The organism is Streptomyces corchorusii (genome assembly GCF_001514055.1).
Lineage (GTDB): Bacteria > Actinomycetota > Actinomycetes > Streptomycetales > Streptomycetaceae > Streptomyces > Streptomyces olivaceoviridis.
In genome coordinates, this window is sequence record NZ_KQ948358.1 from 115,344 (window position 1) to 203,565 (window position 88,222).

Genomic DNA, 88,222 nt, shown 5'->3' on the forward strand with positions numbered 1-88,222 from the left:
CCGGGGTGGGTGAGCAGCGCGTACATCATCGAACCGCTGTTGCTGCGGACCGCGTGGCCGCCGCTGACCTGGACGGCGATGGCGAGGGAGACCGCCTCGTCGTCGGTGATCTCGCCGGCCTCGGCGGCCCGCGCCAGCACGCCCGCCAGATCGTCGCGGGGGTCCTCTCGGCGCCTTCGGAGCAGTTCGGTGATCCGGGCCCGGGTGGTCCGGGCCGCCTCCCTGGCCCGCTCCCCCGACTCGGCTCCCGCGGACAGCAGGGCCTCGCCCGTCGCGGCCCAGCGGTGCCAGTCCTCCTCCTCCACGCCGAGGAAGTCGCCGAGCACGGCGATCGGGAAGGGACCGTGCAGGTGTTCCATGAGGTCGGCCGGGGCGCCGGCACGTTCCATCGCGTCGAGCAGTCCCGCGGCCCTGCGCTCCGCGAGCGGTCGCAGCCGCCGCATGCTCCGCCCGGTGAACGCGCGGGCGACGACCCGGCGCAGCCGGGTGTGCCGGGGTGGATCGATGTACTGAAGGCCCGCCGTCTGCGAGGCCACCGGCACCGGGCGCATGGTGGTGACGGCGCGGCCGACGACCTGTTCCCGGGAGAAACGCGGGTCCGAGGTGACGAACCGGACGTCCTCGTACCGTGTGACCAGCCACGCGCACCCCTCGCCGTACGGCAGCCTGATCCGCGCGACCGGCTCCTCACGCGCCAGCACGTCCAGAAACGGATCGGGAACGAGCGCGGGCAGATCCTCCACGGGCCAGAACCGGATGGGCGGGGGTGGCGGGGTGGGGCCGTGGCCGGGGCCGCGGTCAGCGGGCGCGAGGGCCGGGTCGGACGGGGCGGGCGTCGGGTCGAGGGGCATCGGCTCACTCCCTGCTGCGTCGCCGGGCGGCGGTGGAACGGCCGTCCTCTGAGGGAGTCTGCCGCGCGCCGGCGCCACCCGCCGACTCCTGCTGCGGCATCCGGGTGCGGGGGGGTCCGAGTCGGCGGGGCGGAGTGGTCCGGGTACGACAACGGCCCCCGCCCTGTTGCGAGGCGGGGGCCGAAGAGACGTGCCGTACGGCTCACGTGGAGCCGACGAAGATCACCATCAGCAGCCACACCACCGGCGCCGTGGGCAGCAGCGAGTCGAGCCGGTCCATGATGCCGCCGTGCCCGGGAAGCAAGGTGCCCATGTCCTTGATGCCCAGGTCCCGCTTGATCATGGATTCGCCGAGGTCGCCCAGCGTGGCGCTGGCCGCGACCGCGAGGCCGAGCAGCAGGCCCTGCCACCAGCTGCCGCCGTCGATCAGGAACTGCATGCACAGCGCGCCGGCGGCCATCGCGAACAGCACCGCGCCCAGCAGCCCCTCGCGGGTCTTGCCGGGGCTGATGCGCGGCGCGAGCTTGTGCTTGCCGAAGCGCCAGCCGACCGCGTAGGCGCCGGTGTCGCTCACGACCGTCAGGAGCAGGAAGGTGAGCACCCGCCAGGGACCGTCGTCGGCGGTGAGCATCATCGCGACGAACGTGGCCAGGAACGGCACGTAGAACGCGGCGAAGAGACCGGCCGTGACGTCCCTGAGGTAGTTCTCCGGCGGCTCCGTCATCCGCCAGACCAGCACGGCCAGCGCCGTCAGCGCCATGGCGACCCACGCGCCCTCGGCCCCCCGCACATAGCCGGCGACGACCATCGCCGCGCCGCCGACCGCGAGCGGCACCAGCGGCGCCTTGATGCCCTTGCGTTCCTGGAGCCTGCTGGTCAGCTCCCACAGGCCGACGACGACGGCGACCGCGATCACGCCGACGAACACGGCCTTGACGATGAACAGGGACGCGACGATCACCACACCGAGCCCGACGCCGACGCCTATGGCCGCGCTGAGGTCACGGCCCGCGCTCTTCTTCTGCGGCGCTGGCGCCGGCTGCGGGACGTCGGGCATGGGCTCCGGGTTCTGGGTCTCGGCCGGGAGTTCCCGGGCCTGGAACGTCTCGTCTCGGAACAAGGGGCCGCTCAGTCGAGCGGCCCCCCGGTCGTGGTCCTGGTCTCCTCCGCCGTACACGGGGGCGTCGGGCACGATGGACACGGGGCGAGTCTGCTGCGCCTCAGGCGCATCGTATGCGGGACCCGCCGGGCCGGCCCCCGGGACAGGCTGGGCGGGCCCACCGCCGGTGGGCCCCCAGTACCCGGCCTGGCCCGCCGATGGCGGCGCCCCCCAGGAAGAGTCGCTCATCAGACTTCGAGCAGCTCCGCTTCCTTGTGCTTGAGGAGCTCGTCCACCTGGGCGACGTACTTCGCCGTGGTGTCGTCGAGTTCCTTCTCCGCACGACGGCCCTCGTCCTCGCCGACCTCGCCGTCCTTGATCAGCTTGTCGATGGCGTCCTTGGCCTTGCGGCGCACCGAGCGGATCGAGACCTTGGCGTCCTCGCCCTTGCCCTTGGCGACCTTGATGTACTCGCGGCGGCGCTCCTCGGTCAGCTCGGGGAACACCACCCGGATGATGTTGCCGTCGTTGCTGGGGTTGACGCCCAGGTCGGAGTCGCGGATGGCCTGCTCGATGTTGCGCAGAGCGCTCTTGTCGAACGGGGTCACGACCGCCATGCGCGGCTCCGGCACGGAGAACGAGGCCAGCTGGTTGATCGGCGTCGGGGCACCGTAGTAGTCGGCCACGATCTTGTTGAACATCGCCGGGTGCGCACGGCCGGTGCGGATCGCGGCGAAGTCCTCCTTGGCGACCACGACGGCCTTCTCCATCTTCTCCTCGGCTTCGAGGAGGGTCTCTTCGATCACCACTTGCTCCTGCGTGTCTTGAGTAAGGCCCGGCTGCGGTTCCTGAACTCGGTCGGCGGCCGGCTGCGTCGCGTCTTCTTCCTGCACGGTTCCCGACCGGCAGGACATTGTCCATCCCCCGGCCGGGGTCCGGCCCCCTCACAGGGCCGCACATCACCGGCCGGGTTGATCCCGGGTCAGTCCCGGCTGCCCTGGTCACCCACCAGCGTGCCGATCTTCTCACCCTTGACGGCGCGGGCGATATTGCCCTCCGCGAGAAGCTCGAAGACGAGGATCGGGAGCTTGTTGTCGCGGCACAGCGTGATGGCGGTGGCGTCGGCGACCTTGAGGTCGCGGGTGATGACCTCGCCGTAGCCGAGGGCGTCGAACTTGACGGCGTCGGGGTTGGTCTTGGGGTCGGAGTCGTAGACCCCGTCCACGCCGTTCTTGCCCATGAGCAGCGCCTCGGCGTCGATCTCCAGGGCGCGCTGGGCGGCGGTGGTGTCGGTGGAGAAGTAGGGCATGCCCATACCGGCGCCGAAGATGACCACGCGGCCCTTCTCCAGGTGGCGCACGGCGCGCAGCGGGATGTACGGCTCGGCGACCTGGCCCATGGTGATGGCGGTCTGCACGCGCGACTGGATGCCCTCCTTCTCCAGGAAGTCCTGGAGGGCGAGGCAGTTCATCACGGTGCCGAGCATGCCCATGTAGTCGGAGCGGGCGCGGTCCATGCCGCGCTGCTGGAGTTCGGCGCCGCGGAAGAAGTTGCCGCCGCCGATGACGACCGCGATCTGGGCGCCGTCGCGCACGACGGCCGCGATCTCACGGGCGATCTTGTGCACCACGTCCGGGTCGACGCCCAGGCCCCCGCCACCGGAGAAGGCCTCTCCGGACAGCTTCAGCAGAAACCGGCCGCGTACTTTGCCGTCGTCGCTCTTCTGGGCCTTGGTGGTCATGGGGATCCCAACTCTTTCACGTGTTGCACATACGAAGAAGGCCATTGCCGATGGGGTTGCTTTTCGCTCCCATACGCGGCAATGGCCTCCTCGTCAGATCTGCTGCCGTCCGCCCCACGCCGGGGTGTGGCGGTGTGCGCGGACGACTGCGGTCGACCCTATCGGGATTTCCTCGTGGATTTCCCCGGGGGCCGCGCGTCGATCGCGGTACGGACTCAGATGCCGACCTTGATGCGCGAGAAGCGCTTCAGGGTGACACCGGCCTCGTCCAGCACCTTCTGGACCGACTTCTTGTTGTCGAGCGCGTACGGCTGGCCGAGCAGCGTGGCGTCCTTGAAGAAGCCGTTGAGGCGACCCTCGACGATCTTGGCGATCGCGGCCTCGGGCTTGCCCTCGGCGCGGGTGGTCTCCTCGGCGATGCGGCGCTCGGACTCGACGACGTCGGCCGGCACGTCCTCCTTGGAGAGGTACTTCGGCGCGAAGGCGGCGATGTGCTGGGCGACGCCCTTGGCGACCTCGGCGTTCGGCTTGTCGAGCTCGACCAGGACACCGATCTGCGGGGGCAGGTCGGGCATGGTGCGGTGCATGTAGGCGGTGACGTAGCCGTCGGCGAACTGCGCGAAGCGGTCCAGGACGATCTTCTCGCCGAGGTTGGCGTTGGCCTCGTCCACGAACGCCTGGACGGTCTTGCCGGGCTCGATCTCGGAGGCCAGCAGGGCCTGGAGGTCGGCCGGGTTCGTCTTGGCGACGTGCTCGGCGATGGCGTTGGCCACGGCCTGGAACTTCTCGCCCTTGGCGACGAAGTCCGTCTCGCACTTCAGCTCGACCAGGACACCGGAGGAGTTGTCGTCGGCGATGATGGAGACCACGGCGCCGTTCTCGGCGGAGCGGCCCTCGCGCTTGGCGACGCCCTTCTGGCCCTTGATGCGCAGCGCCTCGACGGCCTTCTCGACGTTGCCCTCGGCCTCGTCCAGCGCCTTCTTGCAGTCCATCATGCCGGCGCCGGTCAGCTCACGGAGCTTCTTGACGTCGGCGGCGGTGTAGTTCGCCATGAGTCTGTGAGTCTTTCTCGAAGTCTGGTTTAGATCCGCACGGTCGCGACCCACATGTAGTCGCGGACCGCGTACGTCGTGCCGACCTACGGGTGAACAGCGGGGGCGGAGTCATGTCCCGCCCCCGCCGTCGAACGCTGACGGATCGGCGTCAGGCCTGGTCGGCCTCGGCGGCCGGAGCCTCAGCGGCCGGGGCCTCGGCGGCCGGAGCCTCGGCAGCGGCCTCGGCCGGCTTCTCGGCCTCGGCGGCCGGAGCCTCGTCCTTCTTCTCACCTTCGAGCAGGTCACGCTCCCACTCGGCGAGCGGCTCGCCCGCGGCCTTCTCGCCCTTGTCGCCGGTGGCGACGCCGGAGCGGGCGATGAGGCCCTCGGCGACGGCGTCGGCGATCACGCGGGTGAGCAGGGTGACGGAGCGGATCGCGTCGTCGTTGCCCGGGATCTTGTAGTCGACCTCGTCGGGGTCGCAGTTGGTGTCGAGGATCGCGACGACCGGGATGTTCAGCTTCCGGGCCTCACCAACGGCGATGTGCTCCTTCTTGGTGTCCACGATCCAGACGGCGCTGGGCACCTTCTGCATCTCGCGGATACCGCCGAGGGTCTTCTCCAGCTTGGCCTTCTCGCGCGAGAGCACGAGAAGCTCCTTCTTGGTCAGACCGGACGCGGCGACGTCCTCGAAGTCGATCTGCTCAAGCTCCTTGAGGCGCTGCAGACGCTTGTAGACGGTCGAGAAGTTGGTGAGCATGCCGCCCAGCCAGCGCTGGTTGACGTAGGGCATGCCGACGCGGGTGGCCTGCTCGGCGATGGCCTCCTGCGCCTGCTTCTTCGTGCCGACGAACATGACCGTGCCGCCGTGGGCGACGGTCTCCTTGACGAACTCGTAGGCGCGGTCGATGTACGACAGCGACTGGAGCAGGTCGATGATGTAGATGCCGTTGCGCTCGGTGAAGATGAAGCGCTTCATCTTCGGGTTCCAGCGACGGGTCTGGTGACCGAAGTGGACGCCGCTCTCCAGCAGCTCCCGCATCGTGACGACGGCCATGGCCGTTTCTCCTTGGTGTTCTCGGTTGTGCCGCGTCCACCGGACGGCGGACGCGCCTGACGCCCGCGATGCGCCGTGCCACGAAGGACCGAGGGGCGCTTGGTACGAACCGTTGCCGGCCGTCGTACCGGGGCGTGCGAAGTCGACCCGGTGACCCGGATCGCCAGAAGAAGTGTACGGGACCGGCGAGGCACCGGGTGACGCCGCTGTCCACAACCGGCGAATGGTCCACAGGCCGGACCACGATCGGCGGATCTGCGGGACGGTGTCGGCATGCGACGAACGATGCGATGCGCGCTGCTGTGGCCGGCCCTGGTCCTGGGGTTGGCGGCGGCCCTGCTCACGCCTCTGGCCTGGGCGGACACGCCTCCCGTGGTGCCGCCGCGCCCTCCGACGGCCCCGGTGCCGCCGGTGGCCCGCGCCTGGCCGGTCGGTGTCCGCCCACCGGTCCTGCGTGGCTGGGAACCACCGGCGACGGTGTACGGCCCCGGGCACCGGGGGGTGGATCTCGCAGCGCCGGCCGGGGCGCCCGTACGGGCGGTCGCACCGGGCCGGGTGCTGTTCGCGGGGCGGGTGGCGGGGCGGGGCGTGGTCTCGGTGGCACTGCGGGGGACGGATCTGCGGACGACGTACGAGCCGGTGCGGGCGTCGGTCCGGAAAGGGCAGGAGGTGGGGGCGGGGGCGGTGGTCGGGGTGGTGGAGCCGACGGGGTCCCACTGCGGGACACGGACGTGCGTGCACTGGGGTCTGCTGCGGGGCGACGCGTACCTGAACCCACTGTCCGTGCTGCCACCGTGGCTGCTGGGCGGGGGTCCGTCGAGATTGCTGCCGGTTCTGTCCTAGCGGGGTCGGCTGCGGGGTGGCTGCGCCTTTGCCACGGGGTCGGCTGAGCCTTGGCTCCGGGTGGGCGACGAAGGGAGGCCGCCACGGTCGTGAGCCGGCGCGGGCCCGTCGTGGCCACTCGCGCAGTTCCCCGCGCTCCCTCCGGGACGCTGCGGTGCCACGGCTAAGGGGTGGACGACGAGGCGAGGCGCCACCGTCGCAAGCCGGCCGCGGGCCCGTCGTGGCCACTCGCGCAGTTCCCCGCGCCCCTGTCGGGGCACTGCGGTGCCGCGGCTACGGAGTGGGCCACGAGGCGAGGCGCCACCGTCGCAAGCCGGCCGCAGGCCCGCCGGGGTCACTCGCGCAGTTCCCCGCGCCCCCTTCAGGGCGCTGCGGTGTCGTTCAGCCCTTCACGCCTCGCAGCGCCATGGCGACGGCCGCGTCCGTCACCACCGTGGGATCCTCGGCGGCGCCCAGCTCGATACGCCGTACCGCCGCGTCCACGACCCCCTGCAACAACATCGCCGCCAGCCGGGGCTGCCCGTGTCCCAGCTCCTCCAGTGCCTCGACGATCATCGCGACCAGCCCCCCGTGGGCCGCCCGGATCTTCTCCCGGGCCCCGGGATCCAGCTCACTCGCGGAGATGGCGACGACCGCCCGGTGCCGCCGGTCCCCCACGAGCGCGAGTTGCTGCCGCACATACGCCTCGACCTTGCCCTCGGCCGTCCCGGCCCGCTCCATCGCCGCCGCGACCTCCGCCGCCCACACCGGGAAGTCGACCTCGCACAGCTCCTCGACCACGGCGGCCCGGGACCGGAAGTACTCGTACACGGACGACCGCGCCAGCCCCGTCCGCTCGGCCAGCGCCGGGAAGGTCAGCGCCTCCGTCCCGCCCTCGGAGAGCAGGGACCGAGCCGCGTCCAGCAGGGCGGCTCGCTGCATCGACCGGTGTTCGGCCACGGAGGCCGCTCGAATCCTTGGCACGTCGACCACTGTACGGACAGGCCGTCCCGGAAGGGAGGAGTCAACGCCCGAAGCTCGCCAGCTTGGCCCGCAGCTGGAGCACCGACTTGGTGTGGATCTGGCTGACCCGGCTCTCGGTGACCCCGAGCACGTTGCCGATCTCGGCGAGGGTGAGCCCCTCGTAGTAGTACAGGGTGACGACGGTCTTCTCGCGCTCGGGCAGCGTGTTGATCGCCCGCGCCAGGAACCGTCGCAGCTCGCGGTCCTCGGCCACCTCCACCGGATTGTCGGCGGCGGTGTCCTCCAGCGTGTCCATCAGGCTGAGCCGGTCCCCGCCCTCGCCGCCGACGTGCAGCAGCTCCTCCAGGGCGACGACGTTGGCCAGCGACAACTGGCTGAACACGGCGTGCAGTTCGTCGACCTCCATGCCCAGCTCGGCGGCGACCTCCCCCTCCGTCGGCGTCCGCCGCAGCCGCGCCTCCAGGGTGGCGTAGGCGCGCTCGACGTTCCGCGCCTTCTGCCGGACCGAGCGGGGGATCCAGTCCAGCGCCCGCAGTTCGTCGATCATCGCGCCGCGGATCCGGGTGATCGCGTACGTCTCGAACTTGATCTCCCGGTCGATGTCGAACTTCTCGATCGCGTCGATCAGCCCGAACACGCCCGAGGAGACGAAGTCGGCCTGCTCCACATTGGGCGGCAGCCCGACGCTGACCCGGCCGGCCACGTACTTGACCAGCGGCGAGTAGTGCAGGATCAGCTGCTCCCGCAGCCGGTCGTCCCCCGTCGCCTTGTACGACCGCCACAGCTCGTCGAGTGTCGAGGGAGCGGGCGGTCGCACGCTGCCACCGTCGCGGGCGGCTGGGGGGATCGCCGCCCGGTCGGACCCGGAGGTGTGCTGGGGCATTCGTCGCCTTGTGCCGTTCTGCCGTGAAGTGCCGTGAAGTGCCGTGGAGTGGGTGGAGGTGGGGTTCCTGGGGTGAAGTGGGGCTGCCTGGGTGAGGTGACGGTCTGGTGCGGGGTTGGCGCGATCTGCGCCACCGCCTTCGTGAGCGTAGCGTGACTGAGGAGTCGCGGTGCGCGAACAGGGCTGCGCCACCCGTGCGCGGGGCGCTCGCGCCGGTCGGGCGACCCCATGCCGGGGCTCGCTCTGCGTGACCGGCCGGAGGCGCCAACTCCGGGAAACGCCAAGGGCGTCGGGGGTTCCCCCGGACGGCCGAACACGGCCGGTCAGCACGGACGGTGACCGTTCCGGACCGAGATCATCGCCTGGCGTGTCAACTTCCAGCCGTCGCCGTGTCGTTCGACGTAACCAAGTGCTCGGAGTTCGTACAGTCTCGCGATCGCCTCGTCCCGCGTGGTGCGCGCGCCCAGCGCGATCTCCTCGGCGGGGGCCGCGCGGTCACCGGGGAGGGCGGCGAGCACCGTGCGGGCGGCAGGTTGCAGCAGGTCACGCGGGAGGACGGGGCCCCGCCGGGCCGGCGCCAGCTCACCCATGTCGCCCACCAGTTCGATGACCTCCGCGGCATCGGTGACCAGGGTGGCCTCTCCGCGCAACAGTTCGTGCACACCGGCGGAGAGGGCGCTGGTGACCGGGCCGGGGACGCCCATGGTGAACCGGCCGAGGCGCTGCGCGGCCCGCGCGGTGGCCAGCGAGCCACTGCGGCAGGCCGCCTCCACGACGACGGTGCCCCTGGTCAGCGCGGCGATGACGCGGTTGCGGAGGATGAACCGGCTGGGTGTCGGATGGTCGCCCGGCGGCAGCTCACCCACCACCAGTCCCTGTTCCGCGATACGGGCGATCAGCGCGGCGTGGCCGCGGGGGTAGGGCTGGTCGACGCCGCAGGCCAGGACGGCGACGGTGGCGCCGTGGGTGGCGAGGGCGCCGCGGTGGGCGGCGCCGTCGATGCCGTACGCCCCGCCCGAGACGACGACCCAGCCGCGCTCGGCGAGACCGGAGGCGAGGGTGGCGGCAGCGTGGGCGCCGTACTCGGTGCAGGCTCGGGCGCCGACCACGGCCACGGACCGGAGCGCCCACATCCGCAGGTTCGGCCGGCCCCGCACCCACAGCCCGAGGGGCCGCGCGTCACCGAGGTCGTCGAGCTGCCGGGGCCACTCGGCGTCCCCCGGACGGACGAACCGCGCCCCGGCGGCCCGGGCCAGCTCCAGGTCCTGCTCCGGCTCGGCCCGCCGGGCCCGCGCGACGAGCCCCTCCCACCGGGCCGCGCTCACCCCCGGCAAGGCGTCCCCGCCGCACCGCAGCCGCCGCACCACCTCCCCCACCCCGAACTCCCGCACCCACCGCCCGCCGACCTCGTCCCCCGCCTCGACGACCCGCCCGAGGAACACCCGCCCGAGCAGTTCGGCGCCGGGGTCCTCCTCCCCGGTCACGTCAGCGCTCCGATGGCCATCGGCACTCCGCGGGGGACACCGGTGCGCAGTTGCAGGGCCAGGGCGACGTCGGTGGCGTCCGGGCGGTCGTGTCCGACGAGGTCGGCGACCGTCCAGGCGACGCGCAGGACACGGTCGATCCCGCGGGCGGTGAGCACGCCCCGTTCCAGGTTGCGTTCGGCCTCGTCCATGGCTCCGGCGGCAGCGTGGTACCGGCTGCGCAGCTCGCGGCCGGGCACCTCGCTGTTGGTGCGCCACGGGGTGCCGGTCAGGCGGGCCGCCGCCCGCTCCCGGGCCTGCCGCACCCGGTCGGCCACGGTCGCCGTGGACTCTCCGCGGGCGCCGGGCTCGGTGAGCTGGGCCCGGGTGACCGGGTCGACCTCGACACGCAGATCCACCCGGTCCAGCAGCGGGCCGGACAGCCGGGACTGGTAGCGGCGGATCGCCGACGGCGGACACTCGCACAGCGAGTCGCGGAGTGAGAAGCGTCCGCAGGGACAGGGATTGGCCGCCAGAACCATCAGGAACCGCGCCGGGAACCGGACCACGCCCGCACTCCGCGCGATGACGACGTGCCCCGACTCCAGCGGCTGTCGCAGGGCGTCCAGCGTCTGGCTGTGGAACTCGGGCGCCTCGTCCAGGAACAGCACGCCGCGATGGGCGAGGGACACCGCGCCGGGCCGGGCGACGCCCGGTCCGCCGCCGACGAGTGACTGCATCGTCGCCGAGTGGTGCGGGGCGCAGTAGGGGGCGACGTCGATGAGCGGCTTGCCCGGGGGCAGCAGCCCGGCGACCGAGTGCACGGCCGTGACCTCCAGCGACGCTTCCCGGGTGAGCCGGGGGAGCACGGCGGGCAGGCGCTCCGCGAGCATGGTCTTGCCCGCGCCGGGCGGCCCCTCCAGGAACAGGTGGTGTCCGCCGGCCGCTGCCACCTCCACGGCTGTGCGGGCGGAGATCTGCCCGACGACATCGGCCAGGTCGTGATCGTGGTCGTGGTGCGTGGCGCCGATGCTGTGCATGCCGGTGGCGGCGCCCGTGCCCGGGACGCGCAGCCCTGCCAGGAGGGGATCGGGCCGCCCCTGCTCGTCCGGTGTCTCGTCGGGGACGGGTTCCTCGGTCAGGACCGCGATGAGCTGCCGCAGACTGCGGACACCCAGCACGGACACACCGGGGACCAGCGCGGCCTCGGCGGCGGCGCACTCGGGCACGACCACCTGCTCGTACCCGGCGTCGGCCGCCGCGAGGACCGCCGGCAGGATGCCCCGGACCGGGCGCACCCGGCCGTCCAGTCCCAGCTCGCCGATCATGACGATGTCGGCGAGGACGCGGGGATCGATCCGTTCGGCGGCACCGAGCACCGCGCAGGCGACGGCCAGGTCGAACCCCGAGCCGGCCTTGGGGACGGAGGCCGGGCTGAGTCCGACGGTGAGCTTCTTCGACGGCCACGCCGTGCCCGAGTTCACCACCGCCGCCCGCACCCGGTCGCGGCTTTCCGTCAGGCTCTTGTCCGGCAGGCCGACCAGGGTGAAGGCCGCGACTCCGGGTTCGAGGTCGGCCTGGACCTCGACGACCACGCCTTCGACGCCGACCAGGGCGACCGAGCACGTACGGGCGAACGCCATTCAGGCCACCCCCCGCGCGTGCTCGACGGACGGGGCGCCCCGGCGGGGCAGCAGGACGCCGACGAGGTCGATGCGGACGCCGCCCGGTGGGGCTCCTCCGTGGGCCTGGATCCAGTGCTCGGCGAGTGCGCGGAGCCGGGCCGCCTTCGCGGGGGTCACCGCGGCCATCGGGTGTTCGTAGCCGCCGCCCCTGCGGGTCTTCACCTCGCAGACGACCAGGGCGTCGCCGTCCCTGGCCACGATGTCGATCTCGCCGGACCTGCCGGAGCGCCAGTTGCGCTCCAGGATCGTCATTCCCTGTGCGGCCAGCCGCCGTGCGGCCAGGTCCTCGCCGTACCTGCCGAGTCCGTTGCGTGCCTTGTTCATGTCGGCACCACCTCCGGCGCCCACGGTCACGCATCCGGCCTAGCGGTGTTGATCTTGGTGGACTACTCAGCGGTTGTGGAAAACCCCGTCACCCGTCCGCGCCGCCCACCCGGTCACCCGCCGCCCCGTCGGCCCGTCACCCGCCCGGCAACTCCAGATCGCTCTTGTTCAGCTCCTCGATGTTCACGTCCTTGAACGTCAACACCCGGACCTGCTTCACGAAACGAGCCGGCCGGTACATGTCCCAGACCCAGGCATCGGCCATGGTGACCTCGAAGAAGACTTCACCTTGCACCGAGTGCACCTGCATCTCGTAGTCGTTGGTGAGGTAGAACCGCCGCTCGGTCTCGATCACGTATTTGAACAGACCGACGACATCTCGGTACTCCCGGTAGAGCTTCAGCTCCATCTCGGTCTCGTACTTTTCGAGGTCCTCGGCGCTCATGGCATGTTCCCCTTCAGCCGTGCGATCCCCCCATTGTGCGCCAGTCCCGGGAACCCTCAGACGATTTCCGTGTCGAGGGTCACGGGCCGGGCGGGGGGACCTTCGACGAGCAGCGTGCGCAGCAGCTCGGCGAGTCTGGTCGGATACACCGTCTCATGCGCCCGGGTCAGTTCCTGACACGTCCACCAGCGCGCTCCGGCGACACTGCGCCGCTCCAGCTCCGTCAGGCCCGTCGCCGCGGTGGCCGTCTGGGTCGTACGGGCCAGGTAGTACCACTCGTCCTGGTCCCAGCGGCGGCCCGCGAACGGGAACGAGCACCGCCGCCGCCAGAGCACGGGGCCGAGTTCGACGTCGGTGATGCCGGTCTCCTCGGCGAGTTCCCGCAGCGCGGCCTCCTCGCGCGTCTCGGCGCCCTCCAGGCCGCCGCCGGGCGTGAACCACCAGTCGTCGGCCGGGTCGTCCGGTTCGTGGCCGTGCAGGAGCAGGATGCGGTCCTCGGGGTCGAGGAGGACGACCCGGGCCACCTTCCGCGGGCCGGCCCCGTCCTCGCCCTCGTACGACTCCCCCGCCGGCCGCGTGGTCTCAGCGGACACCGGCCGTCTCCGGACGGGCGGTGCGGGCACGGGAGCGGCTCACGCGGCCCGCGATCGGGCCGTAGGCGCCGCCGCCGAGGACCAGGACCGCGCCGGCCACGATCAGCAGCTCGATCGTGCGCAGCGGGCCGGGCTCGGAGAGGGCGCCGAGCGTCTCGAAGCCCGTGGGGCGCTTGAGCGTGCCCTTCCAGGGCCAGACCACGGCCTCCACGCGGGCGGACACGGCGTCACGGGACACGGTGCCCTGTGCGGTGTCGGTGAGGTGGGCGGTGGAGTCCAGGGAGCCCTGGCGTTCGTCGCCGAGGAGGAACAGCCGGCCCTCCGGGACGGTCACCCTGGCGAAGTTCTTGATCTCGGCGAGGCTGCCCTCGGGCAGGTACGGCTCGTCGATCTGCTTGCCGTTGACGGTCAGCTTGCCGTTCGTGCAGCAGGAGACGGTGTCCCCGCCCACGGCGACCACGCGCTTGACCACCTTGGCGTTGCTGACCCAGGTCTTGTCCTCGAAGACGACCACGTCACCGCGCCGCACCTCGTCGCCGTCGACGCGCTGGGCCAGCACCCGGTCACCGGCGTCGATGGTGGGGGTCATCGAGCTGGTGGGCACGGTGTACGGCCGGTAGACCAGCCCTCCCCAGGCGAAGCCGCCGAGGAACAGCACCAGACCCAGCGCCACGGCCAGTCCGGACAGCCGCTGCCCGAGCCGGCTGCCGCCGCCGGCCTGTGCCGTGCCGGTGCCGCCGCCCTGCGGGGCCGTACGCGTCATGCTCTCGCCACCCATGGACCCGCACCCTACCCGGCGGTACCGGACGGGGGCAGCCCCTCTCGCCCGGCCGGGACGGCCGCTTACCGCTTCGTGAACTCCGCGCGCCTGCGCCGCCACACCACCACCGGCAGGACCGCCGCGACGGCGATGCCCTCGGGGGCCACCGTCAGGGACGCGGCGGAGGAGGACTGCTCGTTCAGGCCGGGCTGGTCGAAGGTGTCCGGGATCGGCAGGGTGCCCCAGCGGTTGATCGGCCAGGCCTTGACGATCGCGCGGCCGACGACCTTGTCGACGGGGACCATGCCGTGGTTCCGGTCGGACTGGTTGTACCGGGAGTCACGGGAGTTCTGGCGGTGGTCGCCCATCACCCAGATGAAGCCCTTGGGGACCTCGACCTTGAACTGGCCGCCCTGGTCGTCCACGCTGCACGGCGTGTTGCCCGGGTAGACGTACGGCTCGTTCAGCGCCTTGCCGTTGACCTTCAGCGGGCCGCTGCCCTTGCACTCGACCGTGTCGCCGCCGACCCCGATCACGCGCTTGATCAGGTCCTTCTCCTCCGCCGACGGCATCAGGCCGATCCAGCTGAGGACCTTCTGCACCGGGTTCGGCGTCGGCGTCGGCTCGCCGGCCAGCCAGTTGTCCGGGTCGTGGAAGACGACGACCTCACCGCGCTCGGGCTTGGACCCGAACCACGGCGTGAGCTTGTCGACCAGCACCCGGTCGCCCTGCTGGAGGGTGTTCTGCATCGAGTCGGACGGGATCGAGAACGCCTGCACCAGGAACGTCTTGATCAGCAACGCCAGGACCAGCGCGATGCCGATCAGGATCGGCAGTTCCTTCCAGAAGGACCGCGGCTGCCTGGGCCGTACGGCCGCCGCGCCCCCGCCGGGGCCGTCGCCACGCGGCTCCGGCTCGCCCTCCGGCGTGCCCTCGTCGCCCGCCGCCGCGTCATTCCCGGAGCTCATGGCGCTGCCCGGTACGGGAACGTCCGGTTCCACAGGGTGCCTGCGGTGCTCCTCGCCGTCGTGTCCCGACCGTGCGCCAACCGCCACATCCCCCACGCCAACTCCTCACTCTGTGCCGCCGCCCGCGCCACACCCGGCGCAGGCCCACCACTCCCATAACGAGCGGGAGTTCCGCAGGGGTCGGGAGCTGGGTCATTCCGTTCGGATTCTCGGAGGCAACCCTATGCGACGCCTGGGGAGCAGCGGTCGTACCCGGCGCCGAGTCGGTGACGCTTGCGAAGGTTTTAGGTTCTTCCAGGCGCGTCCAGTGACCGACCGGCCAGCCGATGACCATGGCCCGGCCGACCACCGAGTCCAGCGAGACCGTGCCGCCGTAGGCCGTGTTCTGGTGGGAGCGGGAGTCCGCGGAGTTGCCCCGGTGGTCGCCCATCACCCACAGCCGGCCCTTGGGGACGGTGATGTCGAAGGGCATGGCGGACGGCACGTCCCCGGGGTAGAGGTAGTCGCCCTCGGTGAGCGGGACGCCGTTGACGGTGACGCGGCCCTGGGCGTCGCAGCACTTGACGTGGTCACCACCGACCCCGATGACCCGTTTGATCAGGTCCTTCTCGTTGTCGGACGGCAGCAGGCCGATGAAGGTGAGGCCCTCTTTGAACTGCTTGACGACGACGGGGTCGTGCTTCTTGGCGGTCTGCTCGTCCTGGAGCCAGCCGCCCGGGTCGTGGAACACGACGACGTCACCGCGCTGCGGCTCGGAGCCGAACCACGGGGTCAACTTGTCCACCAGGACCCGGTCGCCGATCCGGATCGTCTCCTCCATGGACCCGGACGGGATCACGAACGCCTGCACGAGGAACGTCTTCAGGACGAGCGCGATGAGGACGGCGACACCGACCAGGAGGGGGATCTCCCGGACGGCCGACCGTCTGCGCTTGCGCTTGACCTTGCGTTGCAGTTGCCGCCGCTCCGCGCGCGTGCGGCCACCGCCGGGCGCGGAGGTGCGGCGTACCCCGGTGGGCAGCAGGTTGTCGGCGGGCGTGCTGGGCACCCCGCGCGGTTTGCCGCGGTTACCCATGGGCGCCTCCGGTCGGGGCGGCGGGCACGCGCGCGTAGGCGGACGGCCGGGTCAGGTGCGTCCAGTGGCGGTACGGCCACACGATCCAGTCGGCCCGGCCGATGACGTCCCCGACGGGGATCATGCCGCCGCCGGGCGAGCCGAGGTGGTCGCGGGAGTCGCTGGAGTCGCTGCGGTGGTCGCCGAGGACGAAGAGGCGGCCCGGGGGCACGGCGATGTCGAAGGGCACGCTGGAGGCGCTGTCCCCGGGATAGAGGAACGCCGTCTCGTCGACCGGTCGGCCGTTCACCTCGATCCTCCCCTTCTTGTCGCAGCAGACCACATGGTCTCCCCCCACACCGGCCACGCGCTTGATGTAGTCGGCGTCCCCGAAATACCCGGTGCCGTCGAAGACAATCACGTCGCCGCGGCGCGGCCGGGCACCGAAACGGTACGCCAACTTGTTTACGAGAACGCGGTCGCCGATCCTCAATCCCTGTTCCATGGATCCGCTCGGGATCTGGAACGGTTGCACCACGAAAGCGTTGAGGACCAGCACGAACGCCAGGCAGAGGAAGAGCGTGAGGGTGATCCTGCCGCCGGGCAGCCACTCGGCGACCCGCGACACCAACGCGAAACGCGACCGGCCCTCCGCCCCCGGGGTACCGGGGTGGGAGGAGCGGTCGCGTTCCGTCGGCTGTGCTTCGGTGTCCATCGGGGCCAGATGCTATCCGGCTCCGCTGTGACGGCCGGGAAGCGCTCAGCTCTCGCGCTTCTCCTTGATCTTCGCGGCCTTGCCCCGCAGGTCACGGAGGTAGTACAGCTTGGCGCGGCGCACGTCACCCTTGGTGACCAGCTCGATCTTCTCGACGATCGGGGTGTGCACCGGGAAGGTGCGCTCGACGCCGACGGAGAACGAGACCTTGCGGACCGTGAAGGTCTCGCGGACACCGGAGCCCTGGCGGCGGATCACAACGCCCTTGAACTGCTGCACACGGGAGCGGTTGCCCTCGATGACGCGCACGTGGACGTTGACGGTGTCACCCGGGCGGAAGGCCGGGATGTCGCTGCGCAGCGACGCGGAGTCGACGGAGTCGAGCAGGTGAGACATTTCGTCTGCTTTCTTCGCTGATGCCACAGGTCATCAACGGGAGCTAGGTGTACAGGAGTCTGCCGTGCGGGTCGGGGCGGGCGTCGTGTCCCCCTGTGGCAGGGGCGCACGCCGGACGGGCGCACAACAGCGGTCTATTGTTCCACGCCCTCGGCCCGGCGCCAAAATCGGCCGTACGACTCCCCGTCCGGGTCCGGTTCCCAGCCCAGGATGGAGAGCATCTCGCGGTCCTTCTTGTCGAAGGCCTTGGGGTCGCAGCGCTCGATCAGGTCGGGGCGGTTCAGGGTCGTGCGGCGCAGGGCCTCGTCACGGCGCCAGCGGGCGATCTTCCCGTGGTGGCCGCTGAGCAGCACCTCGGGGATGTCCCGGCCGCGCCAGACGGGCGGCTTGGTGTAGACGGGGCCTTCCAGGAGGTTGGCCATCGCGCCGGGGGCGAAGGAGTCGTCGCGGTGGGACTCCGCGTTGCCGAGGACGCCGGGCAGCAGCCGGGCGACGGCCTCGGTGATGACCAGGACGGCCGCCTCACCGCCGGCGAGGACGTAGTCGCCGATGGAGACCTCGTGGACCGGCATCCGGGTCGCGTACTCGTCCATGACGCGCCGGTCGATGCCCTCGTAGCGGGCCGGGGTGAAGATCAGCCAGGGGCGCTCGGACAGCTCGACGGCCAGTTCCTGGGTGAAGGGGCGGCCGCTGGGCGTGGGCACGATCAGCGCGGGCTCCCGGGCGCCCGACTCGTAGCCGTCGGCGAGGACCGTGTCGAGGGCGTCCCCCCAGGGATCGGTCTTCATGACCATGCCGGGGCCGCCGCCGTAGGGCGTGTCGTCCACCGTGTTGTGCCGGTCGTACGTCCACGCGCGCAGGTCGTGCAGCCGGACGTCGAGCTGCCCACGCGCGCGTGCCTTGCCCACGAGGGAGACGTTGAGCGGCTCCAGGTACTCCGGGAAGATCGTGACGACGTCGAGCCTCATGCGCCGTCGTCCCCGGACTCGTCCCGGGCGGAGGCGATCTCGGCGCGGTCGTCGATCAGGCCGGGCGGGGGCGCGATGACCGCCTTCTGCTCCGCCAGGTCGATCTCGGTGACGATCTCCTCCACGAAGGGGATCAGCACCTCGCTGCCGTCGGCGCGCTCGACGATGAACAGGTCCTGCGTGGGCAGGTGCGAGATCTCGGTGATCCGGCCGACCTCCGTGCCGTCCTCGGTGACGACGTCGAGGTCGATGAGCTGGTGGTCGTAGTACTCGTCCTCGCCCTCGGGCCGTTCCTCGGGGTCCACCTCGGCGATCAGCAGGGTGTTGCGCAGCGCCTCGGCGGCGTTGCGGTCGGTGACACCCGCGAAGCGCAGCAGGAGGCGGCCACTGTGGACGCGCCCGGTCTCGATGGTCAGCGGTCCCGCCGAGGCGGGGTCCGTGGCGAGTACGGCGCCGGGCGCGAGCCTGAGTTCCGGCTCGTCGGTACGTACCTCGACGGTGACCTCGCCCTTGATGCCATGGGCACGGCCGATCCGTGCGACTACGAGCTGCACCTGTCCAAATCTCCTGTCGTACGACTGCGGGCCGGGGACGGCCCTGAGGCCCTCCCCGGCCCGAGCCGGTTGCGATGAAGCGTCAGCGGACGTGGTCCACGTCGACCAGGTCGACGCGGACACCGCGACCGCCGATGGCGCCCACGACGGTGCGCAGGGCGCGCGCGGTGCGGCCGTTGCGGCCGATCACCTTGCCGAGGTCGTCCGGGTGGACCCGGACCTCCAGCACGCGCCCGCGGCGCAGGTTGCGCGAGGCGACCTGCACATCGTCAGGGTTGTCGACGATGCCCTTCACGAGGTGCTCAAGCGCCTCTTCGAGCATGCTGCTCAGGCCTCGGAGGACTCGGACTCGGCAGCGGCCTCGTCCTTCTTCTCAGCCTTCTTCTTCTGGGTGATCGCCTCACCCTTGCCCTCGTCGTCACCGCCGAGAGCCTCGAACGACGGGCGGGCGGCCTTCGGCTCCGCGACGAGCAGCGGCGCGGGAGCCGGCTCGCCCTTGAACTTCTGCCAGTCGCCGGTCTTCTTCAGGATGGCGAGCACGGGCTCGGTCGGCTGGGCGCCGACGCCGAGCCAGTACGCCACACGCTCGGCGTCCACCTCGATGACCGACGGGTTGTAGGTCGGGTGGTACTTGCCGATCTCCTCGATGGCCCGGCCGTCACGGCGGGTACGGGAGTCGGCGACGACGATGCGGTAGTGAGGCGAACGGATCTTGCCCAGACGCTTCAGCTTGATCTTGACTGCCACGGGAGTGGGTTCTCCTGGATTTGACGTGGTTGGGCACGGCGAGTTGCCGCGTGGGGTTGCGGTACCCGAGTGCCCGATGGACGCGTCAGCCGGAGGAGAGAGGGGTCCTGTGCGGCTGTCGAGTACAGCTAGCCATTCTGCCATACCCCGCGGGCCGCTCTCGGCCGAGGGTGCGCGAGCTCTGCCCGGGCATGCCGGCGAGGCACCCGGCGTGGAGGTGAGGTCACGTCGGGTGCGCAGCCCGGTGCTGCGAGGTCGCGGGTCGCCACCGGTCACGGCTGCCACGAGCAGCCGTGACCGCTACGCCGCTCCCACGACCTCCGGGATCCTGAACGGCTTGCCGCAGCCGCCGCAGACGATCGGGGCCTGGGCGAGGACCGAGGGCACCACCCGGACGTTGCGGCCGCAGTCGCACACCGCCTTGACGCGGACGCCGCCACCGGAGGAGCCGTGCCGGGCGGCCGGGCCGCGGAAGGTGCGGGAGGTGTCGGCCGAGGTGGCCACCGTGTGGGCCTTCAGGGCGCGCTGGAGCCGCTCGATGGTCGGGCGGTAGCGCCGCTTCGCCTCGGCGTTGAGCGTGACCAGCGAGAAACCGCTGCTCGGGTGCGGCTCCTCGGGGTGGTCCAGGCCCAGCTCCTCGGCGATGGCGAGGAAACGGCGGTTGTGGTAACGGCCCGCCCGGGAGGTGTCGCGGACGCCGCGGGCGGCGGCGATGCCGTGGACTGCCTCATGGAGCAGCCTCTCGAAGGAGAGTTCGTGCCCGCACGCGGACGACGACTCCCCGATCAGGGATTCAGGCGCGGCAAGGTCGGGCAGCTCGGGGTGGTACCGCTGAATGTCGGCCCACGCCTGCGCCAGCTCTGCGGCGAGAACAGGTGGTGTCTGTGTCGTGCTCACGTAATGACAACGAGCGGGAGGGCCGCTGTGTTCCTATTCCGGGGCATCCCAAATAATTTTGCACGTACCCGTCAGTTGCCGCTGATGCGTCCTGACGAGGGCGGGTGCGCTGATCTGCGGAGAAGCGTCGCAGCTCCTCCCAAGCCGGTGCGTAGTCCGCGCTACGCACCGTCGGTGAGCCCTGGGGCGACGAGGACCGGCTGCTGCGCAAGGGGCGTTTCGGCCGCTCTCGGCGCGCGCCCTCACCCGGGTCAGCGTCCACGGCCTGCGTGACGTTACCGCGTACCGCTGCGACCTGCGTCACCGGCCCGTCGCCCGGGAGCCGACACGGTAGGGCCCTCCGGATTGCCGGGATGTGAAATCTCGCCACACCGGCACCCTCACCCCAAGCCGGGCCCCACGACCCCTGGACGCCACCGCGAGCCGGGAGTTACCTGGCATACGTGGGAAGGGCGCGCGCACGGCACGGGGGCACGCAACCGGGCGCGGCGGCGAACTGTCGGCGGATTGGGGCGCTTACCTATGACACCTACGCTCGTGCGGCAGCACACGTCCCGCGCGGGGTCCGCACCCCGCGTGGACCTGAGCGCACGCGCGCGTGACTGGTCCGAGATCCAGGAGCGGATGCTCGTACCGCTCTACGAAGCCGTGTACGACCGACTCGAAGTGGGCCCCGCCACCCGGCTGCTGGGGCTGAACTGCGGTTCCGGGCTCGCCCTGCTGATGGCGGCCTCCAGGGGCGCCGCGGTCACCGGTGTCGACTCCGCCTCCCCCGAACGGCTCGCCCTCGCGCGCGAGCGCCTGCTGCCGGACGCCCCGCCCGGCCGGGGCGGCGACGGCGGACGCGGCACGCGCGCGCGTACGGCCGCGGAACTCCTCGACGGCCCGCCCGCGGCCACGGGCGGCCCGGAGGCGGGCGCGTACACCCTGGTGACCGCCTTCGAGCCGGTCGGCGGCCTCGCCGGCGACGCCGAGGGGCTGGACGACCTGCTCGCCGAAGCGCTGCCGCTGGCCGGGCGGGGGGCCGCCGTGGTGCTGGCCGGCTGGGGACCACCGGAGCGCTGCGCCACCTCCTCGGTGCTGCGGGTGGCCGCCAAGCTGGCCGATCCGCTGCGCGGCGCGCGCGGCCGGCCGGCCGCCCGGCGCGACGACCTGGAGGATGTCGCCAAGCGGTCCGGGCTGAAGCCGGACGGCTCGGGCCGGGTCGCCTGCCCGTTCGGGTACGCCGACCTCGACAGTGCCGTACGGGGGCTGCTGTCCACCGGCCTGTTCGACCCGGCGATCGCGGCGACCGACGCCAAACAGGTCGACAAGGAGTTGACGGAGGCCCTGCACCCGCACCGCCGCCCGGACGGCACCGTGTGGATGCCGAACGTCTTCCGCTACCTCATCGCGCGCGTGCCCTAGGGTCTTTCGTCAGTCCTCGCTCGGCTTGGTCAGGCGGGTGATCCCGGCGATCCGGTAGGCGTCCGCCTCCTCCAGCGTCTCGTTCTCCAGCAGCGCCCGCGCGAGCGCGTCCAGCCGGCCCCGGTGGTCGCGGAGCTTGCGGCACGCCTCCTCGTAGCACTCGTCCACGATCCGCCGCATCTCCGAGTCGATGACGTCCAGGGTCTGCGGGGCGGCCGACAGTCCGTACGCCTGCTGGGCGTCGCTCGGCAGGGCGGACAGCCGGCCGACGCGCTCGCTCATGCCCCAGCGGCCCACCATCCCGCGCGCGATGTTGGTGACCTGTTCGAGGTCGTTCTCGGCACCCGTCGTCACGACCCCGTAGACGACCTCTTCCGCCGCCATGCCGCCCAGGGCGCCGATGATGCGCCCGCGCAGGTACTCCTCGGAGTGCGCGTACCGCTCCACCTCGGGCGTGGACATGGTCACCCCGAGCGCACGGCCGCGCGGCACGATGGTGATCTTGCGGACGGGGTCGGCGCCGGGTTGCAGCATGCCGAGCAGGGCGTGGCCGCTCTCGTGGTACGCGGTACGGCGGCGGTCCTCCTCCGGCATGACCAGGGTGCGCTCGGCGCCGAGCTGCACCTTCTCCAGCGCCTCGGACAGGTCGGCGCCGGTCACCTGCTCCTGTTTGCGTTTGACCGCGAGCAGAGCGGCCTCGTTGGCGAGATTGGCCAGATCCGCGCCGGTCATGCCCGGGGTGACACGGGCGAGCTGCGTCAGGTCCACGTCGGGCGCGAGCGGGATCTGCCGGGTGTGGATCCGCAGGATCGACTCGCGGCCCCCGCGGTCCGGTGGGGACACGGTGACCACCCGGTCGAAGCGGCCGGGACGGGTCAGCGCCGGGTCCAGGATGTCCGCGCGGTTGGTCGCGGCGATGACGATCACGCCCTCGGCGCCCGAGAAGCCGTCCATCTCGGTGAGGATCTGGTTCAGCGTCTGCTCGCGCTCGTCATGGCCGCTCATCGACGAACTGCCGCCGCGCGCGCGTCCGATGGTGTCGATCTCGTCGATGAAGATGATCGACGGCGCCACCTTGCGGGCCTCGGCGAACAGCTCGCGGACGCGGGAGGCGCCGACGCCCACGATCATCTCGATGAACTCCGACGCCGAGGCGGAGAAGAACGGCACGCCGGCCTCCCCCGCGACCGCCCGCGCGAGCAGGGTCTTGCCGGTGCCGGGCGGTCCGGAGAGCAGGACCCCGCGCGGCAGCTTCGCGCCCATCCTGCGGTAGACGTCGGGGTGCTCCAGGAAGTCGACGACGTCGTCGAGTTCGCCCTTGACCTCGTCGATGCCGGCCACGTCGGCGAACGTCGTGCGCTCGGTGTCCGGCCGCGGCCCGACCGGTCGGGGCGGCGACCGGCGGCCGAACAGGCCGCCCGCGCCGGGCAGCATCCCGCCGAGCCGCCGCTGGACGAGGAGCCACACGACGACCAGGACCGCGATGGGGATGAGGGACATCAGCAGGTTGGCCGTCAGGCTGCGTTCCTGTACGACCGGGCGCGCGGTGACCGTGACCCCGTGGCTGCTCAGGTTCTGCCACAGCCGGTCGTCCGCGAAGGCGGGCCGCTGTGTCTTGAACTTGGTGTACTTCCCGCCGCCCTCGGGATCGGAGCGGGGGTTCTTGAGCTGGCCCTGGATCGCGTCGCCCTTGGAGTAGATCGTGGCGACGTTGCCCTCGCCGACCTGTCTGCTGAACTCCGTGTACGAGATCGTCGGCTCGTTGCCCTGGCCGAAGTAGTGCAGCCCGACGTAGGCCAGCACGAAGACGACCACCGCGGTGGCGAGCAGGCCCCACCATTTGCCGCCCCTGAGCCGGCCGGACCGCCGCGGGGGCTCCTCCGGTGTGCCCTCGGCGCGCCACGGCTGATCAGGCGCCTTGCGGGGCGGCGCCGCATCACTCATATCTGGACGTTACGACACCCCACGGGCCTCGGCACGCGCAAGGGGCGCCCCCTGTGTCAGGGAGGCGCCCCCGGCGTTCCGTGCGAGCGGGACTCAGCCCGTGCGCTTGCTCAGCCCATGAACTTCTTGAACTCGTCCGGCAGCTCGAAGTCCTGGCCGCCCTGCTGCGGCACCCCGAACGCGTTCCCGGCCTGCGCGGCGGCCTCGCGGCGCTGCGCCGCCTCCAGCTCCTGCTGCTTGCGCTTCATCGGGTTGCCGGAGCGCTGCTTGCCCTTGGCCTTCTTCTGCTGCTTCTTCTGCCGGCCGGGGCCGCCGCCCATGCCCGGGATCCCCGGCATGCCCGGCATACCGCCCTGGGCCATGCGGGACATCATCTTGCGGGCCTCGAAGAACCGCTCGACCAGGCTCTTCACCGCGCTGACCTCGACACCGGAACCACGCGCGATACGGGCGCGGCGGGAGCCGTTGATGATCGTCGGGTCCTGGCGCTCGGCCGGGGTCATCGACTTGATGATCGCGGCGGTGCGGTCGACGTCCCGCTCATCCAGGTTGGCGATCTGGTCCTTGATCTGGCCCATGCCCGGGAGCATGCCGAGCAGCTTGCTGATGCTGCCCATCTTCCTGACCTGCTCCATCTGGGACAGGAAGTCGTCCAGGGTGAAGTCCTGGCCCTTCTTCGACGCCAGCTTCGAGGCCATCTTCTGGGCCTCTTCCTGGCTGAACGTCTTCTCCGCCTGCTCGATCAGGGTGAGCAGGTCACCCATGTCGAGGATGCGGGAGGCCATCCGGTCCGGGTGGAACGCGTCGAAGTCGTCCAGCTTCTCGCCGTTGGACGCGAACATGATCGGCTTGCCGGTGATCTGCCGGATGGACAGGGCCGCACCACCGCGGGCGTCACCGTCGAGCTTGGACAGGACCACGCCGTCGAAGCCGACGCCGTCGCGGAAGGCCTCGGCGGTGTTGACGGCGTCCTGACCGATCATGGCGTCGACGACGAACAGGATCTCGTCGGGGCCGACCGCGTCCCGGATGTCCGCGGCCTGCTGCATCATCTCGGCGTCGATACCGAGGCGGCCGGCGGTGTCCACGATCACGATGTCGTGGACCTTGGACTTCGCGAAGTCGATGGAGTCCTTGGCGACCTTCACCGGGTCGCCGACGCCGTTGCCCGGCTCCGGCGCGTACACCGCGACACCGGCGCGCTCGGCGACGACGCTGAGCTGGTTGACGGCGTTGGGGCGCTGGAGGTCGGCGGCGACCAGCAGCGGGGAGTGGCCCTGCTCCTTGAGCCACTTGCCGAGCTTGCCCGCGAGGGTGGTCTTGCCGGCACCCTGGAGACCGGCCAGCATGATCACGGTGGGCGGCTGCTTGGCGAACCGCAGACGCCGGGTCTCGCCGCCGAGGATGGTGACCAGTTCCTCGTTGACGATCTTGAGGACCTGCTGGGCGGGGTTGAGCGCCCGGGAGACCTCGGCCCCGAGCGCGCGCTCCTTGACGTTCTTGATGAACGCCCGCACGACGGGCAGCGCCACGTCGGCTTCGAGGAGCGCGATGCGGATCTCGCGCGCCGTGGCGTCGATGTCCGCCTCGGAGAGCCGTCCCTTGCCGCGCAGGTTCTTGAAAGTCGCTGACAGGCGATCGGAGAGAGTGTCGAACACGGCGCTCGCGGTCCTCGGGGTCGGTGACGGTCTTGAAGGTCGCCCTCCAGGGTATCCCGGCGCCGCAAGCACCGGGGCAGCTCATCCGCGCAGCGTCTCCTCCAGCACCCCCGCCAGCGACGCCGCGTCCCCGGCGGGCAGGGGCGCGCCCGCCCCCGTCGTGACGTAGAACGCGTCCACCGCGTTGGAGCCCAGCGTGCTCACGTGCATGCTGCGCACCCGTACGCCGGCCTTCTCCAGGGCCATGCCGATGCGGTACAGCAGGCCCGGGGCGTCCTGGGCGCGGACCTCGATCACCGTGGCGTGGTGGGAGGCGGCCGGGGCGACGGCCACCCGGGGCGGCGGGGCGGTCCAGCCGCGGCGGCGCGGGTAGGCCGCGTCGCGTTCGGCGAGGCGGCCGGCGATGTCGAGGGTGCCGTCCAGGGCGCGGACCAGGTCGGTGCGCAGCCGGGCCGCCTGGGGCAGGGAGCCGTACTCGGCGGCGACCCGCCAATTGAGGAGGAGGACGGTTCCGTCGTCGTCCACACCGTCCGGCAGGCGCAGCGCGCGCAGTTCCGCCGTGCGCACGGTGAGGCGGTGCACGGCGAGGACCCCGGCGACCGCGGGGAGGACACCGGGCTGGTCGGGTACGGCGATGACCAGCTCCACGCCCAGGGGTTCCGGGTCGCCGGCCGGCTCCTCGTCGGTGACCGGTTCGGTCTGGGCGCGCAGGGCGAGGACCGGGCCGCCGGTGCGGTAGGCCTCGATGGCGAGGCGTTCCTGCTCGGCGGTGGGCGCGGCCGGCTCGGGCTCGTCGGGGGCGTCCCCGGCGAGGACGGCGCGGACCCGTCGGACGAGGTCGGCGACGAGGGAGCCGCGCCAGGAGGACCAGGCGGCCGGGCCGGTCGCGAGGGCGTCCGCCTCGGTGAGGGCGTGCAGCAGCTCCAGGGTGCTCTGGCTGCCGACGGCCTCGGCGACCGAGCGGACGGTGGCGGGGTCGTCCAGGTCGCGCCGGGTGGCGGTCTCGATGAGCAGCAGGTGGTGGCGCACCAGCAGGGACAGCACGGCCACGTCCGCGCGGTCGAAGCCGATCCGTGCGGCGACGTCCTTGGCGATGATCTCGCCGGCCACCGAGTGGTCGCCGGGCCAGCCCTTGCCGATGTCGTGCAGCAGGGCGGCGACCAGCAGCAGGTCGGGGCGGCTGACGCGGCGGGTGAACTCGGAGGCGCGGACCGCCGTCTCGATCAGGTGGCGGTCCACCGTCCACACGTGCACGGCGTTGCGCTGCGGCCGGCAGCGCACCCGCTCCCAGTCGGGCAGCAGGCGGGTGATCAGGCCCTCGGCCTCCAGGGCCTCCCAGACCTCGATCGTGGGGCGGCCGGAGCCGAGCAGGGTGACCAGCTGCTCGCGGGCCTCGGCGGGCCAGGGCGTGGGCAGGGGGCGCGCGGTGGCGGCCATGCGCCGTACGGCGTGCAGGGAGAGCGGCAGGCCGGCCTGGGCGGCGGCGCCCGCGGCGCGCAGCGGGAGCACGGGGTCGCGCTCGGGGCGTGCGGCGCGGGCGAGCACCACCTCGCCGTCCTGTTCCACCACGCCTTCGGCCAGGGGCGACCGCTCGGTGACCGGCTTGGTGCCGCCCAGCATGGCGCGCAGACGCGGCCGGACGGCGCGCGCACGCAGCACGCGCCCCACTTCCCGCCAGGTCACGTCACTGGCGTACGCGATCACCCGCGCCGCTTCGTAGACCTGCCGCAGCAGGGTGTCGGCGTCGAGCAGCCCCAGCTCGGCGGCGACCTGGTCCTGTTCCTGGAGGGCGAGCCGGTCGGTGGCGCGGCCGGTGGCCAGGTGCAGGGCGTCCCGGACGTCGAGGAGACGGCGGCGGGCGTCGGCCAGGCCCTCGCGGGGGGCGTCGGCGAGCCAGGAGGCGGCGACGGCGCGCAGGGCGGTGGCGTCGCGCAGGCCGCCGCGGGCCTCCTTGAGGTCGGGCTCCAGCAGGTACTGGAGCTCGCCCTGGCGCGCGGCGCGTTCGGCGCACAGTTCCTGGAGTTCGGGGAGGCGTTTGGGGGCCTGGTTGCGCCAGTCGGCGAGGGCGGCGGTGCGCAGGTCGGCGGTGAGGGCGGAATCGCCGGCCAGGTGGCGGGCGTCCAGCAGGCCGAGGTGGACCTTGAGGTCCTCGCCGGCCGTCTTGCGGGCCTCGGCGGGGGTGCGGACGGAGTGGTCGAGGGCGAGGCCGAGGTCCCAGACCGGGTACCAGAGCCGGTCGGCGAGGGCGGCGACCGCGCCGGGGTCGGAGCCGTCGTGGAGCAGGACGAGGTCGAGGTCGCTGCGCGGGGACAGTTCCCCGCGGCCGTAGCCGCCGACGGCGACGAGCGAGACGCCGTGCGCCGCTCCCGCCGCCGCGTCGAACAGTCCGGCGAGCCAGTCGTCGGTCAGTCCGGACAGGGCGGCACGGCGCGGCGGCCCGGACCGCGCCCCCTCCGTGAGGAGGCGCAGCCGGGCCGCCGCGTAGCCGCCGGGCCCCGAGTCTTCCGTCTCTTCGCGCACATCCGTACCGGTCACCCAGCGACTCCTGTCCGTTTCCCCCGAGGTTCCCCTGTCCCGCATTGTGCTGTGTCAGAGCGCGTCCGGCCCGCGCTCGCCCGTGCGCACCCGTACGGCGGTCTCCACGGGCAGGGACCAGACCTTGCCGTCCCCGATCTTGCCGGTGCGGGCCGCCTTGACGATGACCTCGATCAGCTGCTCGGCGTCGTCGTCCTCGGCCAGCACCTCGATGCGGATCTTGGGCACGAGGTCGACGGTGTACTCGGCGCCGCGGTAGACCTCGGTGTGGCCGCGCTGCCGGCCGTAGCCGCTGGCCTCGGTGACGGTGAGCCCGTGGACGCCGAAGGCCTGGAGGGCTTCCTTGATCTCGTCGAGCCGGTGGGGCTTCACGACGGCGGTGATGAGCTTCATGCGTCCACCTTCTTGTTCTGCGCGGCGGCCAGGGCCGTTGCGGCGAGGGAGCCGGTGACGCCGCCGCCGGCGCCGCTGAAGTCGTATGCGGTCTCGGCGTGCTCGGCCTGGTCGATGCCGGAGATCTCCTCGTCCTCGGTGACCCGCATGCCCAGGGTCTTGTCGAGGAGGAAGGCGAGGACGGCGGAGACGATCAGAGAGTAGGCGAGGACCGCGAAGACCCCGGCGCACTGCTTCCACAGCTGGGTGAAGGTGTGGTCGCCGTAGAAGACGCCGGTGGCGGTGGACTGGCCCTTGCCGGTGGCGAAGAAGCCGATGAGCAGGGAGCCGATGATGCCGCCGACCATGTGGACGCCGACCACGTCGAGGGAGTCGTCGTAGCCGAACCTGAACTTCAGCCCGACGGCCGCGGCGCAGGCGACACCGGCGATGGCGCCGACGGCGATCGCGCCGAGCGGGGAGACGGCGCCGCCGGACGGGGTGATGGCGACCAGACCGGCGACCGCGCCGGAGGCGGCGCCGAGCGTGGTGCACGCGCCGTGCCGGATCTTCTCGTAGGCGAGCCAGGCCAGCATGGCGGCGGCCGTCGCGACCTGCGTGTTGACGAACATCAGCGCGCCGACGCCGTCGTCGTTGCCGAGCCAGGAGCCGGCGTTGAAGCCGAACCAGCCGAACCACAGCAGACCGGCGCCGAGCATGACCAGCGGGAGGCTGTGCGGGCGCATGGGGTCGCGCTTGAAGCCGACGCGCTTGCCGATGACGAGGATGACACCGAGCGCCGCGGCACCGGCGTTGATGTGGACCGCCGTACCGCCCGCGAAGTCGATCACGCCGAGCTTGTAGGCCCAGCCGTCGGCGCCCCAGACCCAGTGGGCGACCGGGACGTAGACGATCGTGGCCCACAGGGCGACGAAGAGCGTCCAGGCGGAGAACTTGACCCGGTCGGCGAGGGCGCCGCTGATCAGGGCCGGGGTGATGATCGCGAACATCAGCTGGAAGACCATGAACACGAAGATCGGGATGGTGTAGCCGTCCCAGAGCTGCGTCAGGCCGATGTTGCTGAGGCCGATCCAGTCGGCGTTCCAGCCGAGCAGGCTGTTGCCCGTGCCGAAGGCGAGGGAGAAGCCGTAGAGGACCCACAGGATGGTGACGATCCCCAGGCTGATGAAGCTCATCATCAGCATGTTCAGGGTGCTCTTGACGCGGACCATGCCTCCGTAGAAGAAGGCCAGTCCCGGGGTCATCAGCATCACCAGGGCGGAACAGATGAGCATGAAGCCTGTGTTCGCGGACGACAGTCTGGGTGCGTCCGCCGCAAGCATGATGGCTGGTGCCATCGGCGTCTCCTCGTCGGTTGGTACGGCCCCGTGCGGGCGGTGCCTGAGCGGTCCGGTCGGTGAGGGGTGGGCCGGTTATGCGCCACGAGACTGGCGCAGCGCGGTTTCGGTGGAAGCCCCTCGTTGTTTCGCCGGGGTGACGAAGGCGCCCTGTGTGTTACGCGTCGGTGAAGCGCGGGATACCGGGCCGCGCGATCGTTATCGTGGCGCAACCTTCTCCGCGGGACCCGCGCAAAGACACGAGCCGGCCGCGGCGGGCCTTCCGATGACCTGGCATGGGGGAGCCGAGTCGGGCAGTTCGGGAGGACCGGCCGCGGCCGGGGTTCGGGGTGCTGTGGTGGTCAGACGGCTTCGGCGGCCTCCGGCAGGTCGACGGCGAGCTGCTCACTGAGGTCGACCACGGCGGCGAGGTCGCCGTAGTCGCGGGCGGCCGTGTCGACCGTCTTTCGGATACGAGTGTTCACACGCTCGGAGCGGACCTTCTTGGCGATCTCCATGGCGCGCGTGGCATAGGTCGTGCTCTCCTCGGGCTCGCGCTGGAGCAGGTGCACGGTGGCCATGCCGATGAGGTTGAGCGCGTACGACCGCTGGTGCTCGGAGTCGTCGGCGAACAGCTCCACGGCGCGCCGCATGAGCGGCTCGGCGAGGGAGGCGTAGGTGGGGCTGCGCCCGGCCACGTAGGCGAGGTCGCGGAAGGAGTGGGAGTTCTCGCCGTACAGCTCGGCCTCGGAGAAGAAGCGGATCCAGTCGGGGTCGGGCTCGTCCCACTCGTCGACCTCGGCGAAGGTGTCCTCGGCCATGCGGACGGCGCGCTTGGTCCTGCCGGGCTGGCCCATGTTGGCGTAGGCGCGGGCCTCCATCGCATACAGCATGGACTGGGTGCGCGGGCTCGCGCAGTCGCGGCTGCCGTACTGGGCGAGGTGGATCAGCTCCAGGGCGTCCTCGGGCCGGCCGAGATGGATCATCTGGCGGCTCATGCTGGAGAGGATGTACGAGCCGAGCGGCTTGTCCCCGGCTTCCTTGGCCGCGTGCAGGGCGAGCACGAAGTACTTCTGGGCGGTGGGCTGGAGGCCGACGTCGTACGACATCCAGCCGGCCAGCTCGGCCAGCTCGGCGGCGACCTGGAACAGCTTGCGGGTGATGGCCTCGGGCTGGGGCTCCTGGAGCAGGTCGGTGACCTCGTGCAGCTGGCCGACGACCGCCTTGCGGCGCAGGCCGCCGCCGCACTGGGCGTCCCACTGGCGGAACATGCGCGTGGTGGACTCCAGCAGCTCCAGCTCCGGCCGGGACAGCGGGCCCGGCCTGCGCGCGTCGTGGGCGGGCTGGGGCTCGGGCGGGGCCGGGGCGGCCGGGGCGGGCACGAGCCAGCGCTGCATGGGCTCGATGAGGGAGGGGCCGGCGGACAGCGCGAGCGACGTCCCGAGGAAGCCGCGCCGGGCGAGCATCAGGTCGCTGCGGGAGAACTCGCCGAGCAGGGCGACGGTCTGCGGGCCCGTCCAGGGCAGGTCGACTCCGGAGGCGGCGGGCGACTGGCGGGCGGCGCGCAGGCCGAGGTCCTCGATGGAGACGACGCAGCCGAAGCGCTCGGAGAACAGCTCCGAGAGGATGCGCGGGATCGGTTCGCGCGGGTTCTCGCCGTCCAGCCAGCGGCGGACCCGCGAGGTGTCGGTGGAGATGTGGTTGGCACCCAACTGGCGTGCCCTGCGGTTCACTTGGCGGGCCAGCTCGCCCTTGGACCAGCCGCTGCGCACGAACCACGAACCGAGCAGTTCGTTGGGGCGCTTGTCAGCGTGTGTCCCGCTTCCGCCACTGCCGCCCACTGGAACGCCCCCATCCCTGAGACCACTTGCCGCCCGATGCGCCAAGCCCTATCAGAATGCCGGTAAATAGGGCCTCCCGTCCGCCGGTTCTCACCCTTCGAACGGTTTGACGACTTGCCTCCGGCATACCCGCGAGTGCATGTGCCCCGGGGACTCGCACACTCACAGTAATCCTACGATCACCCGTCCAACCACAGGGATCCCTGAAACGCCACCATTCGCCACCCCTTCGAATGAACTCACGGTGGCCAGCCCGCGATTCACTTGACAGAGGACGGCCGGAAGTCGGCGGAGTGATGCACTCAGGGGCGCGTGACCCTCCGGTGCGCCACCCTCCGCACCTCAAGGCGCCGCCTTAGCGCCGCGTCGCCGCGGGGAGGCGGAGCCGTAACGTTACGTTCCGTTTCCGTCTCGTTCCGTGGCGTGACCACCGGCGCGCTGGACCCGTTGGAGGGGGCATGGGCTTCACGATCGGCGGCATCCGCGAGATCCGTTCGGGCACGCGCCGGCGCGGCCGGTCCGCGGAGTGCACCGCCGTGGCCGAGTTCACCGGGCTGTGGGGCTGGGACGTGGTGCCGGGGGCGCGGGCCGCCGGGGGCGCCTGCTCGTGCGGGCGGTCCGACTGCCCGGCGCCGGGCGCGCATCCGCTGGACTTCGCCGCGCCCGTGCCGGCCGGGGCCACGCTGGACGAGGTGGGCAAGGCCTGGTCGGAGTTACCGGGCGCCTCGGTGATGCTGCCGGTGGGCCGGGCCTTCGACGTCATCGAGGTCTCGGAGCCGGCCGGCCGCCGCGCCCTGGTCCGCCTGGAGCGGATGGGCCTCCCGCTCGGCCCGGTGACCGCGACCCCCGACGGCCGCGCCCACTTCTTCGTCGCGCCCGGCGCCGCCGCCGACCTGCCCCGGCTGCTCTACCGCATGGGCTGGGACGACCCGGCCGCGCTGGACCTGCGCGGCCTCGGCCCCGGCACGCACATCACCGCGCCGCCCTCCGACCGGGGCGGCCTGGGCCCGGTGCGCTGGCTGCGCCCGCCCGCGCTGGACTCGGCGACGCGCCCCCCGGCGGCCCGGCTGCTGCTCGGCACGCTGGCGTATGTGGCCCACCGGTCGCGGGCCAGGGCGTAGGCCGGCCCGGCCAAGACGAAGCTCCCGTCCCCGACTGCACCTCGGGGCGGGAGCTTCTTGGTGTCCACGTGACCACCTGCCGGCGTCCGCGGGTGGTTCACTCGCCGATAAGCGCATGCACGAACGCCTCCGGCTCGAACGGCGCGAGGTCGTCCGCGCCCTCGCCGAGCCCCACCAGCTTGACCGGTACGCCCAGCTCGCGCTGGACCGCGATGACGATGCCGCCCTTGGCCGTGCCGTCCAGCTTGGTCAGCACGATGCCGGTGATGTCCACGACCTCGGCGAACACGCGGGCCTGGACCAGGCCGTTCTGGCCGGTGGTGGCGTCCAGGACGAGCAGCACCTCGTCCAGCGGCGCGTGCTTCTCGACCACGCGCTTGACCTTGCCCAGCTCGTCCATGAGACCGGTCTTGGTGTGCAGGCGGCCGGCGGTGTCGATGAGGACGACGTCGACCCCCATCTCCTTGCCCTCCTTGACCGCGTCGAAGGCGACGGAGGCGGGGTCGCCGGCCTCGGGGCCGCGCACGGTGTAGGCGCCGACGCGCTCGCCCCAGGTCTGGAGCTGGTCGGCGGCGGCGGCGCGGAAGGTGTCGGCGGCGCCGAGCACGACGCTGCGGCCGTCGGCGACGAGCACGCGGGCGAGCTTGCCCGTGGTGGTGGTCTTGCCGGTGCCGTTGACGCCGACGACCATCACGATGCCCGGCTTGCGGTCCTCGGGCTCGGTCCTGACCGTGCGGTCGACCTCGGTGCCGATCAGCGTGAGCAGCTCCTCGCGGAGCAGGCCGCGCAGCTCCTCGGGGGTGCGGGTGCCGAGGACCCGGACGCGTTCGCGCAGGCGCTCGACCAGTTCCTGGGTGGGCTGCACGCCGACGTCGGCGGTGAGCAGCGTGTCCTCGATCTCCTCCCAGGTGTCCTCGTCCAGGTGCTCGCGCGAGAGCAGCGTGAGCAGGCCCTTTCCGAGGGCGTTCTGCGAGCGGGACAGGCGGGTGCGCAGGCGGACCAGCCGGCCTGCCGTGGGCTCCGGGATCTCGATCTCGGGAGCCTCGACCACGGGAGGCTCCTCGACGACGACCGGTGCGGGGCCGCCGGGAAGATCCACCTCCTCGATCGTCCGGCGCGGTTCGTCGCGCGGCGTCTCCGCCTCGTCGCCGACGTGCGGCTCGGCCGGGGGCGCGGTGATGTCGGGCGCTTCGGGGGGCGGCGGGGGCAGCGGCTTCCGGCGCCGGCTGCCCACGATCAGCCCGCCGAGCGCGCCGAGCACGACCACGGCGATGACTACAGCAAGGATGATGGTTTCCATAACCCGTCCAGTATCGGCCATGGGGTCTGCGCGGACCCCGTTTGTGGCTTCCTCCGAGAGACAAACGCCACGTATTGCTAGGAGTGGGAGCAAAGTACGATGGTGGGCGCGCTGTTGACGCGCGTAGAGTCCCCTCGTCCCTGTCCCCCCACGTCTGGCACCTCTTTCATGACGAAAACCGTCGAGACCGAAGGCGCTCTCGAAACGCGCGGTATCGAACAGGTCCCCGACCACGAGCGCACGGCGAAGACCCGGGAACTGTTCCCCACCTGGGTCGGTGCGAACATCAGCGTGCTGCTGCTGACGATGGGCGCGAGCCTGGTCGTGGCGTACCACCTGAACATCTGGCAGGCGCTGGTCGTCGCGGTGGCGGCGCCGGTCGTGTCGTACGGCCTCGTGGGCCTGATCGGCATCGCGGGCAAGCGGGGCGGCGCGCCCGGCATGGCGCTGTCGCGGGCGGTGTTCGGACAGCGCGGCAATCTGCTGCCCGGTTCGCTGATCTGGGTCGCGCGCTGGGGCTGGGAGACGATCAATGCGGTGACCGGCGCCTACGCGATGCTCACCATCCTGGACATCCTGTTCGGCATCAGGGCGAACAGCGTGCTGGACATGGTGACGCTGCTGGTGTTCGTCGTCGCGACCTTCGCGATCTCCGGGCTCGGCATCAACGCCGTGCAGAGGTGCAACAAGTACGCGACCTACCTCTTCGGTGTCTTCTCGGTGCTGGTCCTGGCCTATCTGGTGGCGAACACCGACTGGTCGCGGGTGATGGACCACAGCGCCGGTTCCACGGCCGCGGTGATCACCGGCATCGGCATGATCGCGGCGGGTGGGGTGAGCTGGATCCCGACCGCCCCGGACTTCACCCGCTACCTGCCGCGCACGGCCTCGTCCAAGGCGATCGTGGGTACGGCGGTGGGTGGCGCCGGTGTCGTCGTGCTGCCCATGGTCCTGATGGGCGCGGTGATGGCCGTCGCCACGCCGGACCTGGCCTCGGCGAGCGACCCGGTGTCCTTCCTCGGCGAGATCCTGCCGACCTGGATCGCCGTGCCGTACCTGTTCATCGCGCTGATCGGCATGCTGCTGATCAACTCGATGTCGATGTACTCGGCGGGCTTCACCGCGCAGACCCTGGGCTTCAAGGTGCCGCGGCACTGGGCGGTCTCGGTCAACGCCGTGATCTCGCTGGTCTTCGGCGGGGTGCTGATGCTGGTGGCGACGAGCTTCATGGGCTCGTTCATCGCCTTCCTGTCGCTGCTGGCGGTCGCCTTCTCGGCCTGGGTCGGCGTGTTCGGCGCGGACATGTTCCGCCGCACGGAGTACGACGGCCGGGCCATGGCCGACACCACCCGCGCCAGCGCCTACTGGTACCAGGGCGGCTTCTCCCCCGCGGCCGTGGCCGCCTGGGCGGTGGGCCTGGTGTCGGGCCTGATGTTCACCACCTCGGACTGGTTCACCGGCCCGCTCGCGACGAACAACGTGATCGGCGAGTACGGCCTCGGCTGGGTCGCGACGATCGTGATCTCCGGCGGGCTGTACCTGGTGCTGCCGAAGCCGGCGGCGGCCCGCCCGGCCGGGACGACCGAGCCGGCCGGGGAGCGCACGGCCGCCGGCGTGTGACGCGCCTCGGCCGGACGGGTCGCTCCCGCGCCCGCAGCCCTCGCCTTCGGTCATCCCGCGAGCCTGCCCGCCCGGTCCTGGATGTCTGACGTATCGTCAGCCAAGGTCCCCCTCCACCGCAGCGCACCGGAGGGGGACCTTCCCATGCCCGTCACGGTCGTACGTTTCAACCTCGTCGCGCCCGGCGCCCCTCCCGCCGCCCTCTCCGCCCGCTACCGGGCCGCTGCGGCTGGCGGAGGAGATCGCCGTGCTGGACCTGCTCAGCGGCGGCCGGCTGGTGACCGTGGCCGGGATCGGGTACCGGCCGCAGGAGTACGCCCTGTTCGGCGTGGACTGGCACCGGCGCGGCCGGCTCCAGGACGAACTGCTGCGGACGCTGCTGACGGCGTGGACCGGCGAGGAGTTCACCTACCGGGGCCGGCGGGTACGGCTCACCCCGCGCCCGTACACCGATCCGCACCCGCTGCTGCTGGTCGGCGGTTCCTCCAGCGCCGCCGCCCGCCGGGCCGCCCGGTTCGGCCTGCCGTTCTTCCCGAGCGGGCACCTGCCGGAGCTGGAGACGTACTACGAGGGGAAGCCGACCGAGTACGGCACCGAGGGCTGGACCATGATGCCGGCGGCCGGGACCCCGCTGCTCCACCTGGCCGAGGACCCGGACCGGGCGTGGGCCGAGTACGGCGGGCACTTCCTGCACGAGGCGCGGACGTACGCCTCCTGGCAGTCGGGCGGGATCCGCTCGGCGGTTGGGTCGGCGGCCACGACCGTGGCGGAGCTGCGCGCCGAGGGCGTGTACCGGATCCTCACACCGGAGCAGTGCGTGGCGCAGGGCCTGGACAGCCTGGTGCTGCATCCGCCGGCGGGCGGCATGCCGGTGGAGGAGGGCTGGCGCAGCCTGCGGCTGTTCGCGCGGCGGGTCCTTCCGGCGCTGGAGGGCTGAGCCGGGCGGTGCGGCCGTACGACACCGCCGCCCCCGGTCCGGGCAGTGGCCGGGCCGGGGGCGGCGGACGGTTCGAGGAGAGGGGCAGCGGGGACTTGGCCCTTCTCCCCGAGTTCGGGGGGCCTCGCTACGAGGCTCAGCCCATCTCCTCCAGGGACTTGCCCTTCGTCTCCTTGACGAACTTCAGGACGAACGGGATGGAGAGCGCGGCGAAGACGGTGTAGATCACGTAGGTGCCGGAGAGGTTCCAGTCGGCCAGCGACGGGAAGCTCGCGGTGATGGCCCAGTTGGCGATCCACTGCGCGGCGGCGGCCACGCCCAGGGCGGCGGCACGGATCTTGTTCGGGAACATCTCGCCGAGGAAGACCCAGACGACCACGCCCCAGGAGAGGGCGAAGAAGAGGACGAACACGTGGGCGGCGATCAGGGCGACCCAGCCCTGGGTGCTCGGCAGCTTGCCGTCGACCAGGTGGTAGCTGAACGCCCAGGCCTCCAGGGCCAGGCCGACGGCCATGCCGACCGAGCCGATGAGGGCGAGCGGCTTGCGGCCGACGCGGTCCACGAAGATCATCGCGATCACGGTGCCGATGATGTTGATGATCGAGGTCGTGAAGGAGTAGAAGAACGACTCCGTCGGGTCGACGCCGACCGACTGCCACAGCGTCGAGGAGTAGTAGAACGCGACGTTGATGCCGACGAACTGCTGGAAGACCGACAGGCCGATACCGACCCAGACGATCGGCTTGAAGAAGAAGGAGCCGCCGAGCAGGTCCTTGAAGGTGGACTTGTGCTCGCTCTTCATCGCCAGCTGGATCTCGGCGACGCGGGCGTCCAGGTCGATCTCCTGGCCCTCGACCTCGGCGAGGATCTCACGGGCGCGGTCGTGCTTGCCGACGGAGAGCAGGAAGCGCGGGGACTCGGGGATCGCGAAGGACAGCAGGCCGTAGAGGACGGCCGGGACGACCATCACGCCGAGCATGACCTGCCAGGCCTCCAGGCCCATCAGCTTGCCGCGCTGGTCGCCGCCGGCGGCGTTGAGCAGGCCCCAGTTGACCAGCTGCGAGATGGCGATGCCGACGACGATCGCGGCCTGCTGGAAGGAGCCGAGCCGGCCGCGGTAGGCGGGCGGGGCGACCTCGGCGATGTAGGCCGGGCCGATGACGGAGGCCATGCCGATGGCGAAGCCGCCGACGATGCGCCAGAAGGCGAGGTCCCACAGCGCGAAGGGCAGCGCGGAGCCGACGGCGCTGATGGTGAAGAGGACCGCGGCGATCTGCATGCATCGGATGCGGCCGATCCGGTCGGCGATGCGGCCGGCGGTGGCGGCGCCGATGGCACAGCCGATCAGGGCGATCGCGATGACCTGGGCGAGGGCCGCGGACCCGATGTCGTAACGGTCGCGGATGGCCTCGACGGCGCCGTTGATGACGGAGCTGTCGTAGCCGAAGAGGAAACCGCCCATGGCGGCAGCCGCCGCGATGAAGATGACGTGCCCGAGATGTTCGGGGTGAGCCGTCCTGGCTCCTGGCTGAGGTGCCTGCGCTGTGCTGGTCACGTGTAACTCCTCGGGCCACGGCAGCGCTGCCGCGGGTATGGGGCCCTTACAGGTAGGACCTGAAGGTAAAAGCAACGTTGCAGAGACTATGCCTTCAAGTTTCGAAGTCAATACTTCAACAGCTGTGAGTTTTCAGATATGCCCATGAGCTGCGTGTTCATTTCTTGAACACAGAGTCAGTTGATCTTGAGGAAGTCCTACCGAAGGCGCTGGGAGATGACCTTCGAGACGCCATCGCCCTGCATGGACACGCCGTAGAGCGCGTCGGCGACCTCCATCGTGCGCTTCTGGTGCGTGATCACGATCAGCTGCGAGGTCTCCTGCAACTCCTGCATGATCCGGATCAGCCGCTGGAGGTTGGTGTCGTCCAGCGCGGCCTCGACCTCGTCCATGACGTAGAAGGGGCTCGGCCGGGCCTTGAAGATCGACACCAGCAGCGCGACGGCCGTCAGCGAGCGCTCGCCGCCCGACAGCAGGGAGAGCCGCTTGACCTTCTTGCCCGGCGGGCGCGCCTCGACGTCCACGCCCGTGGTGAGCATGTTGTCGGGGTCCGTCAGGATCAGCCGGCCCTCGCCGCCGGGGAAGAGGCGGCCGAAGACCCCTTCGAACTCCCGGGCGGTGTCCCGGTAGGCCTCGGTGAAGACCTGCTCGACGCGCTCGTCGACCTCCTTCACCACCTGGAGCAGGTCGGCGCGGGTCTTCTTCAGGTCCTCCAGCTGCTCGCTGAGGAACTTGTGCCGCTCCTCCAGCGCCGCGAACTCCTCCAGCGCCAGCGGGTTGACCTTGCCGAGCTGCTGGTACGCCCGCTCGGCCGCCTTGAGCCGCTTCTCCTGCTCGGCCCGCACGAAGGGGCGCGGCTGGTTGCGCGGGTGGTCCGGGTCCTCGGGCAGCCGCTCGCCGTCGGCGGGGGGCGAGGGCGGCACGAGCTGGTGCGGCCCGTACTCCGCCACCAGCCCCTCCGGCTCGACACCCAGCTCCTCCAGCGCCTTGGTCTCCAGCTGCTCGATGCGCAGCCGCTTCTCGGCACCGAGTACCTCGCCCCGGTGAACTGAATCCGTCAACTTGTCGAGCTCGGCCTTCAGTTCACGGCCCGCCGTACGGGCGGCGGCCAGCTCCTGCTCACCCCGGGCCTTCGCGGCCTCGGCGGCGGAGCGCTCCTGCTCCGCCCGGGCGAGGGACACCTCGACGTGCGCGAGCAGTTGCCGGGCGCCACTGGCGACGGCTTCCGCGACCGCCGCCTCGTGCCGCAGCCGGGCCCGGCGCTGCTCGGCACGCGCGCGTGCCTCGCGTTCGGCGCGGGCCGCCCGGTCGAGCGAGTCGGCGCGTCCGGCGAGCCCCTTCACCCGCTCCTCGTGCGTACGGACCTGGAGGCGGGCCTCCATCTCGGTCTGCCGCGCGTTGGCCCCGTCGGCGGCGAGCCGGTCGCGCACCGAGGTGTCCGGCTCCTCCTCCACCGGCATCTCCTCGGCCACCGCCAGCCGCTCGGCGAGTTCCTCGGCCTCCTGTACGGCCTTCTCCAGCGCCTCCTGCGCGCGGGCCGCCGCCGCGGCCGACCGCTCGGCCTCCCCGGCGGCACCACGGGCCTGTCCGGCGAGCCGGCCGAGCTGCTGGGCCACGGCCGACTTCTCCCGGTCGGCGGCCCGTCGCCGCTCCCCCAGTTCCTCCACCAGGGCCGCGGCCTGCCCGCGGTGCTCGGCCGCGGCCCGCTGGGCCTCGGTCAGCTCCCGGCAGCGCACCTCCAGCTCGGCCAGCTCGGCCGCGGCCTCGTCGACGGAGGCCTGCACCTCCAGCAGGCTGGGCGCGCCCGCCGAGCCGCCGTGCGCGAAGTGGGCGCCGAGGAGGTCGCCCTCGGCGGTGACGGCGGTCAGCTCGGGATGGGCGCGGACCAGGGCCTCGGCGTCGTCCAGGGTGTCGACCACGACGATGCCGGTCAGGAGGCGGCGGACGGCCGGCATCAGCTCGGCGGGACCGCGCACGAGATCGGCGGCGGGTCGATGGCCGGGGGCGGCGAGGGGGGCGGTGGGTCGGTGGTCGGGTGCGGGACCGTCGTGGTTGCCCGCGCCGTTTCCCGCGCTCCCTCGGGGCGCTGATCCGCCGTGGTCGTGTGCCGGTGCGACCTGGTTGCCCGCACCGTTCCCCGTGGCCCCCTGGGGCGCGTTCTCCGGGGCTCCCGCGAGGAGGAGGGTCGCTCGGCCGCCGTCCTGTTTGCGGAGGAGGTTGATGGCCTCGCTCGCCGCCGCGGGGGTCGTCACGGCGATGGCGTCCGCCGCTGTGCCGAGGGCCGCGGCCAGCGGGATCTCGTAGCCCGGTGTGATCGTCAGCAGCTCTGCCGCGGGGCCGAGGACTCCGGTGAGGCGGTCCCGGGCGCCGAGCAGTATGCCGGTGCCGTCCTTCCGGCGCAGGCCCAGCGCCAGCGCGTCGTGGCGGGCCCGGGTCGCGGCGCGGCTGCGCTCGGCGGCGGTCAGGGCCTCGCGGGCCGCGGTCAGGGCGGTCTCGGCCTCCGCCAGCCGCCGTCTCGCCGTCTCGTGCTGCTCGGCCAGGTCGGCGTCGCCGGCGTCGAGGCCGTCGACCTCGGCCTGGAGGGCCTCGTACTCCTCCTGGGCGCGGACGGCGCGTTCCTGTGCCTCGTCGCGGGCCGTGGCCAGCCGGTCGATCTCGGCCTGGGCGGAGGCGACGCGCGAGCGGGCCGCGTTGACCTGTCCGGAGAGGCGGGCCAGCCCCTCGCGGCGGTCGGCGATGGCACGGGCGACGTCCCTCAGCCGGCGCTCCTCGACCGCGAGCTCGCGCTCCAGTTCGGCCCGGTGGGCGACGGTGTCGTCCAGTGCCCGCTGGGCCGCTTCCAGGGCGGCCTCCAGCTCGGCCTCCTGCTCGCGGATGCGGGCGGCCTCGCGCTCCAGGTCCTCCGGGTCCCGGCCGCGCCGCTCGTCGGGGGGCGCGGAGGTGGCGCTCTTGACCCGGGCGTCGGCCAGCGAGACCGTGCCGCGCACGCGTTCGGCCAGCTGGGACAGCTCGTACCAGGTCTGCTGCGCGCGCTGGAGGCGCGGGGTGAGCCGGCGTACCTCGTCCTCCAGCAGGGCCTCGCGGTGGAGGGCCTTCTTCAGCTCCTGCTCGGCGGTCTCCTTGCGCTCCTTCAGGGCGGCCTCGTCGGCGATCTCGGCCCGGAGGGCTTCGCGCAGGCGGACGAGGTCGTCGGCGAGGAGCCGCAGGCGGGCGTCGCGGAGGTCGGCCTGGATGACGGCGGCCCTGCGAGCGACGGCGGCCTGCCGGCCGAGGGGCTTGAGCTGGCGCCGCAGCTCGTCCGTCAGGTCCTGCACGCGCGCGAGGTTGGCCTGCATCGCGTCCAGCTTGCGGAGCGCCTTCTCCTTGCGCTTGCGGTGCTTGAGGACACCGGCCGCCTCCTCGATGAAGGCGCGGCGGCCCATGGGGTCGGCGTGCAGGACCGAGTCGAGCTGGCCCTGGCCGACGATGACGTGCATCTCGCGGCCGATGCCGGAGTCGGAGAGCAGTTCCTGGATGTCGAGGAGACGGCAGGTGTCGCCGTTGATCTGGTACTCGCTGCCGCCGTTGCGGAACATGATCCGCGTGATGGTGACCTCGGCGTACTCGATGGGCAGCGCGCCGTCGGAGTTGTCGATCGTCAGGGACACCTCGGCGCGGCCGAGCGGCGGACGGCCGGTGGTGCCGGCGAAGATGACGTCCTCCATCTTGCCGCCGCGCAGCGACTTGGCGCCCTGTTCGCCCATGACCCAGCTGAGCGCGTCCACGACGTTGGACTTGCCCGAGCCGTTCGGTCCGACGACACACGTGATGCCCGGTTCGAACCGGAGCGTGGTCGCCGAGGCGAACGACTTGAACCCGCGGAGGGTCAGGGCCTTGAGGTGCACGCCGCTGGACTCTACCCGCCGCCGCTATCTCACTCCATGAACCCTCGCAACCGCGCGGTTTCACTCGTGACCATGCAGGGCACACCAGATGTTAAAGAGCGTGAAAGGATGCGCGGCCAACGGCCGACGGGGGAAGGAACGAGCGGGGGAAGACGGGGGGAAGAACGAAGGGACGCCGAAGCGTCCCTTGCAACTCTGACGGCTGGATCTCAGCCGTCCGATCAACTGAGCGGTTGATACGGGCAGCCCGATCGTTGCGACTGCTGTCGTGGAGCGATGCAACGATCAGGTGAGCGCAGGCTCCGCCTGGTGTGCGTCGATGCTCTCCATGATCCTGTCCTGAGAAGCGGCAGCCGTCAGCGCTTCGTTCTCCGCCTGGATCCGTACGAGCTCGGACTCCAGGTCCTGGACGCGCTGCTGCAACCGTCGCATCTCGGCGAGGAGTCGAGGGTCGGAGCCGCCGACGTAACCGAGAAGCGCCTTTGCCATGATGGATGGTCCTCCACACTGAGTGACCGACCGATGCGGTGTGGGTCGTGAGGGATTCGCACCCGTGGTGCTTGGCACATCCGGGTGTTGCTCTGGTGTTGCTCCATGCCAAACAGCTAAGGTGCGCGGGGCTTTCAGCGTCTCACCAAAAAGTTTGACGGTCAACACGATCACGCCCTGTATTGGCGGGCAGACCGGGGCGCGCGGCCGGTGAAGCGGCGGCGCTGCACATCCTCCGGACCCTCAGGGCGTGGCGACCAGCAGTAAAAGCGGAGCCTGCCATGCCACGCCTGTCTTGGCAACCACCAGGGCGTTTCCGTCTTCCGCATGTGCCCCCGGCAGCTTGCCACGCTCTGGCGCGCGGGACCGAGCCCTCCGGATCAGCGGATGGCGAAGCCGTCGTAGCCGCCGCGCGGTGTGTCCCAGATCTCGGTGACACCGTCCACATGCCCGGGCGTGTCGCTGCCCTGTAGCCAGTCCAGCAGCCCCTCGCACTCCTCCCGCGGCCCCTCCGCGACCACCTGGACCCGGCCGTCGGCCAAATTGAGAGCAAAACCACTCAGACCGCCGATCTCCAGCGCCTTGGCGCGCGTGAACCAGCGGAATCCCACGCCCTGCACGTGTCCACGTACCCAGGCGACCAGTCGCACTTCCTCACTCATGGGTGCAACCTAACCGGCCGGTGTCGGCCGGGACACATCGTCCCCGAGCGCCATGGGGTACGGTCCGGAATCAATCCATCTCATATGAAACCCACTCGATCGAGTGGGTTTGGTTGGCCGGAGGGAGTCACTCGCCCCGAGTCGCTCGCCGGGGACTCACTCGCCGTGCAGGCGCCGGTCGACCGCGGGCACGAGGAAGAGGGCAAGGACATGGGACGCCACCGACGCTCCGCCGCCGGCCGCGCCACCACGGGCCGCGCCACGGGGGACGAGCACACGCAGCACCCGGATTCCGGGAGCGGCGGCCCCCGGCACTCGTCCGCGGGGGAACGTCGGGCGCCGATGGGCATCGCGCCCTACCTGGACCCGGAGGCCTACGCCGAGGCCGCGGCGAAGGCCCAGGCGTACCTGTTCGCGACGGGTGACGACTCGGCGCCGGGCGCGCCGGGCGACGGCGACGGCGCTTCCACCCCGGCCGGCGGGCACCGGCGGCGGAACAAGCTCGGGCGGCCGGTGCGCGCGGGTCTGCTCGGTGTGTCCGTGGCCGTCGCCCTCGGCGCGGTCGCGGTGGCCACGGGTGCCGTACCGGGCCTGGAGCACCACCGGCTCGGCGGCGGTACGCACACCATCGGCGGGGAGCGGGTACGGACCGCGGCGGCCCCCAGCAACACGGCCGGCGAGCAGGGCGGCGCCTCGGGCCGCGCGGAGGCATCCGCCGGCCCGTCCGGCAGCGGGAACGGCGCGCGCGGCGGCTCCGCGAGCCCGTCGGCGTCCGCCTCGGCGTCGGCGTCGGCTTCCGCCTCGCGTTCCCCCTCCTCTACGCACTCCCCCTCCGCGCCCGCCGCGAAGCCGACCTCTCCCCCGAAGCCGACGCTCCCCTCGAAGAGGGCCACCCCCTCGAAGCAGGCGTCTCCGTCGAAGAGGGCCGCCCCCTCGAAGCAGGTGTCCCCGTCGAAGAGGGTCACCCCCTCCAAGACGGCGTCCCCCGCGAAGACGGCGTCCCCCTGGAAGTCGGCGTCCCCCGCGAAGACGGCGTCCGGCTCGAAGAGGGCCATCCCCTCGAAGCCGGCGTCTCCCCCGAAGTCGACGCCCCCCTCGAAGGCGGCCACCCCCTCCAAGACGGCGGCCGAGAAGCCGACGCCGGCCAGGACGACGCCGAGGACCACGCCCTCCGCACCATCCAAACCGGCGGCACCACCCAAGCCGACCGCACCGATCAAGCGGGCAGCACCGACCAAGCCGCCTACTGCGTCCAAACCAGCCGCACCACTGAAGCCGGCCGCACCGGCCAAGCCGCCCACGCCGAAGGCCACTCCGCCCCGTACGGCCACCCCCTCCCGTACGGCCACCCCGTCCCCTACGGCCACCAAGGCGCCGACGTCGGCGTCCTCGCCGGTGACGGTGTCGCGGGAGGCCGCTGCGGAGGCGCAGGTGCTGAAGCTCGTCAACGACGAGCGGGCGAAGGTCGGCCGTAGCCCGCTGGCGGCGAACTCCTCGCTGACGAAGCTGGCCGAGGCCTTCAGCGACGACATGGCGGCGCGCGGCTACTTCGACCACACCGACCCGGACGGCAGGACGCCGTGGGACCGGGCGGGGGCGGCCGGCATCACCGATCTCGGCGGCGAGAACACGGCCCGCGGTCAGGCCGACGCCGCGGCCGTGATGGCCGCCTGGATGAACAGCCCCGGTGACCGCGCCAACATCCTGAACGGCGACTTCAAGACCCTCGGTGTCGGCGTCCACTTCGGCCCGGGCGGGCCCTGGTGGACGCAGGACTTCGGGTACTGAGCAGGGCCCCCACCCCGCAGCAGGCGCTACGCGGCGACGCGTCCGCGGGTGAAGATCTTCGCCGTTTCCGTCACCCGGCGCCCCAGGTGCTCGGCGGTGGCCACGTCGGCCTTGTGGACGCCCTCGGGGCCCTGGTCGTTGTTGCTCTGGGCGGCGGCGCCGGCGAAGAAGCCGAGGCGGTTCAGGTCGTGCTCCGAGGCGGTGCTGCTGTTCCAGCCGGGGAGCAGGCCGAGGTTGACCCAGTGCATGCCGTGCTGGGCGGCGAGCGTCTGGAAGAACTGAAGGGTGTGCAGCTTGTCACCGCTCTTGGAGGCGGAGTTGGTGAAGCCGGCGGCCAGCTTGTCCTTCCAGTCCTGGCCGGACCAGCGCGTGGAGGTGGCCTCGGCGAAGAGGTGGAAGGCGCCGGAGGCGGTGCCCATATAGGTGGGCGAGCCGAAGACGATCGCGTCGGAGCGGTCCAGCGTCTCCCACTGCTCGTCGGTGATCTCGTCCACCTTGATCAGGTGCACCTCGGCACCCGCGTCGAGGGCACCGGCGCGGACGGCCTCGGCGAGGACGGCGGTGTGGCCGTAGCCGGAGTGGTAGGCGATGGAAACGACGGGGGTGGTCATGCGGACTCCTCGGAACGAACAGCGGTGAACGGCGGCTCGGGAGACGGGAGCAGCTCGCGAGCACTAACCACAGGAAAGCACTAACCAGAAGTTAGTGCAACCTGGTGGTGAGCGCTGCGCGGGCGTACCCTTGCCGGTATGACCGTGACCACCCAGGACCACGACGACCTCGCCTACAACGTCTTCGCCAAGGCGTGCCCGTCACGGGGCACGCTGGAGCACGTCACGGGCCGCTGGGGCGGGCTGACGCTCGGCGCGCTGTACGAGGGTCCGCTGCGCTTCAACGAACTGCGCCGGCGCGTGGACGGGGTGAGCGAGAAGATGCTGTCCCAGACGCTGCACGCGCTGGAACGCGACGGCCTGGTGCACCGCGAGGCCCAGCCGACGAACCCGCCGCGCGTGGATTACGAGCTCACGCCCCTGGGACGGCAGGTCGCCGAGCGGCTGCTGGCGCTCATCCACTGCGTGGAGGGCGCGATGGACGACGTCCTCGCGTCCCGCGCGCGTTACGACGAGACGCGCGGCGCCCTCTGACACGTGGGGCAGAAGTAGCTGGACCGGTTCATCCAGGGGCGCCGGCGCATGGGGGTGCCGCAGCGGCGGCAGGGCTCGCCCTCCCGGCCGTAGGCGTCCAGGGAACGGTCGAAGTAGCCGGACTCGCCGTTGACGTTGACGTACAGGCTGTCGAAGCTGGTGCCGCCGACGGCGAGGGCCGCGTTCATCACGTCCCGGATGTGACCGAGGAGTTCCGCCGTGACCGGGCGGGTGAAGTTCGCCGTGGGGCGTTCGTAGTGGATGCGGGCGCGCCACAGGGCCTCGTCCGCGTAGATGTTGCCGACGCCGCTGATCAGCGACTGGTCCAGCAGGGCCCGCTTGATGGTGGTCCGCTTGCGGCGCAGCGCCTGGTGGAAGGCCTCGTCGTCGAAGAGCGGGTCCAGCGGGTCGCGGGCGATGTGCGCGATGACGTCGGGCAGGCCGTCGGGGGTGTTGTCGTGCAACGACAGCCCGCCGAAGGTGCGCTGGTCGACGAAGCGGAGTTCGGTACCGAGGGAGTCGGCGAACCGCACGCGGATGCGCAGGTGCTTCTCGTCCGCCGTCTCGTGCGGCTGGACCAGTAGCTGTCCGCTCATGCCGAGGTGGGCGAGGACGGACTGGTTCGTCTCCTCCAGCGGCAGCCACAGGTACTTGCCGCGCCGCCGGGGCGTGCCGATGTGGTGGCCCTTGAGCCGGTGCGCGAAGTCGTCGGCCCCGGCGACGTGTCGGCGTACGGCTCGCGGGTGCAGCACCTCGGTCTCGGCGACGGTCCGGTGGGCGACCCAGCGCTCCAGGCCCCGGCGGACGACTTCGACCTCGGGCAACTCGGGCACGACACTCCTTCGGGCGACTGCGGAAGAGCTGAGGGCAGGGTATCCCGGGGCCCGGCCGGTCCACCGGGCCGGTGGATCCCCTCTGCCTGCCGGCAGCGCCCGTGGATGGCCGAGCGCCCGTCCCGCGGGTGGCGGGGCGGGCGCTCGGGTGGTGCTGTTCTGTTCCGGTCAGGCGGTGGCGGACGACGTGTCGCCGCCCTTGACGGCCTGGCTGCCCCTGACGGCCTCGTCGGCCGTCTCCTTGATGGGCTCCTTGGCCACCTTGGCCCGCTCGTCCGCGGCGGCCCGGATGGCCCGCCAGGCGGACTCGGCGGCCTGCTGCTCCGCCTCCTTCTTGCTGCGGCCGGTGCCGGTGCCGTACGAGACGCCCCCGACGCGGGCGGCAGCAGTGAAGGTCTTCTCATGGTCGGGGCCGGTCTCCGTGACCAGGTACTCGGGCACGCCGAGTCCCTCGATCGCGGTGAGCTCCTGGAGGGACGTCTTCCAGTCCAGGCCGGCACCGAGGTTGGAGGACTTCTCGATCAGCGGGTCGAACAGGCGGTGCACCAGTTCGGAGGCCGCGTCAAGGCCCTGGTCGAGATAGACCGCACCGATCACCGCTTCAAGGGTGTCGGCGAGGATGGATGCCTTGTCCCGGCCGCCCGTGCCCTCTTCACCCCGGCCGAGCCGGATGAAGGCGCCCAGGTCGAGGCCGCGCCCGACCTCCGCCAACGCACGCGAGTTGACCACCGCGGCCCGCAACTTGGCCAGCTGGCCTTCGGGCAGGTCGGGGTGGGTGCGGTACAGCGTGTCCGTGACGACGAGGCCCAGCACGGAGTCCCCGAGGAACTCCAGGCGCTCGTTCGTCGGCAGACCGCCGTTCTCGTACGCGTAGGAACGGTGGGTCAGCGCTCGCACCAGAAGGGCGGACTCGACCTGGTAGCCGAGCCGCCCTTCCAGAAGCGTGTGGGACGAGGCCTGGTTGTCCGCAGAGGTTTTCTTCGGCGTGGACACAGTGCCTCTCACCAGCCCGCTCAGACTTCGAGGACCTGGCGCTTGTTGTAGGTGCCGCAAGACGGGCACGCGATGTGCTGCTGCTTGGGCTCGTGGCAGCGCTCGCACGCAACCAGGGTGGGGACCGCAGCCTTCCACTGCGACCGGCGGTGGCGCGTGTTGCTGCGCGACATCTTCCGCTTCGGAACAGCCACGGCTACTTCTCCTGCTTCTCGTCGACGCCCGCTTCGGCGCCGCTCATCTCGTCCTTATCGCCGGCTTCAGGTGAATCGGCGAATCCCTGCAAAGCCGCCCAACGGATGTCGACGGCGTCGTGGTGGTGGTCCGGGTCGTCCGCCAGCCGTGCCCCGCACTCGGAGCACAAACCGGGGCAGCCTTCCTGGCACACCGGCTGCATCGGCAGTGCGAGCACCACCGCATCGCGCAGCACGGGTTCGAGGTCGATCAGACCGTCCTCGACAAAGAGCCTGTCCTCGTCGTCCTCGGCGTCGTCGCCCGGTTCCGCGATCACACGGCCCCGGTCGTCGGCGTCAGGGTACGTGAACATCTCCTGGAAGTCCGCTTCGAGCTCCAGCTCGACCGGCTCCAGACACCTTACGCACTCCCCCTCGGCCGTTGCACGGGCGGTGCCTGTGACAAGCACCCCTTCCATGACCGACTCAAGGCGGAGTTCGAGCTCCATCGGGGCGCCTTCCGGCACTCCGACGACTCCCTGGATACCGAGATCCCTGGGAGCGTCGACCTCGCGGGTCAGGCGTTGCAGCGCACCAGGACGCCGGCCCAACTCGTGCGTGTCGATCACGAGGGGGTTGCGGTGGTCGAGGCGGGCGTTGGAGGCCATTCCTGCTTTCGATCTTCGAACTCGAAGGGACGCCGCCCGTCGGTGTTCCGGGCAGCGGTGATCGCGGACATACGCGCGACCGAAGAGCCAGGATACTGGACCTTTGGCTCAGCGCCCAATCCGCCCGCGGCTACAGGCCCCGGCCCTGCTCGTAGGCCCTGAGCTGCTCCGCGCTGATCATGCTCGTGTCGAAGAGGCTGGTCTCGTCCAGGGCGTAACCCTGCTGGTCCTGGTGCTGCGGCTGCTGCTGGGCCTGGTGCGGCTGCTGGGCCTGCTGGGGGTCGTAGCCGGCCTGCTGGGCGTCGTAGCCCTGGAAGGGGGCCCCTCCCGCCGGAGCGTAGCCGGAGGTGGGGGAATACGGATCAGCCTGCTGATAGCCGTACGGGTCCTGCTGCGGGGCGTACTCCGGCTGCTGTGGGAAGCCCGCGTACGGGTCCGGCTGCTGCTCGTAGCCGTAGGCCGGCTGCGGCTCGTACGACGGCTGGGGCGGCTCGGGCTGCCGCTGTGCCGCGCGGTCGCTGTCCGCGAGGGCCGCGAGGTCGGCGAGGTAGTCGGCGTCGCTGGAGTGCTGGAAGGTCGTGGTGTCGTCGGCGAGGGCGCCGAGGTCGTCGGTGGCGATCCGGCCGTGCAGCTTCTGCCGGCCCCGGCCGACGGCCTCCAGGGTCTTGGCGAGGACCGCCTCGAAGGCGCCGAGCTTGGCGTCCACGTAGGCGTCGGCGTTGTGGCGCAGGGTCTCCGGGTCCTGGCTGCGCTCGGGGGCGTCCTCGTCCTCGTAGCCGTTCTCGTCCAGGCCCGGGCCGGTGCCGAGGAGCTTCTCGCGGCCCCGGCCGACCGAGCCGAGGGTCTTGGTGAGGACGACCTCGAAGTTGGCGAGCTTGGAGTCGACGTAGTCGTCGGCCTCGGCGCGGATCTCCTCGGCCTCCTTGCGGGCCTCGGCGAGGATCCGGTCGGCCTCGGCCTGGGAACGGCGGGCGATCTCGGTGTCGGAGATCAGCGAGCCGCGCTGGGCGTGCGCGTTCTCGATGATCCGCTCGGCCTCCAGCCGGGCCTGCTCGACCATCTGCTCACGGTCGCCGATCAGTTCCTGCGCCTGGGCCAGGGAGCCGGGCAGCGCCTGGCGCACCTCTTCGAGCAGCGCGAGCAGCTCGGCTCGGTTGATCACGCACGACGCCGACATGGGCATGCCCCGGGCACCGGAGACCGCGGAGACGATCTCGTCGAGCTTCTTCTGCACGTCCACCTGTGCTCGCCACTCTCTACAGCCGGGTTGGAGACGGACGGGACGACTGTAGCCCCATCAGTCCTTGGCGAGGCGCTTGTTCAGTGCCTCCAGGACCTCGGCCGGCACCAGGTGGGAGACGTCGCCGCCCCAGGCCGCGACCTCCTTGACGAGGGAGGAGGAGAGGAAGCTGTAGGTGGGGTTGGTGGGCACGAACAGCGTCTCCACGCCGGTGAGGCCGTTGTTCATCTGCGCCATCTGGAGTTCGTAGTCGAAGTCGCTGACGGCACGCAGGCCCTTGACGATGGCGGGGATCTCGCGCTGCTTGCAGAAGTCGACGAGGAGGCCGTGGAACGCCTCCACCCGGACGTTGGCGTACTCGGCGGTGACCTGGCGGATCAGCTCGATCCGCTCCTCGATCCCGAACAGGCCCTTCTTGGACTTGTTGATCATCACCGCGACGTAGACCTCGTCGTAGAGACGGGAGGCTCGGGCAATGATGTCGAGGTGTCCGTTGGTGATCGGGTCGAAAGACCCGGGACAGACGGCGCGGCGCACTTGTGATCCCTCGCTCTCCGGTCCGGTCATCGTGCGTCTTCGCACGTAGAGGCGGCGCGACCGTACCAAAACGTTCCCTCGCCGTAGCGACGGGACCGAATGGCCTCGAAGCCGTCCGGCCAGTGGAATTCGCCGCCTCTGGTGCTGCGCTCCACGGTGACGAGGGCTTCTTCGGCGAGCCAGCGTTCCGAACGGAGTGTGAGCAGGATCTCCCGAAGATCGTCGTCGGAGACGGCGTACGGCGGGTCGAGGAAGACCAGGTCGTACGGCTCTTCCGGGGCGGCCTGCCTGATGACCTGTTCCGCTTTGCCCGTTCTGACCTCGGCGCCCGGCAGGCCCAGGTTTTTCACGTTCTCCCGCACGATCCGCGCGGCCCGGGCGTCCGCCTCGACCAGCAGGACGTGGCCCGCGCCGCGCGACAGGGCCTCCAGGCCCACGGCGCCCGAGCCGGCGTAGAGGTCCAGGGCCCGTTCGCCGTCCAGGGGGCCGCCGAGGAGGGACTGCCAGGTGGAGAAGAGGCCCTCGCGTGCGCGGTCCGAGGTCGGCCGGGTTCCGGTGCCGGGCGGTACTGAGAGGCGCCGTCCGCCGGCGGCACCGGCGATCACGCGGGTCATGGGGGGGTCCTTCTCCGTGGGCGGCTTTACGGTTCATTGTGGCTGGTCGCGCCCGCGCGGTGGTAGCCGCATACGGACGACGGACCGCGCCCCCTCGGGGGCGCTTCCACCTCAGCCCTTCTCCAGGTACTGCTCCCTCTCCTCGTCCAGGAGGGCGTCCAGGGCCGTCCGCAGGGCCGGGAGGCCGGTCAGTTCCGGGTCGGCCGCGACCACCGCCGCCGCCTCCTGCCTCGCCTCCGCGATGACCTCCTCGTCCTCGATGACCGCAAGGACCCGGAGGCTGGAGCGGGCGCCGGACTGGGCCTGGCCGAGGACATCGCCCTCGCGGCGCTGTTCGAGGTCGATGCGGGAGAGTTCGAAGCCGTCGAGGGTGGAGGCGACGGCGCCCAGGCGCTGGCGGGCCGCGCTGGCCTCGGGCATCTCGGTGACCAGGAGGCACAGGCCGGGGGCGGAGCCGCGGCCGACCCGGCCGCGCAGCTGGTGGAGCTGGGAGACGCCGAAGCGGTCGGCGTCCATGATCACCATGGCCGTGGCGTTGGGGACGTTGACGCCGACCTCGATGACGGTGGTGGCGACCAGGACGTCCGTCTCCCCCGCGGCGAAGCGGCGCATCACGGCGTCCTTGTCGTCGGGGTGCATACGGCCGTGCAGCACCTCCACCTTCAGGCCCTTCAGCGGGCCGCGGCCGAGCTGGTCGGCCACGTCGAGCACGGCCAGCGGAGGACGCTTCTCCGCCTCGTCCTCGGGGGTCTTCTTCCTGCCGGTCTTCTTGGGATCGTCCTCCTCGTCCCCGATCCGGGGGCAGACCACGTACGCCTGGTGGCCGTTCGCGACCTCCTCGCGGACCCGTTCCCAGGCGCGGGCCAGGAAGTGGGGCTTGTCGGCGGCCGGGACGACGTGGCTGGCGATCGGGGAACGGCCGGCCGGGAGCTGGTCGAGGACCGAGGTCTCCAGGTCGCCGAAGACCGTCATGGCGACCGTGCGCGGGATGGGGGTGGCCGTCATGACGAGGAGGTGCGGGGGCTGCTTGCCCTTGCCGCGCAGGGCGTCGCGCTGTTCCACGCCGAAGCGGTGCTGTTCGTCCACCACGACCAGGCCGAGGTCGTGGAACTGGACCTTGTCCTCGATGAGCGCGTGGGTGCCGATGACGATGCCGGCCTCGCCGGTGGCCAGGTCCAGGAGGGCCTGGCGGCGGGCGGCCGTGCCCATGGAGCCGGTGAGCAGGACGACCTTGGTGGCGTGCTCCGCGCCGCCCAGCATGCCCCCCTCCGCCAGCTCGCCCATCATCTCGGTGACCGAGCGGTGGTGCTGCTGGGCGAGGACCTCGGTGGGCGCGAGCATGGCCGCCTGCCCGCCCGCGTCGACCACGGCGAGCATGGCGCGCAGGGCGACCATCGTCTTCCCGGATCCGACCTCGCCCTGGAGGAGGCGGTGCATGGGGTGGGCGGTGGCGAGGTCGGCGAAGATCTCCTCGGAGACCTTCCGCTGGCCCTCGGTGAGGGTGAACGGGAGGCGGTCGTCGAAGGCCGTGAGGATGCCGTCCGGCCTGGGGACGCGGGGGACGGCGGGGAGCTGGGTCTCGGCGTGCCGGCGGCGGGCCAGGGCGACCTGGAGGACGAAGGCCTCGTCCCACTTCAGGCGGGCGCGGGCGTCGGCGATGTCGGCCTTGGTGTGCGGGCGGTGGATCTTGAGCAGGGCCTCGGGGAGCGGCAGCAGGCCGCGGCCCGCGCGGAGGGTGTCGGGCAGGGGGTCGAGGGCCTCCTGGGCGCTCGGGAGGACCGTCTGCACGGCTTTGCCGATCTTCCAGGACTCCAGTTTGGCGGTGGCCGGGTAGATCGGAATCAGGGCGCCCGCCCAGGTCTCGACGGTCTCCTCGCTGTCGCCTCGCAGCAGTTCGTAGGCAGGGTGGGCCAGTTGGAGGCGGCGGTTGAAGACGGAGACCTTGCCGGCGAACATCGCGCGGGTGCCCGGCAGCAGCTCCTTGTGGGGTTTGTGCACGCCGTTGCCGAAGAAGACGAGCTGGAGCCGGCCGCTGCCGTCGGTGATGGTGACTTCGAGGCGCTGGCCCTTGCCGCGGGGGGCCCTGGCCGAGGCGAAGGTGTGCAGGCGGGCGTCGGCGACCTGGGCGACCACCGTGACGTGCTCGTCCATGGGGAGGTCGGCCAGGTGCGTGAGCTGGCCGCGCTCCTCGTATCTGCGCGGGTAGTGGTGGAGCAGGTCGCCGACGGTGTGCAGGCCGAGGTGCTCGGCCATCACCTTCGCGGTGGCGGGGCCGAGCACCTTCTTGAGCGGTTCTTGCAGTGCGGGCACGAGATCCATTGCACACCACGGCACTGACAATGCCGTAGACCCTGCTGCGCGGGTTCCCGGCCGGATGCCGTAAACATCAGGGAAACTCCTGGTCAGGCGGGCGTCCCCGCTCTAGGATGGCGCGCTCCGGCCATCCTTCGCGGTCACCGCCCCGCCGGGACCGCCCGACCCCGCGCCGCGCACACGCCCCCCTCCGGCGCAGTGACGATGGACTCCCACAGCTCTCAGGCATCCCAGCCAGCCCAGTCACCTCACCCACCTCACAGCTTCCAGGTCGACCTGCGTGGTCTGGTGGACCTGCTCTCCCATCACCTCTACTCCAGCCCCAAGGTCTATCTGCGCGAACTGTTGCAGAACGCCGTGGACGCCGTCACCGCCCGCCGGGCCGCCGAACCGGACGCCCCGGCGCGGATCCGGCTGTACGCGGCGGACGGCGGGCTGCGGGTGGAGGACACCGGTGTCGGGCTCACCGAGCCGGACGTGCACAGCCTGCTGGCCACCATCGGCCGCAGCTCCAAGCGGGCCGAGGGCCTGGAGGAGGCCCGGTCGGACTTCCTCGGCCAGTTCGGCATCGGGCTGCTGGCCTGCTTCGTCGTCGCCGAGCGGATCCGGGTGGTCAGCCGCAGCGCCCGCACGCCCGGGGCCCCGCCGGTGGAGTGGACCGCCCGGGACGACGGCTCGTACACCGTGCGCACGCTGCCCGACGCCGAGCGGCCCGAGCCGGGTACGACCGTGTACCTGACCGCGCGGGCCGGTGCCGCGGAGTGGCTGGCGCCGGAGCGGGTCCGCGACCTGGCCCGGGACTTCGGCTCGCTGCTGCCGTACGACGTCCGGGTCGGCGACGAGCCCGTCACCGAGCTGCCCGCGCCCTGGGACCGCGCCCATCCCAGTCCGGCCGGCCGTCGGGTGGCGCTGGCCCGGCACTGCCGTGAGCTGTTCGGGTTCACCCCGCTGGACTCCATCGACCTGGACGTGCCGGTGGCCGGGGTCCGCGGGGTGGCGTACGTGCTGCCGTCGGCGGTCAGCCCGGCCCAGCGGGCGACCCATCGTGTGCACCTGAAGGGCATGCTGCTCACCGAGCGGGCCGAACAGCTGCTGCCGGACTGGGCGTTCTTCGTGCGCTGCGTCCTGGACACCGACAGCCTGCGGCCGACCGCCTCGCGCGAGTCGCTGTACGAGGACGAGACGCTGGCCGCCGTGCGGGACGCGCTCGGGACGCGGATCCGGTCCTGGCTGACCGGGCTCGCGGCCGGTGATCCGGAGCGCCTCGCGGCCTTCCTCGCCGTGCACCACCTGGGCGTGAAGTCCCTCGCCCGGCACGACGCCGGCATGCTGCGCACGATGCTGCCGTGGCTGCCGTTCGAGACGACCGACGGGCAGCTCCCGCTGGAGGAGTTCGCGCGGCGGCACCCGGTGGTGCACTTCACGCGGACGGTCGAGGAGTACCGGCAGGTCGCGCCGATCGCCGCCGCGCAGGGCGTCGGGGTGGTCAACGGCGGTTACACCTACGACAGCGAGCTGGTCGAGGCGCTGCCGCGGGTGCGGCCGGGGACGGTGGTCGCCGAGCTGGACGCGGACACCGTGACCGCGCACCTGGACGCGGTCGACCCGGCGGAGGAGCTGGCGCTGTCCGGGTTCCTGGCCGCCGCGCGGGACCGGCTCGACCCGCTGGGCTGCGACGTCGTCCTGCGGGCCTTCCATCCGCTGTCCGTGCCCGCGCTGCACCTGGACGACCGGGCCGCCCGGCACGAGCAGGCCCGCGCGGTGGCCGAGGAGCAGGCCGACGACCTGTGGGCGGGCATCCTGGGCTCGCTGCGCGGCAGCGCCCCGCGCGCGCGTCTGGTCCTCAACCACCTCAACCCGCTGGTCCGGCGGATCGGTTCGCTCGGCGACCCGGAGCTGATCGGCACCGCGACCGAGGCGCTGTACGGGCAGGCCCTGCTGATGGCGCGGCGCCCGCTCAGGCCGGCCGACTCGGCGCTGCTCAACCGGGCGTTCATCGGGCTGCTCGAATGGGCGACCCACGGGGAGGGGAACGGACGATGAGTGAGATCACCGACTTCGACGCGCTGCGCCGGGCGCTGGCGGAGAACTCCGAGCAGCCGGAGGGCCCGGCCCGCAACGCGCGCGCGGAGCAGCTGCTCGCCGAGGCCGAGAGGCTGGACATCCCGCTCGCCGTGATCGAGGCGCTCGGGCACCAGCTGAAGGTCTACAACTACAGCTCCGAGAAGGACAAGATGTTCGTCCCGTTCGCGCGGCTGCTGCGCATGTGGGACGAACGGCCCGAGGACTTCGACGCGTACGAGACGCACTCGCTGTACTGGGTCTTCAAGTGGATGTCGGCGGGCATGCTGGACCAGCCGCACATCCCGCTCGCCTCGGTCGAGAAGTGGCTCGGCGAGATGGAGCGCCGCTACCGGCTCGCCGGGTACTCCGAACGGGCCGTGCGCAGCGCCGAGTTCAGTGTGGCCGCGCACATCGGGGACGTCGCGCGCGCGGAGCGGGCGTACGCGGCGTGGCTGGCCGCCGACCGGGACCGGATGGCCGACTGCCACGCCTGCGAGCTGCGCGGGCAGGGCGCCTGGCAGGCGCGGTGCGGGCGGGACGCCGAGGCGCTCCGGCTGTGGCGGCCGGTGCTGGAGGGCGAGTTCGCGTGCGCCCACGAGCCGCACAACGTGCTCGCCTCCTCGCTGGCCCCGCTGCTGCGGCTGGGCCGCGTCGAGGAGGCCCGCGCGCACCATCTGCGGGGCTTCAGGCTGGTGCGGTCCATGGAGAGCATGCGGGGCGCGTACGCCGACCATGTGGAGTTCTGCGCGCTGACCGGGAACGAGGCGCGCGGTCTGGAGCTGCTGGCGGAGCGGCCGGCGTACTTCACGGACACCGGGCATCCGCGCAGCCGGCTGGACTTCCTGGCCGTGGTGACGCTGCTGATGGACCGGCTGACCGAGCTGGGGCACGGCGGGCAGCGGGTGCCGGGGCCGGCCGGACGGACCTGGACCGCGCGGGAACTCGCCGCGCACGCGCGCGCGGAGGCGACGGAGCTCGCCGAGCGGTTCGACCGGCGCAACGGCACGTCCGCCGTCGGCGACCGCGTCCGCGCGCGCATCGCCCAGCGCCCGCTGGTGGACCGCCTCCCGCTGGGCGTGCGTACGGTGCGTCCCGCGCCGGCGGTCGCCCCCTCGCCGCCGGCGGCCCCCGCCGAACCGGACCTGCCCGCCCTGCTCGCCGAGGCGCGGCGCCTGTCGGACACCCTGCGACCGCAGGCCCTGGAGGCCTGGGCGGCGGTCGCGCGGGCCGCGCCGGACGGCGCCGGCCTCACGGCGCGCGACCGTGCGGAGATCGCCGACCACGAGGCGATGGCCCGGGGACCGGAGGGGCTGGAGCTGTTCGAGCGGGCGGCGGCCCTGTACGCGGAGGCGGGCGACCCGGGCGAGGCCCTGGCGGCACGCGCGCGCGGGGCGTACATCCGCGCCCTGACGGGCGAGCCGGACACGGCCCTCACCACGGTCGCGTCCCTGTACGACGAGGCACTCGCCCTGTACGCCGACGAGGGCACCGCAGTACGCCAGACGGCGTCGGTGGCGATGAGCCGGGCCCGGGTACTGGTGCGCCGGGTGCACGAGACGGCGGGCGGGGGCACCGGAGACGGCCGGGGTCAGGAGTTCGAGGAGTTCACCGGGCCGGGTTCCGGGGAGGCCGCGGCGGACACCGGGCAGGCCGTCGCGGAGGCTGAGGCTGCCGTGCGGGAGGTGCTGGCGCTCGTCGACGGGCATGGTGGCGGCGACGTGCGGTTGGCGGCGCGGGGGGCCGAGGCGTGGGCCATGCTCGGCGAGTTGGCCGGGGTGACCGGGGACGCCGGACGGGCGGCGGAGCTGTTCCGGCGGGCCGCCGCCGCGTACGTGGCCGCCGGTCTTCCCTGGTTCGCGCTGGAGTACCAGGTGCAGGTCGCCGCCCTGGCCCACCAGACCGGTGACCTGGCCGGGGCCGAGGCGGCGCTGCGGGCGGCCCTGGAGCACGGCGCGCCGTACGTGGAGCCGGTCGGGCGGGCCCAGTTGCACCTTCAGCTCGCCGAGGTGCTCGGTGGCCGGGACGCGTCCGGTGAGGCGGCCGAGCACGCGCTGGAGGCCGCGCACTGGGCCGACGAGGCCGGTGAGAGCGGCACCCTGGGCGCCTGGGCGCGGCACCAGCTCGGCGGGTACCTGCTGCGCCGGGGCCGGTACGCGGAGGCCGCCGAGGTGCTGGAGTCCGCCCTGGCCGACCTCTGCGCCGACACGCACGGCGACGGGACGGTCGTCCAGGCGCGCTGGTGGCTCGGGGACTGCCTGGGCGAGCTGGGCGAGCACCGGGCCGCCGCCGAGCAGCGGCTCAAGGCCGCCGACCTCGCACGGCACTGGCCCGAGCAGCAGGACCACGCCACGCTCGCCCACCTCGCCGCCGAGTCGCTGGGCAGCGCGGGGCTGACGGCGGAGGCGGACCGCGCGTACGCGCGCGCGGGCGAACTGTGGCGCGCGCTCGGCAACACCCCGTTCCTGGTCCGTTCGCTGCGCGCCCGCGCCTGGCTCGCCCTCGACGGTGAGCCGGGGGCGGCGGACGCCCACGCGCTGATGACCCAGGCGGTCCGGGAGTGCGAGGCGGCGCTGGCGGTGGCGCAGGAGGCTGACCGCGAGGAGCTGGCCACCGAACTGGGCGGCACCTACCGGCAGTTCGCGGAGCTGCTGGCCCGCTCGGTGTCCGAGGAGGCCGAGGAGGCCGAGGAGAGCGAGGAGGCCGAGGACCCGGCGGTCCGGGCCGCGTTCGAGGCGGCGCTGGAGCAGATGACCCGGGCCGTGGCGGTGTTCGCGACGCTCGGCGCGGCCGGGCTGCACCTCCGTACCGGTGCGGAACTGGCCGCGGGCCGGCTGGAGGCGGACCTCGGCCGTCCGGCGCGGGCGGCGGCACGCGCGCGTGGAGTGCTCGCGGCCTACGAGGGCGCGGGTGAGACGGACGAGACGGTCCTGGCCCTGCGGGAAGAAGCGGCCTGCTTGCTGGAGGCGGCACAGGAGCAGGCGAAGGAGGACGCCGAACGGGGCTGAGCCGTCCCCACCGTCACTCCACGCCGATGAGCAGCAGCGCCCCCTGCCGGCCGCCCCGGTACACCACCGTGTCCACGGCCAGGTAGGACTCCCGTACGCGTGCCTCCAGCTGCGCGGCGACGGTCTCGGGCGCCTCGTCGCCGACGACGAGCGTGACCAGTTCGCCGCCGGCCTGGAGCATGCGGTCCAGGAGGGTGCGGGCGGTGGCGGTGACGTCCGCGCCGATCACCGCGACATCGCCGTCGATCAGGCCGAGCACGTCCCCGGCCTGGCAGATGCCGGCCGTCGTCCAGGACTGGCGCTCGGCGACGACGACTTCGGCGTACCGGGTGGCGCCCGCCGCCGAGGTCATCTGGACGACGTCCTCGTCGAACCGGCGCCCCGGCTCGTGCACGGCGAGCGCGGCGATGCCCTGGACCGCCGAGCGGGTCGGGATCAGGGCCACGCGGATGCCCTCGGTGCGGGCCTGTTCGGCTGCGGCGGCGGCCGTGTGGTGCAGGTCGGCGTCGTTGGGCAGCAGCACGACCTCCCGCGCGTGGGCCCGCCGTACCGCCTGCACCAGCTCCCCGCTGGCGGGCGGCTCGCCGGGGCGCGCGAGGACGGTGGTCGCGCCCGACTCGGCGTACAGTCCGGCGAGCCCCTCGCCCGGTACCACGGCGACGACCGCCCGCTGGGCACGCTCGCGCGGCGGGCGCTCGCGGCCGGTGTGCACATCGCCGAGTCCGAAGTGGGTGATCCGGATCCGGTAGGGCCGCCCGGCCTCCACGCCGGCCTCCACGGCGGCGCCGGCGTCGTCGACGTGCACATGGACGTTCCACAGCCCGTCGCCGCCGACCACGACCAGGGAGTCCCCGAGGGCGTCGAGCCGCGCGCGCAGCCGGGCCACGGCCGCGTCGTCGGCCTCCAGGAGGTAGATCACCTCGAAGGCCGGTCCGCCGGGTCCGGCCGCGTCGGCGCATCGCTCGGTGGCCGCCACGCGCGCGTGCGCGGGCGCGTCGCCATCGGGAACGGGTGCGGGTACGGACCCGGCCCCCTGGGGCCGCGGGATCTCCCGCAGCAGGGACTCGCGTACCGGAAGCTCACGTGCCGCGGGTTCACGTACCGGAAGCTCACGTGCCGGCGGCTCCCGTACCGCCTCCCCCGTGAACGCCTCCACCAGTGCCCCCAGCACCGCCACCAGCCCCCGGCCGCCCGCGTCGACCACGCCGGCCCGCTCCAGCACGGCGAGCTGGCCCGGGGTCGCCGCGAGGGCCGTCCGCGCTCCCTCGTAGGCGGCCCGCGCGACCGTCCGGCAGTCGCCGTCGGCCCGCTCGGCGGCGTCGGCGGCGGCCGAGGCGACCGTGAGCACCGTGCCCTCGACGGGGCGGGCGACGGCCTGCCGGGCGGAGTCCGCGGCCCGGCGCAGGGCCAGCCGCAGCCCCGGGCCGTCGATGTGAGGGGCGTCACCGTCGTCCGCGAGCACCTGTGCCATCCCGCGCAGGAGCTGCGCGAGGATCGTCCCCGAGTTGCCCCGGGCCCCGATCAGCGCCCCGTGGGCCATGGCCCGGACGGCGTCCGCCAGCGCGGGCTCCCCGGAGCCGGTCCCGTACCCGGCGAACACCGCCTCCACGGCCGTCGCCGCCGACTCCAGGGTCAGGTACAGATTGGTCCCGGTGTCGCCGTCCGCCACCGGATAGACGTTGATGGCATCGATCTCCTCACGGGCCCTGCCCAGGGCCCGGAGCGCCAGACCGCACCAGGTGCGCACCGCGAGAGCATCGAGGAATGTCTGCGGTACCTGCGTCACCTGCGCCTCCCTGAGCTGGCTTGACGTGGGACGCAGCGTAGACCCCGGACCGGCGTCCTCCGGAAGAGGGCCGGGGACGGGGGTCTGAGCTGCCATGGTAGTTTCGTTGTACGGGCGCAGTCGTTGTATGCTGCTCCGGTTGCCCGATCCGATCGGGCCATTCCCCTGGCAGCGCCACTCAAGATTCAGGTCTTATAGGATCTCGATTCCCGGCATGCCGGGATCAACCGTAAGTGCATCTGAAGTCTTTGGAGTGACCCGTGGCTGCCAACTGCGACGTCTGCGGCAAGGGGCCGGGCTTCGGCAACAACATCTCGCACTCGCACCGCCGTACGTCCCGCCGCTGGAACCCGAACATCCAGCGTGTGCGTACCGTGGTCGGCGGGACGCCGAAGCGCGTGAACGCTTGCACCTCGTGCATCAAGGCCGGCAAGGTCTCGCGCTGACGCTACAGCTGAGCGCGCGGCCACTGCCTGGTTCGCTGCACTGAGCCGGTCCACCCCCGGGTGGGCCGGCTTTTTGCCGTACCCATGAGCCGTGCCCATGAACGGCCGCCGCCTGCCAGAATCCACGGAATGCGCTTCGGCATCCTGGGCCCGGTCGAGATCCGCACCGACGACGGCACTCCCCTCGACCCCGGCGGCCCCCGGCCCCGCGCCCTGCTCACGCTGCTGCTGCTCGACGCCGGCCGCGCGGTGTCCGTGGAGCGCCTGCTGGACGGCCTGTACGGCGCCGAGCCGCCCGCCGGGGCCCTGGGCGCGCTCCAGTCCCAGATCTCCCGCCTGCGCCGGCGTCTCGCGCCGCACGCCGGCGTCTCGCGCCGCACGCCGGCGTCGACGCCGGCCCCGCCGGCTACGCCCTCGCCGTCGCCCCGGACACGGTCGACGTCCACCGTTTCGCGCGCCTGGCCGCCGAGGGCCGTACGGCGCTCACCGCCGGCGATCATCAGCGGGCGGCGGCCCTTCTGCGGGACGCCCTCGCGCTGTGGCGCGGGCCGGCGCTGCCCGACCTGCCGGACGCGCACGCCGACCGGGCACGGCTGGAGGAGCTGCGGCTGGCCGTCGTCCAGGACCGGACCGACGCGGAGCTGGGTCTCGGGGGCGGGCCGGAGCTGGTGCCCGAGTTGCGGGCGCTGCTCCGGGAGCGTCCGCTGGACGAACGGCTGTACGGGCAGCTGATGCGGGCCCTGCACGCGGCCGGGCGGTCCGCCGAGGCGCTCGCGGTGTTCGAGGAGGCGCGGCGCAGCCTCGCCGACGAGCTGGGCGCCGACCCGTCGCCCGCCCTGTCCGCGCTCCACCTCCACCTGCTCCGGGACGGGTCGCGGACCCCGGCCCGCCCGCGTCTGCCGGCCCAGCTCACCCGCTTCGTGGGCCGCGAACCGGAACTGGCCCGGATCGACCGCGCCCTCATCGACTCCCGCCTGGTGACGCTGACGGGCCCCGGCGGCGTCGGCAAGACCCGGCTCGCCCTGGAGGCGGCCCGCGTCCGGGCCGGCGGGAACGCGACGCGGTCCGCCACCGGCGCGGACTCCCGCCCCGCCGACGCCCGAGACGTCTGCCTGGTGGAACTCGCGCCCCTCACCGACGGGGCCCGGATCCCGTACGCGGTGCTGGCGGCGCTCGGGGTGCGGGACGGCTTCCGCAGCCCCGCCACGGACGCCCTGGACCGGCTGCTGGCGGCGCTGGCGGACCGTGAGGTGCTGCTGGTGCTCGACAACTGCGAGCACCTGGTCGAGTCCACCGCCCGTACGACCGCGCTGCTCCTCGGCGCCTGCCCCCAGGTCCGCGTCCTGGCGACCGGCCGGGAGTCGCTGGGCATCACGGGCGAGGTGCTGGTGCCGGTGCCGCCGCTGCCCGAGAAGCCGGCCGTACGGCTGCTGCTGGACCGCGCGCGGGCGGTGCGGCCCGATTTCGACGGCCACGCGCGCGTGGCGGAGATCTGCCGGGCGCTGGACGGGCTGCCGCTGGCGATCGAACTGGCGGCGGCCCGGCTGCGCACCCTCTCGGTGGACGAACTGGCGGACCGGCTGCACGACCGGTTCCGGGTGCTCGCGCGCGGGGACCGGGCCAAGGCGCCCCGGCACCGCACGCTGCGCGCGGTGGTGGAGTGGAGCTGGGAGCTGCTGGACGCGGCGGAACGGGACCTGGCGAGCAGGCTGACCGTCTTCGCGGGCGGGGCCACGCTGGACGCCGTGGCGGCCGTCTGCGGGGTGCCGTACCCGGAGGATGCGCTGGCGTCCCTGGTCGAGAAGTCGTTCCTGGAGGTGTCCGACGGGCGCTACCGGATGCTGGAGACGATCCGCGCCTTCGCCGCCGAGTCACTCACGGGCCCCGGACAGCCGGACGCCACGCCTGCCCGGCCCCGACAGCCGGACGCCACTCCCGCCGACTCCCGCCAGCCGGGCACCACCCGCACCAACTCCCGGCAACCGAGCACCACCCCCGGCGGCCCCCGACAACCGAGCACCACCCCCGGCGAACCGTCCGCCGACGCCCGGCGGCTGCGCGCCGCCCACGCCGCCTACTTCCTGCGGCTGGCCGAGCACGCCGAGCCGCTCCTGCGCGGTGGCGGGCAACTGCCCTGGCTGGGGCGGCTGGCCGCCGAGCAGGGCAATCTCGACGCGGCCCTGCGGTACCTGACCGAGGCGGCCCCGCGGGACGCGCTGCGGCTGACGGCCGCGCTGACCTGGTTCCGGCGGCTGCGCGGCCTGCACGGCGACCGCGTGCCGGGTGCCCGGGCCCTGCTCGCGGCGGTGGGCGAGGAGCCGCCGCCCGGCCTGGCCGAGGAGTACGCGCTGTGTGTGATGAACGCGGTCTCCGGGCGCGGTGACGACCCGGCGGACCCCGGTCTGATCGCCCGCGCGGCCACCCTCATGGCCTCCTTGGACGGCCCGCTGCGGCTGCCGTTCACGGTGATCCTCTGGTCCCTCACGGGCGGCCCCCAGCTGAGCGTGGACGAACGCGTGCGCGTGCAGCTGGACCGGGAGCCGTGGGGTCTGGCCCTGCTGGATCTCGGCCTCGCCTACCAGGCGCTGTTCGCGGGGCGGGCCGCCGACGCGGAAGCGGGCTTCACGCGCGCGTGGAAGGGGTTCCGGGGGACGGGCGACCGCTGGGGCATGGCCAACTGCCTCGACCCGCTCGGCACGTTCGCGTACGGCCGGGGCGCGTACGGAAGGGCGCTGGCCCTGCTGGACGAGGGACTGGTGCACGTCCGGGAGCTGGACGCGCCGGAGGAGACCGCCGATCTGCTGCGCACGCGCGCGGTGGTGCTGCTCGCCCAGGGCGCCCCGGAGGAGGCCGTCGCGCACTTCACGCGCTCCGGTGATCTGGCCCGTACCGCCGGGGCGAGCGACAAGGTGGCCGGTGCGCTGCGCGGGCTGGGGGACGCGGCCCGGCGGGGCGGCGACACGGCACGCGCACGCGTGCACTACGAGAACGCCCTGGAGGCCTGCGCGGCCACGTGGTTCAGCGTGGGCGAGACGGCGCGGATCCTCATCGGGCTGGGCCGTACCGCCGCCGCCGAGGGGAACACGGAGTCCGCCCGGGACTGGCTGGCCCAGGCCCGCGCGCAGGCCCTGGAGTCGTCCGACCGGCTCCTGCTCGCCGATGTCGCCGACGCGCTCGCCGCCGTCGCCCCGCGCCCGGAGCGGGCGGCCGAACTCCTCGGCGCCGCCGCGGGTCTGCGCGGCGCGCCCCTGCCCGGGGACCCCGAGGGGGCGCGGACGACGGAGCACACGCGCGCGTGCCTGTCGCCCGAGGTCTACGCCTGGGCCTACGAGCGGGGCCGGCACCTGCGGTCGGCGGCGGTCAGCGAACGGTAAGGGCACGGTGAGCGGGGCCCCGGACCGTGGCCGGCATGACGCAGACACACCACCTCGGCCACCTGTCCGTCCTGATCTCCGGCGCCAGCGTCGCCGGCCCCGCCCTCGCCCTGAACCTGGCCCGCTACGGCGCCCGGGTGACGGTCGTGGAGAGGGCGCCCGCCCTGCGCGCCGGCGGCTTCGCCGTCGACTTCCGGGGGCACGTGCACCGTACGGTGCTCACCGCGATGGGCATCTGGGACGACATCCACGCCCACCAGACCCGCATGGGCCCCCAGAGCGTCGTCTCCGCCGACGGCACCCCGCGCGTGGACCTGCCCGCGGAGATGATGAGCGGCGATGTGGAGATCTTCCGCGGTGACCTGGCCCGCATCATGTACGAGCGGACGAAGGACTCGGTGGAGTACGTCTTCGGCGACTCCGTCACGGCGCTGGCCGACACCCCGCGGGGTGTCGAGGCCGCGTTCGAGCGGGGCGCGCCCCGCCGCTTCGACCTCGTCGTCGGTGCCGACGGCCTGCACTCGAACACCCGCCGCCTGGTCTTCGGCGACGAATCCCGCTACCTGCGCTTCCTCGACCACTACGTGGCCGGCTTCACCCTCCCCAACCACCTGGGCCTGAACCGCACCGGCCGCCTCTACAGCGAGCCCGGCCGCTGTGTCGGCCTCGCCAACTACGACGGCGACCCGGAGCGCGCCGGCGCCCTGCTGGTCTTCCGGTCCGAGCGGCTGGCGTACGACCGCCGGGACGTCGCGGCGCAGAAGCGGATCCTCGCCGAGCGGTTCGCCGGGATGGGCTGGGAGACGCCGGCCGTGCTGAAGGGCCTCGCGGAGGCGGACGACCTGTACTTCGACGCCATCGCCCAGATCCACGTCGACCGTCTCGTCCAGGGCCGGGTGGCGCTGCTCGGGGACGCCGGGTACGGGGCGACGATGGGCGGCATGGGCACGGGTGTGGCGATCGTCGGCGCTTATGTCCTCGCCGGTGAGCTGGCCCTGGCGGGCGGCGATCACCGGGTCGCGCTGGCCGCCTACGAGAGCCGCGTCCGGGACTTCGCCAGGGGCTGCCAGAAGATCTCCGGCAACGCGGGGCCGTTCTTCGCCCCGGCCACCGAGCGGCGCATCCGCAGCCGGGACCGGATGTACCGGCTGCTCGGCTCCCGGCCGCTGGCCGGCTTCTTCAAGCGGCTGACGGAGAGGGCGGCGACCGCGATCGAGCTCCGGGACTACCCCGCCTGACCTCGGCGACTACCCCGCCCGACTAGGGCGAGTGCCCCGCCTGGTGCTCAGGGGGTGTCCCGCCTGAGCGCCCACCCGTGGTCCACGGGCCCGATCCCGGCGCCGAGGGCGAACCCGGCGGCGATGGCCCCGGTGACGTACTCCTTGGCCGCCGCGACCGCCTCCGGCACGGGCTGTCCCTGGGCCAGGCCGCAGGCGATGGCGGAGGCGAGGGTGCAGCCGGTGCCGTGGGTGTGCCGGTTGTCGTGCCGGGGCGCCCGCAGCAGGTGGACCTCGGAGCCGTCGGTGAGCAGGTCCACGGCGTCGCCCGCCAGGTGTCCGCCCTTGACCAGCACCCAGCGCGGCCCGAACTCCAGCACGGCCGCGGCGGCCCGTCGCAGATCGTCCTCCGACTGGACGCGGACGCCGGTGAGTTGGGCCACCTCGTCCAGGTTCGGGGTGGCCACGGTCGCCACCGGCAGCAGCTTCGTCCGTACGGAGTCCAGGGCGGAGGCGGCCAGCAGCGGGTCGCCGTGCTTGGAGACGCCGACCGGGTCCACCACGGCCGGTGCGTCCGTGCCGGAGATCAATTCGGCGACCGCCTCGACCAGTTCGGCGGAGGCCAGCATGCCGGTCTTCACGGCCTGGACGCCGATGTCGTCCACGACGCTGCGGTACTGGGCCCGGACCGCCTCCACGGGCAGCTCCCAGGCACCCTGCACCCCCACGGAGTTCTGCGCGGTGACGGCGGTGAGCACGCTCATGCCGTGCACGCCGAGCGCGAGCATCGTCTTCAGGTCGGCCTGGATGCCGGCGCCGCCGCCGGAGTCCGAGCCGGCCACCGTGAGCACCCGGGGGATCATGACTCGATGTCCCCGAAGTGGTCCCAGCCGCCCTTGCTGGTCCAGGGCGCCCCGTCGACGGTCACCTGGGGCAGCGCGGAGGGGTTGAGGACCTCGCCGATGACCTTCCAGCGGGCCGGGAGCTTGGCGTCCGGCGGGAAGGTGGCCACGATCGCGTGGTCCTCTCCCCCGGTCAGCACCCACTGGAGCGGGTCCACGCCGACGGCCTGTCCGATGTCGTTCATCTGCGTCGGGATGTCGATCGCGCCGGAGCGGATGTCGATGCGGACCTTGCTGGCCTCGGCGATGTGCCCGAGGTCGGCGATCAGACCGTCGCTGACGTCGCACATCGCGGTGGCGCCGAGCGCGGCGGCGGCCGGCCCCGCGTGGTACGGCGGCTCGGGGCGCCGGTGGGCCTCCACGAAGGCGCGGGGCGAGCGGAAACCGCGGACGAGCACCGCGTACCCGGCCGCGGACCAGCCCAGCCAGCCGGTGACGGCCACGATGTCGCCGGGCTGGGCACCCGCGCGCGTGACGGGCTCCTGGTTGCGCAGATCGCCGAGCGCGGTGATCGACACCATGATCGTGTCGCCGCGTACGACGTCCCCGCCGACCACGGAGGCGCCGGCGACCTGGCACTCGTCGCGCAGGCCGTCCATCAGCTCGGTCGGCCAGGTGACCGGCAGCTCCGCGGGGACGACCAGGCCGAGCAGCAGCGCGGTCGGCACGGCGCCCATGGCGGCGATGTCCGCGAGGTTCTGCGCGGCGGCCTTGCGGCCGACGTCGTAGGCCGTGGACCAGTCGCGGCGGAAGTGCCGGCCCTCCAGCAGGATGTCGGTGCTCGCCACCACCCGCCGGTCGGGCGCGGCGACCACCGCGGCGTCGTCGCCGGGGCCGACCCGGACCACCGGGGTGGTGGTGAGACGGGAGGTCAGCTCCCGGATGAGCCCGAACTCACCTAGCTCACCCACTGTGCCCTTCATTGCCTCAAGCCCCTTCTGTGCCTTGCCACGCCCGGTCGCGCGTCACCAGTGTCCCCGATACGGTCGAGGTGACCGTCAACTTCCGTCGTGCCTGCACCCTGGCGCGCAAGCCCGGTTCCCGCAGGTCTCCCCTCGGGGAGCGGCGACGCGATACCGTGGCGTTCCTTTTCCCCACATGATCCTCGTGGCCGCCCTGGAGGTTCCGTGGTACAGGCGTACATCCTGATCCAGACGGAGGTCGGCAAGGCGTCGACCGTCGCCGAGACGATCAGCAAGATCCCCGGAGTGATCCAGGCCGAGGACGTGACGGGGCCGTACGACGTCATCGTGCGCGCCCAGGCCGAGACGGTCGACGATCTCGGTCGCATGGTGGTCGCCAAGGTCCAGCAAGTGGACGGCATCACGCGCACCCTGACCTGTCCGGTGGTGCATCTGTAGCCCCCGTCTACGCTTGGCCGGTGAACATCTTCCGTCACCGGCCCCTCGCCCTGCTCGCGCCCACCCTGCTCATCGCGGTCGCGGGCTGTTCCACGGCAGACGACAGCGGCACCGTGGCGGTTCCCACCCCAGACGCGCGGACCGCCCCGCTCTGCCGGGACCTGGACAAGGTCCTGCCGCGGACGGTGGACGGGCGGACCCGCGCCGACCCCGAGCCCCGGTCCGCCTACACGGCGGGCTGGGGAAGCCCGGCGATCATACTGCGCTGCGGCGTCGTCCGGCCGCCGAAGATGATCGATGCCAAGGTGGCGCAGGGCGACGACCCGAACGCGATCAGCGGCGGGGTGAACGGCGTCGACTGGCTGATGGAGAAGCAGGGCGACGGCACCTGGCGGTTCACCACGTCCAATCGCCGGGCGTACGTGCAGGTGACCCTGCCTGAGAAGCTGTCCGGGCCGGACGACAGCGCCCAGGTGATGACGGACCTGGCGCCGGCCGTGAAGAAGGCGATCCCGAAGGGGATCGCCTCCATGCGCGGATGAGACTCGACGGGGTCAGCGGAGCCCCGTCGGGCGGCGCAGCGCCGCCTGCACCAGGCGGTCCACCAGCTCGGGGTAGCTGATCCCGCTCGCCTGCCACATCTGCGGGTACATCGAGATCGGCGTGAAGCCGGGCATCGTGTTGATCTCGTTGATCACGAACTCGCCGTCCTCGGTGAGGAAGAAGTCCGCGCGGACCAGGCCCTCGCAGGAGGTCGCCTCGAACGCCTCGACGGCGAGCCGGCGCACCTCGGCGGTCTGCTCCTCGGTGAGCGGGGCCGGGACGACGCCGGGCGTGGAGTCGATGTACTTGGCCTCGAAGTCGTAGTACGCGTGCGCGTCCGGCGGCGGGATCTCGGCCGGGACGGAGGCGCGCGGGCCGTCCTCGAACTCCAGGACGCCGCACTCGATCTCACGGCCGCGTACGGCCGCCTCGACCAGGATCTTCGGGTCGTGGGCCTGCGCCTCGGCGATCGCCTCGTCCAGGCCGGACAGGTCGTCGACCTTGGTGATGCCGATGGACGAGCCCGCGCGCGCGGGCTTCACGAACAGCGGCCAGCCGTGCTCGCCGGCGAAGTCGATGATCTTCTTGCGGGCGGCGGACTCGTCCCGGGCCCACTCGCGGGGCCGGATCACCAGGTACGGGCCGACCTTGAGCCCGTAGGAGGTGAAGATCCGCTTCATGTACTCCTTGTCCTGGCCGACGGCCGAGGCGAGCACGCCGGAGCCCACGTAGGGCACTCCGGACAGCTCCAGCAGGCCCTGGAGGGTGCCGTCCTCGCCGTAGGGGCCGTGGAGCACCGGGAAGACCACGTCGACCTCGCCGAGCGCCTTGGGCACGGAGCCGGGCTCGCTGTAGACGACCTCGCGGTTCGCCGGGTCGACGGGGAGCACCACGCCGCCCTCGTCCGACTCCGCCAGCTCCGCCACGCTGGGGGTGCGGCGGTCGGTGATGGCCATCCGCTCCGGCTCGTCGGCCGTCAGCGCCCAGCGGCCGTCCGCGGTGATGCCGATCGGCAGGACGTCGTACTTCGTCCGGTCGATGGCCTTGAGGACGGCGCCGGCGGTGACCACGGAGATCCCGTGTTCGGAACTGCGCCCGCCGAACACGACGGCCACGCGCGGCTTGCGCTGCGGCTGCTCAGGGCTCTGGGGAAGGTTCTCGGTGCTCATATCGCGTTGAGAGTACCCGTAGGTAGCGCCCAAGTCAGCGCGCGCTCCCGGGCCGTCGCTCAGCGTCGCACGGACGGTCGCTCACCGTCGTGCCCAACGCCTCCGAACGGGCCGACGCCTCCCTTGCCCGGCCGCCGGGGCGTCCCCGGGGCCCACCGCTCTCGGGCTCGGCACCTTTCCGGACGAACTCTTCCGGCCCCGGCCCGGCACCTCCCCGCGCCGACGCGCCCCAAGCCCCCGATGTCTACCGGGTTCGATGCTCCCCTGCCCCGACGTCGCCAGGCCCGGCACCTCCCTGGCCCGACACATCCCAGCCTCGACGTCTCCCGGCGCCGGCGCGTCTGCGGGGCGCATCGTCTCCCGGACTCACCGCATCACCGGGCAACATCTCCCGGCCCCGGCACATCCCTGCGACGTCCTCCGGCCCCGGCGCCTCCTGGCACCGGCACCCGCACAGGCCCGGGTCCGGCAGCTGTCAGGCCCCGTGTCGGCGCGGGCTCAGTGCCTCTCGGGCTTGGCGCTGCGTGCCATCAGTTCCTTCAGCGCGACGACCGGTGACTTGCCCTCGTGCACGATGCTGACGACCGTCTCGGTGATCGGCATGTCGACACCGTGCCCGCGGGCCAGATCCAGCACGGACTCGCAGGACTTGACGCCCTCGGCGGTCTGCTTGGTGACCGCGATGGTCTCCTTGAGGGTCATGCCCTTGCCGAGGTTGGTGCCGAAGGTGTGGTTGCGGGACAGCGGCGAGGAGCAGGTGGCCACCAGGTCGCCCAGGCCCGCGAGTCCGGAGAAGGTCAGCGGGTCGGCGCCCATCGCCAGGCCGAGCCGGGTGGTCTCGGCAAGGCCGCGGGTGATGAGCGAGCCCTTGGCGTTGTCGCCGAGCCCCATGCCGTCGGCGATGCCCACCGCGAGCCCGATGACGTTCTTGACCGCGCCGGCGAGTTCGCAGCCGACCACGTCGGTGTTGGTGTACGGCCGGAAGTACGGCGTGTGGCAGGCCGCCTGGAGCCGCTGGGCGACCCGCTCGTCGGTGCAGGCCACGACGGCCAGGGCGGGCATGCGGGCGGCGATCTCGCGGGCCAGGTTGGGTCCGGTGACAACCGCGATCCGGTCGGCGCCGACCTTGGCGACGTCCTCGATGACCTCGCTCATCCGCATGGTGGAGCCGAGTTCGACGCCCTTCATCAGGGAGACGAGGACGGTGTCCGGGGCGAGCAGCGGGGCCCACTCGGCGAGGTTGGCGCGCAGGGTCTGGGAGGGGACGGACAGGACCGTGAAGTCGGCGCCGGCCGCGGCCTCGGCCGGGTCGGTGGTGGCCCGGACGTTCTCGGGGAGTTCGACGCCCGGCAGGTAGTCGGGGTTGATCCGGGTGGTGTTGATCGCCTCCGCGACCTCCGGCCGGCGGGCCCACAGGGTGACCTCGCAGCCGGCGTCGGCGAGCACCATGCCGAAGGCGGTGCCCCACGAACCGGCGCTGAAGACCGCCACCCTTGCCGGTGCGCTCACTTGGTCTGCCCTTCCACTTGCCGGCCCTGCGCCTGCGCCTGGGTGCGGCGGCGCTGCTCGATCCGCTCGCGGCGCGGGTCGTAGGGCGTCTCGGGCGCCTTCTCGCCGCGGATCTCCTCCAGCAGGCGGGTGATGGCCGCCATGATGACCTCGGTGGCCTCCTTCAGCACCTCCGGGGTCATCTCCTGGTCGTAGAAACGGGAGAGGTCCACGGGGGGTCCCGCGAGCACGTGGTGCGTCTTGCGCGGGAAGAGGTTCGGCTTCTTGGCGTACGGCGGCAGCAGTTCGTTGGCGCCCCACTGCGCGACGGGGATGACCGGGCACTTGGTCTGGAGGGCGACCCGGGCGGCGCCGGTCTTGCCGGTCATGGGCCAGCCGTTCGGGTCGCGGGTGAGGGTGCCCTCGGGGTAGAACGCGACGCACTCGCCGCGCTCCACGGCGTCGATCGCGGCCCGGAAGGCGCTGAGGGCGTCCGTGGACTCGCGGTAGACGGGGATCTGCCCGGTGCCGCGCATGGCGGCTCCCACGAATCCCTTCTTGAAAAGTCCGCTCTTCGCCAGGAATCGCGGGACCCGTCCGGTGTTGTACTGATAGTGCGCGTACGCGAAGGGGTCCACGTGGGAATTGTGGTTCACCGCGGTGATAAATCCGCCCTCGGTCGGAATGTGCTCCATTCCACGCCAGTCCCGCTTGATCAGAACCACCAGCGGCGGTTTGCAGATCACCGCGGCGAAGCGGTACCAGAAGCCGATTCTGCGGCGGGACACAAGGACACCTTCCTCTAGGGCTGCAACCCCGGCGGGGGGCCGCACAAGTGTGGCCCCGGGCCGCCGGTCTGTCGAGAACACCGTACGCCCCGCCCCCCGCGCCACCAGATGGCGCGGGGGACAATGAGCGCGACGAGAGAGGGACGGTACGCCGGTGCAGTGGACCTTGGTCATCCCCCTGAAGCCCCTGACGCGGGCCAAGAGCAGGCTCGCGGACACCGCCGACGACGGGGTGCGCCCGGGCCTGGCACTGGCGTTCGCGCAGGACACGGTGGCCGCGGCGGTGGCGTGTCCGGCGGTGTCGGATGTGGCGGTCGTCACGGACGACGAACTGGCCGGCCGGGAGCTCGCGGCGCTGGGCGCGCGGATCGTGCCGGACTCGCCCGGCAGCGGCCTGAACGCCGCGCTGGCGCACGGCGCGGCCGTCGTACGCGCGATGCGTCCCGGCGCCGCGGTGGCGGCCCTGAACGCCGATCTGCCGGCCCTGCGCCCGGCGGAACTGTCCCGGGTACTGGCGGCGGCCTCGCAATTCCCGCGCGCGTTTCTCGCGGACGCGGCGGCACTGGGCACGACTTTGCTGGCGGCGGCCGGCGATCGTGAATTGCGGCCGGCGTTCGGCGTCGATTCCCGTTCCCGCCACCGGGCCTCCGGCGCGGTGGAACTCGCGCTCACCGGGGTGGATTCGGTCCGCCAGGACGTCGACACGGCCGCGGACCTGCGAGCGGCGCTGACCCTGGGCGTGGGCCCGCATACGGCGGCGGCGTCGGCGGGACTCCTCATCCCGGGCCCCTGAGGCGCCCTGGAAGGGGCGCGGGGCCGTATCGGTGTGCGGCTGCGCCGCGCGGGCCCGACCAGCCACAACATGCCCGCACCCGACAGGCGTCCGGCGCCCCCGGCGGCGGGCCGCCGCAGGCACTACGCTGGCCGCCATGCAGGCGACCGCGTACACCTACGACCCCGAAACCCGCAGCGGCCAGGTGCTCCTCGACGACGGCACCCCGGTCCCCTTCGACGCGGCGGCGTTCGACCGGGGCGGACTGCGGCTGCTGCGCCCGGGCCAGCGGGTGCGGATCGAGACGGAGTCCGAGGGCGGCGCCCTGCGGATCACCCTCGTAACCCTTCAAACCCTCTGACCGTCCTTACACACGCCGCGGGCCGGGCTCCCCAGGGGAGTCCGGCCCGGCGCGTGAATGCCCTGGCGGCCTTACGACGTCGCCTTGCGGGCGGTGGTCTTCTTGGCGGTGGTGGTCTTGCGGGCCGTCGACTTCTTCGCCGGGGCCTTCTTGGCGGTGACCTTCTTCGCCGGAGCCTTCTTGGCCGTCGTCTTCTTGGCGGCGGTCTTCGTCGCGGTGGTCTTGGCGGTCGCCGCGGTCTTCTTGGCGGGAGCCTTCTTCGCCGTGGTCTTCTTCGCGGCGGCGGTGGTCTTCTTCGCCGCCGTCTTCTTCGCCGCGGTGCCCGCGGTCTTCTTCGCCGCGCCCGCCGTCTTCTTGGCGGCGGCCTTCTTGCCGGCGGCCTTCGCGATGGTGGGCGGCGGGCCGGACAGGCTGCCCTTCGGCGCCTTCTTGACCGCCACCTCGCCCCCGCGCGGGAGCTTCTTCGAACCGCTCACCAGGTCCTTGAAGCCCTGACCGGCGCGGAAGCGCGGCACGGAGGTCTTCTTGACCCGAACCCGCTCGCCCGTCTGCGGGTTGCGCGCGTAGCGGGCGGGGCGGTCCACCTTCTCGAAGGACCCGAAGCCGGTGACGGAGACCCGCTCGCCCCCGACGACCGCACGGACGATGGCGTCCAGAACATGATCGACAGCGTCGGCGGCCTGCTGGCGGCCACCCAACTTGTCGGCAATCGCTTCTACGAGCTGCGCCTTGTTCACGTCTTCCCCTTCGGAGACATCGCCAGAACGAAAGTGTTCAAGCTTTTTCGCACGTTAGGCAGATATATACCGCAAATCAAACACGAAACGGGCTTATCACCCTTGTGCCGCAACGGACTCGGCTGTCCCGGACGGTTCAGCGGTCCTCTCCGGGGATCCGACCCGCGTCGAGATCCGCCGTGAACCGATCGAGCCGCCTTGCCGCGTCGGCGAGATCGTGCTTGGCCGCGGCCGTAATGACCAGCAGCTTCCGGGCCAGCGCCATCCGTACGCCCTCCGGGACTTGCAGTGCGCGCACCCTTGCGTGCGCTTCCTTGAGCTGGTTCGCGACCGCCGTATAGAGCTGGAGTTGGCCGTCGTGTTCCATGCACAGATTGTGCCATCTGGGGCGAGTTGTCGCCTGCGCAGGGTGCAACTACCGCCTCAAATGGCCTTCCAGGCACTTGCGGAAGACACGAACACAGCACTCACCTACCCGGACAACATCCTTCTTAACGTGGGAAGTTGAGCGAACCAGGGCAGAGCCGCAGGGCCGTTCGGGTGCAGACATGGCTGTACCCCCAATCGTGGCGATCGGGGGTACAGGCGAGGTGTTGGGGTGGCCGAAACCCGACCTTCGCGGGTCCCGGTCGGTGCCGGATCAGACCGGGAGCGTCCGCGGCTTGTAGGCGGGCCGCCCGGCCTCGTAGGCGGCGATCTCGTCCTCGTTGCGGAGGGTGATGGAGATGTCGTCCAGGCCGTTCAGCAGCCGCCAGCGGGAGTTCTCGTCCAGCTCGAAGGAGGCGGTGATGCCCTCGGCGCGCACCTCACGCGCCTCAAGGTCCACAGTGACCTCAGCAGTGGGGTCCGCTTCCGTCAGCTCCCACAGCGTGTCCACGATCTTCTGGTCCAGGACCACCGTGAGCAGGCCGTTCTTCAGCGAGTTGCCCCGGAAGATGTCGGCGAAGCGGGAGGAGATCACGGCCTTGAAGCCGTAGTTCTGCAACGCCCAGACGGCGTGCTCACGGGAGGAGCCGGTGCCGAAGTCGGGGCCGGCGACCAGGACCGTGGCGCCCTGCCGCTCGGGGCGGTTGAGGATGAACTCGGGGTCCTTGCGCCAGGCCTCGAACAGCCCGTCCTCGAAGCCGTCCCGGGTGACCTTCTTGAGCCAGTGAGCAGGGATGATCTGGTCGGTGTCGACGTTGCTGCGGCGCAGCGGGACGGCCCGGCCGGTGTGGGTGGTGAAGGCTTCCATGATTCTCAGACTCCAGCGGGCGTGCGGTCGTCGGTCAGATCGGCCGGGGAGGCCAGGTGGCCCAGGACGGCGGTGGCCGCCGCGACCTGCGGCGACACCAGGTGGGTACGACCGCCCTTGCCCTGCCGGCCCTCGAAGTTGCGGTTGGAGGTGGAGGCGGAGCGCTCGCCCGGGGCCAGCTGGTCGGGGTTCATGCCGAGGCACATCGAGCAGCCCGCGTGCCGCCATTCGGCGCCGGCCTCCTTGAAGACCACGTCCAGGCCCTCGGAGACGGCCTGGAGACCCACGCGCGCGGAGCCCGGGACGACCAGCATCCGTACGCCGTCGGCGACTTTGCGGCCCCGCAGGATGTCGGCGGCGGCGCGCAGGTCCTCGATGCGGCCGTTGGTGCAGGAACCTACGAAGACGGTGTCCACGTCGATGGACCGCAGCGGCTGTCCGGCCTCCAACCCCATGTACTCCAGGGCCTTTTCGGCGGCCAGGCGCTCCGAAGCGTCTTCGTACGAAGCAGGGTCGGGGACGTGCGCCGAAAGCGGCGCGCCCTGGCCGGGGTTGGTGCCCCATGTGACGAACGGCGACAGCTCGGCGGCGTCGATGACGACCTCGGCGTCGAAGACGGCGTCCTCGTCGGTCCGCAGCGTCTTCCAGTACGCGACCGCGGCGTCCCAGTCGGCGCCCTCGGGGGCGTGCGGGCGGCCCTTGAGGTACGCGAAGGTGGTCTCGTCGGGGGCGATCATGCCCGCGCGGGCGCCGGCCTCGATCGACATGTTGCAGATGGTCATCCGGGCCTCCATCGAGAGCTTCTCGATGGCGGAGCCGCGGTACTCCAGGATGTAGCCCTGGCCGCCGCCGGTGCCGATCTTCGCGATGATCGCCAGGATCAGGTCCTTGGCGGTGACGCCCTCGGGCAGCTCGCCGTCGACCGTGATCGCCATGGTCTTCGGGCGGGCCAGGGGCAGCGTCTGGGTGGCCAGCACGTGCTCGACCTGCGAGGTGCCGATGCCGAACGCCAGCGCGCCGAACGCGCCGTGCGTGGAGGTGTGGGAGTCGCCGCAGACGACGGTGGTGCCCGGCTGGGTCAGACCCAGCTGGGGGCCGACGACGTGGACGACGCCCTGCTCGACGTCGCCCAGCGGGTGCAGCCGCACCCCGAACTCGGCGCAGTTCTTGCGCAGGGTCTCCAGCTGGGCGCGGGAGACGGGGTCCGCGATGGGCTTGTCGATGTCGAGGGTCGGGGTGTTGTGGTCCTCGGTCGCGATGGTGAGGTCGAGGCGGCGCACCTGGCGGCCGTTCTTGCGGAGCCCGTCGAAGGCCTGCGGGCTGGTCACCTCGTGCAGCAGGTGCAGATCGATGTAGAGGAGGTCGGGCTCGCCCTCGGCGCGCCGGACGACGTGGTCGTCCCAGACCTTCTCCGCGAGTGTCCTACCCATCGCTTTCCCTCCGGCCGGCAAGCGTCCACCGACCCAACTAGAGATCTTGAGGAGCGGTGGCTGCCCGTCTCGGGCCCCTGAACGTCGTGATTCCGGGCGTCCACCGCCAGGCCCGTTGGTCGCGGGCCGCTGTGTGATTCCAGGGTGGCGCGTTCCACGGAAAATTGAACTTGCGTTTCACAGAGTGAGACGCGAGTATCGTTGCATGGACAACAGTAGCGGCGTCGGCGTTCTGGACAAGGCGGCCCTCGTCCTGAGCGCTCTGGAGTCCGGTCCGGCCACCCTCGCGGGTCTGGTCGGCGCGACCGGACTGGCACGACCCACGGCCCACCGCCTGGCCGTGGCCCTGGAACACCACCGCATGGTGGCACGCGACATGCAGGGCCGGTTCATCCTCGGCCCGCGCCTCGCGGAGCTGGCGGCCGCGGCGGGCGAGGACCGCCTGCTCGCGACGGCGGGCCCCGTGCTCACCCACCTCCGCGATGTCACCGGCGAGAGTGCCCAGCTCTACCGCCGCCAGGGGGACATGCGGATCTGTGTGGCCGCGGCGGAACGCCTGTCCGGCCTCCGGGACACGGTCCCGGTCGGCTCCACGCTCACGATGAAGGCCGGCTCCTCGGCGCAGATCCTGCTCGCCTGGGAGGAGCCCGAGCGCCTGCACCGCGGCCTCCAGGGCGCCCGCTTCACGGCGACGGCCCTGTCGGGCGTACGGCGGCGCGGCTGGGCCCAGTCCATCGGCGAGCGCGAGCCGGGCGTCGCGTCCGTCTCCGCGCCCGTGCGCGGCCCCTCCAACCGCGTGGTGGCCGCCGTCTCCGTCTCGGGCCCCATCGAGCGCCTGACCCGCCACCCGGGCCGCATGCACGCCCAGGCGGTCATCGACGCGGCGGGCCGCCTCTCGGAGGCCCTGCGCCGCTCGGGCTGAGAGCGACAGGACCGCTCCGGCCGGGAAGGAGCCGCCCCAACGCCGCGGCAGCCCCTTCCCGACGGGAGCGGACCGCCCTCCCCCGCGACGCCGGGATGGATCCAAGCGGCAGGGCCTAGCCGCCCGACCGGTAGGCGAACCGGTCCTTCGCGGAGCGCCCCCGCCTCTCCAGCGGCACCTGCCCGTGCGCGGCGGCCAGCCCGAACGCCGGCATGTCGCCGTAGATCGCCTCGTACGACCCCTCCGGCACGACGTACGACTCGTGCCATATCCCGACCTGCCCGCGCAGCCTCCCGCTCCGCTCCTTGCGGTTGAGCCGCGCCCACGCCTCGTGGTGGAAGGCGTCGGGCGCGGTCGCGTAGGCGTACAGCTTCTCCTTGGACTCCCAGTACTGCACGACGTAGTACGTACGCGGTGACGCCGTCAGCAGCACCTTGGCGAGCAGCCCGCGCGCGGGCTGCTTCTCCAGTTCCCGCAGCATGCGCAGCATCGCGAGCAGCACCGGCAGCCACAGGCGGACGGCCCGGAAGCGGTTGATGCGCATGCCGATCAGCAGGACGACGACATCGCCCTGTGCGTCGGCGGTCGTACGGGTCACCATGACGTCCCCCTGGTCGGTGAGCGGCACTATCCAACGGCCGGTGCTTGGATAGTGGCGGTATCCGAAGAGGAGCGCAAGGCATGCGGCTCGCCGAGTTGAGCAGACGCAGCGGTGTGGCCACCGCGACGATCAAGTACTACCTGCGCGAGGGCCTGTTGCCGCCGGGCCGCCAGGTCAACGCGACGACGGCGGAGTACGACGACGAGCATCTGCGCCGGCTGCGGCTGGTCCGCGCGATGATCCAGGTCGGCGGCCTCCCGGTGGCCACGGTCCGGGAGGTCCTGCGGAACGTCGACGACGAGTCCCTGGGCCGCACGATCCGGCTGGGCGCGGCCCTGTGGGCGCTGCCGCAGGTGCCGGAACCGGACGAGGACGACGAGTACGTCCGGGCCGCGCGCCGGGAGGCGGACGAGTTGCTGGACCGGCTGGGCTGGTCGAACGCGAGGCTGCTGACGACGATCTCCCCCGCGTACCGCTCCCTGGTGGTGGCGGTGGCCGCGTTCCGCCGGCTCGGCTACGACTGGGACAGCGAACTGCTCGTCTCCTATGCCGAGTTGATGCACGAGGCGGCCGCACTCGACCTGGACTTCGTGGAGACCCGTCCGTCCGAGGCGGAGAAGGTGGAGACGGCGGTGCTCGGCGCGGTGCTGACCGAGCCGATCCTCCAGGCCCTGCGTCGGCTGGCCCAGGAGGAGGAGTCGGCCCGGCGGTACGGCTTCGAGTAGCGCCCGGTACGGCGAAGGCCCTCCACCGAAGTGGAGGGCCTTGCCCGTGCGTACCCCCGACCGGATTCGAACCGGCGCTACCGCCTTGAGAGGGCGGCGTGCTAGGCCGCTACACAACGGGGGCGTGGACTCTGCGTTTCCGCAGGTCCGAGCTGGTCTACCTGGACTCGAACCAAGACTAACTGAACCAGAATCAGTCGTGCTGCCAATTACACCATAGACCAATGATGGTTTAGACCAGTCAGTACCCCCGACCGGATTCGAACCGGCGCTACCGCCTTGAGAGGGCGGCGTGCTAGGCCGCTACACAACGGGGGCCCTAGCGATCCCGACGAGGTCGAGATCAGTACCCCCGACCGGATTCGAACCGGCGCTACTGCCTTGAGAGGGCAGCGTGCTAGGCCGCTACACAACGGGGGCTTTGCAGATAAGCTCTGCGAGCTGGCCTACCTGGACTCGAACCAAGACTAACTGAACCAGAATCAGTCGTGCTGCCAATTACACCATAGGCCACTGGAACTCAAGCCCCTACGGGGTTCTCGTTCTAGCTTGCTCCTCGGGGCTCCGGCCTTCCGGCCCGCTCCCCTCGGCGCAGGAAGAACATTACCTGAAGGAGGACGGGGCTCCAAAACGGGTATCCGCGCGGACGAGCGCCGGGAGTTCGGCGAGGGTCGAGATCCGGTGCGCCACGACCTCCCCGGCGGCCCGCGCGCAGGCCGTCCCGCGGTCGATCCACACCGACAGCAACCCGGCCTCGGCGGCGCCCCGCCCGTCGATCTCGGGGTGGTCGCCGACGTACGCCACCTCGTGCGGGGGCAGCCCCAGCGCCTCGCAGGACGCCAGGAAGGCGCCCGGCTCCGGCTTGGAGACGCCCAGCTCGGCGGCGCACAGCACGGACTCGAAGCGGTGGAGCAGGCCGAGCGTGCGCAGCTTGTGTTCCTGGACGGCGATGCTGGAGTTGGACAGCACCGCGTGCCGGTGGCTGGCCGCGAGGGCCTCCAGGGCGGGCAGGACGTCCGGGAAGACGCTCCAGGCGGCCTCGTAGTGCCCGATGTACCGCCCGAACCAGTCGTCGGCCTCCGCGTCGGTCAGGTCCTTGTCCAGGAAGATCCGGACCCGGTCGCGCCGCTGGTCCTGGAAGGTGGTCTCGCCGGCCGCGTAGCGCGCCCACTGCTGCTCGGTGATCTCCCGCCACCGCACCAGCGCGGCCTCGGCGCTGCCGTAGCCGGCGAGCAGCCCCTCCACCGCGAGATGGGCCCGCATGCCCTCCCGGTCGGCGGTCGTGTAGTCGAACAGGGTGTCGTCCACGTCCCAGACCACGGCTCTGATCGTCATACGACCGACGGTACCGCCGCACCGGGCGGGGCGCCGGGGAATCGGATCATTGCTCGTCAGGCGCTTCAGGCCTGGTCGGAGGCGGGGTCCGGGGCCACGAAGAAGTCCGTCAGGAAGCAGGTGACCTCACCCGAGGCCGAGCGGCCCGTCCAGGTGGGATAGCAGCCGTCGCCCCAGCCGGAGGTGAACGCGGCCAGGGTGTGGCCGCCGTCCGTGGACCTGACCAGGAACGGCCCCGGCGACCAGTCGCTGCTCTCGAACGCGTCCCACAGCGGCCCTTCCTCCTCCTGGGTCTCCGGGAACGCCTCCTCGGCCGAGGCGTCGTAGAAGCAGCCCGTGCCGGCGTCGACGCCGTACCCGAAGAACTCGTCGTCCTTCAGTTCGGCGGGGTCCTGGCCGGGGAGCAGGGCCAGTTCCCAGGTGACGGCCGGCTCGTCGCGGATGACCAGGCGTGCGGCGGCCACGCGCAGGTGGGGCACGTCGGAGGGGGGTTCGCCGGGCCGGGTGAGGGTCGCGACGGCCGCTTCGACGCGGTAGCGGCCGGGCTCGACGGTGGCCGTGAAGGGCTCGATGTCACCGCTGCCGAGGTAGACGAACGGGTCGCTCGCGACGACCCGGCCGGTGGGGAGGTCCAGTTCGCCGCCGTCGGCCACGTGGATCACACCCGTGGTCCCGGACTCGTAGCTGAACGTGCTGCCCGGGGTGAACAGCCAGGTGTAGTCCCGCGGACTCATCGGCATGACGGCGCCCTTCTCGATCCCGCTCGCTGTGCGAGCCGTGTGGGCCGAAACACTAGTGCGAGCCACTGACGGACATGCCCGAGGGGCGGCAGCCGTACGGCCACCGCCCCTCGGGAACGCGCGCGCCTACGCCGTCAGCCTGGCCAGCGCCGCGTCGACGCGGGCCAGGGTCTTCTCCTTGCCCAGGATCTCCAGGGACTCGAAGAGCGGCAGGCCGACGGTGCGGCCGGTGACGGCCACGCGGACCGGGGCCTGGGCCTTGCCGAGCTTGAGGCCGTGGGCCTCGCCGGCGGCCAGGACGGCCTCCTTGAGCGACTCGGCCGAGGTCCAGTCGGCCGCCTCCAGCTTCTCGCGGGCGGTGCGCAGCAGGGCGTCGGAGCCCTCCTTCATCGCCTTGGTCCACGAGGCCTCGTCGAAGACCGGCTCCGGCAGGAACAGGAAGTCGACGTTGTCGGTGATCTCCGACAGGACCTTCAGGCGGGTCTGGGCGTGCGGGGCGATCGCCTGCCACTTGGCCTCGTCGAAGTCCTCCGGCGTCCAGGGCGCGAACGGCGCCTTCAGCCACGGGCGGCAGCGCTCGGTGAACTCCTTCACGTCCAGCATGCGGATGTGGTCGGCGTTGATCGCCTCGCACTTCTTCAGGTCGAAGCGCGCCGGGTTGGGGTTCACGTCGGCGATCTCGAAGGCCCGGACCATCTCCTCGATCGTGAAGATGTCCTGGTCCGCGGAGAGCGACCAGCCCAGCAGGGAGAGGTAGTTGAGCAGGCCCTCGGGCAGGAAGCCCCGCTCGCGGTAGAGGTTGAGGGAGGACTGCGGGTCGCGCTTGGACAGCTTCTTGTTGCCCTCGCCCATGACGTACGGCAGGTGGCCGAACTGCGGGATCTGCTTCGCGATGCCCAGCTCGATCAGCGCCTTGTACAGCGCGATCTGGCGCGGGGTGGAGGAGAGCAGGTCCTCGCCGCGCAGGACGTGGGTGATCTCCATCAGGGCGTCGTCCACCGGGTTCACCAGCGTGTACAGCGGGGCGCCGTTCGCGCGGACGATGCCGTAGTCGGGCACGTTCTCCGGCGTGAAGGTCAGCTCGCCGCGGACCAGGTCGGTGAAGGTGATGGTCTCGTCCGGCATGCGGAAGCGGACGATCGGGGTGCGGCCCTGCGCCTGGTACTCCTCGACCTGCGCCGCGCTCAGGTCGCGGCAGTGGCCGTCGTAGCCGGACGGCTTGCCGGCGGCGCGGGCGGCCTCGCGGCGGGCGTCCAGCTCCTCCTGGGAGCAGTAGCAGTGGTAGGCGTGGCCGCCGTCGAGGAGCTTGCGGGCGACGTCGGCGTAGATGTCCATGCGCTGCGACTGGCGGTACGGCGCGTGCGGGCCGCCGACCTCGGGGCCCTCGTCCCAGTCGAAGCCGAGCCAGCGCATCGCGTCGAGCAGCTGGTTGTAGGACTCCTCGGAGTCGCGGGCCGCGTCGGTGTCCTCGATGCGGAAGACCAGGGTGCCCTGGTGGTGCCGGGCGAACGCCCAGTTGAACAGGGCGGTGCGGACCAGGCCCACGTGGGGGTTACCGGTGGGCGAGGGGCAGAAACGGACGCGTACGGAGCCGGGTGCGCTAGCCACGCTTGACAACCTTGTTGGTGAGAGTGCCGATGCCTTCGATGGTGACGGCGACCTCGTCGCCGACGCTGAGGGGGCCGACCCCCGCGGGGGTGCCGGTGAGGATCACGTCGCCGGGGAGCAGCGTCATGGCCTCGGAGATGTTGACGATCAGGTCCTCGATGGGGTGGATCATCTCGCTCGTGCGGCCGAGCTGGCGTTGTTCGCCGTTGACCGTGAGCTGGACGGTGAGGTCGTTCGCGGCGTCCACCGTGAGGTCGGTCTCCACCCAGGGGCCGAGCGGGCAGGAGGTGTCGAAGCCCTTGGCCCGGGCCCACTGCTTCTCGCGCTTCTGCACGTCGCGGGCGGTGACGTCGTTGGCGCAGGTGTAGCCGAAGATGACGTCCTTGACGCGGTCGCGCGGGACCTCGCGGCACAGGCGGCCGATGACGACGGCCAGCTCGGCCTCGTGGTGCAGTTCCCGGGAGAACGGGGGGTACTGGATGTCGTCGCCGGGGCCGATCACGGAGGTGGACGGCTTGAAGAAGGCGAACGGCGCGTCGGGCACCTCGTTGCCCAGTTCGCGCGCGTGCTCGGCGTAGTTGCGGCCGAAGGCCACGACCTTGTTGGGGAGCACCGGCGGGAGCAGCCTGACCTTGCTCAGCGGCACCTTCGTCCCGGACAGCTCGAAGTCCGCGAACGGGATGCCCTTGATGATGTCGAGGACGAGTTCGTCCTGCTTGTCGCCCTCGACCGCGCCGAAGGCTACGTTCCCGTCGATGGAGAACCTGGCGATGCGCACGGGATCCTTGCGCCCCTCACTGAGAACCGGCGTACTGACGCCCCAGGTTATCGGAGCTATGCGAAGTTGTTCGCTTCCGGGGGCATCGCCGCAGGTCAGGGGCGGGTCACCGGGGCCGGGCTCAGCCGGGGTCGCCCGGTGGCGCCGGGCGCGGGGTCCGGGGAAGACGAGCGCGGCCGGAAGGGACCGCGTGGTCCTTCCGGCCGCGCCCGGCGGAGCCGTCGGTTACTCGCCGGCCGGGGCGCCCGCGCCGGCCGGGACCTCCATCAGGATGGTGCGCCGGGGGTTGGCCGTCTGGGCGGGGAGGTCGACGGAGTGCTCCGGCAGCTCGGGCGTGTGCAGTTCGCCGGCGTCCTTCAGGTGAGCCAGGGTCGTGCGCCGCGGGTTGGCGATCTTGCGGAACATCATCGTCGTCTTCACCGTTGTCGTCCTGTGCCCTCTGGTCGAGTGGTTGGCAGAGTCGTCCGTCTTGTAAAGCGTCAGGCTAAACATCCGATTCCCCGACGAAGGTGCCAACTGACCCCGAGTCGTATGTGAGTTTGCTCACGAACTCACGGGCAAACCGGTCAATTCCGACCGGCAACTCGCTCCAGCGAAACGGACATTGACCCACTGAAGCCACCATTCCGCTCCTGATCATGGCGACTGGGACACAGGGCGACGCACGGCGACTCGCATGGGTACGCCCGTTATGCCCAAGATCGGGTTCCACTGCTGGTAACCCGCCACTCACTGGCGGTCACGGAGGTCACAGCTCGGCCCACTGCCCTTGTTGGAGATCCTGCACTGTGCTGGAATTCCACGGACCGCCGCGGGATGGAACCGGCGCAGGGGGCGCGCACAGCGCCGAGCGGCGGCGAGACAGGGGGGAACCAGCGCCGGTCACTCAAGACCACCGGGGGGCGTATTCAGGGCGCTCTCCACAACGCCGACACCGTGTCCCTCCGTTCACGCGGAGGGGCGCCTGGTCCAGAGGTTGCGACGCTAGTGCAGGGACGTTTCAAGAGGGATGGCAGCGCTTCGGCGGAGCCGGAGCCGCACGGCGGGACTGGCCCCAAGGCCGTCAGCTCCTCGCCCCAGCACGCCCAGAACCCGGGACCGGGCCAGGCCGCGGACGGCGGTCGTCCGGGCGCCTCGGCCCCGTCGGCCTCCGCGACCGCGGCGCCCTCGGGCGACCCCGCGCCCGCGGTGAAGCCCGCGCAGGGCCCGACCGGCACCGGTTCGCGGCTCGCCCTGCGCAACTGGCGCATCTCCACCCGCCTGGTGTCCCTGCTCGCGCTGCCGGTGGTCGCGGCCACCTCGCTGGGCGCGCTGCGCATCGACCAGTCCATCGAGGACATCCAGCAGCTCGACAACATCAAGCTGCTGACGGAGATGACCAAGCAGGCCACCGAGCTGGCCCACGCGCTCCAGGAGGAGCGCGACCAGTCCGCCGGTCCCCTGGCGCACGGCGGCCTGAAGTCGAACGACTACCAGATCAAGGCGTACCAGCAGAAGACCGACCGGGCCCGCGAGAACTTCCTCGACGCCTCCGAGCAGATCGACGCGGCCAGCAAGGACGGCAATCTCCAGGGCGTCCGCGACGCGCTGGTCGGCCTCGCCAACCAGCTGGACGACCTCGCCAAGATCCGCAAGTCGGCCTACTCGTCCAAGGACAACGCGACCCAGACGGTCGAGTCCTACCACCGGCTCATCACCCAGCTGATCGGCCTCTCCCAGGACATGGCCGAGGCGTCCAGCAACCCGGAGATGATCTCGCGCACCCGCGCCCTGGCGGCCTTCTCCACCGCCAAGGAGTACGCCTCCGAGCAGCGCGCGATGATCGCCGCCGCGCTGCCCGCGACCACCAGCACCAAGGGCGACCTCTCCGAGAACGACCGCCTCTACGGCCAGTCGGCGTACGAGAGCGAGGGCTCCGAGCTGGCGATCTTCCGGAAGATCTACGCCGGCCAGAACGCCGAGGAACTGCTCAAGCCGATCGACGAGGGCAACCCGACGATCGAGTCCGCCGACACCTACGCCAAGCGCTCCTTCGAGTCCCCGGACGGCCTCCAGCAGCTCCCGGCGCGGTCGTACAAGGACTGGCTGGACGACAGCTCGACCAAGATCGAGCAGATGAAGAAGATCGAGCGCACGCTCCTGGAGGAGATGGAGCAGAAGGCGCGCGAGCTGAAGAGCGCGACCCAGCGCGACGCGATCATCTCCGGTGCGCTGATCCTGCTCGTGCTCGGTGTCTCGCTGGTCGGCGCGTTCGTCGTCGCCCGGTCCATGATCCGCTCGCTGCGCCGGCTCCAGGAGACCGCGACCAAGGTCGCCCAGGACCGTCTGCCCGAGCTGGTCAAGCAGCTGTCGGAGTCGGACCCGCAGGACGTCGACACCTCCGTCGAGTCGGTCGGTGTGCACTCCCGGGACGAGATCGGCCAGGTGGCCGCGGCCTTCGACGACGTGCACCGCGAGGCGGTCCGCCTCGCCGCCGAGCAGGCCCTGCTGCGGGGCAACGTCAACGCGATGTTCACCAACCTCTCGCGCCGCTCGCAGGGTCTGATCCAGCGCCAGCTCTCGCTCATCTCCGAACTGGAGTCCCGCGAGGCCGACCCGGACCAGCTCTCCTCCCTCTTCAAGCTCGACCACCTCGCGACGCGTATGCGCCGTAACGGTGAGAACCTCCTCGTCCTCGCGGGTGAGGAGCCCGGCCGTCGCTGGACCCGCCCGGTCCCGCTGGTCGACGTGCTCCGCGCCGCCGCGTCCGAGGTGGAGCAGTACGAGCGCATCGAGCTGGCCGCCGTACCCACCACCGAGGTGGCCGGCCGGGTCGTCAACGACCTCGTGCACCTGCTCGCCGAGCTGCTGGAGAACGCGACCTCGTTCTCCTCGCCGCAGACCAAGGTGAAGGTCACCGGTCACGCGCTGCCCGACGGCCGCGTCCTGATCGAGATCCACGACACCGGTATCGGCCTCTCCCCCGAGGACCTCGCGGCGATCAACGAGCGGCTCGCCTCGCCGCCCACCGTGGACGTCTCCGTCTCCCGCCGCATGGGTCTGTTCGTGGTCGGCCGGCTGTCCCAGCGGCACGGCATCCGCATCCAGCTCCGCCCGTCCGACTCCGGTGGTACGACCGCGCTGGTCATGCTGCCCGTGGACGTCGCCCAGGGTGGCAAGAAGCCCGCTCCGGGCAAGCACGGTGCCCCCATGTCCACCGGTGGACCCGCCGCCGCGCAGGCCGCCGCCGGTGCGGCAGCGGCCCGGCGGCAGAGCGCCGGCAACGGCGGCGCCCCGGGCGGTGGCGGTCTGCTCGGTTCCGGTCCGGGCCCGCGTGGTCAGGCCGGCTCCGCCCAGGGTCCCCGGGCCGCGCTGCCCGGCACGGGCCAGGGCGGCCGTCCCGGTGCGCCGGGCGCCCGCGGTCCCCAGGGCGGACGGCCGGCTCCGGCCGGTGCGGGTGCGGGCGGCTTCGGCGGTCAGGCGCCGGGCGCCCCGCAGGGCTTGCAGGCCGCGAACCCGGGCGGGCCGCAGCAGGACGCCTTCGGCGGTCGCGGCCCGAAGCGGTCCGGCGGCGCCCCCGACCAGGGCCGCCGGCCCCAGCTCCCGCCGCGCGGCGGCCCGCGCGCCGAACTGCCCGGCGGTGACCCGCAGTCCCGCACGCCGGACTGGAGCGACGCCCAGTCCCCGCTGTCGCGCGCCTCGCTGGACACCCCGCGCGGCCACGACGAGCAGGACCCGGCGCAGAGCGCGCACATGCCGCGCGTGGACGACCGGCAGGGTCCGGGCTCCACCGCGGAGATGCCGCGGATCGACGCCCAAGGTCCGGCCCCGACCGGCGAGTTCCCGCGCGCCGAGCTCAACGGCAACTCGCACACGGGGCAGTTCGCCCGTCCGGACCTCCCCCAGCAGAGCGGCCGGTTCGGGCGTCCGGAAGACGCCCAGAACACGGGCCAGTTCGGGCGCCCCGACGACCTCCAGCAGACCGGGCAGTTCGCGCGTCCTGACGACCTCCAGCAGACGGGCCAGTTCGCGCGTCCCGAGAACCCTCAGGACACGGGCCGGTTCGGGCTCCCCGACGACGGCCGGCAGCAGGGCCGTTTCGACGGCGGCGACCAGCAGGGCACCGGCTCGTTCGTCCGCTCCGACGTGTTCGGCACGCCGGCGCCCGGGCAACGGGACAACGGCGCTCAGCACACCGGCCAGTTCCCGGCCCAGCAGGCCCCGCAGGGGTACGACGGCGGCTACGACAACAGCTCCACCGGACAGCACGCGCTGCCCGGCCGGCAGGACCCCGGTCACACCGGGCAGTTCGAGCGCCCGCAGCCGGCCCGTGCCGACTTCGGCGCCCCCCGCCCGCCGGCCCCGCAGCAGCGTCCGCTCCACCAGGAGCCCGGCAACCGGGGCGCCGCCCAGGACCGGGTGACGGATGGGCCCTGCCCCCGGCCAGCGGTCCGGGTGACGGCCGTACCCCGCTGTACGACACGCTGGAGACCAACTGGTTCCACGGTCAGCAGCAGGAGGACGCTCCCGCGCAACGGCAGCAGCCCCAGGCACCCGCTCCGCAGCGCCCCGCGCCCGCCGGCAACAACGGCGGCCCCAACGGTTCCTGGCGTACCTCGCCGAACGACGAACTCGTCCGGCAGGCCGAGCGCGTCCGTCAGCCCGCGGCCGGCGGGATCACCACCTCCGGCCTGCCGCGCCGCGTGCCCCGGGCGAACCTCGTGCCGGGCACGGCACAGCAGCAACAGCACCAAAGCGGTCCGCAGGTCTCGCGCGCGCCTGACGACGTGCGCGGACGGCTGACCAATCTCCGTCGGGGCATCGCTCAGGGCCGTCAGGCCGGCAGCGGCCAGACCGGCAGCTTCCCGAGCCCCACTCACCAGCAGGAGCGTTAGTTGAGTCCGATGAGCCAGGCGGCACAGAACCTGAACTGGTTGATCACCAACTTCGTGGACAACACCCCTGGGGTGTCCCACACCGTGGTGGTCTCCGCCGACGGCCTTCTGCTGGCGATGTCCGAAGGCTTCCCGCGGGACCGCGCGGACCAGCTCGCGGCCGTCGCGTCCGGTCTGACCTCCCTGACGGCCGGGGCGTCCCGGATCTTCGAGGGCGGCACCGTCGCGCAGACGGTCGTCGAGATGGAACGCGGGTTCCTCTTCCTGATGTCCATCTCGGACGGTTCGTCGCTCGCGGTCCTTGCTCATCCCGAGGCGGACATCGGTCTCGTCGGCTACGAGATGGCACTGCTCGTCGACCGCGCAGGGGCGGTACTCACCCCGGACCTGCGCGCCGAACTACAGGGAAGTCTGCTTCACTGACCGCCCCCGGCACCACCCACCTCACGAAAACACCGTCCGGCCGCCACAATCCCCCCACCGGCCCCTTCCGACGGCTTGACTGACCGACTTGCTGTCCCGCCCGGAGGATTCATGACCCCGCCCACCGCCCATCATGATCCGTACGCGGAGCCGTACGGGGACGAGGGCGACCAGCCGCTGGTGAGGCCGTACGCCATGACCGGCGGCCGGACCAGGCCTCGCTACCAGCTCGCCATCGAGGCGCTGATCAGCACCACGGCCGACCCGGCAGCGCTCATGGGGCTGCTCCCGGAGCACCAGCGCATCTGCCACCTGTGCCGTGAGGTCAAGTCGGTCGCGGAGGTCTCCGCGCTGCTGGCCATGCCGCTCGGTGTGGCCCGGATCCTGGTGGCCGACCTCGCAGAGGCCGGCCTGGTCGCCATCCACCAGCCGGGTGGCGACGAGAACAACGGTGGCGCTCCGGACGTGACGCTGCTCGAAAGGGTGCTCAGTGGACTTCGCAAGCTCTGACGGGGGCCGGGCCACCACCTCGG

79 protein-coding genes, 5 tRNA genes and 2 pseudogenes (1 of these 86 running past the window's edge) are annotated in these 88,222 nt (G+C 72.1%); 21 read left to right on the forward strand and 65 right to left on the reverse strand.

What is annotated here, in order from left to right:
- The 6 genes from AQJ11_RS21600 to rpsB form a co-directional block, all read right to left on the reverse strand.
- Positions 1-851: the 5' portion of a cytochrome P450 gene (locus tag AQJ11_RS21600; RefSeq protein ID WP_244218314.1), read on the reverse strand. Its footprint begins 430 nt before the window's first position; 851 of the gene's 1,281 nt are visible here — the first part of the coding sequence; it begins with the start codon at positions 849-851; its stop codon lies beyond the left edge, outside the window.
- A gap of 202 nt (positions 852-1,053) precedes the next feature.
- Positions 1,054-2,199, reverse strand: a complete 1,146-nt coding sequence (locus AQJ11_RS21605; RefSeq protein WP_107120856.1) for a phosphatidate cytidylyltransferase — start codon at positions 2,197-2,199, stop codon at positions 1,054-1,056.
- A complete protein-coding gene (gene frr / locus AQJ11_RS21610) occupies positions 2,199-2,756 on the reverse strand; it encodes a ribosome recycling factor (RefSeq protein ID WP_014675285.1) in 558 nt (185 codons plus the stop codon). Before frr ends, AQJ11_RS21605 begins: the two co-directional genes overlap by 1 nt.
- 176 nt (positions 2,757-2,932) lie before the next feature.
- Positions 2,933-3,691 (reverse strand): UMP kinase, encoded by a 759-nt coding sequence (pyrH, locus tag AQJ11_RS21615; protein ID WP_014675284.1) that lies wholly within the window; start codon positions 3,689-3,691, stop codon positions 2,933-2,935.
- A 215-nt stretch (positions 3,692-3,906) separates the two neighbouring features.
- Positions 3,907-4,743 (reverse strand): translation elongation factor Ts, encoded by an 837-nt coding sequence (gene tsf, locus AQJ11_RS21620; RefSeq protein ID WP_014675283.1) that lies wholly within the window; start codon positions 4,741-4,743, stop codon positions 3,907-3,909.
- 151 nt (positions 4,744-4,894) lie between these two features.
- Complete coding sequence (gene rpsB / locus AQJ11_RS21625) at positions 4,895-5,782, reverse strand: 30S ribosomal protein S2 (protein WP_059264093.1); 888 nt, start codon at positions 5,780-5,782, stop codon at positions 4,895-4,897.
- Positions 5,783-6,055: 273 nt separating this feature from the next.
- Here rpsB and AQJ11_RS21630 point away from each other — a divergent pair, with 273 nt between their 5' ends.
- Positions 6,056-6,625, forward strand: coding sequence for a M23 family metallopeptidase (locus AQJ11_RS21630; RefSeq protein ID WP_244218315.1), 570 nt, complete (start codon positions 6,056-6,058; stop codon positions 6,623-6,625).
- Positions 6,626-7,006: 381 nt separating this feature from the next.
- Here AQJ11_RS21630 and AQJ11_RS21635 read toward each other — a convergent pair whose 3' ends face one another.
- The 17 genes from AQJ11_RS21635 to AQJ11_RS21715 all read right to left on the reverse strand — a co-directional run bounded on the left by AQJ11_RS21635 (position 7,007) and on the right by AQJ11_RS21715 (position 20,040).
- Positions 7,007-7,564 carry a TetR/AcrR family transcriptional regulator gene (locus AQJ11_RS21635; protein ID WP_058082059.1) on the reverse strand — a complete coding sequence of 186 codons (558 nt, stop codon included), beginning with the start codon at positions 7,562-7,564 and terminating at the stop codon, positions 7,007-7,009.
- Between the two features lie 64 nt (positions 7,565-7,628).
- Entirely contained in the window at positions 7,629-8,471 is an 843-nt protein-coding gene (gene whiG / locus AQJ11_RS21640) for an RNA polymerase sigma factor WhiG (protein ID WP_030649029.1), read from the reverse strand.
- A gap of 323 nt (positions 8,472-8,794) precedes the next feature.
- Positions 8,795-9,955 carry a DNA-processing protein DprA gene (gene dprA, locus AQJ11_RS21645; protein ID WP_059264094.1) on the reverse strand — a complete coding sequence of 387 codons (1,161 nt, stop codon included), beginning with the start codon at positions 9,953-9,955 and terminating at the stop codon, positions 8,795-8,797.
- Positions 9,952-11,577, reverse strand: coding sequence for a YifB family Mg chelatase-like AAA ATPase (locus AQJ11_RS21650; protein WP_059264095.1), 1,626 nt, complete (start codon positions 11,575-11,577; stop codon positions 9,952-9,954). The genes dprA and AQJ11_RS21650 overlap by 4 nt, the downstream gene beginning before the upstream one ends.
- Positions 11,578-11,943: a YraN family protein gene (locus tag AQJ11_RS21655; RefSeq protein WP_059264096.1), complete on the reverse strand. Its 366-nt coding sequence runs from the start codon at positions 11,941-11,943 to the stop codon at positions 11,578-11,580.
- Between the two features lie 136 nt (positions 11,944-12,079).
- Complete coding sequence (locus tag AQJ11_RS21660; RefSeq protein ID WP_014675276.1) at positions 12,080-12,388, reverse strand: DUF2469 domain-containing protein; 309 nt, start codon at positions 12,386-12,388, stop codon at positions 12,080-12,082.
- Positions 12,389-12,444: 56 nt separating this feature from the next.
- Positions 12,445-12,981, reverse strand: coding sequence for an NUDIX hydrolase (locus AQJ11_RS21665; RefSeq protein ID WP_014675275.1), 537 nt, complete (start codon positions 12,979-12,981; stop codon positions 12,445-12,447).
- Positions 12,971-13,759 carry a signal peptidase I gene (gene lepB, locus AQJ11_RS21670; RefSeq protein WP_059264097.1) on the reverse strand — a complete coding sequence of 263 codons (789 nt, stop codon included), beginning with the start codon at positions 13,757-13,759 and terminating at the stop codon, positions 12,971-12,973. The genes AQJ11_RS21665 and lepB (AQJ11_RS21670) overlap by 11 nt, the downstream gene beginning before the upstream one ends.
- A gap of 65 nt (positions 13,760-13,824) precedes the next feature.
- Entirely contained in the window at positions 13,825-14,805 is a 981-nt protein-coding gene (lepB, locus tag AQJ11_RS21675; RefSeq protein WP_086011585.1) for a signal peptidase I, read from the reverse strand.
- Positions 14,693-15,784: a signal peptidase I gene (lepB, locus tag AQJ11_RS21680; protein ID WP_014675272.1), complete on the reverse strand. Its 1,092-nt coding sequence runs from the start codon at positions 15,782-15,784 to the stop codon at positions 14,693-14,695. Before lepB (AQJ11_RS21680) ends, lepB (AQJ11_RS21675) begins: the two co-directional genes overlap by 113 nt.
- Positions 15,777-16,478, reverse strand: coding sequence for a signal peptidase I (lepB, locus tag AQJ11_RS21685; RefSeq protein WP_059264098.1), 702 nt, complete (start codon positions 16,476-16,478; stop codon positions 15,777-15,779). Before lepB (AQJ11_RS21685) ends, lepB (AQJ11_RS21680) begins: the two co-directional genes overlap by 8 nt.
- Before the next feature lie 45 nt (positions 16,479-16,523).
- Positions 16,524-16,874 carry a 50S ribosomal protein L19 gene (gene rplS / locus AQJ11_RS21690; protein ID WP_014675270.1) on the reverse strand — a complete coding sequence of 117 codons (351 nt, stop codon included), beginning with the start codon at positions 16,872-16,874 and terminating at the stop codon, positions 16,524-16,526.
- 134 nt (positions 16,875-17,008) lie between these two features.
- Positions 17,009-17,842: a tRNA (guanosine(37)-N1)-methyltransferase TrmD gene (gene trmD, locus AQJ11_RS21695; RefSeq protein ID WP_059264099.1), complete on the reverse strand. Its 834-nt coding sequence runs from the start codon at positions 17,840-17,842 to the stop codon at positions 17,009-17,011.
- Positions 17,839-18,396: a ribosome maturation factor RimM gene (gene rimM, locus AQJ11_RS21700; protein WP_014675268.1), complete on the reverse strand. Its 558-nt coding sequence runs from the start codon at positions 18,394-18,396 to the stop codon at positions 17,839-17,841. Before rimM ends, trmD begins: the two co-directional genes overlap by 4 nt.
- Positions 18,397-18,478: 82 nt before the next feature.
- Positions 18,479-18,718: an RNA-binding protein gene (locus AQJ11_RS21705; protein WP_003973401.1), complete on the reverse strand. Its 240-nt coding sequence runs from the start codon at positions 18,716-18,718 to the stop codon at positions 18,479-18,481.
- A gap of 5 nt (positions 18,719-18,723) precedes the next feature.
- Positions 18,724-19,143 carry a 30S ribosomal protein S16 gene (gene rpsP, locus AQJ11_RS21710; protein ID WP_014675267.1) on the reverse strand — a complete coding sequence of 140 codons (420 nt, stop codon included), beginning with the start codon at positions 19,141-19,143 and terminating at the stop codon, positions 18,724-18,726.
- A 300-nt stretch (positions 19,144-19,443) separates the two neighbouring features.
- Positions 19,444-20,040 (reverse strand): hypothetical protein, encoded by a 597-nt coding sequence (locus AQJ11_RS21715; protein WP_014675266.1) that lies wholly within the window; start codon positions 20,038-20,040, stop codon positions 19,444-19,446.
- 522 nt (positions 20,041-20,562) lie between these two features.
- Between AQJ11_RS21715 and AQJ11_RS21720 the strand changes: the two genes are divergently transcribed.
- Positions 20,563-21,447, forward strand: coding sequence for a class I SAM-dependent methyltransferase (locus AQJ11_RS21720; RefSeq protein WP_208616580.1), 885 nt, complete (start codon positions 20,563-20,565; stop codon positions 21,445-21,447).
- 9 nt (positions 21,448-21,456) lie between these two features.
- Here AQJ11_RS21720 and ftsH read toward each other — a convergent pair whose 3' ends face one another.
- The 6 genes from ftsH to nsdA form a co-directional block, all read right to left on the reverse strand.
- Positions 21,457-23,391, reverse strand: a complete 1,935-nt coding sequence (ftsH, locus tag AQJ11_RS21725) for an ATP-dependent zinc metalloprotease FtsH (protein ID WP_086011584.1) — start codon at positions 23,389-23,391, stop codon at positions 21,457-21,459.
- A gap of 110 nt (positions 23,392-23,501) precedes the next feature.
- Positions 23,502-25,049: a signal recognition particle protein gene (gene ffh / locus AQJ11_RS21730; RefSeq protein ID WP_014675263.1), complete on the reverse strand. Its 1,548-nt coding sequence runs from the start codon at positions 25,047-25,049 to the stop codon at positions 23,502-23,504.
- 81 nt (positions 25,050-25,130) lie between these two features.
- Positions 25,131-27,584: a [protein-PII] uridylyltransferase gene (locus AQJ11_RS21735; protein ID WP_014675262.1), complete on the reverse strand. Its 2,454-nt coding sequence runs from the start codon at positions 27,582-27,584 to the stop codon at positions 25,131-25,133.
- Between the two features lie 54 nt (positions 27,585-27,638).
- Positions 27,639-27,977, reverse strand: coding sequence for a P-II family nitrogen regulator (locus AQJ11_RS21740; protein WP_030990174.1), 339 nt, complete (start codon positions 27,975-27,977; stop codon positions 27,639-27,641).
- Positions 27,974-29,314: an ammonium transporter gene (locus AQJ11_RS21745; RefSeq protein WP_014675260.1), complete on the reverse strand. Its 1,341-nt coding sequence runs from the start codon at positions 29,312-29,314 to the stop codon at positions 27,974-27,976. The genes AQJ11_RS21740 and AQJ11_RS21745 overlap by 4 nt, the downstream gene beginning before the upstream one ends.
- Positions 29,315-29,655: 341 nt before the next feature.
- Positions 29,656-31,134 carry a transcriptional repressor NsdA gene (gene nsdA / locus AQJ11_RS21750; protein ID WP_059264100.1) on the reverse strand — a complete coding sequence of 493 codons (1,479 nt, stop codon included), beginning with the start codon at positions 31,132-31,134 and terminating at the stop codon, positions 29,656-29,658.
- Between the two features lie 458 nt (positions 31,135-31,592).
- Here nsdA and AQJ11_RS21755 point away from each other — a divergent pair, with 458 nt between their 5' ends.
- A complete protein-coding gene (locus tag AQJ11_RS21755) occupies positions 31,593-32,255 on the forward strand; it encodes a bifunctional DNA primase/polymerase (protein WP_059264101.1) in 663 nt (220 codons plus the stop codon).
- A 97-nt stretch (positions 32,256-32,352) separates the two neighbouring features.
- On the opposite strand, the gene ftsY is transcribed toward AQJ11_RS21755, so the two are convergent.
- Positions 32,353-33,555 carry a signal recognition particle-docking protein FtsY gene (gene ftsY / locus AQJ11_RS21760; RefSeq protein ID WP_059264102.1) on the reverse strand — a complete coding sequence of 401 codons (1,203 nt, stop codon included), beginning with the start codon at positions 33,553-33,555 and terminating at the stop codon, positions 32,353-32,355.
- A gap of 168 nt (positions 33,556-33,723) precedes the next feature.
- Between ftsY and AQJ11_RS46170 the strand changes: the two genes are divergently transcribed.
- Positions 33,724-35,175 carry a cytosine permease gene (locus tag AQJ11_RS46170; protein ID WP_059264103.1) on the forward strand — a complete coding sequence of 484 codons (1,452 nt, stop codon included), beginning with the start codon at positions 33,724-33,726 and terminating at the stop codon, positions 35,173-35,175.
- A gap of 144 nt (positions 35,176-35,319) precedes the next feature.
- A pseudogene (locus AQJ11_RS21770) lies at positions 35,320-36,112 on the forward strand (LLM class flavin-dependent oxidoreductase).
- 136 nt (positions 36,113-36,248) lie between these two features.
- Here the strand turns inward: AQJ11_RS21770 and AQJ11_RS21775 are convergent.
- The 5 genes from AQJ11_RS21775 to AQJ11_RS52710 form a co-directional block, all read right to left on the reverse strand.
- Complete coding sequence (locus tag AQJ11_RS21775) at positions 36,249-37,667, reverse strand: sugar porter family MFS transporter (RefSeq protein WP_058082043.1); 1,419 nt, start codon at positions 37,665-37,667, stop codon at positions 36,249-36,251.
- Between the two features lie 197 nt (positions 37,668-37,864).
- Positions 37,865-41,551: an AAA family ATPase gene (locus AQJ11_RS21780; protein ID WP_059264104.1), complete on the reverse strand. Its 3,687-nt coding sequence runs from the start codon at positions 41,549-41,551 to the stop codon at positions 37,865-37,867.
- A 285-nt stretch (positions 41,552-41,836) separates the two neighbouring features.
- On the reverse strand, positions 41,837-42,040 hold the full coding sequence (locus tag AQJ11_RS21785; protein WP_014675251.1) for a hypothetical protein: 204 nt from the start codon (positions 42,038-42,040) through the stop codon (positions 41,837-41,839).
- Positions 42,041-42,420: 380 nt separating this feature from the next.
- Entirely contained in the window at positions 42,421-42,702 is a 282-nt protein-coding gene (locus AQJ11_RS21790; RefSeq protein WP_059264105.1) for an acylphosphatase, read from the reverse strand.
- 374 nt (positions 42,703-43,076) lie between these two features.
- Positions 43,077-44,150 (reverse strand): hypothetical protein, encoded by a 1,074-nt coding sequence (locus tag AQJ11_RS52710; RefSeq protein WP_398780617.1) that lies wholly within the window; start codon positions 44,148-44,150, stop codon positions 43,077-43,079.
- On the opposite strand from AQJ11_RS52710, the gene AQJ11_RS52715 reads away from it, so the two are divergent.
- Positions 44,134-44,490 (forward strand): CAP domain-containing protein, encoded by a 357-nt coding sequence (locus AQJ11_RS52715; RefSeq protein ID WP_398780618.1) that lies wholly within the window; start codon positions 44,134-44,136, stop codon positions 44,488-44,490. The genes AQJ11_RS52710 and AQJ11_RS52715 overlap by 17 nt on opposite strands.
- Positions 44,491-44,516: 26 nt before the next feature.
- On the opposite strand, the gene AQJ11_RS21800 is transcribed toward AQJ11_RS52715, so the two are convergent.
- Positions 44,517-45,101 carry a flavodoxin family protein gene (locus tag AQJ11_RS21800; protein WP_014675248.1) on the reverse strand — a complete coding sequence of 195 codons (585 nt, stop codon included), beginning with the start codon at positions 45,099-45,101 and terminating at the stop codon, positions 44,517-44,519.
- 138 nt (positions 45,102-45,239) lie between these two features.
- Between AQJ11_RS21800 and AQJ11_RS21805 the strand changes: the two genes are divergently transcribed.
- A complete protein-coding gene (locus AQJ11_RS21805; RefSeq protein ID WP_058082039.1) occupies positions 45,240-45,635 on the forward strand; it encodes a winged helix-turn-helix transcriptional regulator in 396 nt (131 codons plus the stop codon).
- Here the strand turns inward: AQJ11_RS21805 and mutM are convergent.
- From mutM to recG, 8 genes are all read right to left on the reverse strand, one after another.
- The gene (gene mutM / locus AQJ11_RS21810) at positions 45,608-46,468 is read right to left on the reverse strand and encodes a bifunctional DNA-formamidopyrimidine glycosylase/DNA-(apurinic or apyrimidinic site) lyase (RefSeq protein ID WP_014675246.1); all 861 of its coding nucleotides are present in this window, start codon (positions 46,466-46,468) and stop codon (positions 45,608-45,610) included. The two genes, AQJ11_RS21805 and mutM, sit on opposite strands and share 28 nt — an antisense overlap.
- 168 nt (positions 46,469-46,636) lie before the next feature.
- Complete coding sequence (rnc, locus tag AQJ11_RS21815) at positions 46,637-47,473, reverse strand: ribonuclease III (RefSeq protein WP_382565052.1); 837 nt, start codon at positions 47,471-47,473, stop codon at positions 46,637-46,639.
- 8 nt (positions 47,474-47,481) lie between these two features.
- Positions 47,482-47,655 carry a 50S ribosomal protein L32 gene (rpmF, locus tag AQJ11_RS21820; protein WP_003951102.1) on the reverse strand — a complete coding sequence of 58 codons (174 nt, stop codon included), beginning with the start codon at positions 47,653-47,655 and terminating at the stop codon, positions 47,482-47,484.
- Positions 47,656-47,657: 2 nt separating this feature from the next.
- On the reverse strand, positions 47,658-48,302 hold the full coding sequence (locus AQJ11_RS21825; protein ID WP_014675244.1) for a YceD family protein: 645 nt from the start codon (positions 48,300-48,302) through the stop codon (positions 47,658-47,660).
- A 130-nt stretch (positions 48,303-48,432) separates the two neighbouring features.
- Positions 48,433-49,542: an ATP synthase F0 subunit B gene (locus AQJ11_RS21830; RefSeq protein ID WP_014675243.1), complete on the reverse strand. Its 1,110-nt coding sequence runs from the start codon at positions 49,540-49,542 to the stop codon at positions 48,433-48,435.
- 57 nt (positions 49,543-49,599) lie between these two features.
- A complete protein-coding gene (coaD, locus tag AQJ11_RS21835; protein WP_014675242.1) occupies positions 49,600-50,079 on the reverse strand; it encodes a pantetheine-phosphate adenylyltransferase in 480 nt (159 codons plus the stop codon).
- 26 nt (positions 50,080-50,105) lie between these two features.
- The gene (gene rsmD, locus AQJ11_RS21840) at positions 50,106-50,693 is read right to left on the reverse strand and encodes a 16S rRNA (guanine(966)-N(2))-methyltransferase RsmD (RefSeq protein ID WP_058082037.1); all 588 of its coding nucleotides are present in this window, start codon (positions 50,691-50,693) and stop codon (positions 50,106-50,108) included.
- Between the two features lie 111 nt (positions 50,694-50,804).
- Positions 50,805-53,012, reverse strand: a complete 2,208-nt coding sequence (gene recG / locus AQJ11_RS21845) for an ATP-dependent DNA helicase RecG (RefSeq protein ID WP_058082036.1) — start codon at positions 53,010-53,012, stop codon at positions 50,805-50,807.
- Positions 53,013-53,210: 198 nt separating this feature from the next.
- Between recG and AQJ11_RS21850 the strand changes: the two genes are divergently transcribed.
- Positions 53,211-55,049, forward strand: a complete 1,839-nt coding sequence (locus AQJ11_RS21850; protein ID WP_079082377.1) for an HSP90 family protein — start codon at positions 53,211-53,213, stop codon at positions 55,047-55,049.
- The gene (locus AQJ11_RS21855; protein WP_059264107.1) at positions 55,046-58,075 is read left to right on the forward strand and encodes a hypothetical protein; all 3,030 of its coding nucleotides are present in this window, start codon (positions 55,046-55,048) and stop codon (positions 58,073-58,075) included. Before AQJ11_RS21850 ends, AQJ11_RS21855 begins: the two co-directional genes overlap by 4 nt.
- 13 nt (positions 58,076-58,088) lie before the next feature.
- Here AQJ11_RS21855 and AQJ11_RS21860 read toward each other — a convergent pair whose 3' ends face one another.
- Positions 58,089-59,861: a DAK2 domain-containing protein gene (locus tag AQJ11_RS21860; RefSeq protein WP_059264108.1), complete on the reverse strand. Its 1,773-nt coding sequence runs from the start codon at positions 59,859-59,861 to the stop codon at positions 58,089-58,091.
- Between the two features lie 260 nt (positions 59,862-60,121).
- Between AQJ11_RS21860 and rpmB the strand changes: the two genes are divergently transcribed.
- The 3 genes and pseudogenes from rpmB (at position 60,122) to AQJ11_RS21875 (ending at position 64,919) form a co-directional block, all read left to right on the forward strand.
- Positions 60,122-60,307 carry a 50S ribosomal protein L28 gene (gene rpmB, locus AQJ11_RS21865; RefSeq protein WP_003993230.1) on the forward strand — a complete coding sequence of 62 codons (186 nt, stop codon included), beginning with the start codon at positions 60,122-60,124 and terminating at the stop codon, positions 60,305-60,307.
- 129 nt (positions 60,308-60,436) lie between these two features.
- Positions 60,437-63,681: pseudogene (locus tag AQJ11_RS21870) on the forward strand (AfsR/SARP family transcriptional regulator).
- A 35-nt stretch (positions 63,682-63,716) separates the two neighbouring features.
- Positions 63,717-64,919, forward strand: coding sequence for an FAD-dependent monooxygenase (locus AQJ11_RS21875; protein ID WP_059264109.1), 1,203 nt, complete (start codon positions 63,717-63,719; stop codon positions 64,917-64,919).
- 47 nt (positions 64,920-64,966) lie between these two features.
- Here the strand turns inward: AQJ11_RS21875 and thiD are convergent, their stop codons facing one another.
- On the reverse strand, positions 64,967-65,761 hold the full coding sequence (thiD, locus tag AQJ11_RS21880) for a bifunctional hydroxymethylpyrimidine kinase/phosphomethylpyrimidine kinase (RefSeq protein WP_014675234.1): 795 nt from the start codon (positions 65,759-65,761) through the stop codon (positions 64,967-64,969).
- The gene (locus AQJ11_RS21885; RefSeq protein WP_059264110.1) at positions 65,758-66,723 is read right to left on the reverse strand and encodes a thiamine-phosphate kinase; all 966 of its coding nucleotides are present in this window, start codon (positions 66,721-66,723) and stop codon (positions 65,758-65,760) included. The genes thiD and AQJ11_RS21885 overlap by 4 nt, the downstream gene beginning before the upstream one ends.
- 204 nt (positions 66,724-66,927) lie before the next feature.
- Here AQJ11_RS21885 and AQJ11_RS21890 point away from each other — a divergent pair, with 204 nt between their 5' ends.
- Both AQJ11_RS21890 and AQJ11_RS21895 read left to right on the forward strand, forming a co-directional pair.
- Positions 66,928-67,161, forward strand: a complete 234-nt coding sequence (locus tag AQJ11_RS21890; RefSeq protein WP_014675232.1) for an Lrp/AsnC family transcriptional regulator — start codon at positions 66,928-66,930, stop codon at positions 67,159-67,161.
- Between the two features lie 20 nt (positions 67,162-67,181).
- Positions 67,182-67,703 carry a DUF3515 domain-containing protein gene (locus AQJ11_RS21895; protein ID WP_059264111.1) on the forward strand — a complete coding sequence of 174 codons (522 nt, stop codon included), beginning with the start codon at positions 67,182-67,184 and terminating at the stop codon, positions 67,701-67,703.
- A gap of 12 nt (positions 67,704-67,715) precedes the next feature.
- Here the strand turns inward: AQJ11_RS21895 and AQJ11_RS21900 are convergent, their stop codons facing one another.
- The 3 genes from AQJ11_RS21900 to AQJ11_RS21910 all read right to left on the reverse strand — a co-directional run bounded on the left by AQJ11_RS21900 (position 67,716) and on the right by AQJ11_RS21910 (position 71,149).
- The gene (locus AQJ11_RS21900) at positions 67,716-68,873 is read right to left on the reverse strand and encodes a D-alanine--D-alanine ligase family protein (protein WP_059264112.1); all 1,158 of its coding nucleotides are present in this window, start codon (positions 68,871-68,873) and stop codon (positions 67,716-67,718) included.
- A gap of 498 nt (positions 68,874-69,371) precedes the next feature.
- Complete coding sequence (locus tag AQJ11_RS21905; RefSeq protein WP_058082028.1) at positions 69,372-70,382, reverse strand: NAD(P)H-dependent glycerol-3-phosphate dehydrogenase; 1,011 nt, start codon at positions 70,380-70,382, stop codon at positions 69,372-69,374.
- Positions 70,379-71,149: a lysophospholipid acyltransferase family protein gene (locus AQJ11_RS21910; protein ID WP_014675228.1), complete on the reverse strand. Its 771-nt coding sequence runs from the start codon at positions 71,147-71,149 to the stop codon at positions 70,379-70,381. Before AQJ11_RS21910 ends, AQJ11_RS21905 begins: the two co-directional genes overlap by 4 nt.
- A gap of 154 nt (positions 71,150-71,303) precedes the next feature.
- On the opposite strand from AQJ11_RS21910, the gene cofC reads away from it, so the two are divergent.
- Positions 71,304-71,942, forward strand: coding sequence for a 2-phospho-L-lactate guanylyltransferase (cofC, locus tag AQJ11_RS21915; RefSeq protein ID WP_059264113.1), 639 nt, complete (start codon positions 71,304-71,306; stop codon positions 71,940-71,942).
- Positions 71,943-72,078: 136 nt separating this feature from the next.
- Positions 72,079-72,282, forward strand: coding sequence for a hypothetical protein (locus tag AQJ11_RS21920; protein WP_014675226.1), 204 nt, complete (start codon positions 72,079-72,081; stop codon positions 72,280-72,282).
- Positions 72,283-72,353: 71 nt separating this feature from the next.
- Here AQJ11_RS21920 and AQJ11_RS21925 read toward each other — a convergent pair whose 3' ends face one another.
- The 4 genes from AQJ11_RS21925 to leuC form a co-directional block, all read right to left on the reverse strand.
- Positions 72,354-73,019, reverse strand: coding sequence for an HU family DNA-binding protein (locus AQJ11_RS21925; protein ID WP_058082026.1), 666 nt, complete (start codon positions 73,017-73,019; stop codon positions 72,354-72,356).
- A gap of 136 nt (positions 73,020-73,155) precedes the next feature.
- A complete protein-coding gene (locus AQJ11_RS21930) occupies positions 73,156-73,386 on the reverse strand; it encodes an SCO5555 family protein (protein WP_014675224.1) in 231 nt (76 codons plus the stop codon).
- Positions 73,387-73,659: 273 nt separating this feature from the next.
- Positions 73,660-74,253 (reverse strand): 3-isopropylmalate dehydratase small subunit, encoded by a 594-nt coding sequence (gene leuD / locus AQJ11_RS21935; protein ID WP_058082025.1) that lies wholly within the window; start codon positions 74,251-74,253, stop codon positions 73,660-73,662.
- Positions 74,254-74,258: 5 nt separating this feature from the next.
- The gene (gene leuC / locus AQJ11_RS21940; RefSeq protein ID WP_014675222.1) at positions 74,259-75,683 is read right to left on the reverse strand and encodes a 3-isopropylmalate dehydratase large subunit; all 1,425 of its coding nucleotides are present in this window, start codon (positions 75,681-75,683) and stop codon (positions 74,259-74,261) included.
- A 205-nt stretch (positions 75,684-75,888) separates the two neighbouring features.
- On the opposite strand from leuC, the gene ndgR reads away from it, so the two are divergent.
- On the forward strand, positions 75,889-76,605 hold the full coding sequence (gene ndgR, locus AQJ11_RS21945) for an IclR family transcriptional regulator NdgR (RefSeq protein WP_014675221.1): 717 nt from the start codon (positions 75,889-75,891) through the stop codon (positions 76,603-76,605).
- Positions 76,606-76,720: 115 nt separating this feature from the next.
- Here the strand turns inward: ndgR and AQJ11_RS21950 are convergent, their stop codons facing one another.
- A complete protein-coding gene (locus AQJ11_RS21950) occupies positions 76,721-77,206 on the reverse strand; it encodes a DUF4188 domain-containing protein (RefSeq protein ID WP_059264249.1) in 486 nt (161 codons plus the stop codon).
- A gap of 80 nt (positions 77,207-77,286) precedes the next feature.
- Between AQJ11_RS21950 and AQJ11_RS21955 the strand changes: the two genes are divergently transcribed.
- Positions 77,287-77,931, forward strand: a complete 645-nt coding sequence (locus AQJ11_RS21955) for a MerR family transcriptional regulator (protein ID WP_014675219.1) — start codon at positions 77,287-77,289, stop codon at positions 77,929-77,931.
- Between the two features lie 51 nt (positions 77,932-77,982).
- On the opposite strand, the gene AQJ11_RS21960 is transcribed toward AQJ11_RS21955, so the two are convergent.
- From AQJ11_RS21960 to AQJ11_RS22005, 10 genes are all read right to left on the reverse strand, one after another.
- Positions 77,983-78,055 (reverse strand) — tRNA-Glu (locus tag AQJ11_RS21960).
- Positions 78,056-78,083: 28 nt separating this feature from the next.
- Positions 78,084-78,155 (reverse strand) — tRNA-Gln (locus AQJ11_RS21965).
- Positions 78,156-78,176: 21 nt separating this feature from the next.
- Positions 78,177-78,249 (reverse strand) — tRNA-Glu (locus AQJ11_RS21970).
- Between the two features lie 29 nt (positions 78,250-78,278).
- Positions 78,279-78,351 (reverse strand) — tRNA-Glu (locus AQJ11_RS21975).
- 21 nt (positions 78,352-78,372) lie between these two features.
- Positions 78,373-78,444: transfer RNA gene (locus AQJ11_RS21980), tRNA-Gln, on the reverse strand.
- Positions 78,445-78,534: 90 nt separating this feature from the next.
- The gene (locus AQJ11_RS21985; protein WP_107120859.1) at positions 78,535-79,266 is read right to left on the reverse strand and encodes an HAD family hydrolase; all 732 of its coding nucleotides are present in this window, start codon (positions 79,264-79,266) and stop codon (positions 78,535-78,537) included.
- 65 nt (positions 79,267-79,331) lie between these two features.
- Positions 79,332-80,006, reverse strand: coding sequence for a DUF4241 domain-containing protein (locus AQJ11_RS21990; protein ID WP_059264114.1), 675 nt, complete (start codon positions 80,004-80,006; stop codon positions 79,332-79,334).
- Between the two features lie 126 nt (positions 80,007-80,132).
- Entirely contained in the window at positions 80,133-81,614 is a 1,482-nt protein-coding gene (gene gltX / locus AQJ11_RS21995) for a glutamate--tRNA ligase (protein WP_079082378.1), read from the reverse strand.
- Positions 81,607-82,392 (reverse strand): fumarylacetoacetate hydrolase family protein, encoded by a 786-nt coding sequence (locus tag AQJ11_RS22000; protein WP_014675215.1) that lies wholly within the window; start codon positions 82,390-82,392, stop codon positions 81,607-81,609. Before AQJ11_RS22000 ends, gltX begins: the two co-directional genes overlap by 8 nt.
- Before the next feature lie 225 nt (positions 82,393-82,617).
- Positions 82,618-82,812, reverse strand: coding sequence for a hypothetical protein (locus tag AQJ11_RS22005; RefSeq protein ID WP_014675214.1), 195 nt, complete (start codon positions 82,810-82,812; stop codon positions 82,618-82,620).
- A gap of 567 nt (positions 82,813-83,379) precedes the next feature.
- Between AQJ11_RS22005 and AQJ11_RS22010 the strand changes: the two genes are divergently transcribed.
- The 3 genes from AQJ11_RS22010 (at position 83,380) to AQJ11_RS22020 (ending at position 88,199) form a co-directional block, all read left to right on the forward strand.
- On the forward strand, positions 83,380-87,174 hold the full coding sequence (locus AQJ11_RS22010) for a sensor histidine kinase (RefSeq protein WP_482256566.1): 3,795 nt from the start codon (positions 83,380-83,382) through the stop codon (positions 87,172-87,174).
- Between the two features lie 101 nt (positions 87,175-87,275).
- The gene (locus AQJ11_RS22015; RefSeq protein ID WP_014675212.1) at positions 87,276-87,689 is read left to right on the forward strand and encodes a roadblock/LC7 domain-containing protein; all 414 of its coding nucleotides are present in this window, start codon (positions 87,276-87,278) and stop codon (positions 87,687-87,689) included.
- Between the two features lie 111 nt (positions 87,690-87,800).
- Positions 87,801-88,199, forward strand: a complete 399-nt coding sequence (locus AQJ11_RS22020; RefSeq protein WP_009190816.1) for a DUF742 domain-containing protein — start codon at positions 87,801-87,803, stop codon at positions 88,197-88,199.
- Positions 88,200-88,222: the final 23 nt, after the last annotated feature.

What these genes read in the sequence shown, in the direction of transcription:
- AQJ11_RS21605 (WP_107120856.1), bottom strand. Translation starts at nt 2,199, where the DNA reads ATGAGCGACTCTTCCTGGGGGGCGCCGCCATCGGCGGGCCAGGCCGGG.
- pyrH (WP_014675284.1), bottom strand. Translation starts at nt 3,691, where the DNA reads ATGACCACCAAGGCCCAGAAGAGCGACGACGGCAAAGTACGCGGCCGG.
- tsf (WP_014675283.1), bottom strand. Translation starts at nt 4,743, where the DNA reads ATGGCGAACTACACCGCCGCCGACGTCAAGAAGCTCCGTGAGCTGACC.
- rpsB (WP_059264093.1), bottom strand. Translation starts at nt 5,782, where the DNA reads ATGGCCGTCGTCACGATGCGGGAGCTGCTGGAGAGCGGCGTCCACTTC.
- AQJ11_RS21630 (WP_244218315.1), top strand. Translation starts at nt 6,056, where the DNA reads ATGCGACGAACGATGCGATGCGCGCTGCTGTGGCCGGCCCTGGTCCTG.
- whiG (WP_030649029.1), bottom strand. Translation starts at nt 8,471, where the DNA reads ATGCCCCAGCACACCTCCGGGTCCGACCGGGCGGCGATCCCCCCAGCC.
- AQJ11_RS21650 (WP_059264095.1), bottom strand. Translation starts at nt 11,577, where the DNA reads ATGGCGTTCGCCCGTACGTGCTCGGTCGCCCTGGTCGGCGTCGAAGGC.
- AQJ11_RS21655 (WP_059264096.1), bottom strand. Translation starts at nt 11,943, where the DNA reads ATGAACAAGGCACGCAACGGACTCGGCAGGTACGGCGAGGACCTGGCC.
- AQJ11_RS21660 (WP_014675276.1), bottom strand. Translation starts at nt 12,388, where the DNA reads ATGAGCGCCGAGGACCTCGAAAAGTACGAGACCGAGATGGAGCTGAAG.
- lepB (WP_059264097.1), bottom strand. Translation starts at nt 13,759, where the DNA reads ATGGGTGGCGAGAGCATGACGCGTACGGCCCCGCAGGGCGGCGGCACC.
- lepB (WP_014675272.1), bottom strand. Translation starts at nt 15,784, where the DNA reads ATGGGTAACCGCGGCAAACCGCGCGGGGTGCCCAGCACGCCCGCCGAC.
- lepB (WP_059264098.1), bottom strand. Translation starts at nt 16,478, where the DNA reads ATGGACACCGAAGCACAGCCGACGGAACGCGACCGCTCCTCCCACCCC.
- rplS (WP_014675270.1), bottom strand. Translation starts at nt 16,874, where the DNA reads ATGTCTCACCTGCTCGACTCCGTCGACTCCGCGTCGCTGCGCAGCGAC.
- trmD (WP_059264099.1), bottom strand. Translation starts at nt 17,842, where the DNA reads ATGAGGCTCGACGTCGTCACGATCTTCCCGGAGTACCTGGAGCCGCTC.
- AQJ11_RS21705 (WP_003973401.1), bottom strand. Translation starts at nt 18,718, where the DNA reads ATGCTCGAAGAGGCGCTTGAGCACCTCGTGAAGGGCATCGTCGACAAC.
- AQJ11_RS21720 (WP_208616580.1), top strand. Translation starts at nt 20,563, where the DNA reads ATGACACCTACGCTCGTGCGGCAGCACACGTCCCGCGCGGGGTCCGCA.
- ftsH (WP_086011584.1), bottom strand. Translation starts at nt 23,391, where the DNA reads ATGAGTGATGCGGCGCCGCCCCGCAAGGCGCCTGATCAGCCGTGGCGC.
- AQJ11_RS21740 (WP_030990174.1), bottom strand. Translation starts at nt 27,977, where the DNA reads ATGAAGCTCATCACCGCCGTCGTGAAGCCCCACCGGCTCGACGAGATC.
- AQJ11_RS21745 (WP_014675260.1), bottom strand. Translation starts at nt 29,314, where the DNA reads ATGGCACCAGCCATCATGCTTGCGGCGGACGCACCCAGACTGTCGTCC.
- AQJ11_RS21755 (WP_059264101.1), top strand. Translation starts at nt 31,593, where the DNA reads ATGGGCTTCACGATCGGCGGCATCCGCGAGATCCGTTCGGGCACGCGC.
- ftsY (WP_059264102.1), bottom strand. Translation starts at nt 33,555, where the DNA reads ATGGAAACCATCATCCTTGCTGTAGTCATCGCCGTGGTCGTGCTCGGC.
- AQJ11_RS46170 (WP_059264103.1), top strand. Translation starts at nt 33,724, where the DNA reads ATGACGAAAACCGTCGAGACCGAAGGCGCTCTCGAAACGCGCGGTATC.
- AQJ11_RS21785 (WP_014675251.1), bottom strand. Translation starts at nt 42,040, where the DNA reads ATGGCAAAGGCGCTTCTCGGTTACGTCGGCGGCTCCGACCCTCGACTC.
- AQJ11_RS21790 (WP_059264105.1), bottom strand. Translation starts at nt 42,702, where the DNA reads ATGAGTGAGGAAGTGCGACTGGTCGCCTGGGTACGTGGACACGTGCAG.
- AQJ11_RS21800 (WP_014675248.1), bottom strand. Translation starts at nt 45,101, where the DNA reads ATGACCACCCCCGTCGTTTCCATCGCCTACCACTCCGGCTACGGCCAC.
- AQJ11_RS21805 (WP_058082039.1), top strand. Translation starts at nt 45,240, where the DNA reads ATGACCGTGACCACCCAGGACCACGACGACCTCGCCTACAACGTCTTC.
- AQJ11_RS21825 (WP_014675244.1), bottom strand. Translation starts at nt 48,302, where the DNA reads ATGGCCTCCAACGCCCGCCTCGACCACCGCAACCCCCTCGTGATCGAC.
- rsmD (WP_058082037.1), bottom strand. Translation starts at nt 50,693, where the DNA reads ATGACCCGCGTGATCGCCGGTGCCGCCGGCGGACGGCGCCTCTCAGTA.
- recG (WP_058082036.1), bottom strand. Translation starts at nt 53,012, where the DNA reads ATGGATCTCGTGCCCGCACTGCAAGAACCGCTCAAGAAGGTGCTCGGC.
- AQJ11_RS21850 (WP_079082377.1), top strand. Translation starts at nt 53,211, where the DNA reads ATGGACTCCCACAGCTCTCAGGCATCCCAGCCAGCCCAGTCACCTCAC.
- AQJ11_RS21855 (WP_059264107.1), top strand. Translation starts at nt 55,046, where the DNA reads ATGAGTGAGATCACCGACTTCGACGCGCTGCGCCGGGCGCTGGCGGAG.
- AQJ11_RS21875 (WP_059264109.1), top strand. Translation starts at nt 63,717, where the DNA reads ATGACGCAGACACACCACCTCGGCCACCTGTCCGTCCTGATCTCCGGC.
- thiD (WP_014675234.1), bottom strand. Translation starts at nt 65,761, where the DNA reads ATGATCCCCCGGGTGCTCACGGTGGCCGGCTCGGACTCCGGCGGCGGC.
- AQJ11_RS21885 (WP_059264110.1), bottom strand. Translation starts at nt 66,723, where the DNA reads ATGAAGGGCACAGTGGGTGAGCTAGGTGAGTTCGGGCTCATCCGGGAG.
- AQJ11_RS21900 (WP_059264112.1), bottom strand. Translation starts at nt 68,873, where the DNA reads ATGAGCACCGAGAACCTTCCCCAGAGCCCTGAGCAGCCGCAGCGCAAG.
- AQJ11_RS21920 (WP_014675226.1), top strand. Translation starts at nt 72,079, where the DNA reads ATGCAGGCGACCGCGTACACCTACGACCCCGAAACCCGCAGCGGCCAG.
- AQJ11_RS21930 (WP_014675224.1), bottom strand. Translation starts at nt 73,386, where the DNA reads ATGGAACACGACGGCCAACTCCAGCTCTATACGGCGGTCGCGAACCAG.
- leuD (WP_058082025.1), bottom strand. Translation starts at nt 74,253, where the DNA reads ATGGAAGCCTTCACCACCCACACCGGCCGGGCCGTCCCGCTGCGCCGC.
- leuC (WP_014675222.1), bottom strand. Translation starts at nt 75,683, where the DNA reads ATGGGTAGGACACTCGCGGAGAAGGTCTGGGACGACCACGTCGTCCGG.
- ndgR (WP_014675221.1), top strand. Translation starts at nt 75,889, where the DNA reads ATGGACAACAGTAGCGGCGTCGGCGTTCTGGACAAGGCGGCCCTCGTC.
- AQJ11_RS21950 (WP_059264249.1), bottom strand. Translation starts at nt 77,206, where the DNA reads ATGGTGACCCGTACGACCGCCGACGCACAGGGCGATGTCGTCGTCCTG.
- AQJ11_RS21955 (WP_014675219.1), top strand. Translation starts at nt 77,287, where the DNA reads ATGCGGCTCGCCGAGTTGAGCAGACGCAGCGGTGTGGCCACCGCGACG.
- AQJ11_RS21985 (WP_107120859.1), bottom strand. Translation starts at nt 79,266, where the DNA reads ATGACGATCAGAGCCGTGGTCTGGGACGTGGACGACACCCTGTTCGAC.
- AQJ11_RS21990 (WP_059264114.1), bottom strand. Translation starts at nt 80,006, where the DNA reads ATGCCGATGAGTCCGCGGGACTACACCTGGCTGTTCACCCCGGGCAGC.
- AQJ11_RS22015 (WP_014675212.1), top strand. Translation starts at nt 87,276, where the DNA reads ATGAGCCAGGCGGCACAGAACCTGAACTGGTTGATCACCAACTTCGTG.
- AQJ11_RS22020 (WP_009190816.1), top strand. Translation starts at nt 87,801, where the DNA reads ATGACCCCGCCCACCGCCCATCATGATCCGTACGCGGAGCCGTACGGG.